Annotated in this window: 109 protein-coding genes and 1 other RNA gene (1 of these 110 running past the window's edge); 49 read left to right on the top strand and 61 right to left on the bottom strand. The window is 65.1% G+C overall.

Features of this window, described 5'->3' with window-relative positions:
* The first annotated feature begins 177 nt into the window (after window positions 1-177).
* On the top strand, window positions 178-486 hold the full coding sequence (locus HHL14_RS22390; protein ID WP_206002461.1) for a helix-turn-helix domain-containing protein: 309 nt from the start codon (window positions 178-180) through the stop codon (window positions 484-486).
* A gap of 182 nt (window positions 487-668) precedes the next feature.
* Window positions 669-1937 (top strand): glycine-rich domain-containing protein, encoded by a 1269-nt coding sequence (locus HHL14_RS22395; RefSeq protein ID WP_169499800.1) that lies wholly within the window; start codon window positions 669-671, stop codon window positions 1935-1937.
* 267 nt (window positions 1938-2204) lie between these two features.
* Here HHL14_RS22395 and HHL14_RS22400 read toward each other — a convergent pair whose 3' ends face one another.
* On the bottom strand, window positions 2205-2570 hold the full coding sequence (locus tag HHL14_RS22400; RefSeq protein WP_206002462.1) for a hypothetical protein: 366 nt from the start codon (window positions 2568-2570) through the stop codon (window positions 2205-2207).
* Between the two features lie 26 nt (window positions 2571-2596).
* Here HHL14_RS22400 and HHL14_RS22405 point away from each other — a divergent pair, with 26 nt between their 5' ends.
* Window positions 2597-2965 (top strand): hypothetical protein, encoded by a 369-nt coding sequence (locus HHL14_RS22405; RefSeq protein ID WP_169499756.1) that lies wholly within the window; start codon window positions 2597-2599, stop codon window positions 2963-2965.
* Here HHL14_RS22405 and HHL14_RS22410 read toward each other — a convergent pair.
* From HHL14_RS22410 to HHL14_RS22420, 4 genes are all read right to left on the bottom strand, one after another.
* A complete protein-coding gene (locus HHL14_RS22410) occupies window positions 2962-3252 on the bottom strand; it encodes a hypothetical protein (RefSeq protein WP_169499802.1) in 291 nt (96 codons plus the stop codon). The two genes, HHL14_RS22405 and HHL14_RS22410, sit on opposite strands and share 4 nt — an antisense overlap.
* Window positions 3249-3731: a DUF2778 domain-containing protein gene (locus HHL14_RS22415; RefSeq protein WP_169499925.1), complete on the bottom strand. Its 483-nt coding sequence runs from the start codon at window positions 3729-3731 to the stop codon at window positions 3249-3251. Before HHL14_RS22415 ends, HHL14_RS22410 begins: the two co-directional genes overlap by 4 nt.
* Before the next feature lie 4 nt (window positions 3732-3735).
* Window positions 3736-3951 (bottom strand): hypothetical protein, encoded by a 216-nt coding sequence (locus HHL14_RS32880; RefSeq protein WP_206002463.1) that lies wholly within the window; start codon window positions 3949-3951, stop codon window positions 3736-3738.
* A 70-nt stretch (window positions 3952-4021) separates the two neighbouring features.
* Window positions 4022-4381 (bottom strand): DUF1493 family protein, encoded by a 360-nt coding sequence (locus tag HHL14_RS22420; protein ID WP_169499803.1) that lies wholly within the window; start codon window positions 4379-4381, stop codon window positions 4022-4024.
* 365 nt (window positions 4382-4746) lie between these two features.
* Here HHL14_RS22420 and HHL14_RS22425 point away from each other — a divergent pair, with 365 nt between their 5' ends.
* Complete coding sequence (locus HHL14_RS22425) at window positions 4747-5097, top strand: hypothetical protein (RefSeq protein ID WP_169499804.1); 351 nt, start codon at window positions 4747-4749, stop codon at window positions 5095-5097.
* Between the two features lie 129 nt (window positions 5098-5226).
* Here the strand turns inward: HHL14_RS22425 and HHL14_RS22430 are convergent, their stop codons facing one another.
* Entirely contained in the window at window positions 5227-5670 is a 444-nt protein-coding gene (locus HHL14_RS22430) for a MarR family winged helix-turn-helix transcriptional regulator (protein WP_169499805.1), read from the bottom strand.
* Between the two features lie 136 nt (window positions 5671-5806).
* Between HHL14_RS22430 and HHL14_RS22435 the strand changes: the two genes are divergently transcribed.
* On the top strand, window positions 5807-7345 hold the full coding sequence (locus HHL14_RS22435) for a DHA2 family efflux MFS transporter permease subunit (protein ID WP_169499806.1): 1539 nt from the start codon (window positions 5807-5809) through the stop codon (window positions 7343-7345).
* A gap of 159 nt (window positions 7346-7504) precedes the next feature.
* Here HHL14_RS22435 and HHL14_RS22440 read toward each other — a convergent pair whose 3' ends face one another.
* Window positions 7505-8182: a FadR/GntR family transcriptional regulator gene (locus tag HHL14_RS22440; RefSeq protein ID WP_169499926.1), complete on the bottom strand. Its 678-nt coding sequence runs from the start codon at window positions 8180-8182 to the stop codon at window positions 7505-7507.
* Window positions 8183-8374: 192 nt separating this feature from the next.
* Between HHL14_RS22440 and dgoD the strand changes: the two genes are divergently transcribed.
* The 4 genes from dgoD (at window position 8375) to HHL14_RS22460 (ending at window position 11769) form a co-directional block, all read left to right on the top strand.
* Entirely contained in the window at window positions 8375-9523 is a 1149-nt protein-coding gene (gene dgoD, locus HHL14_RS22445; protein ID WP_169499807.1) for a galactonate dehydratase, read from the top strand.
* 73 nt (window positions 9524-9596) lie between these two features.
* The gene (locus HHL14_RS22450; RefSeq protein WP_407945299.1) at window positions 9597-10964 is read left to right on the top strand and encodes an MFS transporter; all 1368 of its coding nucleotides are present in this window, start codon (window positions 9597-9599) and stop codon (window positions 10962-10964) included.
* A 266-nt stretch (window positions 10965-11230) separates the two neighbouring features.
* On the top strand, window positions 11231-11533 hold the full coding sequence (locus HHL14_RS22455; protein ID WP_169499808.1) for a hypothetical protein: 303 nt from the start codon (window positions 11231-11233) through the stop codon (window positions 11531-11533).
* A gap of 11 nt (window positions 11534-11544) precedes the next feature.
* Window positions 11545-11769 carry a YodC family protein gene (locus HHL14_RS22460; RefSeq protein WP_169499809.1) on the top strand — a complete coding sequence of 75 codons (225 nt, stop codon included), beginning with the start codon at window positions 11545-11547 and terminating at the stop codon, window positions 11767-11769.
* 122 nt (window positions 11770-11891) lie between these two features.
* Here the strand turns inward: HHL14_RS22460 and HHL14_RS22465 are convergent, their stop codons facing one another.
* Together HHL14_RS22465 and copC are read right to left on the bottom strand one after the other, a co-directional pair.
* Window positions 11892-12821, bottom strand: a complete 930-nt coding sequence (locus tag HHL14_RS22465) for a CopD family protein (protein ID WP_169499810.1) — start codon at window positions 12819-12821, stop codon at window positions 11892-11894.
* Window positions 12818-13195: a copper homeostasis periplasmic binding protein CopC gene (copC, locus tag HHL14_RS22470; RefSeq protein ID WP_169499811.1), complete on the bottom strand. Its 378-nt coding sequence runs from the start codon at window positions 13193-13195 to the stop codon at window positions 12818-12820. Before copC ends, HHL14_RS22465 begins: the two co-directional genes overlap by 4 nt.
* 412 nt (window positions 13196-13607) lie before the next feature.
* On the opposite strand from copC, the gene HHL14_RS22475 reads away from it, so the two are divergent.
* The 4 genes from HHL14_RS22475 (at window position 13608) to HHL14_RS22490 (ending at window position 18241) form a co-directional block, all read left to right on the top strand.
* The gene (locus HHL14_RS22475; protein WP_169499812.1) at window positions 13608-14339 is read left to right on the top strand and encodes a c-type cytochrome; all 732 of its coding nucleotides are present in this window, start codon (window positions 13608-13610) and stop codon (window positions 14337-14339) included.
* A 21-nt stretch (window positions 14340-14360) separates the two neighbouring features.
* Window positions 14361-15662: a c-type cytochrome gene (locus HHL14_RS22480; protein ID WP_169499813.1), complete on the top strand. Its 1302-nt coding sequence runs from the start codon at window positions 14361-14363 to the stop codon at window positions 15660-15662.
* A gap of 132 nt (window positions 15663-15794) precedes the next feature.
* Entirely contained in the window at window positions 15795-16415 is a 621-nt protein-coding gene (gene trhA / locus HHL14_RS22485; protein WP_169499814.1) for a PAQR family membrane homeostasis protein TrhA, read from the top strand.
* 227 nt (window positions 16416-16642) lie between these two features.
* Window positions 16643-18241: a DEAD/DEAH box helicase gene (locus HHL14_RS22490; RefSeq protein WP_169499815.1), complete on the top strand. Its 1599-nt coding sequence runs from the start codon at window positions 16643-16645 to the stop codon at window positions 18239-18241.
* Window positions 18242-18418: 177 nt separating this feature from the next.
* On the opposite strand, the gene HHL14_RS22495 is transcribed toward HHL14_RS22490, so the two are convergent.
* The 4 genes from HHL14_RS22495 to ggt form a co-directional block, all read right to left on the bottom strand.
* Window positions 18419-18955 (bottom strand): hypothetical protein, encoded by a 537-nt coding sequence (locus HHL14_RS22495; protein WP_169499816.1) that lies wholly within the window; start codon window positions 18953-18955, stop codon window positions 18419-18421.
* Between the two features lie 251 nt (window positions 18956-19206).
* The gene (locus tag HHL14_RS22500) at window positions 19207-20034 is read right to left on the bottom strand and encodes a ferritin-like domain-containing protein (RefSeq protein ID WP_169499817.1); all 828 of its coding nucleotides are present in this window, start codon (window positions 20032-20034) and stop codon (window positions 19207-19209) included.
* A gap of 389 nt (window positions 20035-20423) precedes the next feature.
* Window positions 20424-21800, bottom strand: a complete 1377-nt coding sequence (locus HHL14_RS22505; protein ID WP_169499818.1) for an MFS transporter — start codon at window positions 21798-21800, stop codon at window positions 20424-20426.
* Between the two features lie 286 nt (window positions 21801-22086).
* Entirely contained in the window at window positions 22087-23724 is a 1638-nt protein-coding gene (gene ggt / locus HHL14_RS22510; RefSeq protein WP_169499819.1) for a gamma-glutamyltransferase, read from the bottom strand.
* A 373-nt stretch (window positions 23725-24097) separates the two neighbouring features.
* Between ggt and HHL14_RS22515 the strand changes: the two genes are divergently transcribed.
* From HHL14_RS22515 to HHL14_RS22525, 3 genes are all read left to right on the top strand, one after another.
* Window positions 24098-24877 carry a DeoR/GlpR family DNA-binding transcription regulator gene (locus HHL14_RS22515; RefSeq protein ID WP_169499820.1) on the top strand — a complete coding sequence of 260 codons (780 nt, stop codon included), beginning with the start codon at window positions 24098-24100 and terminating at the stop codon, window positions 24875-24877.
* Window positions 24878-25265: 388 nt separating this feature from the next.
* The gene (locus HHL14_RS22520) at window positions 25266-25463 is read left to right on the top strand and encodes a hypothetical protein (RefSeq protein ID WP_075302730.1); all 198 of its coding nucleotides are present in this window, start codon (window positions 25266-25268) and stop codon (window positions 25461-25463) included.
* A 263-nt stretch (window positions 25464-25726) separates the two neighbouring features.
* Window positions 25727-26389, top strand: coding sequence for a TetR/AcrR family transcriptional regulator (locus tag HHL14_RS22525; RefSeq protein ID WP_169499821.1), 663 nt, complete (start codon window positions 25727-25729; stop codon window positions 26387-26389).
* A 143-nt stretch (window positions 26390-26532) separates the two neighbouring features.
* On the opposite strand, the gene HHL14_RS22530 is transcribed toward HHL14_RS22525, so the two are convergent.
* The gene (locus HHL14_RS22530) at window positions 26533-26892 is read right to left on the bottom strand and encodes a hypothetical protein (protein ID WP_169499822.1); all 360 of its coding nucleotides are present in this window, start codon (window positions 26890-26892) and stop codon (window positions 26533-26535) included.
* 221 nt (window positions 26893-27113) lie between these two features.
* Between HHL14_RS22530 and glpD the strand changes: the two genes are divergently transcribed.
* The 3 genes from glpD (at window position 27114) to HHL14_RS22545 (ending at window position 31507) form a co-directional block, all read left to right on the top strand.
* Entirely contained in the window at window positions 27114-28643 is a 1530-nt protein-coding gene (glpD, locus tag HHL14_RS22535) for a glycerol-3-phosphate dehydrogenase (protein WP_169499823.1), read from the top strand.
* A gap of 402 nt (window positions 28644-29045) precedes the next feature.
* Window positions 29046-30545 carry a glycerol kinase GlpK gene (glpK, locus tag HHL14_RS22540; protein ID WP_169499824.1) on the top strand — a complete coding sequence of 500 codons (1500 nt, stop codon included), beginning with the start codon at window positions 29046-29048 and terminating at the stop codon, window positions 30543-30545.
* Between the two features lie 275 nt (window positions 30546-30820).
* Complete coding sequence (locus HHL14_RS22545) at window positions 30821-31507, top strand: HAD family hydrolase (protein WP_169499825.1); 687 nt, start codon at window positions 30821-30823, stop codon at window positions 31505-31507.
* A gap of 95 nt (window positions 31508-31602) precedes the next feature.
* On the opposite strand, the gene HHL14_RS22550 is transcribed toward HHL14_RS22545, so the two are convergent.
* The 3 genes from HHL14_RS22550 to HHL14_RS22560 all read right to left on the bottom strand — a co-directional run bounded on the left by HHL14_RS22550 (window position 31603) and on the right by HHL14_RS22560 (window position 34127).
* Entirely contained in the window at window positions 31603-32406 is an 804-nt protein-coding gene (locus tag HHL14_RS22550; protein ID WP_230413161.1) for a helix-turn-helix domain-containing protein, read from the bottom strand.
* A 123-nt stretch (window positions 32407-32529) separates the two neighbouring features.
* Window positions 32530-33696 (bottom strand): MFS transporter, encoded by a 1167-nt coding sequence (locus HHL14_RS22555; protein ID WP_169499826.1) that lies wholly within the window; start codon window positions 33694-33696, stop codon window positions 32530-32532.
* Between the two features lie 47 nt (window positions 33697-33743).
* On the bottom strand, window positions 33744-34127 hold the full coding sequence (locus HHL14_RS22560; RefSeq protein WP_169499929.1) for a VOC family protein: 384 nt from the start codon (window positions 34125-34127) through the stop codon (window positions 33744-33746).
* Window positions 34128-34239: 112 nt separating this feature from the next.
* Here HHL14_RS22560 and HHL14_RS22565 point away from each other — a divergent pair, with 112 nt between their 5' ends.
* The 7 genes from HHL14_RS22565 to lnt all read left to right on the top strand — a co-directional run bounded on the left by HHL14_RS22565 (window position 34240) and on the right by lnt (window position 42516).
* Window positions 34240-35214, top strand: a complete 975-nt coding sequence (locus HHL14_RS22565) for a LysR family transcriptional regulator (RefSeq protein WP_169499827.1) — start codon at window positions 34240-34242, stop codon at window positions 35212-35214.
* A 169-nt stretch (window positions 35215-35383) separates the two neighbouring features.
* Complete coding sequence (gene miaB, locus HHL14_RS22570) at window positions 35384-36760, top strand: tRNA (N6-isopentenyl adenosine(37)-C2)-methylthiotransferase MiaB (protein WP_169499828.1); 1377 nt, start codon at window positions 35384-35386, stop codon at window positions 36758-36760.
* Between the two features lie 53 nt (window positions 36761-36813).
* Entirely contained in the window at window positions 36814-37908 is a 1095-nt protein-coding gene (locus tag HHL14_RS22575; RefSeq protein WP_169499829.1) for a PhoH family protein, read from the top strand.
* A gap of 229 nt (window positions 37909-38137) precedes the next feature.
* Window positions 38138-38599, top strand: a complete 462-nt coding sequence (gene ybeY / locus HHL14_RS22580; protein ID WP_169499830.1) for an rRNA maturation RNase YbeY — start codon at window positions 38138-38140, stop codon at window positions 38597-38599.
* Between the two features lie 76 nt (window positions 38600-38675).
* Window positions 38676-39380 carry a gamma-glutamylcyclotransferase gene (locus HHL14_RS22585; protein WP_169499831.1) on the top strand — a complete coding sequence of 235 codons (705 nt, stop codon included), beginning with the start codon at window positions 38676-38678 and terminating at the stop codon, window positions 39378-39380.
* 366 nt (window positions 39381-39746) lie between these two features.
* The gene (locus HHL14_RS22590; RefSeq protein ID WP_169499832.1) at window positions 39747-40652 is read left to right on the top strand and encodes an HlyC/CorC family transporter; all 906 of its coding nucleotides are present in this window, start codon (window positions 39747-39749) and stop codon (window positions 40650-40652) included.
* Window positions 40653-40770: 118 nt separating this feature from the next.
* Window positions 40771-42516 carry an apolipoprotein N-acyltransferase gene (lnt, locus tag HHL14_RS22595; protein WP_169499833.1) on the top strand — a complete coding sequence of 582 codons (1746 nt, stop codon included), beginning with the start codon at window positions 40771-40773 and terminating at the stop codon, window positions 42514-42516.
* Window positions 42517-42716: 200 nt separating this feature from the next.
* Here lnt and HHL14_RS22600 read toward each other — a convergent pair whose 3' ends face one another.
* Window positions 42717-43331 carry a glutathione S-transferase C-terminal domain-containing protein gene (locus HHL14_RS22600; RefSeq protein ID WP_206002465.1) on the bottom strand — a complete coding sequence of 205 codons (615 nt, stop codon included), beginning with the start codon at window positions 43329-43331 and terminating at the stop codon, window positions 42717-42719.
* A 196-nt stretch (window positions 43332-43527) separates the two neighbouring features.
* On the opposite strand from HHL14_RS22600, the gene HHL14_RS22605 reads away from it, so the two are divergent.
* From HHL14_RS22605 to purH, 5 genes are all read left to right on the top strand, one after another.
* A complete protein-coding gene (locus tag HHL14_RS22605) occupies window positions 43528-44973 on the top strand; it encodes an aminopeptidase P N-terminal domain-containing protein (RefSeq protein WP_169499835.1) in 1446 nt (481 codons plus the stop codon).
* Between the two features lie 6 nt (window positions 44974-44979).
* Window positions 44980-46305, top strand: a complete 1326-nt coding sequence (locus tag HHL14_RS22610) for a UbiH/UbiF/VisC/COQ6 family ubiquinone biosynthesis hydroxylase (protein ID WP_169499836.1) — start codon at window positions 44980-44982, stop codon at window positions 46303-46305.
* A gap of 266 nt (window positions 46306-46571) precedes the next feature.
* Complete coding sequence (gene dusB / locus HHL14_RS22615; protein WP_169499837.1) at window positions 46572-47633, top strand: tRNA dihydrouridine synthase DusB; 1062 nt, start codon at window positions 46572-46574, stop codon at window positions 47631-47633.
* The gene (locus HHL14_RS22620) at window positions 47630-47863 is read left to right on the top strand and encodes a Fis family transcriptional regulator (protein WP_008919619.1); all 234 of its coding nucleotides are present in this window, start codon (window positions 47630-47632) and stop codon (window positions 47861-47863) included. Before dusB ends, HHL14_RS22620 begins: the two co-directional genes overlap by 4 nt.
* Window positions 47864-47919: 56 nt before the next feature.
* Window positions 47920-49485, top strand: a complete 1566-nt coding sequence (gene purH, locus HHL14_RS22625) for a bifunctional phosphoribosylaminoimidazolecarboxamide formyltransferase/IMP cyclohydrolase (protein ID WP_169499838.1) — start codon at window positions 47920-47922, stop codon at window positions 49483-49485.
* 105 nt (window positions 49486-49590) lie between these two features.
* On the opposite strand, the gene HHL14_RS22630 is transcribed toward purH, so the two are convergent.
* The gene (locus tag HHL14_RS22630; protein ID WP_169499839.1) at window positions 49591-49830 is read right to left on the bottom strand and encodes a hypothetical protein; all 240 of its coding nucleotides are present in this window, start codon (window positions 49828-49830) and stop codon (window positions 49591-49593) included.
* Between the two features lie 140 nt (window positions 49831-49970).
* Here HHL14_RS22630 and ruvC point away from each other — a divergent pair, with 140 nt between their 5' ends.
* From ruvC to HHL14_RS22650, 4 genes are all read left to right on the top strand, one after another.
* Complete coding sequence (gene ruvC, locus HHL14_RS22635) at window positions 49971-50513, top strand: crossover junction endodeoxyribonuclease RuvC (RefSeq protein ID WP_169499840.1); 543 nt, start codon at window positions 49971-49973, stop codon at window positions 50511-50513.
* Window positions 50514-50639: 126 nt separating this feature from the next.
* Window positions 50640-51221, top strand: coding sequence for a Holliday junction branch migration protein RuvA (gene ruvA / locus HHL14_RS22640; RefSeq protein WP_169499841.1), 582 nt, complete (start codon window positions 50640-50642; stop codon window positions 51219-51221).
* 31 nt (window positions 51222-51252) lie between these two features.
* Window positions 51253-52314, top strand: a complete 1062-nt coding sequence (gene ruvB / locus HHL14_RS22645) for a Holliday junction branch migration DNA helicase RuvB (protein ID WP_169499842.1) — start codon at window positions 51253-51255, stop codon at window positions 52312-52314.
* 23 nt (window positions 52315-52337) lie between these two features.
* Entirely contained in the window at window positions 52338-53312 is a 975-nt protein-coding gene (locus tag HHL14_RS22650; RefSeq protein WP_169499843.1) for an oxygenase MpaB family protein, read from the top strand.
* A gap of 75 nt (window positions 53313-53387) precedes the next feature.
* Here HHL14_RS22650 and HHL14_RS22655 read toward each other — a convergent pair whose 3' ends face one another.
* The 3 genes from HHL14_RS22655 to tyrS all read right to left on the bottom strand — a co-directional run bounded on the left by HHL14_RS22655 (window position 53388) and on the right by tyrS (window position 56024).
* Window positions 53388-54056, bottom strand: coding sequence for a histidine phosphatase family protein (locus HHL14_RS22655; RefSeq protein WP_169499844.1), 669 nt, complete (start codon window positions 54054-54056; stop codon window positions 53388-53390).
* A gap of 185 nt (window positions 54057-54241) precedes the next feature.
* The gene (gene dtd / locus HHL14_RS22660) at window positions 54242-54712 is read right to left on the bottom strand and encodes a D-aminoacyl-tRNA deacylase (RefSeq protein ID WP_169499845.1); all 471 of its coding nucleotides are present in this window, start codon (window positions 54710-54712) and stop codon (window positions 54242-54244) included.
* A gap of 67 nt (window positions 54713-54779) precedes the next feature.
* Window positions 54780-56024, bottom strand: coding sequence for a tyrosine--tRNA ligase (gene tyrS / locus HHL14_RS22665; RefSeq protein WP_169499846.1), 1245 nt, complete (start codon window positions 56022-56024; stop codon window positions 54780-54782).
* A gap of 508 nt (window positions 56025-56532) precedes the next feature.
* Between tyrS and HHL14_RS22670 the strand changes: the two genes are divergently transcribed.
* Window positions 56533-57663, top strand: coding sequence for an anhydro-N-acetylmuramic acid kinase (locus tag HHL14_RS22670; protein ID WP_169499847.1), 1131 nt, complete (start codon window positions 56533-56535; stop codon window positions 57661-57663).
* Between the two features lie 135 nt (window positions 57664-57798).
* On the opposite strand, the gene erpA is transcribed toward HHL14_RS22670, so the two are convergent.
* From erpA to rplM, 3 genes are all read right to left on the bottom strand, one after another.
* Window positions 57799-58164, bottom strand: a complete 366-nt coding sequence (erpA, locus tag HHL14_RS22675) for an iron-sulfur cluster insertion protein ErpA (protein WP_075302778.1) — start codon at window positions 58162-58164, stop codon at window positions 57799-57801.
* A 233-nt stretch (window positions 58165-58397) separates the two neighbouring features.
* Window positions 58398-58790 carry a 30S ribosomal protein S9 gene (gene rpsI, locus HHL14_RS22680; RefSeq protein ID WP_007180423.1) on the bottom strand — a complete coding sequence of 131 codons (393 nt, stop codon included), beginning with the start codon at window positions 58788-58790 and terminating at the stop codon, window positions 58398-58400.
* Window positions 58791-58801: 11 nt separating this feature from the next.
* Window positions 58802-59230 carry a 50S ribosomal protein L13 gene (rplM, locus tag HHL14_RS22685; protein ID WP_027198819.1) on the bottom strand — a complete coding sequence of 143 codons (429 nt, stop codon included), beginning with the start codon at window positions 59228-59230 and terminating at the stop codon, window positions 58802-58804.
* Window positions 59231-59893: 663 nt separating this feature from the next.
* Between rplM and HHL14_RS22690 the strand changes: the two genes are divergently transcribed.
* Entirely contained in the window at window positions 59894-60316 is a 423-nt protein-coding gene (locus tag HHL14_RS22690; RefSeq protein WP_169499848.1) for an OsmC family protein, read from the top strand.
* 95 nt (window positions 60317-60411) lie between these two features.
* On the opposite strand, the gene rnpB is transcribed toward HHL14_RS22690, so the two are convergent.
* The 3 genes from rnpB to pyrC all read right to left on the bottom strand — a co-directional run bounded on the left by rnpB (window position 60412) and on the right by pyrC (window position 62899).
* An RNA gene (gene rnpB, locus HHL14_RS22695) (RNase P RNA component class A) lies at window positions 60412-60825 on the bottom strand.
* Between the two features lie 113 nt (window positions 60826-60938).
* Window positions 60939-61772 carry a DUF3025 domain-containing protein gene (locus HHL14_RS22700; RefSeq protein ID WP_230413162.1) on the bottom strand — a complete coding sequence of 278 codons (834 nt, stop codon included), beginning with the start codon at window positions 61770-61772 and terminating at the stop codon, window positions 60939-60941.
* A 65-nt stretch (window positions 61773-61837) separates the two neighbouring features.
* Window positions 61838-62899, bottom strand: a complete 1062-nt coding sequence (gene pyrC / locus HHL14_RS22705; protein ID WP_169499850.1) for a dihydroorotase — start codon at window positions 62897-62899, stop codon at window positions 61838-61840.
* Between the two features lie 167 nt (window positions 62900-63066).
* On the opposite strand from pyrC, the gene HHL14_RS22710 reads away from it, so the two are divergent.
* Window positions 63067-63999: a class II glutamine amidotransferase gene (locus HHL14_RS22710; RefSeq protein WP_169499851.1), complete on the top strand. Its 933-nt coding sequence runs from the start codon at window positions 63067-63069 to the stop codon at window positions 63997-63999.
* Window positions 64000-64133: 134 nt separating this feature from the next.
* Here the strand turns inward: HHL14_RS22710 and HHL14_RS22715 are convergent, their stop codons facing one another.
* The 6 genes from HHL14_RS22715 to HHL14_RS22740 form a co-directional block, all read right to left on the bottom strand.
* The gene (locus tag HHL14_RS22715) at window positions 64134-64859 is read right to left on the bottom strand and encodes an amino acid ABC transporter ATP-binding protein (protein WP_169499852.1); all 726 of its coding nucleotides are present in this window, start codon (window positions 64857-64859) and stop codon (window positions 64134-64136) included.
* A complete protein-coding gene (gltK, locus tag HHL14_RS22720; protein WP_169499853.1) occupies window positions 64856-65533 on the bottom strand; it encodes a glutamate/aspartate ABC transporter permease GltK in 678 nt (225 codons plus the stop codon). The genes HHL14_RS22715 and gltK overlap by 4 nt, the downstream gene beginning before the upstream one ends.
* Window positions 65533-66273 (bottom strand): amino acid ABC transporter permease, encoded by a 741-nt coding sequence (locus HHL14_RS22725; RefSeq protein ID WP_169499854.1) that lies wholly within the window; start codon window positions 66271-66273, stop codon window positions 65533-65535. Before HHL14_RS22725 ends, gltK begins: the two co-directional genes overlap by 1 nt.
* Window positions 66274-66363: 90 nt before the next feature.
* Window positions 66364-67257, bottom strand: a complete 894-nt coding sequence (locus tag HHL14_RS22730; RefSeq protein ID WP_169499855.1) for a glutamate/aspartate ABC transporter substrate-binding protein — start codon at window positions 67255-67257, stop codon at window positions 66364-66366.
* A gap of 315 nt (window positions 67258-67572) precedes the next feature.
* Window positions 67573-68886 (bottom strand): Glu/Leu/Phe/Val family dehydrogenase, encoded by a 1314-nt coding sequence (locus HHL14_RS22735; RefSeq protein WP_169499856.1) that lies wholly within the window; start codon window positions 68884-68886, stop codon window positions 67573-67575.
* Between the two features lie 149 nt (window positions 68887-69035).
* Window positions 69036-69992 carry a LysR family transcriptional regulator gene (locus HHL14_RS22740; RefSeq protein ID WP_169499857.1) on the bottom strand — a complete coding sequence of 319 codons (957 nt, stop codon included), beginning with the start codon at window positions 69990-69992 and terminating at the stop codon, window positions 69036-69038.
* Window positions 69993-70311: 319 nt separating this feature from the next.
* On the opposite strand from HHL14_RS22740, the gene purB reads away from it, so the two are divergent.
* Entirely contained in the window at window positions 70312-71700 is a 1389-nt protein-coding gene (purB, locus tag HHL14_RS22745) for an adenylosuccinate lyase (RefSeq protein ID WP_169499858.1), read from the top strand.
* A gap of 132 nt (window positions 71701-71832) precedes the next feature.
* On the opposite strand, the gene HHL14_RS22750 is transcribed toward purB, so the two are convergent.
* The 4 genes from HHL14_RS22750 to edd all read right to left on the bottom strand — a co-directional run bounded on the left by HHL14_RS22750 (window position 71833) and on the right by edd (window position 76570).
* Window positions 71833-72327, bottom strand: a complete 495-nt coding sequence (locus tag HHL14_RS22750; protein WP_169499859.1) for a gluconokinase — start codon at window positions 72325-72327, stop codon at window positions 71833-71835.
* Window positions 72328-72337: 10 nt separating this feature from the next.
* Window positions 72338-73723 (bottom strand): GntT/GntP/DsdX family permease, encoded by a 1386-nt coding sequence (locus tag HHL14_RS22755; RefSeq protein ID WP_169499860.1) that lies wholly within the window; start codon window positions 73721-73723, stop codon window positions 72338-72340.
* Window positions 73724-73976: 253 nt separating this feature from the next.
* Window positions 73977-74618, bottom strand: coding sequence for a bifunctional 4-hydroxy-2-oxoglutarate aldolase/2-dehydro-3-deoxy-phosphogluconate aldolase (eda, locus tag HHL14_RS22760; RefSeq protein WP_169499861.1), 642 nt, complete (start codon window positions 74616-74618; stop codon window positions 73977-73979).
* Window positions 74619-74629: 11 nt separating this feature from the next.
* Window positions 74630-76570 carry a phosphogluconate dehydratase gene (gene edd / locus HHL14_RS22765; protein WP_169499862.1) on the bottom strand — a complete coding sequence of 647 codons (1941 nt, stop codon included), beginning with the start codon at window positions 76568-76570 and terminating at the stop codon, window positions 74630-74632.
* A 320-nt stretch (window positions 76571-76890) separates the two neighbouring features.
* Here edd and HHL14_RS22770 point away from each other — a divergent pair, with 320 nt between their 5' ends.
* Window positions 76891-77739, top strand: a complete 849-nt coding sequence (locus tag HHL14_RS22770; RefSeq protein WP_169499863.1) for a MurR/RpiR family transcriptional regulator — start codon at window positions 76891-76893, stop codon at window positions 77737-77739.
* Between the two features lie 180 nt (window positions 77740-77919).
* On the opposite strand, the gene HHL14_RS22775 is transcribed toward HHL14_RS22770, so the two are convergent.
* The 9 genes from HHL14_RS22775 to HHL14_RS22815 all read right to left on the bottom strand — a co-directional run bounded on the left by HHL14_RS22775 (window position 77920) and on the right by HHL14_RS22815 (window position 88163).
* On the bottom strand, window positions 77920-78336 hold the full coding sequence (locus HHL14_RS22775) for a CopD family protein (protein ID WP_169499864.1): 417 nt from the start codon (window positions 78334-78336) through the stop codon (window positions 77920-77922).
* Between the two features lie 61 nt (window positions 78337-78397).
* Entirely contained in the window at window positions 78398-79669 is a 1272-nt protein-coding gene (locus tag HHL14_RS22780; RefSeq protein ID WP_169499865.1) for a glutamate-5-semialdehyde dehydrogenase, read from the bottom strand.
* 378 nt (window positions 79670-80047) lie between these two features.
* Window positions 80048-81175 carry a DNA polymerase III subunit delta gene (gene holA, locus HHL14_RS22785; protein WP_169499866.1) on the bottom strand — a complete coding sequence of 376 codons (1128 nt, stop codon included), beginning with the start codon at window positions 81173-81175 and terminating at the stop codon, window positions 80048-80050.
* Between the two features lie 53 nt (window positions 81176-81228).
* The gene (locus HHL14_RS22790) at window positions 81229-81780 is read right to left on the bottom strand and encodes an LPS-assembly lipoprotein LptE (protein ID WP_329601717.1); all 552 of its coding nucleotides are present in this window, start codon (window positions 81778-81780) and stop codon (window positions 81229-81231) included.
* A gap of 91 nt (window positions 81781-81871) precedes the next feature.
* On the bottom strand, window positions 81872-84463 hold the full coding sequence (gene leuS / locus HHL14_RS22795; RefSeq protein WP_169499867.1) for a leucine--tRNA ligase: 2592 nt from the start codon (window positions 84461-84463) through the stop codon (window positions 81872-81874).
* Between the two features lie 202 nt (window positions 84464-84665).
* On the bottom strand, window positions 84666-85097 hold the full coding sequence (locus tag HHL14_RS22800; protein WP_169499868.1) for an ExbD/TolR family protein: 432 nt from the start codon (window positions 85095-85097) through the stop codon (window positions 84666-84668).
* 107 nt (window positions 85098-85204) lie between these two features.
* The gene (locus HHL14_RS22805; protein WP_169499869.1) at window positions 85205-85927 is read right to left on the bottom strand and encodes a MotA/TolQ/ExbB proton channel family protein; all 723 of its coding nucleotides are present in this window, start codon (window positions 85925-85927) and stop codon (window positions 85205-85207) included.
* Window positions 85928-86000: 73 nt separating this feature from the next.
* On the bottom strand, window positions 86001-86798 hold the full coding sequence (gene dapB / locus HHL14_RS22810; RefSeq protein ID WP_169499870.1) for a 4-hydroxy-tetrahydrodipicolinate reductase: 798 nt from the start codon (window positions 86796-86798) through the stop codon (window positions 86001-86003).
* Between the two features lie 507 nt (window positions 86799-87305).
* Window positions 87306-88163 (bottom strand): outer membrane protein assembly factor BamE, encoded by an 858-nt coding sequence (locus HHL14_RS22815; RefSeq protein ID WP_169499871.1) that lies wholly within the window; start codon window positions 88161-88163, stop codon window positions 87306-87308.
* A gap of 153 nt (window positions 88164-88316) precedes the next feature.
* On the opposite strand from HHL14_RS22815, the gene fur reads away from it, so the two are divergent.
* Window positions 88317-88745 (top strand): ferric iron uptake transcriptional regulator, encoded by a 429-nt coding sequence (gene fur / locus HHL14_RS22820; protein ID WP_169499872.1) that lies wholly within the window; start codon window positions 88317-88319, stop codon window positions 88743-88745.
* Between the two features lie 168 nt (window positions 88746-88913).
* On the opposite strand, the gene HHL14_RS22825 is transcribed toward fur, so the two are convergent.
* From HHL14_RS22825 to HHL14_RS22835, 3 genes are all read right to left on the bottom strand, one after another.
* The gene (locus HHL14_RS22825) at window positions 88914-89426 is read right to left on the bottom strand and encodes an ureidoglycolate lyase (RefSeq protein ID WP_169499873.1); all 513 of its coding nucleotides are present in this window, start codon (window positions 89424-89426) and stop codon (window positions 88914-88916) included.
* 13 nt (window positions 89427-89439) lie between these two features.
* Entirely contained in the window at window positions 89440-90450 is a 1011-nt protein-coding gene (alc, locus tag HHL14_RS22830) for an allantoicase (RefSeq protein WP_169499874.1), read from the bottom strand.
* 258 nt (window positions 90451-90708) lie between these two features.
* Window positions 90709-92034 (bottom strand): C4-dicarboxylate transporter DctA, encoded by a 1326-nt coding sequence (locus tag HHL14_RS22835; RefSeq protein ID WP_169499875.1) that lies wholly within the window; start codon window positions 92032-92034, stop codon window positions 90709-90711.
* Between the two features lie 238 nt (window positions 92035-92272).
* On the opposite strand from HHL14_RS22835, the gene HHL14_RS22840 reads away from it, so the two are divergent.
* Window positions 92273-92959 carry a FadR/GntR family transcriptional regulator gene (locus tag HHL14_RS22840; RefSeq protein WP_169499876.1) on the top strand — a complete coding sequence of 229 codons (687 nt, stop codon included), beginning with the start codon at window positions 92273-92275 and terminating at the stop codon, window positions 92957-92959.
* A 112-nt stretch (window positions 92960-93071) separates the two neighbouring features.
* Here HHL14_RS22840 and gap read toward each other — a convergent pair whose 3' ends face one another.
* Complete coding sequence (gap, locus tag HHL14_RS22845; protein ID WP_169499877.1) at window positions 93072-94082, bottom strand: type I glyceraldehyde-3-phosphate dehydrogenase; 1011 nt, start codon at window positions 94080-94082, stop codon at window positions 93072-93074.
* Window positions 94083-94180: 98 nt separating this feature from the next.
* On the bottom strand, window positions 94181-96202 hold the full coding sequence (gene tkt / locus HHL14_RS22850) for a transketolase (RefSeq protein ID WP_169499878.1): 2022 nt from the start codon (window positions 96200-96202) through the stop codon (window positions 94181-94183).
* A 321-nt stretch (window positions 96203-96523) separates the two neighbouring features.
* Between tkt and speE the strand changes: the two genes are divergently transcribed.
* The 3 genes from speE to HHL14_RS22865 all read left to right on the top strand — a co-directional run bounded on the left by speE (window position 96524) and on the right by HHL14_RS22865 (window position 98799).
* Entirely contained in the window at window positions 96524-97507 is a 984-nt protein-coding gene (gene speE / locus HHL14_RS22855; RefSeq protein ID WP_169499879.1) for a spermidine synthase, read from the top strand.
* 117 nt (window positions 97508-97624) lie between these two features.
* A complete protein-coding gene (locus HHL14_RS22860) occupies window positions 97625-98038 on the top strand; it encodes a VOC family protein (RefSeq protein WP_169499880.1) in 414 nt (137 codons plus the stop codon).
* A 20-nt stretch (window positions 98039-98058) separates the two neighbouring features.
* Complete coding sequence (locus HHL14_RS22865; protein WP_169499881.1) at window positions 98059-98799, top strand: 16S rRNA (uracil(1498)-N(3))-methyltransferase; 741 nt, start codon at window positions 98059-98061, stop codon at window positions 98797-98799.
* A gap of 216 nt (window positions 98800-99015) precedes the next feature.
* Here the strand turns inward: HHL14_RS22865 and HHL14_RS22870 are convergent, their stop codons facing one another.
* The 3 genes from HHL14_RS22870 to HHL14_RS22880 form a co-directional block, all read right to left on the bottom strand.
* Window positions 99016-99576, bottom strand: a complete 561-nt coding sequence (locus HHL14_RS22870; RefSeq protein ID WP_169499882.1) for a barstar family protein — start codon at window positions 99574-99576, stop codon at window positions 99016-99018.
* Between the two features lie 16 nt (window positions 99577-99592).
* Window positions 99593-100006, bottom strand: a complete 414-nt coding sequence (locus tag HHL14_RS22875; protein ID WP_169499883.1) for a ribonuclease — start codon at window positions 100004-100006, stop codon at window positions 99593-99595.
* 438 nt (window positions 100007-100444) lie between these two features.
* Window positions 100445-102739 carry an NADP-dependent malic enzyme gene (locus HHL14_RS22880; protein ID WP_169499884.1) on the bottom strand — a complete coding sequence of 765 codons (2295 nt, stop codon included), beginning with the start codon at window positions 102737-102739 and terminating at the stop codon, window positions 100445-100447.
* A 318-nt stretch (window positions 102740-103057) separates the two neighbouring features.
* Here HHL14_RS22880 and thiL point away from each other — a divergent pair, with 318 nt between their 5' ends.
* The 4 genes from thiL (at window position 103058) to HHL14_RS22900 (ending at window position 105908) form a co-directional block, all read left to right on the top strand.
* Window positions 103058-104062 (top strand): thiamine-phosphate kinase, encoded by a 1005-nt coding sequence (gene thiL, locus HHL14_RS22885; RefSeq protein WP_169499885.1) that lies wholly within the window; start codon window positions 103058-103060, stop codon window positions 104060-104062.
* Window positions 104052-104618, top strand: a complete 567-nt coding sequence (locus tag HHL14_RS22890; RefSeq protein WP_206002466.1) for a phosphatidylglycerophosphatase A family protein — start codon at window positions 104052-104054, stop codon at window positions 104616-104618. The genes thiL and HHL14_RS22890 overlap by 11 nt, the downstream gene beginning before the upstream one ends.
* 138 nt (window positions 104619-104756) lie before the next feature.
* Complete coding sequence (locus HHL14_RS22895; protein WP_085487820.1) at window positions 104757-105257, top strand: CinA family protein; 501 nt, start codon at window positions 104757-104759, stop codon at window positions 105255-105257.
* An 84-nt stretch (window positions 105258-105341) separates the two neighbouring features.
* A complete protein-coding gene (locus tag HHL14_RS22900; RefSeq protein WP_169499886.1) occupies window positions 105342-105908 on the top strand; it encodes a cupin domain-containing protein in 567 nt (188 codons plus the stop codon).
* Here HHL14_RS22900 and pyrF read toward each other — a convergent pair.
* The 6 genes from pyrF to araG all read right to left on the bottom strand — a co-directional run.
* On the bottom strand, window positions 105892-106707 hold the full coding sequence (gene pyrF, locus HHL14_RS22905; RefSeq protein WP_169499887.1) for an orotidine-5'-phosphate decarboxylase: 816 nt from the start codon (window positions 106705-106707) through the stop codon (window positions 105892-105894). The genes HHL14_RS22900 and pyrF overlap by 17 nt on opposite strands.
* Before the next feature lie 251 nt (window positions 106708-106958).
* Entirely contained in the window at window positions 106959-108020 is a 1062-nt protein-coding gene (locus tag HHL14_RS22910) for an aldose 1-epimerase (RefSeq protein WP_169499888.1), read from the bottom strand.
* A gap of 223 nt (window positions 108021-108243) precedes the next feature.
* Window positions 108244-109173 carry an SMP-30/gluconolactonase/LRE family protein gene (locus HHL14_RS22915; RefSeq protein WP_169499889.1) on the bottom strand — a complete coding sequence of 310 codons (930 nt, stop codon included), beginning with the start codon at window positions 109171-109173 and terminating at the stop codon, window positions 108244-108246.
* Complete coding sequence (locus tag HHL14_RS22920; RefSeq protein WP_169499890.1) at window positions 109170-109970, bottom strand: SDR family NAD(P)-dependent oxidoreductase; 801 nt, start codon at window positions 109968-109970, stop codon at window positions 109170-109172. Before HHL14_RS22920 ends, HHL14_RS22915 begins: the two co-directional genes overlap by 4 nt.
* Window positions 109971-110020: 50 nt before the next feature.
* Window positions 110021-111037, bottom strand: a complete 1017-nt coding sequence (araH, locus tag HHL14_RS22925; RefSeq protein ID WP_169499891.1) for an L-arabinose ABC transporter permease AraH — start codon at window positions 111035-111037, stop codon at window positions 110021-110023.
* 54 nt (window positions 111038-111091) lie between these two features.
* A protein-coding gene (gene araG / locus HHL14_RS22930; protein ID WP_169499892.1) for an L-arabinose ABC transporter ATP-binding protein AraG crosses the window boundary here: on the bottom strand, window positions 111092-111891 show its 3' portion. The gene runs 751 nt beyond the window's last position; 800 of the gene's 1551 nt are visible here — the last part of the coding sequence; its start codon lies beyond the right edge, outside the window — the gene reads right to left on this strand; its stop codon occupies window positions 111092-111094.

Here is a 111891-nt window from a genome sequence, read left to right on the forward strand (position 1 = left end):
CGTCCGCACGGCGAAAAGCTGGCTTCCCCGGTCACGTCCGCCGGGAGCTTGATGCGGACTTTGCCGCCGGGGTCGTGGGATTCGGCCGCCACTGTTACCGCCTCTACAGACTAAGGAAGTCTTAGTGTATAGAAACTCGACTACTAAGAATATCTTAGCCTTTGGTCGGAGGCTAATTTGGACTTGGTCGCGAAGCGCCTGAAGGAAGCCCGGCTGCGCTCCGGGCTGTCGCAGGAGCGATTGGGAGTAGCGGCAGGAATAGACGAGATGTCCGCGAGTGCGCGGATGAATCAGTACGAGCGGGGCAAACATATCCCCGACCTCGGGACGCTCACGCGGATCGCGGGCGTGCTTGACGTGCCGGTGTCGTACTTCTACGCGGTCGAGGATGACGAAGCCGAGTTGGTACGGCTATTTCATGGCCTACCGAAGAGAGCAAGAGGGAAAATTCTCGAATTGGCTGAGCAATTAGCGGGCAATCAGTGAATTTGGAGCCCATCAGAGCCAGAATTGAATGGGGATTTCGCAAGAATCCGGATTCATCGATTGGCGGTCGAAACGCATGATTGCTTCCACGGAATAACGGCCATTCAGCCAGACAGCTTCGACCGTGATCGACGAAGGGAATCTGCGATACTCGTGAGCGCATCTGACAGGAGATGAAAGCGATGAATCGTTGGGACGAGACATGGCACCGCTTGCGGGAATGGACCAACGGACAGGCACCATCCGAACGCCTGTCGGCGCAAATTCTGACGGAAGAGGGGTTTCGGGACATCGATCCGAGCCATCCTCTTGGTGGGAAGGATGGGGGCCGTGACGCATGTTGCGAATTCAACGGCGAACCTTGGGTAATGGCAGTATTTTTCCCGCGAGGGGAGAAGTCCTTTGCGGAAATCGCAGCGAAATTCGCCAGTGACGTCGAGAAAATCAAGCGCGGTGACGCGAAGGGTATTGCCTTCGTTACGAACCAAGAATTGCGACTGAGTGAGCGCTCGCAGCTTGAACGCGAGGCGCAGCCACTGAAGCTTAGCCTATTCCACCTTGAGCGGATCACCACAATTCTCGACAGGCCGAATATGGCAGCGGTGCGGAAGCAATTCCTGTCGATTGATGATGACGCACCATCGGCAACGCACATCAATTTTGGCGGCGGCGGCATGGCTCCCGGTGCTGGCGGAGGTGGCGGCGGTGCGATTGGGGATGCTCATGGTGGCACTGGTGGCCTAGGCGGAAACACGTACAATTTTTCTGGTTCACCCGGGACTGCGCCCGGGGCAGGCGGCGGCGGGGCCGGGGCGTTCGGCCCGGGATCAAAGGGCGGAGAAGGTGGCGGAGGCGGCGAATACAAAGTATTCAAGATGGATGTCACTCCCGGGATGACAATCCCAATTAAGATCGGAGAAGGCGGTAAGGCTGGCGAAGACGGTGGCGACACATCGTTTGGAGACGTTGTCGCTAAGGGCGGCGAAGCAGGCAAGGCTGGGCACAGTGTGATTGTGACTCGTGAGGTTACCGAAGACGATCGCGATGCGGGTCTTCACATTAGCGCCCTAATCGGGGCCGCCTGTTGCTATTTCAGAGATGGACTCGCGTACATATTGTCCGCTGGGATTGACCAATTCTCCTTTGGTGCGCTACCCGGAAAAATTTCGATTGTCATGTATGGAACGCTCTCTATCGGGGATGCGCCCCAAGGCGTCGAATACGAACTAACGGCATCGCTCGTATCACCTGAAGGCGCTTCAACGTGTTCCCAACCACTGCGAGTCTTCAGCGGATTGCCTCGACCCGTCGTCACAGCACACTTTAACTTCCTGATGGAATATGACGTGAGTCAGGCCGGTATCTGGACGATCGAGGTACATTCAGCCGGGCACCGCCTTGCAAAATATCCCATTGAGGTGAAAGTTGCTGCGGGCTTGTTGCGTACGTAAATGCGTCGACAGAGGACTATGGACGACGTACTTGCGACTGCGGTCGGGACTGATCGGGCGTCTCAATGGCCGACGCACACGGATCAGCGGAGCACTGTTCATAGGCGCTCGCTGCGAGACCCGCTCAACCGAGTCAAGAGCGGGCGCAGCCCGGCGAAGCGAACCCTTGACGCCCCCCGAGTTCAGACAATGGACATTGGTTGTGGGCGGCGGACTGACGCCCACAACCTTGGAAGCCAGCCCCTCGCTCAATTAAGCCGTCGAGAGTCAGCCACCTGCGCTGAGCCGGCCGCGCCCCAAAAAACGCCCTAGCGACGCAATCGCCGCCAGTGGTTCAGGGTCAGATTTTTTCGGGCGCGATGGCTTGGGTTCGCGGTCCAACATGTCGTTCAAGATATCCCGCTCCATTTTCGCAATTCGAACGCGCAGGAAATCGACCTGACGCCGCAATTCCTCCCGCTCGCGAACGACTCCCGCGAATTCCGAAATCATCCGCATCGCCGCGCGTTGCGCGTCGGCGGGCAAATCAGCCATCAACTCGGCGAGCTCCGCCGAATCCTCCAAGGATTTTCCTCGATACTCGCCAAACAACGCGCTTAGCGGGCATCTGCGCGACGTCATTGCTGTGCGCATGCACTGGCTCCCCGGGAAAAAGCGATGTGCGCGCCGCGCTGCAAAAGCAGGTTGAGGCGGGACGCGCGCAAACGGAGCAGATCATGGGCAAAAACTCCTTCCTCAACAGTCAAATCGATCAGCAAAAGAAGGCGATCGAGGCTGTCAAGCTGATTGGCTGCAAGAGCGACGGGGACAAAGCGTATTTGTGCGACGTTGAGGCGGGCGGAAATGCGGGACGGGTTCGCATGCTCAAAGGCTCGGATGGGTGGATCTTCGATATCCAGAAGGCGAAAAATGCGAACTCGCAACGCTGCATTCCTCTGCATCGCGTCGTCGTCGAGTCGGGTTTTCCGAGAAGAGCGGCCACAATTCCGACCAAACAATCGCCGAGCCGGACGCGGGCAAAGCCCTAAGAGGCCCGGCGACGCCGGGCGATCAGCTGACGGCCGAGCCAGTTTGCGAGCGCCAAGACGACGCCGACCAAGGCTGTGCACACGACGATCGCGACGAGGATGGCGATCGTCTCGATGTCGTCCGTGTTGTCGAGCGAGCGGTTTCCGGCCAAGCGGATGCTCCCGCGAATTCCGTCTTCGAGCCACGACGGCATCTCATACGGCAGCGTTGAGACCCATTGCGCGAGCCACCAACCGCCGACCAGAGCAAGGGCAACGTTCGCCAAGACGTAGAGGGCTTTCTTCATCGAACTTCAACCGTTCCGTAAGCCTTGAACCCCGCGCCGGGAACCGGCAGCGTGGGCGCGCTCGATCTTAGGTAGGTCGCCAGCCGCTCAAATTGCGCGGGGTTGACCACGGCGATGCAGCCGTCGCTCAACCGCAACGGCCCCATCGGGTGAAGCCGGAACGATCCGCGCCGCGCGCCATTGATGATTGTCGAATCTCCCGTCTTTGGGTTCCAGAGCATGAACCATTTGCGGCGGTCTGTCGTCCCGTAGCCGTGCGCGTCCCACAAGTCGCGGAGCGCGCCGAGCCGACCGCCCGATTGGCGATCAACGATGTAGTAGATGCCGGGCGGGATCGGGCCGAGGTCTTTCTTGTCCGCGTCGGCGGGGTTGTCCCGCCCGCTGTCCCGCCCCGAGAACGCCTGCATCGCGCCGACGCCAGGGCAATTAAAAATGGATGTCTGTCGATTGTTCAGCGCGAAAGTGCAACGAATGGGCATGGCTTTACGCACCTTCAAACGGAAATCCATCGGTCGACAAGAAATCCGCAAAGCGCTGGTCAACCTCAAAAACCATTGATGTTCCGACGGGCGGATGTTCAACTGTCGACACGATGGTTTCGCCAATTTGCCCAGGCGCTTTGGGCAAGGATCGTTGCCACCGCCCTTCGGCTTCAAAGAATTTGCTTTTGAGGCTGTGGTCGAATCTGATTATGGGCATTTCTCAAACCTCCGTGGCATCGTTGATATCCAGCGAATGAAATCGACGAGGTGCGCTGTACACCACCATGTCAAATACGCGCGTGAGCCGCGAGTTTCCCACTCTCCCACCGCTTCTCGATAACCGCTCGATAAAGCATCCCCAGCGTAATCGGCTCGCGTCGCAGACTGTGTGGCTTGCGCAGGACCAAGCGGCGAAACAATGAGTAGAGAACGCCCTCCCCCTCCATCAGAAAGTACCGATGGAAATCGAAGTCATCCGGTTCGACCATCAACCGCTCGAAGAAACGGACCATAAACTCGCTTGCGTCATCCCCCGTTTGCCCGAGGTCTTCGCACACACGCGTGCCTGGGAACAAGCGCCTTGATTCGCCGAGCCCCACTTCAGCCCGCACAAAGGCTTCGAATTCGGTCCATGAAATTTGCTCCATCAAAGTATCCGGTCTTCCGGCTCAACCAGCCGATTGTATTTCCTGACTGTGTTACGGCCGATCGCGAGTGAAGCGTCAGCGCTGGCAAAACCTTCCGCTTCAGTTCGTATCTCCAGTAGTCGTGTCGCACAAGACTAAAGAGCAACCATGGAGCTAGCAATGGGCGACGGCTGATTCTTCAGGCCGCGCGTCCGAAACACATTGCGTCCGGCAAAGAAAGGCAATTCGTTGAATCCGCGATAAGCGGTCACGGTGTTACACTTCCCCTCAGTCGCAAAAAAAGCCGTTGATCCGCAAGGTTCAACGGCTTTTTTATTCTGGTTTCCAGAATCGCAACTTCGCCACAACGCAAAGGAGGTTCCCTGATGACGTTCCGCACCGTCGCGCTCGCCGCAATCACCGCTGCGCTCACGCTCGCCGGCACGGCCGCCGCCCTCACCGCTCAGGCCCAAACCCCACCGAACGATCAGTGGCGCACCAGCACCACCACACTCGCGACCTTGCTGCAGGACGGCTACAAGATCGTCGCCGTCGTCAACGACACACGCGGCAGCGCGGTCCCGGCCGATACGATCTTCGTGCAGCGCGATCAGAGCGCGTTCAAATGCATCGACCCGCAACAGCAACCGGATGGGAAAACGAAACCGTCAGCGGCGCCCGCCTGCTACGAGCTGGTGCCGCCCAGCAGTGCCGCGGCGGCATCGGAATCGAAATAACGTGTTTGAGGTTTGACGCGCGAGCCCGACGCTGTATCGGCTCGCGCGAGCATCATCCGTCGCGCTGCGGACCGCGGCAAACGCGGCAAACATCCACGTCAACATCACCGCCGCCGACACCGCCAGGCATCAGCGATCCACCAGCCGGCTCAAATTCCCCCGCACCCGCTGCAACATCGCGATCAGCTGCGCGACCTCTTCCTCGCTAAAGCCGCTCAGCGCTTCCAGCGCGACCTCGTCGCCGACCTTGCGCGCCTTGCCGAGCGTGCGCTCGGCCTTCGCCGTCATGCGCACCTGGCGCTCGCGGCGGTCCTGCGGATTCGCGGTCCGCTCGATCCAGCCGCCCTCCTCCATCCGGTCGAGCAGCCGCCCCGCCGAGATCGGCGCGACCTCGAGCAGATCCGCGAGCCGCGCCTGATTGATGTCGCCGTAATGGCTGAGGTAGGCGAGCACCCGGCACTGCGCGCGCGTCAGATCGACCGACGACTTCGCGAGATCGTCGAAACGCTTGCCCGACAGGCGTCCGACGTCGGAAATCAGAAAGCCGAAGCGCTCTTCGAATTGGGTTTTCATGCGCGGATTATACGGAAGCCTTTCGGCCAGAAGCGCCGCCGCGCACGCTTTCGAGCCTCAGCACAACTCCCGATAGCGCAAGCGCGCACAGTCGATATACTAAGCATGCTTATCAATTCGACCGCCCCCGCTCTTCATGTCCTCCGCCTCCACGCCGGCGAGCGCAGCCGCGCCGCTCAACCGGCCGATGATCACGATCTCGATCATGCTCGCGACGCTGATCCAGACGCTCGACAGCACGATCGCCAACGTCGCACTGCCGCACATGCAAGGCACGCTATCCGCGTCGCAGGACGAAATCACGTGGGTGCTGACCTCCTACATCGTCGCCGCCGCGATCGCCACGCCGCTCACCGGCTGGCTCGCGGACCGGCTCAGCGTGAAGCGGCTGCTGATCGTCGCGATCGGCGGCTTCACGGTGAGTTCGGCGCTGTGCGGGCTCTCCGAGACGCTGCCGCAGATCGTCGCGTCGCGGCTGTTGCAGGGGATTTTCGGCGCGTCGCTGGTGCCGCTGTCGCAATCGATCCTGCTCGACATCAACCCGCGCGAAAAGCAGGGTCAGGCGATGGCCGTCTGGGGGATGGGCGTGATGGTCGGGCCGATTCTCGGGCCGACGCTCGGCGGCTGGCTCACCGATAGCTACAACTGGCGATGGGTGTTTTTCATCAACGTGCCGATCGGCGCGTTCGCCCTGTTCGGCGTCGCGACTTTCCTGCCGACACGCGAGCCGAAGCACGACGTGAAATTCGACGCGTTCGGCTTCATCACGCTCGGTCTCGCGATCGGCGCATTGCAGGCGATGCTCGATCGCGGCGAACAGCTCGACTGGTTTTCATCGAACGAGATCGTGATCCAGGCGCTCGTCGCGGCGATCAGCTTCGCGTTCTTCCTCGTGCACACGGCGACGGTCGGCAAGAACTCGTTCTTCAAATATCAGCTACTGAAGGACCCGAACTTCGCGACCGGCACGTTCTTCATCTTCGTGATCGGCGCGGTCATGTATGCGACGCGCGCGCTGCTGCCGCCGATGCTGCAAAACCTGATGGGCTATCCGGTCGCGACCACCGGTCTCGTCACCGCGCCGAGCGGCGCGGGCACGATGGTCGCGATGCTGATCGCCGGCCGGCTGCTCAAGCGCGTCGACGCGCGGCTGCTCCTGCTCTGCGGCTTCCTGATCTCGGCGTTCGCTTTGTGGCAGATGATGCACTACACGATCGTGCTGTCGCCGTCGAACATCGTGTGGCCGGGCGTGATCCAGGGCTTCGGGCTTGGCCTCGTGTTCGTGCCGCTGTCCGCGCTGACGTTCTCGACGCTGTCGCCGGAACTGCGCGCGGACGGCACCGCGACCTATAGCCTGATGCGCAACATCGGCAGCAGTATCGGCATTTCGATCGTGCAGACGCTGATGACGCGCAACACGCAGATCTCGCACGCGGACCTCGCGGCCAACGTGACCGCGTTCAATCCGGCCATCCAGCCGATGCTCGAAAGCGGCTCGAACTACGACCTTGCGGCGCTGAATGCGTCGATCACGCAGCAGGCGTCGATGGTCGCGTATCTGAACGACTTCAAGCTGATGTTCGCGGCGACGCTGCTGGTGATCCCGCTGTTGCTGCTGATCCGGCCGTCGCACAAGGCACCGGATGCATCGGCTGCGCATGCGGCGATGGATTGAAGACGCGGCAACGTGCTGCGAGCGAGCGATGCGAAGACGCAAAGGACGCCGCCGCGTTGGCGCGCTATAACCCGCGGCGCCATGACGCCCGGTGCGTAATCGCGCAGCACCGGCACGCACGGCCATAGCCATAGCCACGGCCGTGACAACTCGCTCGCCTCACCCCTCGATACGCCCGCGCGTCACCCCGAGCAACGACGCCATCGCCGCGCGCGCCGCTTCGGCATCGCGCGCGCAAATCGCGTCGAACACCGCGGTGTGTTCGGCGAGCGACGCGTTGAACACGTCGGCGCGCTTCGCGTTGAGCCGCAACTGCGCCTCCAGCGTACGTTCGATCAACGTGCCGAGCGGAATCAGCAGCTCGTTGCTGCAGGCGGCCAGCACGCTCAGGTGGAACTGCAGATCGGCGCGTACCCACTCATCGACATTGCGCGCCGCTACCATCGACGCATGCGCGGCCGTGAGCTCGCCTAGCGTCTGGTCGGTGTATGCATGCGCCGCGAGGCTGGCCGCATACGGCTCGATCATCTCGCGCATTTCCTGCAGCTTCAGCGCGAACGCCATCGGCTCGGCGACGCGCGAATACCAGTCGAGCAGATCGGCATCGAGCAGATTCCACGCGGACCGCAACCGCACGCGCGTGCCGACGCGCGGTCGCGATTCGATCAAGCCCTTCGACGTCAGCGTGCGCAGCGCCTCGCGCAACACGGTGCGGCTCACGCCGAACGTCTCCATCAACTCGGCTTCGCGCGGCAGAATCGACTCGGGCGCGTAGTCGCCGCGAAGAATCGCGGTCGCGAGCAGTTGGGCGACTCGCCCGTGCAGATCGTGCTGAATGGTTTTCTCCCGGCGGCTGGTGGTGTGAGGTTGTTATGAGGTTGCGGTGAGGCTTATGGCGCGGCGCTCATTGTTCCAGTCTCACCACTATGTGGCAAATAATACTATTAATAGTACTTTAAACGGCTTTTGTTGTAGCATTGAATCCCCGAAATTTTCCGCAGGCACCGAGGCCGCAAGGAGACACCCCCCATGAAAATCACCAAGCTCGAAACCTTCATCGTCCCGCCGCGCTGGTGCTTTCTGAAGATCGAGACCGACGAGGGCATCGTCGGGTGGGGCGAACCGGTGGTGGAAGGCCGCGCGCATACGGTCGCCGCGGCGGTCGAGGAACTGTCCGACTATCTGATCGGCAAGGACCCGCTGCTGATCGAGGACCACTGGCAGGTGATGTACCGCGCGGGCTTCTACCGCGGCGGCCCGATCACGATGAGCGCGATCGCCGGCGTCGACCAGGCGCTGTGGGACATCAAGGGCAAGCATCACGGCGTGCCGGTGCATGCGCTGCTCGGCGGCCAGGTGCGCGACAAGATCAAGGTCTACTCGTGGATCGGCGGCGACCGGCCGAGCGACGTCGCGAACAACGCGCGCGCAGTGGTCGAACGCGGCTTCAAGGCCGTCAAGATGAACGGCTCGGAAGAGCTGCAGATCATCGACACCTTCGACAAGGTGCAAGGCGTGATCAACAACGTCGCGGCGGTGCGCGAGGCGGTCGGTCCGAACATCGGCATCGGCGTGGACTTCCATGGCCGCGTGCACAAGCCGATGGCCAAGGTGCTCGCGAAGGAACTCGACCCGTACAAGCTGCTGTTCATCGAGGAGCCGGTGCTCTCCGAGAACGCCGAGGCGCTGCGCGACATCGTCAATCAGACCAACACGCCGATCGCGCTCGGCGAGCGTCTGTATTCGCGCTGGGACTTCAAGCACATCCTGTCGGGCGGCTACGTCGACATCATCCAGCCGGACGCGTCGCACGCGGGCGGCATCACCGAGTGCCGCAAGATCGCGTCGATGGCCGAAGCCTACGACGTCGCGCTCGCGCTGCACTGCCCGCTCGGCCCGATCGCGCTCGCGACCTGCCTGCAGATCGACGCGGTCAGCTACAACGCGTTCATCCAGGAACAGAGCCTCGGCATTCACTACAACCAGGGCAACGACCTGCTCGACTACATCAAGAACCCGGAAGTCTTCAAGTACGAAGACGGCTTCGTGTCGATTCCGCAGGGCCCGGGCCTCGGCATCGAGGTCAACGAGGAGAAGGTGCGCGAGATGGCGAAGGTCGGTCATCGCTGGCGCAATCCGGTGTGGCGTCACGCGGACGGCAGCGTCGCCGAGTGGTGATCGCGAGCGTCTGAACGAATCGGGGGGGCGATGCTGCCGGCGGGCGGCATCGCTTCTTCGAGCGGCTGCTGTTTTGGCCGCGGCTTCACGTCGGCTTCACCCTCACCCGCCGCCGTCGATAAAAATCATCAAGAGGTTCACCTCAGTGGAGACAACCCACATCCAGGCTCGCGCACAGGCGACCGGCAAGCGCCATCGTCTGCTGGCGATGCTGTTCATCACCGTGGTCATCACGTATCTCGACCGCAGCAATCTGTCGATCGCCGCCACCGCGATCGGCCAGGATCTACAACTCGATCCCGCCCAGATGGGCCTCGTGTTCTCGGCGTTCGGCTGGTCGTACGCGCTGCTGCAGATTCCCGGCGGCATGCTGGTGGACCGCACGCGTCCCCGCACACTGCTCGCGCTGATCATCGGGCTCTGGTCGCTCGCGACACTGCTGCAGGGCTTCGCCAGCGCGTTCGCGGTACTGCTGTCGCTGCGCGTGCTGCTCGGCGCGCTCGAGGCGCCCGCCTATCCGACGCTCAATCGCGTCGTCACGACGTGGTTTCCGGATAACGAGCGCGCCCGCGCGATCGCCAGCTACACGTCCGGCCAGTACGTCGGGCTTGCATTCCTGACGCCCGCGCTCGTGCTCACCCAGGAGCACTTCGGCTGGCAGGGCGTGTTCTTTCTGACGGGCGCAATCGGCATCGTCTGGGCGCTGGTCTGGTACGCGCTGTATCGCGAGCCGTCCGAGGCCACCGACCTCAACGCCGCCGAACTCGACATCATCCGCACGGGCGGCGGCCTCGTCGAACTCGGCAACGCGCAGCGTACCCGCGCGCGCTATAGCGCCGCCGACTGGCGCGCGGTGCTCGGCAACCGCAAGTTGTGGGGCGTGTATATCGGCCAGATCGCGGTGACGTCGACGCTGTGGTTCTTCCTCACCTGGTTTCCGACCTATCTCGTCAAGTACCGGCACATGGACTTCCTGAAGGCCGGCTTCATGGCGGCCGTGCCGTTTCTCGCCGCGTTCGTCGGCATTCTCGGCTCCGGCCTGCTGTCGGACTGGATGATCCGGCGCGGCGTGTCGGCCACCGTCGCACGCAAGGTGCCGATCGTCACGGGCCTGTTGTTGTCGACGGCGATCGTCGGCGCGAACTATGTCGACACGCCCGCGATGGTGATCTTCTTCATGGCGATCGCGTTCTTCGGCAGCGGCTTTTCGTCGATCACGTGGGTGCTGGTGTCGTCGATGGCGAAGAAGGAACTGCTCGGCCTGACGGGCGGCATGTTCAATCTGATGGGCAATCTGTCGTCGATCTGCGTGCCGGTGGTGATCGGCTTTATCGTCAAGAACAGCGACTTCAAGCCGGCGCTGATGTTCATGAGCGCGGTCGGCGTGATCGGCGCGCTGTCGTATCTGTTCCTCGTCGGCAAGATCGAGCGCATCCGCTAACGCGTCGCCCGCCATCGCTTCGCTTCCGCGCGTTACGGCCACGTGACGCGCGGGCCGTCTCAGTTACGTAACATCCCGGACCGCAACGGCTCCAACAGGCGTTCGAACGCTCCTTCGCCGCTTCGCCCCGTATCGCCCCGCTTCCCGCAAGTCCCCACCCAGCCTGGCTTTCAGGCTGCTCCCACGACGTTTGTTCGGCATCGGACATACGCATGGCCCGCTCCTTGCTCAAATGCATGCAAACAACACATGCAACGGGGAACATCATGGGCGAATTCCTTCCTGACTATCTGATTCGCGAACAGGCGGCGGTCGGCGCGCTGGTCGCGTTCGGCGTGCTGCGGGTGATCGGCGCGATGCTCGCGTACGAACGCGGCTGGCGCATCTCGCTGGTCGGGAAATGTTTCGTCGCAGCGGCGGTGCTCTACTGCCTGCCGCAGGTTTTCGACCTGCTCACGCATATGGTCGGTTCGCGCGCGGCCGGCGCCGAACTCGAAGGCAAGGCGGCGGGCTGCGCGATCGCGCTGTTCTGCGCGCCGATTCTCGGCCACCGGCTCGGCTTCGAGTGAGCCGCCCGATCATGCGACTGTCGATCCGATCCACGAAGCCGGGTTTTCGCGCGGGCGACGTGCTGCGACTCAAATCCGGCGGCCGTCCAATGACGGCGACATGGAGCGGCCCGGTGCTGTTCGCGCCGGGCAACTGGCTGATCTGCCAATGGTTTAGCGACGCCGGCGAGCTGCAGCAGGAGATGTTTCCGGAGGAGACGCTGATAGCGGCGCGCGACGCCGCGCTGGCGGCCTGAACCGAGTAGTAGCGGATGCGCTGGCCACCGCCAGGCGACCGTGTGTATTGCGCCGCACGTGCCTCACGGTGCGGCGCTTTTTTATGCGGCGGGCGCTACGCGGGCAGCGCTCAAGCTCGGCCTCAACCCAGCGCCGCGAACGCCGGCACGCTATGCGACAACGCCGCCGCGACGACGAACACGCCGATCATCACCAGCGCTTCCAGATACAGCACGTTGACGAACGTGTGCGCATCCATCGTCGAGGCAGTGCGGCGCAGACGCGGCAGCGCCGACATCCGGTTCAGCCCGCCGAGCACCAGCGCAAGCGCGACCAGCACGAGCTTGAGCGTCAGCACGTGGCCCCAGGTGCTCGCCTGAATCGCTTCGAACGAAGCGCCCGAACCGCGCACCGCGTTGAAGATGCCCGACAGCAGCACCAGCGCGACCGCGACGATCGATACGTTCGACAGCTGGGTCGCCGTGCGGATCAGCATGCCGCGCGCGGTCGACGCGCCCAGCGCCGGCAGCACCGCGAGACCGGCCGCCATCGCGAGGCCGCCCCATACGCTGGTCGCGAGCACGTGCAGCGTCTGCATGCCGATCGCCTCCGACATCACGCCCGCATCGGCCGCATGACCGAGCGACGCCTTGCCGGCCGCAATCGCGAGCACCGCGAGCCACAGCAGCAGGTTGCGCAGCATGCCGGTGCCGTGGCTCAGTGCGGTACCGAGCAGCACCAGCGCGCCGGCGAACGCCACGCTCCAGCCATAGCCGACGTGCGTCTGCGTGAGCACGGTCGACACCACGCCGAACGCCGCCGGCAACGCGACACCGCTCATCGACGCGCTCTGATACAGCAGCCAGCCGAGATCCGCGAGCACCAGCACGATGGTGGCCGTGAGCATCGACCGTTGCGCGCGCATCCATCCGGGACGCGCCGGCGAGTTGGCCTGCCGCGCGTCCTTCGCGAGCCACGCGCCGAGCAGCGCCGAACCCACGGCGAAACCGAACGAGACGTTCATGAGCGCGGCCATCGCGACCTGCCCGATCCACAGTCCGTCGAGGCTCATTTGACGTTGAACGCGAAGTCGCCTTGCGTACGATGACCATCGGTGGCCACCGCGACCCAGTGCACTGCGTAACGGCCGGCGCTCAACTGCGGCAGCGCGAGACGCATCACGCGCGCGTCCTGACCCTCCACCGTCGAGGCGCCCGCAGCGGCGGGCTTGCCGCTCGCGTCGGCCAGCAGGATCTTGCTGAACGCGGGTTCGAGCGGCTCGGTGAAATGGATCGTCACTTCGGTGGGCGCGACGGCTTCAGCGTTCGCGGCCGGCACGCTCGAGATCAGATGGGCATGCGCGAACGCGGCCGACGACACCACCAGCGCCAGCGCGCCGGCCATCGACGCACGCAGCGCCGACGAGGAAAAATCGAATAGCTTCATGTAAGGCTGATAGCGGATGAGAACGAAGAGGCGGACCGGAACCGCGCGCGGCGCTTCGGCGGCGGCCGGCGAGCCCGGAAGTGTACGCTTCGATGGCGCGCGCGGGGATCGGTTCAACGCGCTTTGCGCGAATCCGCGCAGAGCGCTCGCGCGGCGTGGCGTGAGGTGGCGACAGGCGCGCGCGGTCTTGCCATCAATTTCAAGATAAAGCAAGCGAAGATGACGACGAATATCTCGACACTCGCACGATCAGGCACGACGCGACATACTGTCGCATGGCGGTCACACCCGGAACCGTCTCTAATGCGGCAAATAGTCACCATTATCCTTCGATGATAGAATGCTGCGTCGCCGCAGCGACGGCTGTCCTTCACACCGAGCCGCTCGAAGTTCGGTCAGGTCCCCGATTCTGATGGAGTTACGCGTGTCTTCAAGACGCCTCTTCCGCCCGTTGCTTGCCCTTCTGCTGATCGGCTCCGCGGGTGTCTACAGCGCAGCGCAAGCGCAGACTCAACCGAAGGCCCCCGACACGATGGAAGCGCGCGTGCAAGGTTGCACGGCCTGCCACGGCTCGCATGGGCAAGGTACCGACAACGACTACTTCCCGCGCCTCGCGGGCAAGCCGGCGGACTATCTGTACAACCAGTTGCAGAACTTCCGCGAAGGCCGTCGCAAGTACCCGCCGATGAACTACCTCGTCACGTATCTCTCGGACGACTACCTCCACAAGATCGCCACCTTCTTCTCGCAGCAGCGTCCGCCGTATCCGCCGCCGGCCAAGCCGACGGTATCGGCCGCCACGCTCGCGCGCGGTGAGCAGATCGTGCTGCATGGCGACGCGGGCAAGCAGGTGCCTGCCTGCGCGGCCTGCCACGGCAAGGCGCTGACCGGTATGGAACCGGCGATCCCGGGTCTGGTCGGTCTGCACGCCGACTACATCAGCGCACAGCTCGGCGCATGGCGCTCGGGCTCGCGTCACGCTATCGCGCCCGATTGCATGCACACGATCGCGACGCGTCTGTCCGACGAAGACGTGAACGCCGTCGCAGCGTGGCTTTCCACGCAGCAGGCTCCGCAAAACCCCGTGCCGGCTCCGGCCCGCTCCTTGAAGACTCCGCTTGCCTGCGGCAGCGAACCGCAATAAGGCGCCGGGAGAGACATTCAAATGAAACGCAAGTCCCTGTTCGCCCTTTCGGCAGTCGTCGTGGTTGCGGCTGCCGCACTCGTTCCCGTCCTCTGGTCGGGTGGCGACAATCTGCATGGCAGCGGCGCGGCCGTGGCGGCAACGCCCGCCGACCAGGCCGACCTGATCAAGAAGGGCGAGTACCTCGCCCGCGCCGGCGACTGTATCGCCTGCCATACGGTGCGCGGCGGCAAGCCGTTCGCCGGCGGCCTGCCGATGGCCACGCCGTTCGGCACGATGTTCACGCCGAACATCACGCCGGACGACCAGTACGGCATCGGCAAGTGGACCCAGGACGACTTCTATCGCGCGATGCACACCGGTCGCTCGAAGGACGGCAGCCTGCTCTATCCGGGCTTCCCGTTCACGAGCTACACGAAGGTCACGCGCGCCGACTCGGACGCGATCTACGCGTACCTGCGCTCGGTCACGCCGGTCAACGTGCCGAGCCGTCCGCACGAACTGAAATTCCCGTTCAACCAGCGCAACATGCTGATCGGCTGGCGCACGCTGTTCTTCCGTGAAGGCGAGTTCAAGCCGGATCCGACCAAGTCGGTCGAATGGAATCGCGGCGCGTACCTGGTCGAAGGCCTCGGTCACTGCGGCATGTGCCACACGTCGATCAACGCGATGGGCGGCCCGGTCAACTCGGCGGCGTTCGCCGGCGGTCTGATCCCGCTGCAGAACTGGTATGCGCCGTCGCTCACGTCGAACCGTGAAGCGGGTCTCGGCGACTGGGAACTGCAGGACATCGCCGATCTGCTGAAGACCGGCGTGTCGAACCGCGGCGCGGTGTTCGGTCCGATGGCCGAAGTCGTTCACAACAGCCTGCAGTATCTGTCGGACGAGGACATCAAGGCGATGGCCACGTACCTGAAGACGATCCCGCAGAAGAGCGAAGCACCGGAACCGCTGCAGCTCGAGACCTCGGAAAAGTTCGGTGGCGAACTGTTGAAGCAGGGTCAGAAGATCTACGCTGACAACTGCGCGAAGTGCCACGCGGAAAACGGTCTCGGCATGCCGCCGGCGTTCCCGCCGCTCGCGAACAACCAGTCGATCCAGATGCCGTCGGCGGTCAACCCGATCCGTATGGTGCTGAACGGCGGTTATCCGCCGAGCACGCAAGCGAACCCGCATCCGTACGGCATGCCGCCGTTCGCGCAGTCGCTGTCGAATCAGGAAGTCGCGGCGGTCGTGACGTACATCCGTATGTCCTGGGGCAACCACGGCACCGCCGTGTCGCCCCAGCAAGTGGCCGACCTGCGTTCGGCGCCGCTCGACTAAGCAGCGTTTGACGCACCCCGGGCGCGGCCTGCGAAATTCGCGGCCGCGCCCTTCGTTTTTTCAGGACCGGTATCATGTGGGCCCGTTTGTGTTGGTGGTCACCCTCGTGGGACCGCGCAGGAGGAAAGAGCCGTGCCGGTCGGTGAGCGTTTCAACAGCATTACCCATCTCGTCGGCGCCGTACTGTCGGTGGTGGGGCTGGCGACGCTCGTCACGATGGGCGCGCTCGCCGGCGACGCGTACAAGGTGGTCAGCTTCAGCGTGTACGGGGCGATGCTGTTCGTGCTGTACGCGATCTCGACGCTCTATCACAGCGTGAGCCATCCGCGTCTGAAGGCGATTCTGCAAAAATGCGATCATTCGGCGATCTACCTGCTGATCGCCGGCAGCTACACGCCGTTCACGCTCGTCACCTTGCGTGGACCATGGGGCTGGTCGCTATTCGGCGTAAGCTGGGGGCTTGCCGTCCTTGGCATCGTGCAGGAACTGACGCTCGGCAGACGCACCCGCAGCGTATCGATGGTGTTGTACGTGTTGATGGGATGGCTCGCGCTCGTAGCCGTCCGCCCGCTGGTGCAGGCGTTGCCGGCCGCGGGTACCGCATGGCTCGTGGCCGGCGGCGTCATCTATAGCGCCGGCATCTATTTCTTCATCAACGACGAGCGCATCCGCCACGGACATGGTATCTGGCACCTGTTCGTCCTGGCGGGCAGTCTGTGTCAATTCGTCAGTGTCGCGCGCTACGTTGCGTGACATTCCACGGCGGCGAATTGCAACTTAAGACCAGTCGACGTGTCTGCATAGCGCGTTGAAACATTCGGCACAGGTTTTGAGCGTGCCGCCGATTTCTCCGTGAACGGAACCGGGCTTCGGCCTCGAACACGCCATGAGGGCGTGTCGATGCCGCACTATTTTTTCCGCGTTGGGGTCCGCTGTGCCCCGCCGGCGACGTTCATGAAACTGCATTGCAAAGAGTTTTTATGTCTTTTGATTCCCTCGGCTTGTCCGAACCGCTGGTCCGCGCTGTCAACGAACTCGGCTACACCAGCCCGACTCCGATCCAGACCCAGGCGATCCCTGCTGTGCTCAACGGCGGCGACCTGCTCGCCGGCGCGCAGACCGGCACCGGCAAGACCGCCGGCTTCACGCTGCCGATCCTGCAGCGTCTCAATTCGATGCCGCCGGCCGCCGGCGGCAAGCGCGTGGTGCGCGCGCTGATCCTCACGCCGACGCGCGAGCTCGCCGCGCAGGTCGAGGAAAGCGTGCGTGCGTACGGCAAGTACCTGAAGCTGAAGTCGACCGTGATGTTCGGCGGCGTCGGCATCAATCCGCAGATCGATGCGTTGAAGCGCGGCGTCGACATCGTCGTCGCGACGCCGGGCCGCCTGCTCGATCACATGCAGCAGAAGACCATCGACCTGTCGCATCTCGAGATCCTCGTGCTCGACGAAGCGGACCGCATGCTCGACATGGGCTTCATCCACGACATCAAGCGCGTGCTCGCGAAGTTGCCGCCGAAGCGCCAGAACCTGCTGTTCTCGGCGACCTTCTCCGACGAGATCAAGACGCTCGCCGACAGCCTGCTCGATTCGCCGGCGCTGATCGAAGTCGCGCGTCGCAATACCACCGCCGAAACGGTCGCGCAGAAGATTCACCCGGTCGATCGCGACCGCAAGCGCGAACTGCTCACGCATCTGGTCCGCCAGCACAACTGGTTCCAGGTGCTGGTGTTCACGCGCACCAAGCACGGCGCGAACCGCCTCGCCGAGCAACTGACGAAGGACGGCATCAGCGCGCTCGCGATTCACGGCAACAAGAGCCAGTCGGCCCGTACGCGCGCGCTCGCCGAGTTCAAGGACGGCACGCTGCAGGTGCTGGTCGCGACCGACATCGCCGCGCGCGGCATCGATATCGATCAGCTGCCGCACGTGGTCAACTTCGATCTGCCGAACGTGCCGGAAGACTACGTGCACCGCATCGGCCGCACGGGTCGCGCGGGCGCGACCGGTGAAGCGGTGTCGCTCGTGTGCGTCGACGAACTGCAGTTGCTGAAGGACATCGAGAAGCTGATCAAGCGGCCGATTCCGCAGGAAGTGATCGCCGGGTTCGAGCCGGATCCGACCGCGAAGCCGGAGCCGATCCAGCGACGCGGCCAGGGCGGCGGCGGACGTTCGCCGCGTCAGGGCCAAGGCGCGGGACGTCGCGATGGCGCGGGTGCCAGTGGTGCTGGCAACGGCGCTGCGGCGAAGCCGGTTCAAGGCGCCGGTCAGCGTTCGTCGCAGGGCGCCGGCCAGCGCTCGGGTCAGCGTACCTCGAACGGTCAGCAGCCGGCACCGCGACCGCAAGGCGCGAAGCCGGCCGGCAACGGCGGTCAGCCGCGTCGCGACGCGCAACGGCACGACGATCGGCCGCGTAGCGCGTCGCACGACGGCACCGCCGCGCAGCATGCGCCGCGCAAGCCGCAGGGCAATCGCTCGCACAACGGCAATCCGGGCGCGTTGCTCGGCGGTGGCGCGAAGCCGCGCAACGATGCGCCGCGCAGCGCGCAGCCGTCGCGTAACGGTGAACGTAGTCGCTGAGTTGCGCCACTAAGTTGCGCCACTAAGTTGCGTCACTGAGTTACGTCGCTGAGTTGCATCCCTGAGGGGTGCGTCACCAGACTTCGCTCATCGGGCTCCGGTTTTCCGGAGCCCGTTTCGTTTGAAGGCCACGACTTTCCGCACGACGTGAACCGTTAGCCGCTCCCCCGCCGAAGACTAACGGCTGCTCGCCGCGGCAGCCCGCTTCAATTGCTCGACCTGCCGTTCCCATCGTTCGAGCACCGCACTCCCCTCGCCCTGTAGTTCGAACGTGATGCCGCCCGTCAGGCGCGCGTAACGCACGCTCTGCGCTTCGGCGGTATCGATCGAGCCAAGCAGGTAGACGAGGCCGCTGTCATCGCCTGCGACACCCGGCAATGGCGTGACTCGCAACTGCACCTGATAGAACGCCGCGTCGCACACGAAGCTCAAGGCCGCGCGGCCGCTTTGCGCGATCGCACGGGTCGCGCGCGCCTGCGGCCATAACGCGATGCACAGCGTGCGCGAATCGGGCGCATAGAGTTCGCCGACGCTGAGCAGCGACGTGCGCACGTGGCCGCTCGTCTCGACGCTCAACAACGACGCGGTGAAGCCCGTCTTGTCCGCCAGCGACGCGCCGTCGAACAATGCGCGCACATTCGCCGGCCATTCGTCGAACACGTTCTGTTCGAGCGGACGCGCGGAGGCTGATGGAGATGCGGGAGAGTCGCTCATACGATCGATCCGGTTGATGCTGACAAATGAGCTTGGCCAATGTGGCTGACAAATAAGGTCGGCGAAATTGAAGCGGCAAACGAGGTCGGCAAATGAAGCCACAAACGCAGCCGACCACCGAAGTCACCCCAGCCCGATCATGCCTCGAAAAAAGCAGAGCCCGCAGCAGCGGGCCCTTGCTTCGTCACGTCGTCAGTCACGCGACGACACACGCATCCGGCAGACGAGACACACGTAGTTTCAGCGAAAATTCAGCGAAAGAACACATGCTGCGTGATCTTCGCGAGCGGGTAATGCACGCCCGGCTGAATCCGCGCCGGCAACTCGAGCGGCTTGAGCAGCATCTTCACGCACATATCGGCCGACAGATTGCGCCGCACCAGCGTATTGATGCGCGCCGCGCGCTCGCGGTTATACGCGGAATCGTGCACGCGCTCCGGGTAGCGGATCGCGAACACATGCCGCAACGCGATCTCCGAATCTTCGTTCTTGATTTCCATCACGCGACGCATCAGCGCGCCGAGCACCGCGAGCCGGCCATTGCCCTCGATCCGGTTGTACTTCTTGAAGTATTTGAAAAAGTGCTTGTAGTGACGGACCTCGTCGGTGCGGATGTTGTCGGTGATCTGCTTGAGCACCGGTTCGTCCGAGCATTCGTTGATCGCGCGATACAGCGTCGCCGTACCTGTTTCGACCACGCAGCGCGCCACCATTTCGAGCGCGCGGGTCTTTTCGAAGCCTTCGACCGAGCAGGTCAGCGAATATTCGCTCATGAAATTGCGGAACGCGGTATCCCAGTCGAACTCGGGCCACACGTAGTTGATGTAGGTCTTCAACGCCCGGCCGTGCTGCATTTCCTCGTGCTCCCACTCGTTGTTGAGCCAGGCCGAGACTTCGGGATCGTCGTTGAAAAAGGTACTCAGATTGCTGGTGTAGAGATCGGTGCCGCTTTCGATAAACGAAGCCGCGCACAGCAATAGCAGCAGGTCGTCGTTGGCGGCGGCCTTCTGCCGGTCAATGCGCGTGAGATCGATGTCCTCGATCCGCCAGGGCATGACATGGTTCAGCTCTGTGTGCATCGTGTCTTGCTCCCATGCTGTACCGACCCGTGGAGCTGCTCGCAACTGCCCCCGCGCTCGCCGTGATGTTCTCCGTGCCGGATACAACGCCGTGAATTAGAGTTGGGCCTTGGTACTCTGCATGGTAGCCGGAGTTATCCGAGCATGCAGGGTACTGAGCACAGACCATGCCGTACTGGCGCAGTTCCAATTCCAAGATAGTCGAAATCTTCCAACGTATTAAAAACGGCAGGCCAATAACGAAAAAAGCCAGCTCGATGAGCTGGCTTTCGGGTCCGGCGGATACCGTCTGACAACCTCGCGAACAACCCCGCAAAGCAGGCCTGGCGGCCCTCACGGCGAGATCACCAGGCTTTGCGGCGAGGCAACGCGGCGACTTCAGGCTAGCTTCAGGCCGGCTGCACGCGTCCCTCTTCGACACGCCCGCGCCGCATACGCACCGCAACGATGATCAGCGACACGCCCGACAACACCGCCGCAAGCAGCACGTAATAACTTGGCGCAAGCTTGTCGCCCGTCAAATGAATGAAGGTTTCGACGATGGTCGGCGCAAAGCCGCCGAAGATCGTCACGCCGATGCTGTAGCCGATCGACAGACCCGTCGAGCGCACCTGGGTCGGGAAGATCTCCGACATCAGCGCGGGCATCGGCCCCGAGTACGCGGCCTTGAAAAGGCCGGCGACGCCTTGCAGCACGAGCAGCCAGCCGATCGTCGGATGCGTCTGCAACCATGCGAACATCGGATAGATCAGCGCGGCCATCAGGATCGACGTCGTCAGCATGATGCGAATCCGGCCGATGCGATCGGACAGCGCGCCCATGATCGGCGAAAAGATGAACTGCATGCCGCCATTCAGCATCACCACGCCGAACGACGCGGCCGCCGCCATATGCAGCTGCTTGACCGCATAGAGCGGCATATAGAGCTGCAGCACGTACACGCCGACCGTCGACTGCGCGACGATGCCGATCGCGAGCAGCAGATTGACCCACTGGTTCGAGAACGACGCGTCCTTCGTCTCGTCGACGACCTTGCGCTCGCCGGCCGCTTCGCGCGCCGCGCGTTCTTCGCGCAATGCGAGGAATTCGGGCGTTTCGTCGAGATGCGAGCGGATGTAGTAACCGACCGGCCCGACCAGCAGACCGAACACGAACGGCACGCGCCAGCCCCAGCTATTCAGATGCTCGGCCGGCAGGTAAGCGGTCAGCAGCGACCCGAAGGCCGCCGCGGTGATCGCCGCGAGACCCTGGCTCGCGAACTGCCAGCTCGCGTAATAGCCGCGACGCGACGCGCTGTGCTCGACCATGAACGCGGTCGCGCTGCCGAACTCGCCGCCCACCGCGAAGCCTTGCACGAGCCGCGCGAGCAGCACCAGCAGCGGCGCGACGAGACCGATCGACGAAAACGGCGGCATCACCGCCATCGTGAAAGTGCCGACCATCATCAGCGCGATCGCGAGCGTGAGCGCCGCCTTGCGGCCCTTGCGATCGCCGTAGACGCCGAGCACGACCGCGCCAAGCGGGCGCATCAGGAACGAGATGCCGAAGGTGGCGATGGCGAGCAGCGTCGAGAGCCACTCGTCCTGCATCGGGAAGAACTGTTTCGCGATGATCGTCGCGAAGTAGCCGTAGACGAGGAAGTCGAACCACTCGAGCGCGTTGCCGACCGACGACGAAAAAACGATCCGCCGCACCATCGCTTTCGAAAGCGGCGCGGCCGAGGTATGAGGGGATGCGTGCGCGGAACTCGACGCGGGGGTGTTCATAAGGGTCTCCTGCCTGTCTGATACTTGATATGACTTGATGCTTGAAACGTGATGCTTGAGGTTTGTGCACGGCGCTGGGCGTTGCATGCCGCATAGGCTGCATAGGCCGCATAGGCCACGCAAGCGCCTCGCAGATACGAACCCGCGCGGTGCGGTGCGCGGCCCGCTGAGCCGGCTCCGGCGCCTGCTCAGCGCGGCGCCGGCCCGGCGCACTCACGCGCGGCATACAACGCGCCGCGCGTCTCTTCTTCCCAAACGACAACGACGACGAACAGCGCTTCCTGAATCAGAAGCCCGCGGCGAGGCCGTCGCGACGGCTGTCGCTCGCCGCGACGTAACCGCGCTCCGGCTCGTTGCGATCGAGCTTCCAGATGAACTGGCCTGAGCCGAAGTCCATGTACGGATCGTCGACCGATTTGATCGTGTGGCCGAGCTTCTGCAGGCCCTCGGTGGTCTTCGGATCGAGCGTCGACTCGATATCGACCGTGAAGTCGCGGTTGACCTTCCAGCGCGGCGCATCGCACGCGGCCTGCGGCTGCTGACCGTAGTCGAGCATGCGCACCACCGTCTGCAGATGGCCTTGCGGCTGCATGTCGCCGCCCATCACACCGAAGCTCATCACCGCTTCCTGCTGGCCGTTGACCTGCTGCGTGAGGAACGCCGGGATGATCGTGTGGAACGGCCGCTTGCCGCCCTCGACGACGTTCGGCGACTTCGGATCCATCGAGAAGCCGCAGCCGCGGTTCTGCATCGCGATGCCGCTGTCCGGCACCACGATGCCCGAGCCGAAGCCCATGTAGTTCGACTGGATGAAGCTGACCATCATGCCGTTCTCGTCCGCGGCCGACATGTAGATCGTGCCGCCCGCCTTCGGCATGCCGAAGTCGAAGTGCGTCGCGCGCTTCGGATCGATCAGCTTCGCGCGCGAGGTGAGATACGCGTCGTCGAGCATCTGCTCGGGCGTTACTTCCATCGAACGCGGATCGGCGACGTAGCGATACAGGTCGGCGAACGCGAGCTTCATCGCTTCGATCTGCAGATGCTGCGACTCGACGCTGTCGACCTTCAGCGACTTCACGTCGAACTTCTCGAGAATGCCGAGCGCAACCAGCGCCGCGATGCCCTGGCCGTTCGGCGGAATCTCATGCACGGTGTAGCCGCGATAATCCTTGCCGATCGGCTCGACCCAGTCCGCGCGGTAGTTGCGCAGGTCGTCGGCGGTCAGGGCCGCGCCGCCTTCGCGCGCGAACGCGGCGATGCGCTCGGCGATCTCGCCTTCGTAGTACGCGCGCGGGCCTTGCTCGGCGAGTTGGCGCAGCGTCTTCGCGTGGCCGGGAAAGCGCACCAGCTCGCTCACTTCCGGCGCGCGGCCGCGCGGCATGAAGGTCTGCGCGAAGCCCGGCTGATCCTTCAGTTCCGGCACCGCGGCCGCCCACTTGTACGCGACGATGCTCGCTACCGCGTGACCGCGCTCGGCGATTTCGATGGCCGGCTCCATCAGGTCGGCGAACGGCAGTTTGCCGAACTTCTGGTGCAGCGCTTCCCAGCCGGCGATCACGCCCGGCACCGTCACCGCGTCCCAGCCGCGCTTGGGCTGCTTCGCGAGACCGTGTTCTTCACCGTACTTGCGCTTGAAGTAGTCGACGTTCCACGCGGCCGGCGACACGCCCGACGCGTTCAGCCCGTGCAGCTTCTTGCCGTCCCACACGAGCGCGAACGCATCGCCGCCGAGGCCGCACGACACCGGTTCGACGACCGTGATCGCCGCGGCTGCCGCGATCGCCGCGTCGACCGCATTGCCGCCCTTCCACAGCATGCGCAGACCGGCCTGCGCGGCGAGCGGATGCGACGTGGAGACGATATTGCGCGCGAATACGGGCAAACGTTGTGTCGGATAGGGGTTCTGCCAGTTGAAGCCAGTCATGTCGAACACTCTCGAAAGCGCGGCCCGGCACGGAAAGTCGCCGGACATCAGGGGAAGGTTGTAAAGCAGCTGAAATGCGGAACCCCGGATTGCAGCGCGAACCGGCCCAAAAAACAAATTCATTTATCAAATGAATAAATGCATAAGCCATCTGAATGGGGATTCGACACTGCGGCGCTCCGGTCACGAGGCGCGCGCGAGTTGACGGACAGGAGCGCCGATGGTCTTACAATAGCCGCAACCCGCTTGCCGGTAGCCGGATTTTCGGTCCGCGTTTCAGCCCGACTCCAGCTCACTCCCGGCTATTTCCAGCCCCTGTTCCGGCTGGATCGACGCCTCCGGCGAGCCGCGCCCCATCCACGATACGACACACATGACACGAGACCCCCGCCTGACTCTCAACGCCCGGCAACAGGAATTGCTGGAATGGGTGCAACGCGACGGCTTCGTAACCGTGGACGATCTCGCGAGCCACTTCGACGTGACGCCGCAGACGATCCGCCGCGACGTCAACTGGCTCGCCGACATGAACCTGCTGCGTCGCTACCACGGCGGCGCCAGCCTGCCGACCAGCTCGGAAAACGTCTCCTACACCGCGCGGCAGCGGATGTTCCACGACGAGAAGCGGCGCATCGCGACGCTAGTGGCCACTCACATTCCCGATCAGGCGTCGCTGTTCATCAATCTCGGCACCACCACCGAAGAAGTCGCGCGCGCGCTGAACCGGCATCGCGGCCTGCGCGTAATCACCAACAATCTGAACGTCGCGAGCATGATGAGCGGCTACCCCGATTGCGAGGTGCTGGTGACGGGCGGCATCGTGCGACCGTGGGACAAGGGCATCGTCGGCGAACTGGCGATCGACTTCATTCGCCAGTTCAAGGTCGACTTCGCGATCATCGGCACGTCGAGCATCGAGACCGACGGCACACTGCGCGATTTCGACACGCGCGAGGTGCGCGTCGCCGAGGCGATCATCGAGCACGCGCGCACTGTGTTTCTCGCCGCCGACCACTCGAAATTCGGCCGCCCGGCGCTGGTTCGCCAGGGCCATCTCGAGCAGATCGACGCGCTCTTCACCGACGCCGCCCCACCCGCCGACATGACCGAGATGCTGGGTGCCGTCAACTGCCAGGTCTATATCGCCGACTAATATCGCCGACCAGGCAGGCGGCCTCGCGCCAGCCGCTCATCGGCGATTCGCCACGCGTTCGTCAGATGGATGACAGCCGGCCCAGGCGTTCGCCGCCATGTTGCGGCGCACGCAAAACTTCGAGTGAAATCAAGGATTAGCGCGCGATCGCGGACCGCCGCTTGGGCCGCGAATTGTCAAACGGAAAATTTGCGGGGGCCGGGTTGGCGTTTCATCGGTGCTCGCCTACACTCCAGTTCCCCGGCGTTGCGTGCGTGCTGCGCGCCGCGCCCGTAGTGTGAATCTGTCGTGTAAGCCGTACTTCCCGCCCTGATCTTCCCGCGGCCCCCGCACCGGCCTCCCCGGCTGCTTGCAAGGTTGCCCGCGATTGCCTGACATGGAGAGAACGATGCTGAGTCCGCATGAATTCGCCACGTTGTTGCTCGTCAAGGACGCCCCCAATCAGGTCGACATGGACCGAGAAGAACTCGACGCTTTGCTCGAACGCCAACTGGTGCAACTCGAACGCCTCGCATCGGGCAACGAGCAGTGGAGCGTGACGGAAAGCGGCGACGACGCGCTGCGGGCCATCAAACGTTTTTCGTAGGATCGGGTTCCGGTGTCCGACCGGCTTCTCTCTCGCCGGTTTTTCCGCTGGTTTTCTGCCGGAGCGTCTCCGCCTGACCGCCGACGTCGTCATATCGGCGTTGCCGGCCAGGATGCGCGGTTCGCGCACACCTGTCGTCCGGTTTATCCAGATTGCAACTCGCTTCGCATAGCAACGGGCCGCCTTCGCGGCCCTTTTGTTGTGTGGTTGTGCGCAAATCCTTTACACAGTAAATTCATGCGACGGACTTCCAGCCCTCGCGCATGCCCAAAACGCTCTCCCCCGAAGACATCCAGCAGTTTCGCGAAGCCATGCGGCGCGTCGCTGAAAACGCGTTCGCGACGCGCGGCGCACAAGGCGTCACGATGCGCGAACTGGCGAAGGAGCTGGGCTGCAGCGCGATGACGCCATACCGCTACTTTCGCGACAAGGACGACATTCTCGCGATGGTCCGCGCCGCCGCGTTCAACCGCTTTGCGGCGCGCCTCGAAGCGGCCGCGCAAAACATCCCCGCCGCCGCCTCCGCCATCGATCACAGCGCGGTGAGTTACGCGTACGTCGCGTTCGCGCTCGACGAACCGCATGCCTATCGCCTGCTGTTCGATCAGACGCCGCAGCAGCAAAGTGCTTATCCCGAATTGGCGGCGGCGTCGCAGCGCGCGTGGCGTCTGCTCGGCGCGCATTTCGAGCGGCTCGTCGCGGCGGGCGTGCTCGAAGGCGATCCGGCGTTGATCGGTTACGCGTACTGGACCAGCCTGCACGGCTTCACGATGCTGGCGCTGGCGAACCAGTTGCCGTTGCCGGCCGCGCAGCAGACCGATACCGACGGCGACGCCACGACGGCCGCGCACGAGCCGTCGCGCGAAGCGGTGTTCGCGCAGATTCTGCGGATGTTGTGGCGCGGGGCGCTGCCGCAGCGAAACTGAATCCGCGCGCCCACGCCAGGAGAGCGGCGCCGGTCCAAAGATTCATCGCGCCGCCCGCTCCCACGGCAACGTCACATCGGGAACTCATCGTTCCGGCAGCAACGTCCATCGACCGGAGACCGCTGCGTCAAAGCCCCCGTGCCTCAACCGCTACGCAAAGTCGGATCCGCCGCCGCGCGCCATCCGATCGCCTTCGCCCGCTGCTCATTAAAGAACCCGACCCACTGATTACGCACCTTCGGGTCGCTGCTGAGCGCCTCGCTCGCATGGCGCTGCGCGATCGATGCCTGGAACGCGCAGAAATCGTCCTTCGACAGCCGGCCGCGCCGGTTCGCCACGTAGGCGTCGAAGAAGGTCGTATAGACGGCCTGCGCGTCGGGGCCGTAGTCGACGGTCTGCGGCGAACACATCTGCTGTAACGCTTCGAACGACGTCGCGCCCCTCGTTCCCTCCAGGCTCGGCGTGCTCACGCACCCCGCCAGAAGCGCCGCGGCGCCGATCATCAAAAGTCCACGCATTCATCACCTCGAAATGGCTGCTGTCGAGAGTATCGTCCGCGACCGCGCGTTGCGCCACTCCTCCGGCCATCCGGCCAGGTCTGACCCGGATCAATGAACTTTACTTTTTCGAATGTGTTCATTAAAGTTCGAAAACGAACATCATCCGTTCGATTCACTTTCCAACATCCGATTCGGTGTCCGGATTCGACCAGAGGACTCAGCAGGTGGCGCAAGGCTCGAAATACGATTTGCTCGTCGTGGGCGGCGGGATCAACGGTGCCGGCATCGCGCGCGACGCGGCCGGCCGTGGCCTGTCGGTGCTGTTGTGCGAGCAGGACGATCTGGCCGCGCATACGTCGTCGGCGAGCACCAAGCTGATTCACGGCGGCCTGCGCTACCTCGAATACCGCGAGTTCGGACTGGTGCGCAAAGCGCTGCTGGAACGCGAGACGCTGCTACGCGCCGCGCCGCACATCATGTGGCCGCTGCGTTTCGTGATGCCGCATATGCCGGACCTGCGCCCGGCCTGGCTGATCCGCGCCGGCCTGTTCCTGTACGACCACCTGGCGAAGCGCGAACTGCTGCCGGGCTCGCGCGGTATCGTGATGGCGAAGCACCCGGCCGGCGCGCCGCTCGTCGATTCGATCCGGCGCGGCTTCGTCTATTCGGACGGCTGGGTCAACGACGCACGCCTCGTCGTGCTGAACGCGCTCGACGCGCACGAGCGCGGCGCGACGATCCTCACGCGCACGAAGCTGGTCGGCGCACAGCGCACGGGCGACGAGTGGCGCGCGCAACTGCGCCAGGCGGACGGCACGACGCTCGACGTGCGCGCCGCCGCGATCGCCAACGCGGCGGGCCCGTGGGTCGGCGAACTGCTGAAGGGCGCGCTCGGCCGGCCGGCGTCGCATAGCGTGCGGCTCGTCAAGGGCAGCCACATCGTCACGCGGCGGCTGTTCGAGCACGACCACGCGTACATCTTCCAGAATCCGGACAAGCGGATCATCTTCGCGATTCCGTACGAACACGACTACACGCTGATCGGCACGACCGACCTCGAATATCGCGGCGACCCATCGCAAGTCGCGATCGACGCGAACGAAACGCAGTATCTGTGCGACTCGATCAACCGCTACTTCAAGCAGAAGATCTCGCCCGCCGACGTGCGCTGGAGCTATTCGGGCGTGCGGCCGCTGCTCGAAGACGAGAACGCGGAGAACGCATCGGCGGTCACGCGCGACTACTCGCTCGAACTCGACGCGCCCGCGGGCGAAGCGCCGCTGCTGTCGGTGTTCGGCGGCAAGATCACGACCTTTCGCAAGCTCGCCGAACAGGCGGTCGACACGCTCGCCGAGGCACTGCGCCACAGCGCGCCCGCGTGGACCGTCGGCGCGGCGCTGCCTGGGGGCGATATCGCGCATGCGAACTTCAACCGCTTCCTCGGCGAGTTCTCGCGCGAGCATGCGTGGCTGCCGGCGTCGCTCGCGCATCGGCTCGCGCGCGCTTATGGCACGCGCGCGCATCGCGTGCTCGGCAATGCACGCTCGCTCGCCGAGCTCGGTCACGAATTCGCGCCGGGGCTTTACGAAGCGGAACTGGTTTATCTGCGCGACACCGAATGGGCGCGCGATGCACAGGACGTGTTGTGGCGGCGCTCGAAGCTCGGTCTGCACGTCGTGCCGGGCACGCTGGAGCAGGTGACGCGCGACATCGACGGCTGGTTCGCGCGCGAACCGGTGCGGCAGAGCGCGTAAGCGGTAAACGAACGGCGGACGAAAGACGGCAAGCGGCGGACTGCAAACAGCGAACGATAAGCGGTAAGCGGATACAGGCTGGCATAAGCAGGCACACGCGGGCACAGGCAGGTACAAGCGCACGCAGGCAGGAGGCACGGACAAGCGGGCCTCGACGACCTCAAGCGGACCCCGGCGGCCTTGGGCGCCCCAACCGGTGCCAGGCCACCGCCGAACCTCCCAACCCAGCCCGAACGCACGTAGCCGCCCCGCATCTCCGACTGGACGACGCCCGCCCGCGCCATCACACTATCGCGGCCGCTCGACAACAACGCGTCACCATACGCCACAACGCGCCGCCACCCGCCGCGCCCATCGCCGACCGGAAGTCCGGCGATCCGTAACATGCATGGAGAAGAGACAATGCAGGATCAGTACGTCCTCGCGCTTGACCAAGGCACCACCAGCTCGCGCGCGATGCTGTTCGACCGGCTCGGCAACATCGTGTCGACCGCGCAGAAGGAATTCCAGCAGATCTACCCGCACCCCGGCTGGGTCGAGCACGACCCGCAGGAAATCTGGTCGACCCAGGCCGGCGTCGCCGCCGAGGCGGTCACGCGCGCTGGCATGAACGGCACGTCGATCGCGGCAATCGGCATCACCAACCAGCGCGAAACCACCATCGTGTGGGATCGCGAAACCGGCCAGCCGATCTACAACGCGATCGTCTGGCAGGACCGCCGCACCGCCGACTTCTGCGACGAACTGAAAGCGCAGGGGCTCGAAGCAAGCGTGCGCGCGAAGACCGGCCTGCCAATCGACTCGTACTTTTCCGCGACCAAGATCCGCTGGATTCTCGACAACGTCGCGGGCGCACGCGAAAAAGCACGCCAGGGCCGGCTCGCATTCGGCACCGTCGACAGCTGGCTGGTGTGGAATTTCACCAAGGGCGCGCTGCACATCACCGACGTGACCAACGCGTCGCGCACGATGCTGTTCAACATCCACACGCTGAAGTGGGACGACGAGCTGCTCGACGCGCTCGACATTCCACGCAGCATGCTGCCGGAAGTGCGGCCGTCCTCGGAGGTCTATGGGCCGACCGTGACCACCGTGTTCGCGTCGAAGATTCCGCTCGCGGGCATCGCCGGCGATCAGCACGCCGCGCTGTTCGGCCAGATGTGCACCGAGTCGGGCATGGTGAAGAACACCTACGGCACCGGCTGCTTCCTCGTGATGAACACGGGCGCGAAGCCGATCGAATCGAACAACAATCTCGTCACGACGATCGCCTGGCAGATCGGCGAGCGCGTCGACTATGCGCTCGAAGGCAGCATCTTTATCGGCGGCGCGGTCGTGCAGTGGCTGCGCGACGGCCTCGGCATCATCAAGAACGCGGCGGAGATCGAAACGCTCGCGCGCGGCGTGCCGCATTGCGACGGTGTGTATCTCGTGCCCGCCTTCGCCGGGCTCGGCGCGCCGCACTGGAACGCGCATGCGCGCGGCACGCTGTTCGGCGTCACGCGCGGCACGACGTCCGCGCACATCGCGCGCGCGGCGCTCGATTCGATCGCGTATCAATCGGTCGACGTGCTGAAGGCGATGGAAGCCGACTCGGGCATCCGCATCGGTGAATTGCGGGTCGACGGCGGCGCCTGCGCGAACAATCTGCTGATGCAGTTCCAGGCCGATATTCTCGGCGTCGACGCGGTGCGCCCGAAGGTGTCGGAGACGACCGCGCTCGGCGCGGCCTATCTGGCCGGTCTCGCGGTCGGCTACTGGAAGGACATCGACGAACTGAAGAGCCAGTGGAAGCTCGAGCACCGCTTCACGCCGGCGCTGCCGCACGCGGAGGTCAAGTCGTGTCTCGAAGGCTGGCAGCGCGCAATTCGCGCGGCGAAGGCGTGGGCGGACATGCCGTAACGGCGCGAACGCGACGCAAGTGTTGCAAGCCGGCGGCTATGGCGGGAGTTGCTGGCAGGCAGAGCGGCAGCAGCCGATCTGCCGAAGCCACCGGCAGGTCGCGCGGGCGAAAGCACGTATCATGATGCTTTTACGGCGCGCTTGATGGCGCGTTTTTAACCGCACGCTTGTTATCGCGCGCGGCTCATCGCGAGATACGGCCCGCAATCCGCGCAATCCGTTCGCTCGCGCGCGGTCCGCTTACCGCGCTCACCGCGTTTATAGCTTCCCCTGGCATGATCGACCATCTCATCTGTGACTGCGACGGCGTGCTCGTCGACAGTGAAGTCATCGCCGATCGCGTAATGTTCGACACGCTGACGGCCACCCTCCCCGGCATCGATTTCGCCCCCGTCGTCAAGACCGCGTTCGGCCAGCAGACCTCGCGCTTTCTCGCCGGCATCGAAAAGCAGTTCGATGTCACGCTGCCCGCTGACTTCCTCGACACGATCGAGCACAACGTCGAGCTTGCGCTTGCGTCGTCGCTGAGTCCGATCAACGGCGTGCGCGACGCGCTGCAACGCGTGACGCTGCCGGTCGCGGTCGTGTCGAACAGCCGCATGACGCGCGTCAGCGCTTCCGTGCGGCGCGCGGGCCTGCAACAGATTTTCGGCGAGCGCGTATTCAGCGCCGAACAGGTCGCGCGGCCGAAGCCCTATCCCGATGTGTATCTGTTCGCCGCGCAAACGCTCGGCGTCGCGCCGGCGCGCTGCCTCGTCGTCGAAGACAGCGTCGCGGGTCTGAACGCGGCGCGCGCGGCCGGCATGAAGACGATCGCGTTCGTCGGCGCGAGCCATATTCCCGACGGCTACGCGGATGCGCTGCGCGCGATGGGCATCACGCGGATCATGAAGCACATGGACGAATTGCCGGCGCTCGTCGAAGCGGGCGTGCGCGGCGAGTTCGGCGACGTGCAGTCGTAAGCCACCGCAGTCATAAGTCACATTACGTCGCGCGATCGCGGCGCGGGCGGATAGCAAAAGGCCGGTTCACATGAACCGGCCTTTTGCATTCGGGCTTAGTCCAACGCCCTGTCCCGCACCGCCTCCTCACGCGTCGCGCCCGCCGCCGGCACGTCCCAGCGCGGCGGCGTCTCCGCCCGCAACGTCACACGAAACGCGCGCGCCTCGGTGTCGCCGGGATTGCGTAGGCTGTGCGGCTGATCGGCGTCGAACACGATCGCGTCGCCGGTCGCGAGCAACTGGCGACGGTCGTGCACGCTGACTTCGAGCGTGCCGTCGCTGACCACGAGATTCACCGTCGTGCCCGGCGCGCGACGCACGCCCGCTTCGGTATGCAGCGGCGCGATACGCAGCTCGTGAAACTCGGCGACGGCCGATTCGTCGTTGGGATACAGCGGCCGCGCCGAGTAGCGTCCGTTCGCGCTGACGACGCGCGTCGAGCGCTCGGCCGGCAGATGCTCGAAGCCGTTGGTCGCGTGTCGCCGCAGGAACGCCGCCACCGACACCTTCAACGCCGCCGCCACCTTGCACAGCACCTTGATCGACGGCACGCTGCGCGCCGACTCGATCTGCGCGAGCATCGCGCGCGATACGCCCGAGGCCCGCGCGAGCGCGTCGAGCGACAGCTGCCGCTCGGCGCGTAGTCGGGCGAGATTCACGCCGACGAGTTGTTCGAGCGCATCGAAGGCTTCGGGCGAATGCGGCGCGGCGTTGGTGTCGGTATCGGTATCGACTGTGGCATCCACTCCAGCGCTCGCCGTGCTATCGGCAGCGCCATACACAGCAGCATCCACGACGGAACGAACAGCGCTGTCGGCAGCCGCCGACGGATCGCGAACCAGCGCGAGCGGGAAATGCATATTGGCCTCCAGAGCGCCGCCGGGCGACGCAAAAGCAGTGAGTGGAAGCAAGATAGCATCGGCTTTCGCCCCGCCCAACGAAGTTATCTTCACACTGTTATCAGCATTGCGGAGACAAGCACTTCACGCCCGCTGCGCAACCGGCGCGGCCGGCGCATCCATGCGCGCGGCGAACCACGTGAGCAGCAGCGCCGCGATGCTGACCGCCGCCGCGACCCACGGCAGGGTATCGAGCGCATGGCCGTGACCGATCACCAGACCGCCGAGCCACGCGCCCGCCGCATTGCCGACGTTGAACGCGCCGATGTTCAGCGTCGACGCGAGATTCGGCGCGGCCGCCGCCTTCTCGACCACCCGCATCTGCAGCGGCGGCACTGTCGCGAACGCCGCGATGCCCCACACGAACACCGTGATCGCCGCGGCCACCTGCGAGTGGCTGGTGCGCGCGAAGATCGCCATCACCACCGCGAGCGCCACCAGAATGCCCATCAGCGACGGCATCAGCGCGCGATCCGCGAGCTTGCCGCCGACCATGTTGCCGATCGTCAGGCCCACGCCGAACAGCACGAGAATCAGCGTCACGCCGCGCGGCGAGAAGCCGCTCACCTGTTCGAGGATCGGCGCGATATAGGTGAACACGACGAACACGCCGCCGAAGCCGAGCACCGTCATTCCGAGCGCGGTCCAGACCTGCGGGTCCTTCAGCACGCGCACTTCGTGGCCGAGGCCAGCCGGGCCGTGATCGTGGCGGTTCGGCAGCAACGCGCTGACGCCCGCGAGCGACAGCACGCCGAAGCCGCTGACGATCCAGAACGCCGCGCGCCAGCCGAACTGCTGGCCGATGAACGTCCCGAACGGCACGCCGAGCACGTTCGCGAGCGTGAGCCCCGTGAACATCAGCGCGATGGCGCTCGCGCGCTTCTCGACCGGCACGAGCGACGCCGCGACCACCGCGCCGATGCCGAAGAACGAGCCGTGCGCGAACGACGTCACCACGCGCGCGACCATCAGTACCGGATAGCTCGGCGCGACCGCGCACAGCACGTTGCCAACGATGAACACGCCCATCAGCAGTTGCAGCGCAAACTTGCGCGACATGCGGCTAGTGATCACCGCGAGCAACGGCGCGCCGACCGCGACGCCGAGCGCATAGCCGCTCACCAGCAACCCCGCCGACGGAATCGAGACGGCCAGGTCGCGCGCGACTTCGGGCAACAGGCCCATGATGACGAATTCGGTCGTACCGATCGCGAAGGCGCTGATCGCGAGGGCAAGTAAGGGAATGGGCATTTTTCTGCTCCGGGAAGAATGAGAGGGGATCAGCGAAAGCGGCGAAATCAGGCGGCGCTCACGAATTCAACGACGACACCGGGCGCGAGCGCGACGAACAGTTGCCGCTCCGCCCGTTGCGCGTCGCTCGGCGGCACCTGCGCGGTTTGATAACCGATGCCGGCCGCGTCGAGCCGGCCAAGGAGCGCCTGCCACTCGGCGGCGGTATCGAGCCGGAACGCGATGTGATCGATGCGCGGCGCGACCCGACCGGCGGGGGCCGTTGCTCGCGCGCCGACCAGATGCACGACCGGGCGGCCATTGGCGTACAGCCAGTGGCCATCGAACGAAAACGGCGGACGGGGGCCGTCGGTGAGGCCGGAGATCTCGACGAAGAAATGCCGGACGGCGTCGAGTTCGGCAGTGACGATGGTGGCGTGATCGAGTTGCATGGTGATCGGGACGGCCTTGAGGGTGTTGATGGCGGCATTATCGCGGCCCGGCGCCATTTTGATAATTGGCGTAGCATTTGAATCATTTTCAAATTATTTTTGAAAGCGAGCGATGGACAATCTCGGCGACATCCGCCTCTTCGTCGAAGCGGCGCAGCAAGGCAGCCTGTCGGCGGCGGGCCGCAAGCTGGGCCTGACGCCCGCCGCCGCGAGCGCGCGGCTCGCGAAACTCGAAACGAACCTGAAGGCGCGGCTGTTCGAGCGCACCACGCGGCAATTGCGGCTCACCGACGAAGGCCGGCTCTATCTCAACTGCTGCCGCCAGGCGCTGCAATCGCTCGACGCCGCCGAGGCCGCGCTACAAGCCGGCCAGGGCGTGGTGCGCGGCAAGGTGCGAATCTCGACGACCTCGGACTTCGGCCGCAACCTGCTGCTGCACTGGCTCGACGAATTCAACGCGCGGTATCCGGAAGTGACGTTTGCGCTGACGCTGTCGGATGCGCTCGCGAATCTGGTGCAGGAAGACATCGATCTGGCGATCCGCTTCGGCGTGCCGCGCGACAGCTCGCTGGTCGCGCGCCGGCTCGCGCCGAACCGGCGGGTGCTGTGCGCGTCGCCCGCGTATATCGCGCGACGCGGCGAGCCGAAAGATCCGCTCGACCTCGCCCATTTCGACTGCATCGTGCTCGGCACCGCATCGGGGCCGGCCAGCGAATGGCGCTTCACGCGCGGCGACGAGGTGCAGCACTACAGCGTGCCGTTCGAAACCGCGCGCGAAACCAACGACGGCGCGGTCGCGCGCGAATGGGCGCTGCGCGGCTACGGCATCGCGATCAAATCGATGTGGGACGTGGAAGCGGACCTGCGCGCCGGCCGCCTGAAGATCCTGCTGCCCGAGTGGCGCTACCCGGATGCGCCGCTGCACGCGCTGTATCACCGCAACCGCTTCATGGCGCCGCGCGTGCGCGTGCTGCTCGATTTCCTGAGCGAGCGTTTCGCGCAGGTATCGGATGAACTGGAAAGTTTGCTGGGCCTGCCGCAGGAGCCGCCGGCGCGGCGCGGCGGGGTCAAAAGCCCCGCTGCATGAAGGGCTATAATATCGAGTTACGCTGCCAGGCCATCCGCGAGCCAGCCCCGCCTGGCTCGAACGCGGCCCCGGGCCCAGTGGTCCCTTAGGCGCCGCGTTACCGCGTGCCGCAGCCCCTCTCCACTTTTTACGACGCCCCCAGGTTAACCACTGCGACCGGCGAAATTCGATGACCAAGAAAGTTTATGTAAAGACCTTTGGCTGCCAGATGAACGAGTACGACTCCGACAAGATGGTCGACGTACTCGGTGCCGCTGAAGGACTCGTCAAGACCGACACGCCGGAAGACGCCGACGTGATCCTGTTCAACACCTGTTCCGTGCGCGAAAAGGCCCAGGAGAAAGTCTTCTCCGACCTCGGCCGCGTGCGCGAGCTGAAGGATGCGAATCCGAATCTGATCATCGGCGTGGGCGGTTGCGTCGCAAGTCAGGAAGGCGAATCGATCGTCGCGCGTGCGCCGTACGTCGATCTCGTGTTCGGCCCGCAAACCCTGCACCGCCTGCCGCAGATGATCGACCAGCGCCGCGCGAGCGGCCGCGCGCAGGTCGATATTTCGTTCCCCGAAATCGAGAAGTTCGACCATCTGCCGCCGGCGCGCGTCGACGGTCCGAGCGCGTTCGTGTCGATCATGGAAGGCTGCAGCAAGTACTGCAGCTACTGCGTGGTGCCGTACACGCGCGGCGAGGAAGTGTCGCGCCCGCTCGACGACGTGCTGACCGAAATCGCCGGCCTCGCCGACCAGGGCGTGCGCGAAGTCACGCTGCTCGGCCAGAACGTCAATGCATTCCGTGGCGCGCTGACGCTCGGCTCGACCGAGATCGCCGACTTCGCGACGCTGATCGAATACGTCGCGGACATCCCCGGCATCGAACGGATCCGCTACACGACCTCGCATCCGAAGGAATTCACGCAGCGCCTGATCGACACCTACGCGAAGGTGCCGAAGCTCGTCAGCCACCTGCATCTGCCGGTTCAGCACGGCTCCGACCGCATCCTGATGGCGATGAAGCGCGGCTACACCGTGCTCGAATACAAGTCCGTGATCCGCAAACTGCGCGCGATCCGCCCGGACCTGTCGCTGTCGACGGACATGATCGTCGGCTTCCCCGGCGAGACCGAGGAAGACTTCGCGAAGATGATGGCGCTCGTCGAAGAGATGCAGTACGACACCAGCTTCTCGTTCATCTACAGCCCGCGTCCCGGCACGCCGGCCGCGAACCTGCACGACGACACGCCGCGCGAGGTGAAGCTCAAACGCCTGCAACATCTGCAAGCGACGATCGAAGAGAACGTGCAGCGCATCAGCAACGCGATGGTCGGCAAGCTCGAGCGGATTCTGGTCGAGCGCCCGGCGCGCAAGGACCCGAACGAACTCGCGGGCCGCACCGAGAACAACCGCGTCGTCAATTTCCCGGCGCCGGTCGCATCGCACGCGCGGCTGATCGGCCAGATGGTCGACGTGAAGATCGTGCACGCGTACCCGCACTCGCTGCGCGGCGAACTCGTGATGGTTCACGACGACAACGCCGCGGCCGTGACGCACTAAGCGCACTGACCGACATTCTGAGTACCGCCAACCGACAGGATCGACTCACCGCCTTGAAGACCACTCAGCAACATCTGGAATTCACCGCGCCGCGCGAAGACAACGCGCGGCTCGCCAACCTCTGCGGACCGCTCGACGAAAATCTGCGGCAGATCGAGCAGGCGCTCGACGTGACCCTGTCGCGCCGCGGCCATCGCATCACGATCCGCGGACGCGGCGCGAAGCTCGCGCTGACCGCGCTCGAAAACTTCTACAACAACGCACGCGAGCCGTTGTCGGTCGACGACATCCAGCTCGCGCTCGTCGAAGTGCGCCACCCGGCGCGGCATCGTCCGAACGGCAACGGTAATGGCAATGGCAACGACGCGGGCGACGCCGCCGACCCGCGCTTCGCCGGCAATCCCGACCATCCGTTCGACCAGCCCGCCGATCTCGACGCGAACGAAGACGACTTCGAGCAATACGGCCCGAAGCTCTACACGCGACGCGCTGACCTGCGCGGCCGCACACCGGCGCAGCGCGAGTACCTGAAGCAGATCGTCTCGCACGACGTCACCTTCGGCGTCGGTCCGGCCGGCACCGGCAAGACCTACCTCGCAGTCGCCTGCGCGGTCGACGCGCTCGAACGCGACCAGGTCAAGCGCATCGTGCTGACCCGTCCGGCCGTCGAGGCGGGCGAGCGGCTCGGCTTCCTGCCGGGCGATCTCGCGCAGAAGGTCGATCCGTATCTGCGCCCGCTCTACGACGCGCTGTACGACCTGCTCGGCTTCGACAAGACCGCGAAGATGTTCGAGCGTCAGATGATCGAAATCGCGCCGCTCGCGTACATGCGCGGCCGCACGCTGAATCACGCGTTCATCATCCTCGACGAGGCGCAGAACACGACGCCCGAGCAGATGAAGATGTTCCTCACGCGGATCGGCTTCGGCTCGAAGGCGGTCGTCACCGGCGACACCACCCAGGTCGACCTGCCGCGCGGCCACAAGAGCGGGCTGATCGAAGCGCAGCAGGTGCTCGCGAACGTGCGCGGCATCGCGCTCACGCGCTTCACGAGCGCGGACGTGGTGCGCCATCCGCTGGTCGCGCGGATTGTGGAGGCGTACGATGCGCATGCCCAGAAGACGCCGGCGCCGGTTGATTCGCGCTGAAACGATGCATTTGCGGCGGCGGCGTCGAGAGGTTTGCGTGAGGGTGTAGCAAGTGCGGCGTGATACGCAGCGCCGCGGCAAACCCGACGACGCACGCCACAACGCAAACACGCAGCACGCAGCACGCAGCACGCAGCACGCAGCAATGCTCGCAATAGTCCACGCAAAGACGCAATCCGCAACCGCTGCCCACACGCAAAAAACCGGACCTACCCGACACACGAACCGCATGAGCCGCGCCCCGAAACTCACGTTGAACCTGCAATTCCCCGCCGCCAAAGCCTGGCCGGAACACAAGACGCTGCTGCCGCGCGCGACCGTGGCCGGCTGGATCAAGGCGGCCCTCTTCGCGGACGGCGAGCTGACCGTGCGTTTCGTCGACGCCGAGGAAGGCCGCACGCTGAACCGCACCTATCGCGGCAAGGACTACGCGACCAACGTGCTGACCTTCGCGTACGCCGAATCGGAAGACGATCCGGTGACGGGCGATCTGATCCTGTGCTGCCCGGTCGTCGAAAAGGAAGCCGCCGAGCAGGGCAAACCGCTGCTCGCGCACTACGCGCACCTGCTCGTGCACGGCACGCTGCACGCGCAGGGCTACGACCACGAGGTCGAAGAAGAAGCCGAGGAAATGGAAGCGATCGAAACCGAGATCCTCGGCAAGCTCGGGTTTCCCGACCCTTATCAGTAAGCGCTCCGGGTCCCGCTAATTTCCGTCGATTTCCTTCGACTCCCACCCTTTCCAGCCATCCGCGATCGAAGCCACCGTGAACACCCCGTTCCCCGAAGCCGATCCCCCCGAGCGCTGCCCGGACTACCCGCCGGCGCTCGGCGAATCGCGGCTTCTGACGGACGACGAACTGCAGGCGTCGCTCGACTACGCGCTGCGCGACTGGGATCGCCGCAGCGATCTGTGGCTGTTCGGCTATGGCTCGCTGATCTGGAATCCCGGCCTGCCCACCGTCGAGGCGATGCGCTCGAAGGTGCACGGTTATCACCGCGGGCTTTATCTGTGGTCGCGGGTGAATCGCGGCACGCCCGAGCAGCCGGGCCTCGTGCTCGCGCTCGACCGCGGCGGCTCGTGCACCGGCATGGCGTTCCGGCTCGCCGCCGAGGGCTCGATGCCGCATCTCGAAGCGTTATGGCGCCGCGAAATGCCGATGGGTTCGTACCGTCCTGCGTGGCTGCCGTGCGTGCTCGCCGACGGCCGGCGCGTCGATGCGCTCGCGTTCGTGATGCGCCGTGACGTGCCAAGCTACACCGGCAAGCTCAGCGACGAGACCGTGCGCACCGTGCTGGGCTGCGCGTGCGGCCGCTACGGCACGACGCTCGACTATGTCAGCCGCACTGTCCACGCGCTGCGCGAAAGCGGCATGCCCGACCGCGCGCTGGAAGCGCTGCTGGCGCGCTGCAAGGCGGACGGTCGCGTCGAGGCACAGGCGGCGTCGGCGGAGGGGCAGGCGCGGCGGTGACGTTGGTATTGGAGTCGGCGCTGCGGTCGGTCTTGAAGTCAGCATCGAGCCCAGCCACGGACCCAGCACTCGAGCACTAACGCCGGCCAATCAACCACGGCGTCACGCCGACAACGTCCCCCACCACTTCCGTTCGGCAGCCCACTCCGCCCACCCACCACCGCCCGCGAGTTTTTTTCCGATAAACGTTTTTGCCAGCGTAATCGGTTAGGATGACTCCACGCCCCGCCCTCGCGGCGCGGCCTTTTCACCCGGCTTTACCCTGGCTTCACTCATCGCCGGCCCGGCGGGACACGGTTCCGCCATGTGCCTGGTGTATCCTTAACGCTCTGCAACAGCGCGCCCAGTCTCGCCGGGCGCACTACCATGAACGACACGTATCCCAGTCGACGTCATACCGGACGCCAACTCGACAAACCGCAGGAAAAGCGCTCGCTACTCGAGCGGCTGACCGACTTCATCTCGCCCGAGCCCGACTCGCGCGCCGAACTTCTGGAAATTCTGCAGGACGCGCACGAGCGCAACCTGATCGACGCCGACTCGCTGTCGATGATCGAAGGCGTGTTCCAGGTGTCGGAACTCAGCGCACGCGACATCATGGTGCCGCGCGCCCAGATGGACGCGATCAACATCGCGGACAACCCCGCCGAATTCATCCCCTACGTGCTGGAAAAAGCGCACTCGCGCTATCCGGTCTACGAGGGCAATCGCGACAACATCATCGGCGTGCTGCTCGCGAAAGACCTGCTGCGCTACTACGCGGAAGAAGAGTTCGACGTGCGCGGCATGCTGCGCCCGGCGGTCTTCATCCCCGAGTCGAAGCGGCTGAACGTGCTGCTGCACGACTTCCGCGTGAACCGCAATCACCTCGCGGTGGTCGTCGACGAATACGGCGGCGTCGCGGGCCTGATTACGATCGAAGACGTGCTCGAGCAGATCGTCGGCGACATCGAGGACGAATACGATTTCGACGAGGAAAGCGGCAACATCATCGCGTCGCCGGACGGCCGTTTCCGCGTGCGCGCGCTGACCGAAATCGAGCAGTTCAACGAGGCCTTCGGCACCGAATACTCGGACGACGAAGTCGACACGATCGGCGGACTCGTCACGCATCACTTCGGCCGGGTGCCGCATCGCGGCGAGAAAGTCCGCCTCGACGATCTGATCTTCGAAATCCTGCGCGGCGACGCGCGCCAGATCCACATGCTGCTGGTGCGCCGCGACCCGCTCGCGGGCCAGCGCGAACGCGACGCGCAGCACGTGCAGACCTGAGCCGTGGGCGCGGACTGACTTCCAGTTGCCGCGCCCCGCGTTTTTCCGGCGGTTTTTGCCGCCGTTGCAGCGGTTTCCGCCACTTCATTTCTCAACTTCCGACGCCGACCGCGCAACAATGGCCGACCCGATCACTTCCCGTTCGCGCCCCGGCGTGAGCCCCCCCGCCCCCATTCCCACCGGCGACGGCGCCCGTAGCCGCACGCTGCCGCGCTGGCACTATCTCGTCGCGCTAGCCGCCGGCGCGCTCAACACGCTGTCGTTCGCGCCGACGCCGCACGGCGGCTGGTTGCAGCTCGCGATCTTCGTGTTCTTCTTCGCGTGGCTCACGCGCAGCACCGGCTGGAAAAGCGCGGCGCTGACAGGCGGCGCGTTCGGTTTCGGCAACTTTGTGTCGGGCGTGTGGTGGCTGTACGTCAGCATGCATTTCTACGGCGGCATGCCGGCGCCACTCGCGGGCACGGCGCTCCTGCTGTTCTCGCTGTATCTGGCGGTCTACCCGGCGCTCGCCGCCGGCGTGTGGTCGTTCTGCGCGGGTCACGCGCGCAACGGCGCGGCCGACGATCGCCTGCCGTTTTCACCGACCTGGCACGGCGCGCTGGCGTTCGCGAGCGCGTGGGCGATCGGCGAATGGCTGCGCGGCACGGTGTTCACCGGCTTTCCGTGGCTCGCGACCGGCTATGCGCAGGTCGACGGTCCGTTGGCCGGTTTCGCGCCGGTGGTCGGCGTGTACGGAGTCGGCTGGATGGTCGCGCTGACCGCCGCGCTGATCGTGCAGGCGCTGCTGGCGCTGGCACGGTCGCGCGAGGCCGCACGCGGCGGAGCGCATGGCGCGGCAACCGCAGACGCGGCCGGCGTTGACGCGCAACCGGCCCCGCGTCGCACGGCCCGGGTGGTGGTGCCGGCCAGCGTCGCGGTTGCGCTGCTCGCGCTCGGCCTGCTGCTGCCGCTCGTGCAGTGGACCACGCCCGCCAACGCGCCGCTCACGGTGCGACTGCTGCAAGGCAACGTCAAGCAGGAGATGAAGTTCGAGGAAGCCGGCATGCGCGCGGCGATCGACGAATATCAGCAGATGATCACCGCGAAGCCGGCCGATCTGATCGTCACGCCGGAGACCGCGATTCCGGTGCTCGCGCAGCAACTGCCGCCGAACTTCGCGGCGGCGATCCGCCAGTTCTCGGATTCGACCGGCAGCGCGCTGCTGTTCGGCGCGATCGGCGGCACCATCACGCCGGAAGGCCGGGTGGTCGATTACACCAACAGCCTGTTCGGCGTCACACCGGGCTCGCACGAAATCTACCGCTACGACAAGCACCACCTGGTGCCGTTCGGCGAGTTCGTGCCGTGGGGCTTCCGCTGGTTCGTCAACCTGATGAACATCCCGCTCGGCGACTTCTTCCGCGGCCCGCCGGTGCAGAAGCCGTTCATGGTCCATAACCAGCCGGTCGCGGTGAACATCTGCTACGAGGACATCTTCGGCGAGGAGATCGCGCGCACGCTGCGCGAGAACGCGACGCCCGCCGGCGTGCTGGTCAATTCGACCAACCTCGCGTGGTTCGGCGACACCATCGCGCTCGACCAGCATCTGCAGATCGCCCGGATGCGCTCGCTCGAAACCGGCCGGCCGATGCTGCGCGCGACCAACACCGGCATGACCGCCGCGATCGACGCGCAAGGCCGCGTGATCGGCCGCCTGACACCGTACACGATCGGCTCGCTCGATCTGACGGTACAGGGCACGACGGGCAACACGCCTTACGTGACGAGCGGCAACAACACGGTGCTGGCGGTGTCCTTGCTGCTGCTCGCGTTCGGCTTTGCGTTCGGTCCGGGCATCGTGCGGCGGCGCAACGGCAAGCAGTAACGCGCGCCGCAACCGGCACGCGTCGCCCGCCAACCACGCGCCCCGATAAACCACGGGCGCAAAAAAGCGCCTGCAGTTCAAACTGCAGGCGCTTTTTTCATTCGCTCACGCTCGCTTCACGCGCTTTCGGCTTTCTTCGATTCGGGCCTCGATTCCGGCCTTCGATTCAGCCCTTCGTCGCCCCAAACCGACACGCCGCGTCAATTCGCCGGCACCGTATCGATGAACGACTGCCGCAGCGACAGCTTCTGGAAGTGCTTGTCCAGGTTCGGATGCGCTTCGCGCCAGTTCAGCTCCGGCATGCGGAAGTCGAGGTAGCCAAGCGCGCAACCCACCGCGATGTCCGCCAGCGTGTAGTGATTGCTCGCGCACCACGGCTTGCTGCCGAGCCCCTGCGACATCGCGATCAGCGCTTCGTCGATCTTGCGCCGCTGGCGCTCGACCCACGCGTCGACGCGATGCTCGGCCGGGCGCTGGGTGGCTTCGAGGCGGATCAGCACGGCCGCGTCGAGCACGCCGTCGGCGAGCGCCTCCCAGCAGCGCACCTCGACGCGCTCGCGTCCCGAAGGCGGAATCAGCTTGCCGACCGGCGACAGCGTATCGACGTATTCGCAGATCACCCGCGAGTCGAACACGGCCTCGCCGTCTTCCATCACGAGGCACGGCACCTTGCCGAGCGGATTGAAGGTATGAATCCGGGTGTCCGGCGCCCACACGTTCTCGGGCACCAGTTCGTAGTCGATCTTCTTGTCGGCGAGCACGATCCGCGCTTTACGCACAAACGGGCTGCCGAGCGAACCGATGAGTTTCATCATGACCATCTGCCTTTTTCTGAATCCGGCGAAAGTATAAGTGGTCTAAGGCCTTCACGAACGTGCTGGCGCATCTTCGCGAGCCACGCACGGAGCGGCTGTGGACGGATTGCAACATGCGCGCGGCCGCCGCGCCGTCGGAAGGCGCACAAAACGCCGCGGTGTAGGGTCGCCACAGACGCGGCGCTACAATCGCACCATGAACCAGCCGACCGAACCCACCCTCGCCATCGACGTCTACCGCACGCGCCGCGAGCGCGTTCTCGCCGCGCTGCGCGCCGCGGGCGGCGGCGTCGCCATCGTCCCGACCGCGCCGGAAGCGCTGCGCAACCGCGATACCGACTACCCGTATCGCCACGACAGCTACTTCTATTATCTGACCGGCTTTGCCGAGCCCGAGGCGCTGCTCGTGCTCGACGCCAGCGCGCCGCCCGGCGCGCCCGCGTCGATCCTGTTCTGCCGCGAGAAAAACCTCGAGCGCGAGACGTGGGAAGGCTTCCGCTTCGGCCCCGACGGCGCGCGCGAGGCGTTCGGCCTCGACGCCGCGTTCCCGTTCGACGCCATCGACACGCAACTGCCACGCCTCATCGCCGACAAACCGGCGCTGCACTACGCGCTCGGCACCTCGGCCCGGCTCGACGAACAGGTGCGCGGCTGGCTCGACGCGGTGCGCGCGCTAGGCCGCGGCGGCATCGCCGCACCGACCGCCGCGCGCGACCTGCTGCCGCTGCTCGACGAAATGCGGCTCATCAAGGACGACCACGAACTGGCGATCATGCGCCGCGCCGGCCAGATTTCGGCGGCCGCGCATCGGCGCGCGATGGCCGCGTGCCGCCCCGGCGTGCGCGAATACGAGCTCGAGGCCGAGCTGCTGTACACGTTCCGCAAGTTCGGCGCGCAGGCGCCGGCCTATACGTCGATCGTCGCGGCGGGCCCGAACGCGTGCGTGCTGCACTACCCGGCCGGCAACGCGATCGCGCGGGACGGCGACCTGATCCTGATCGACGCGGCCTGCGAACTCGACGGCTACGCGTCCGACATCACCCGCACGTTCCCGGCGAGCGGCCGCTTCACGCCGGCGCAGCGCGAGCTGTACGACATCGTGCTGGCCGCGCAGCAGGCCGCGATCGACGCGACGCGCGCCGGCGCGACCTTCGACGATCCGCACCAGGCCGCGCTGCGCGTGCTGTCGCAGGGGCTGCTCGACACCGGTATCGTGGCGCGCGGCAAGTTCGCGTCGGTCGAGGACGTGATCGCCGAGCGCGCCTACGCGCCGTTCTACATGCACCGCACCGGCCACTGGCTCGGCATGGACGTGCACGACTGCGGCGACTACCGCGAGCGCGCGGCACCACGCGACGAAGCCGGCGTGCTGCCGTGGCGCACGCTGCGCACGTCGATGACGCTGACGATCGAGCCCGGTCTGTACGTACGCCCGGCCGAGGGCGTGCCGGAGCGCTACTGGAACATCGGCATCCGCATCGAGGACGACGCGATCGTCACGCCGACCGGCTGCGAGCTGATCACCCGCGACGTGCCGGTGGCCGCCGCCGAGATCGAGGCGCTGATGCAGGCAGCGCGGGAGGCGGGCCAGCAGACGAGCCAGCCGACGGCCCCGCAGACGGCCCAGCCGGCAAGGACCTGATCCGCGATGAACGACGCCTCTCAAGCGGTGGTGATTCTCAAGCCCACCTCCCAACAAGCGTTCGATTTCGACGTGACGATCGTCGGCGCCGGGCCGGTCGGCCTCGCGCTGGCCGGCTGGCTCGCGCGCCGCAGCGTGACGCGCGAGCTGAAAATCGCGCTCGTCGACGCGCGCGAGCCGGAAGATTCGAGCGCCGATCCGCGCGCGATCGCGGTCTCGCACGGCAGCCGGATGATCCTCGAGCCGCTGCGCTGGCCCGCCGAGGCCACCGCGATCGAGCGCATCCACGTCTCGCAGCGCGGCCACTTCGGTCGCACGCTGATCGATCATCGCGAGCACGGGCTGCCCGCGCTCGGCTACGTGCTGCGCTACGGCGCGATCGTGCACGGTCTCGCCGACGCGGTGCGCGCGACGCCGGTCCATTGGTTCCGCTCGACCTCGGCCGGCGCGCCGGTTCAGGAGCTCGACGGCGTCACGCTGCCGATCGAAACCGCCAGCGTCACGCGGCAGTTGCGCACGCGGATTCTGGTGAATGCCGAGGGCGGGCTGTTCGGCGATCAGAAGCGTGGCGCGAAGCGTGACGAAAAGCGCGCCGCCGATGCGGCCCGCGAAGAAAACGAAAACGCTGCCGGTGAAGCCGCGCAAGAACGCGGTCAACCCGGCCGCACGACCGGCCGCGCCGCCGTCGCCGGTTCGCGCGACTACGGCCAGACCGCGCTGGTCGGCACGGTCACGGTGTCCGCGCCGCAACCGCATGTCGCGTGGGAACGCTTCACGTCGCAAGGCCCGATCGCGCTGCTGCCGATGGGCGGCGTGCGCGGCGCCGACTACGCGCTCGTCTGGTGCTGCGCGCCCGACGAAGCCGCGCGCCGCGCGCAATTGTCCGACGAAGCGTTCCTGCGCGAACTCGATGCTGCGTTCGGCGACCGCATGGGGCGCTTTACGCAGATCACCGGTCGGGCGTCGTTTCCGCTCGGGCTCAACGCGGCCGATACGCTGGTCAACGGTCACGTCGTGGCGATCGGCAATGCCGCGCAGACGTTGCATCCGGTCGCGGGCCAGGGTCTGAACCTCGGCCTGCGCGACGCGCATGCGCTCGCCGACGCGCTGGCCACCGAAGGACCGACCGCGCTCGCGCTGGCGACCTTCGCGCAACGCCGCGCGCTCGACCGCCGCCTGACGATCGGCTCGACCGACACGCTCGCCCGCCTCTTTACCGTCGACTTCGCTCCGCTCGCGGTGCTGCGCGGCCTCGCGCTGACTGCGCTGGAGTTCGTGCCGCCGGTGAAAACCGCGCTCGCACGTCAGATGATGTTTGGTCAGCGTCGCTAGGGTCGGGGGCGGCGCTGCTGTGCCCACAGGCCCATTATCAGCACCCGCCGCCGCGACTTTTACGCAGCGGTCCACACCCCGCTCACCACCGCCTCAACTCGCCGCGTAACACGACTTTCATAAAAGATTGAATGGGTTACGAGATGCGGACCGCGGCTCGCCGTTACCCTCGGCGCTACCCGTTAACGCTAAAATGGCGGTTTTCCCTCGCATTTCGCGTTTTTCATCGGCTGTCCAATGGTCAGCCGGCGGCGCGCGCTCACGTCATGCCCACTCTCGGCTCCCACAATCTGCGCAATAACCTGTTCGTCGCCCCGATGGCCGGCGTGACCGACCGGCCGTTCCGCCAGCTGTGCAAACGGCTCGGCGCGGGCTACGCGGTGTCGGAGATGGTGGCATCGAACGCGCAGTTGTGGAAAAGCGAAAAAACCATGCGGCGGGCGAACCACGAAGGCGAAGTCGAGCCGATCGCGGTGCAGATCGCCGGCGCCGATCCGGTCATGATGGCCGAAGCGGCCCGCTACAACGTCGCGAACGGCGCGCAGATCATCGACATCAACATGGGCTGCCCGGCCAAGAAGGTCTGCAACGTCGCGGCCGGCTCGGCGCTGCTGCAGAACGAGCCGCTGGTGCAGCGGATCGTCGAGGCCGTCGTGAACGCGGTCGGCATCGGCCCTGACGCGGTGCCCGTCACGCTAAAAATCCGCACCGGCTGGAATCGCGAGAACAAGAACGCGCTGAATGTCGCGCGCCTCGCCGAAGCGGCCGGCATCTCGATGCTGACCGTGCACGGCCGCACGCGCGCCGACCTGTATCACGGCGACGCCGAATACGAAACCATCGCCGCGGTGAAAGCGGCGATCGGCATCCCGGTCGTCGCGAACGGCGACATTACGTCGCCGCACAAGGCGCGCGAGGTACTCGCCGCCACCGGCGCGGACGCGATCATGATCGGCCGCGCGGCGCAAGGCCGGCCGTGGCTGTTCCGCGAGATCGAGCATTTCCTGCAAACGGGCGAGCTGCTGCCGCCGCCGCGCATCGACGAAATCCAGCAGGTGATGAACGAGCATCTCGAAGATCACTACGCTTTTTACGGGGAATTTACCGGTGTGCGCACTGCGCGCAAGCACATCGGCTGGTACACTCGCGGCCTTTCCGGCGCCAACCTGTTCCGGCATCGCATGAATACGCTGGACACCACGCGCGAACAACTCCTCGCCGTCAACGAGTTCTTTGACGCGCAAAAGGCGATCTCAGACCGCCTCGTCTACGTCGACGAATCAGCCGACAGCCCGGGCGAGGATCACACCGACCGACTAGCAGCATGAGCAAGAACAATATCGAACAATCCGTCCGCGACAGCCTGGACGTGTACTTCCAGGATCTCGACGGCTCCAATCCGCACGACGTCTACGACATGGTCATTTCATGCGTGGAAAAACCCTTGCTCGAAGTGGTGCTCGAGCAGGCCGGCGGTAATCAGTCGCTGGCCGCCGAGTATCTCGGCATCAACCGCAATACGCTGCGCAAGAAGCTGCAACAGCACGGGTTGCTGTAGCCCGTTGCAGTTTCTGGCGCCCTGCCACGTTTCCCCTTCGGCTTTTCGTCTTCATCATGATCAAGCAAGCGCTCATCTCCGTTTCCGACAAGTCCGGCATCGTCGACTTCGCTAAATCGCTGTCGGACCTCGGCATCAAGATCCTGTCGACCGGCGGCACCGCGAAACTGCTCGCGGACGCGGGCCTCGCCGTCACCGAAGTCGCCGACTACACCGGCTTCCCGGAAATGCTCGACGGTCGCGTGAAAACGCTGCATCCGAAGGTGCACGGCGGCATCCTCGCGCGTCGCGATCTGCCGGAGCACATGGCCGCGCTTGAGAAGCACGACATTCCGACCATCGACCTGCTGGTCGTGAACCTGTACCCGTTCGTGCAGACGGTGTCGAAGGAAGAGTGCTCGCTCGAAGACGCGATCGAGAACATCGACATCGGCGGCCCGACGATGCTGCGCTCGGCAGCGAAGAATCACCGCGACGTGACCGTCGTGGTCGACCCGACGGATTACGCGGTCGTGCTCGACGAAATGCGCGCGAACGGCAACACGGTGTCGTACAAGACCAACTTCCGCCTCGCGACCAAGGTCTACGCGCACACCGCGCAGTACGACGGCGCGATCACGAACTATCTGACGAGCCTGACCGAAGAACTGCAGCACGCGTCGCGCAACCCGTATCCGGCTACGCTGAACGTCGCGTACGAAAAGGTCCAGGACCTGCGCTACGGCGAGAATCCGCACCAGAGCGCCGCGTTCTACCGCGATCTGACGGTGCCGGCCGGCGCGCTCGCGAACTACAACCAGCTGCAGGGCAAGGAGCTGTCGTACAACAACATCGCCGACTCCGACGCCGCGTGGGAATGCGTGAAGACCTTCGACGTGCCGGCCTGCGTGATCGTCAAGCACGCGAATCCGTGCGGCGTCGCGATCGGCGCGAACGCGCACGAAGCGTACTCGAAGGCATTCCAGACCGATCCGACCTCGGCGTTCGGCGGCATCATCGCGTTCAACCGCGAAGTCGACGAGGCGGCCGCGCAAGCGGTGGCCAAACAGTTCGTCGAAGTGCTGATCGCGCCGTCGTTCAGCGCCGAAGCGCGTCAGGTGTTCGCGGCCAAGCAGAACGTGCGTCTGCTCGAAATCGCGTTGGGCGAAGGCCATAACGCGTTCGATCTGAAGCGCGTCGGCGGCGGCCTGCTGGTGCAGTCGCTCGACTCGAAGAACGTGCAGCCGCGCGAGTTGCGCGTCGTCACCAAGCGTCATCCGACGCCGAAGGAAATGGACGATCTGCTGTTCGCATGGCGCGTCGCGAAGTACGTGAAGTCGAACGCGATCGTGTTCTGCGCGAACGGCATGACGATGGGCGTCGGCGCGGGCCAGATGAGCCGCGTGGACTCGGCGCGTATCGCCAGCATCAAGGCACAGAACGCCGGTCTGACGCTGACCGGTTCGGCGGTCGCATCGGACGCGTTCTTCCCGTTCCGCGACGGCCTCGACGTGGTGGTGGCTGCAGGCGCGACCTGCGTGATCCAACCGGGCGGCTCGATGCGCGACGACGAAGTGGTCAGCGCCGCCGACGAGCACAACATCGCGATGGTGCTGACGGGCGTGCGTCACTTCCGTCATTGATTGGCGATTGAGCGGCTACTGAGTGGCTGAAGTTCGATAGCTGTTAAAAAGGCCCGGCGGGTTGTCCCGCCGGGCCTTTTGCTTTGAGGTGAGACGCGGGCGTGCTCAATCGTCCGGTTCTTTTCGTGCGTAACCATCCCGCACCTCGGCATGCTGGCTGATGTACGTGCCCAAACCCTGCCCCCTGTGGGCAAGACGCTTCATCACGTCGACGTGCGCGGCGCCCACGCTCGCCGCTGTGTACCAATACACGACGCCCTGCCGAAACCGTACCTTGATGAAATCGTCGCCGGGTTCGTACGCGTCGACGCCCGAGTCGCCGCTCAGATTCCGATAGCGCTGCATCCTCGCTCGCCTCCCTTGCAGGGCCCCACACGATCACGCAGCAGCATTTATTCCTCCACCCACGCCACCAGCCGACCGCCGCGCGGCGCGTTCGTTGTAGTATCGCAGGCACCTGGTTTTTATCGCATGTGCGGCACCTCATGAGAATTCTCGGCATCGACCCCGGCCTGCGCGTCACCGGCTTCGGCGTGATCGAACAACACGGCCACACACTGAGCTACGTCGCGAGCGGCGTGATCCGCACCGCCGACGCCGACCTGCCGTCGCGGCTCGGCACCATCTTCGCAGGCATTTCGACGCTGATCCGCGAGCACGCGCCGGATCAGGCGGCGATCGAAAAAGTCTTCGTCAACGTCAATCCACAGTCGACGCTGCTGCTCGGCCAGGCGCGCGGCGCCGCGATCTGCGGGCTCGTCGCGGGCGGCGTACCGGTCGCCGAATACACCGCGTTGCAGCTGAAGCAGGCGGTGGTCGGCTACGGCCGCGCGACCAAGGAGCAGATGCAGCAGATGGTCGTGCGGCTGCTGAACCTCTCCGGCGTGCCCGGCACCGACGCCGCCGACGCACTCGGCATGGCGATCTGCCACGCGCACGGCGGCGGCACGCTGAGCACGCTCGGCGGCATCGCGCCGGCGCTCGCGAAGAAGGGGCTGCGGGTGCGGCGCGGGCGGCTGGTCGGTTGAGGTCCGCCCTGCTCGGACTCCGGCGCGCGAGCGGTGACCGTCATGCAGCACACGCCGCGGTACGCGCCGCCCATTCGCTAAGCTACACTCGCGCATTCCCCCACGACTCTCGATACTGAATCCGCCATGATCGGTCGCATTGCCGGCGTTCTGCTGGAAAAAAACCCGCCGCATCTGCTCGTCGACTGCAACGGCGTCGGCTATGAAGTGGACGTGCCGATGAGCACGTTCTACAACCTGCCGTCGACCGGCGAGCGCATCGTGCTGCTCACGCAGATGATCGTGCGCGAGGACGCGCATCTGCTGTATGGCTTCGGCACCGCGCAGGAACGCTCGACCTTCCGCGAATTGCTGAAGATCTCCGGCATCGGTGCGCGCATGGCGCTAGCGGTGCTGTCGGGCATGAGCGTCGCGGAACTCGCGCAGACCGTCACGATGCAGGACGCCGCGCGCCTCACGCGGGTGCCGGGCATCGGCAAGAAAACCGCCGAACGGCTGCTGCTCGAACTGAAGGGCAAGCTCGGCGCCGACCTCGGCGCGCTGGCGGGCGCCGCGTCGCCGTCCGACCACGCATCCGACATCCTCAACGCGCTGCTCGCGCTCGGCTATTCCGAGAAAGAGGGACTCGCCGCGATCAAGAACGTGCCGGCCGGCACTGGCGTTTCCGAGGGCATCAAGCTCGCGCTGAAGGCGCTGTCGAAGGCCTGAGCGCGCCTGCCGCGCGCGGTACAATGCCCGCATGATCGAAACCGACAAACTCGCCGCCGAGCGCATCATCGCGGCCACGCCCGTGTCGCCGAACGAAGAAGCGTTCGAGCGTGCGTTGCGGCCGCGCCAGCTCGAAGAATATGTCGGGCAGGAAAAAGTGCGCGGCCAGCTGGAAATCTTCATCGAGGCGGCCAAGCGCCGTTCCGAGTCGCTCGACCACGTGCTGCTGTTCGGGCCGCCGGGCCTCGGCAAGACCACGCTCGCGCACATCATCGCGCGCGAGATGGGCGTCAGTCTGCGCCAGACCTCGGGCCCCGTGCTCGAACGCGCCGGCGACCTCGCCGCGCTGCTCACCAACCTCGAAGCCAACGACGTCCTCTTCATCGACGAAATCCACCGGCTCTCGCCGGTCGTCGAGGAAATCCTGTACCCGGCGCTCGAGGATTATCAGATCGACATCATGATCGGCGAAGGGCCGGCCGCGCGCAGCGTGAAGCTCGACCTGCAGCCGTTCACGCTGGTCGGCGCGACCACCCGCGCGGGCATGCTGACCAATCCGCTGCGCGACCGCTTCGGCATCGTCGCGCGGCTCGAGTTCTACAACGCGCAGGAGCTCGCGCGCATCGTCACGCGTTCGGCCTCGCTGCTGAACGCGCAGATCCATCCGGACGGCGCGTTCGAGATCGCCCGTCGCGCGCGTGGCACGCCGCGTATCGCGAACCGCCTGCTGCGGCGCGTGCGCGACTTCGCTGAAGTGAAGGCCGACGGCAACATCACCGCGCAGGTGGCCGACGCCGCGCTCAGCATGCTCGACGTCGACGCGGTCGGCTTCGACCTGATGGACCGCAAGCTGCTCGAAGCGATCCTGTACAAGTTCGACGGCGGTCCGGTCGGCGTCGACAATCTGGCCGCGGCAATCGGTGAGGAACGCGACACGATCGAAGACGTGCTCGAGCCGTATCTGATCCAGCAGGGCTTCCTGCAGCGCACGCCGCGCGGCCGCGTCGCCACGATGCTGACGTACCGGCACTTCGGGCTGGCCGCGCCGGATTCGTCGAGCGCGCTGCCGGGCCTGTGGGAATCGTCGAAGTGAGCCATTAGCCGAGGCCGATCAGGATGTCCGACCAGACCCAGCACCCCGGCTCATCCAGCAGTTCCCCCGTCAATCCCGCCGGCGACCCGTCCGGCAATTTCGCCCGGCAACTCACCCACCGCCTGCGCTCGAAACTCGCCGCCGGCGTCACGCATCTGACCACCGGCAGCGGCCCGGTGCTCGACTACTCGTCGCCGCCCGGCGACCCCGGCCTGTTCGGCCCAGATTCGATGTGCTGGAAAGTCCACGCCGACTTCACGTCGATGATGACGGGCGGTATTAGCGCGCTGCTGCTGCAGGCGCTGCATCCGCTGGCACTCGCGGGCGTGTGGGATCACTCGAGCTTTCGCAGCGATATTCTCGGGCGCTTGCGGCGTACCGCGACCTTCATCGCCGGCACTACGTTCGGCAGCCGTGCGGACGCGCTTGCGCTGATCGAGCGTGTGAAACGCATCCATCTCGACATCACGGGCGTCGCACCGGACGGCCAGTCGTATCGCGCGAGCGAACCGGCGCTGCTCACGTGGGTGCACGTCGCCGAGGTGTCGAGCTTCATGACCGCGCATCTGCGCTATGTGAATCCGGTGCTGTCGGTCGCCGCGCAGGATCAGTACTTCGCGGAGACCGCACGCATCGCCGAAATGCTCGGCGCGACCGATATCCCACGCTCGCGCGCCGAGATCGACGCGTATCTGCTGGCGATGCGGCCCGCGCTGGTCGCCAGCGAGCGGACCTTCGAAGTCGTCAGGATTCTGATGAGCGCGCCGGCGCCGAGCGTCGCGATGCGCCCGGCCGGCACGCTGATGCTCAACGCCGGCGTCGATCTGCTGCCCGAATGGGCGCAAACGATGCTCGGCCTGAATCGCTACGCGGCGCTGCGTCGAACCTTCGCGCGACCCGGCGTGCGGCTCGTCGCGCCAGTGATTCGCTGGGCGCTGGTGAATGGGGTGTCGAAGCGGGCGCGGCGGCGGGCTACGGCGGTGAAAGAGCAGGATTGACAGCGGCTGGCGGGCTCGGGCGCGAGCCCGATACGCACGCTGCGCCCACACCTTCTTCCGATTACCCTCTTCCGCTTACCGCCCCGGCGCCTTTTTCAAACCATCATCGTCGGCGCCGCCCGCGTCGAGATGCACGATATCGGCCCACGACACGATCGTCGCGCGGCCATCCTCGAAGTCCACCACGTTCACGCTCGTGTTCAGCAACTGATAGTCACGCGGCGCGTCGAGCGGCAAACCGCACGCGAAACGGCGCACGCAATCGAGCACCCCGCCATGGGCGACACACGCGATCCGGCCGCCAGGATGCGCGGCGACGAGCGGCTCGATCGCATGGATGATGCGGTGATAGAACACCCGCTGCGACTCGCCTTCGGGAGGCGCGAAGCCGGGATCGCGGGTTTGCCATTGCGCGTATTCGTCGGGGAAACGCAGCGCGATCTCGTCGCTGTCATGCCCCTGGAATGCGCCGTACGACCGCTCGCGCAGACTCTCGCGTAACTGCAACGGCAGGCCTAGCGCGTCGCCAATCGGTTGCGCGGTCTGCTGCGCGCGTTGCAGGTCGCTCGAATAGATCGCGTCGAGCCGCGCGCCCTGCTTCGCCTCGTCCGCGAAACGCCGCGCGAGACGCTGCGCCTGCGCGATGCCCGTGGTCGCGAGCGGAATGTCGATGTGGCCTTGAATGCGTTTGATGCGATTCCAGTCGGTCTCGCCGTGCCGGATAAACAGAATCTGCGTCGTCATGAGAGGGAGATAGGCGCCGTTCGCCGATGGGGTCGAGCCGCTATTGTCGCAAAAAGCAGCGGGCACGCCGGCGAGGCGGCTGGGGAAACTCGCCAGGGTGTGGTGGTGTGGCGGTGGGCATGCATGCGCGGACGCGCCCGCAAGTGGGGTGCGTCGGCGCGAGACGATACGTTGATCCGGTTTGTTCAGGCGTTGGTCTGTAGCCAGAACGTGACCGGCCCGTCGTTGACGAGCGACACCTGCATGTCCGCGCCGAACTCGCCCGTTTCGACGATCGGATGCTTCGCGCGCGCGGCCGCGACGAAGTAGTCGAACAGGCGGCGGCCCTCGTCGGGCGGCGCGGCGGGCGTGAAGCTCGGACGCAGGCCGCTGTTGGTATCGGCGGCGAGCGTGAATTGCGACACGAGCAGCAGGCCGCCCGCGCTGCCCGCGCCGTCGAGATTCTGCACCGACAGATTCATCTTGCCGGCCGCGTCGCTGAACACGCGGTAGCCGAGCACCTTCGCAAGCAGCTTGTCGGCCGCCGCCTCGGTGTCGCCGCGCTCGGCGCACACGAGCGCGAGCAGACCCGCGCCGATCGCGCCGGTCACGCGCTCATGCTCACCGTCGACGACGCGCACTTCGGCGCACCGCACGCGCTGGATCAGCGCGATCATCGCCCGGACTCCGGAAACGCCTGGCCGGGCAGCGCCGCCGCGACGACGATCGTCACGCGGGCGACGCTCACGCGCTCAGCGTCACGCGTGCAAAGCGGCGCTTGCCGACCTGCACCACGTATTCGCCGGCTTCGACCTTCAGGCCCTTGTCGGACACCATCGTGCCGTCGATCTTCACGCCGCCCTGCTCGATATTGCGCAGCGCTTCGCTCGTCGACGGCACGAGGTTCGCCTGCTTCAGCAACTGGCCGATTGCGAGCGGTGCGCCCGCGAGCGTCACCGCCGGAATGTCGTCGGGCACGCCGCCCTTCGCGCGATGATTGAAGTCTTCGAGCGCACGCTCGGCATCCGCCTGCGAATGGAAACGCGCGACGATTTCCTGACCGAGCATCACCTTGAAATCGCGCGGATTGCGGCCCGCTTCGATTTCCTTCCTGAAGCCGGCGATCTCGTCCATCGGACGGAACGACAGCAACTCGAAGTAACGCCACATCAGCGTGTCGGAGATGCTCATCAGCTTGCCGAACATATCGGTCGGCTTTTCGCTGATGCCGATGTAGTTGTTCTTCGACTTCGACATCTTCTCGACGCCGTCGAGCCCTTCGAGCAGCGGCATCGTCAGGATGCACTGCTGCTCCTGGCCGTACTGCTTCTGCAATTCGCGGCCGACCAGCAGGTTGAACTTCTGGTCGGTGCCGCCGAGCTCCAGGTCCGCGTTCAGCGCGACCGAGTCGTAGCCCTGCATCAGCGGGTACAGGAATTCGTGGATCGAGATCGGCACGCCGCCCTGGAAGCGCTTCGTGAAGTCCTCGCGTTCGAGAATACGCGCGACCGTGTAGCGCGACGCGAGCTTGATCATGCCGTCGGCGCCGAGCGGCATCGACCATTCGCTGTTGTAGCGGATCTCGGTCTTGTCGCGATCGAGCACGAGCGCGGCCTGCTCGAAATAGGTCTTCGCGTTCGATTCGATCTGCTCGCGCGTGAGCGGCGGGCGCGTCGCGTTACGGCCGGACGGGTCGCCGATCAGCGACGTGAAATCGCCGATCAGGAAGATCACCGTGTGGCCGAGGTCCTGCAGCTGGCGCATCTTGTTCAGCACGACCGTGTGGCCGATGTGGATGTCGGGCGCGGTCGGATCGAGACCGAGCTTGATGCGCAGCGGCTTGGCCGTCGCCGCGCTCCGCGCGAGCTTTTGCGCGAATTCGTCCTCGATCAGCAGTTCGTCGACACCGCGCTTGGTAACGGCGAGGGCGTGACGGACTTCGTCGGTGATCGGGAAGGCGGAGGTGGGCTTGGTGGACTCGGTGCTCATGCTGGAAACGTGAAGTCGCGAAAAAACAGGATTGTCCCATAGATGCGCGCCGCCGCGCCCACTGGGATACGTCTGGTGGCGGTGTGGCGGGTGATTTTGCTGTGATGCAGGCGGTTGGTGTGGGCTGCCGGCGCGGCGGGCGGCGCGGGCGGCGCGGGTGGCAGCACTGGTAGCTCGGGCGGCGTGGGTGGTACGGGTGGTACGGGTGGTACGGGTGGCGCGGGTGGCGCGGGTGGCGCGGGTGGCGCGGGTGGCGCGGGTGGCGCGGGTGGCGCGGGCGGCGTGGGTGGCTCGGGTGGCGGTGGCACGGGTGGCGCGAGCGATGACTGCGCAGGCGGTCACGAAAGCGGCTTGCGGACGCTCATGCCGCGACCATCACCGCGGCCCGGACGCGATACCAGAACCGCTCCCGGAACGCGCCAATCGCCCCCCGGCGCTTACCATCGGCCGCGCTTACGCCGATAATCTGCTACAACGAATCGCAATAAACATCGACAGGAGCAGCGACGTGGCGCAAGACCCCGCAGATGGCATCTATTTCGGGTTGATGTCGGGAACGAGCATGGACGGTGTGGACGGCGTGGCCGTGCGCTTTGTCGACGGGAAACCGCCCGAGGTGCTGGCCGAGGCGTTCGTCGCCTTTTCGGCGGGCATCCGCGAAGCGCTGTTCGCGCTCCAGCAGCCGGGCGACAACGAGATCGAGCGCGAGGCGCTGGCCGCCAACGCGCTCGCGACGCGCTACACCGTCTGCTGTCACGAACTGCTACGCGACAGCCGCGTGTCGGCCGATGAAGTGCGCGCGATCGGCGTGCATGGGCAGACCGTGCGGCATCGGCCGGAAAAGGGCTACACGCGGCAGATCAACAACCCGGCGCTGCTCGCGGAAATGCTGCACATCGACGTGGTCGCCGATTTCCGCAGCCGCGACGTCGCGGCCGGCGGCCAGGGCGCGCCGCTCGTGCCCGCCTTTCACGCGACGATCTTCGGCGCGCCAAACGAAACCCGGGTGGTCTGCAATCTTGGCGGCATCAGCAATATCACGATTCTGAACGCGACCGGTAGCGTGCGCGGCTTCGACTGCGGCCCGGCCAATGCGCTGCTCGACGCGTGGGTCGAACGCCATCTCGGCAAACCGTTCGACGAAAACGGGCATTTTGCGGCGAGCGGTCAGGTGAACCGCGCGCTGCTGAACGCATTGCTCGACGAACCGTTCTTCTCCGAGCAGCCACCGAAAAGTACCGGCCGCGATCTCTTCAACACCACGTGGCTCGACGCGAAGCTGGCGCCGTTCGCCGGCCTCGCTCCCGCCGACGTGCAGGCGACGCTGGTCGCGCTGACCGCGGTGACGGTCGCCCGTGAAATCGAGCGGCATGCATCGGACGCGCGCGCGGTCTACGTATGTGGCGGCGGCGCGCGCAATCCGGAGATCATGAAGGCGTTGCAGCAGGCGCTCGAAGACAGCGGCGTAAGCGGCGTACCGGTTATGACGACCGACGCGCTCGGCGTGCCGCCGAGCCAGGTCGAGCCGCTCGCATTCGCGTGGCTGGCGATGCGCTGCATCGCGAGGTTGTCGGGCAATCTGCCGAGCGTGACTGGAGCATCCGCCGAGCGCGTGCTGGGGGCGATTTATCCGCGCTGACCCACGCTGATCCGCCGTTGATCCGCGTTAAGGGGACGGTTTGATCGGATGCGTTTCTATTTGACGCAGAGGCAATAAAAAACGGGGCCTTGCGGGCCCCGTTTTCGTTGCAGCTTGAACAGCCGTAGATCGTGCTCAGACCGAGAACGACGAGCCGCAACCGCAGGTCGTGGTCGCGTTCGGGTTCTTGATGACGAACTGCGCGCCGTTGATGTCGTCCTTGTAATCGATCTCGGCGCCGACCAGATACTGGTAGCTCATCGAGTCGATCAGCAGCTGGACGCCGCTCTTGTTCATCACGGTGTCGTCTTCGTTGATCGCTTCGTCGAACGTGAAGCCGTACTGGAAGCCCGAGCAGCCGCCGCCCTGCACGAACACGCGCAGCTTGAGCTCCGGGTTACCTTCTTCTTCGATCAGTTGCTTGACCTTGTCAGCCGCTGCGTCGGTGAAAACGAAGGGGGCCGGCATCTCGGTCACGGGGGTGTCGGTGACTGCGTTCATTCGAACTCTCCAAAAAGCTTTAGCCGCTATTGTAGGGCTGTTCCGGATATCGTGCTGAAGCCCACAAAATCAATGGGTTCTCTCTTGAGGCTAGCGCATGGCGACGTTTCTGCAACGAGATCGCACGAAGCCCGCGGCAAACTCCTGCCAACCATAAAAAAAGCCGCCTTCGCATGGAGCGTTGGCGGCTTTTGCTGCAAACCGGCGATAAAGCCAGTTTGCATTCGAAACGCTTAACGCTTCGAGAACTGCTTGCGGCGACGTGCCTTGTGGAAGCCGACCTTCTTACGTTCGACTTCACGAGCGTCACGCGTAACGAAGCCAGCCTTCGACAGTTCCGGCTTCAGCGTTGCGTCGTAGTCCATCAGCGCTCGGGTGATGCCGTGGCGAACCGCACCGGCTTGACCCGTTTCACCGCCACCGTTCACGTTGACCTTGATGTCGAACGTGACGCCGTGGTTCGTGAGTTCCAGCGGTTGACGCACGATCATCAGCGACGTTTCGCGCGAGAAGTAATCGGCAATAGGCTTGCCGTTCACAATGATCTCGCCCTTGCCTGCCTTGATGAACACACGTGCGACGGCGCTCTTGCGGCGGCCCGTGCCGTAATTCCAGTTACCGATCATGTGGGCTCCCCTTAGATCTCGAGCGCTTTCGGCTGTTGTGCCGAATGCGGATGCGTTGCTTCAGCGTAGACCTTCAGCTTCTTGATCATCGCGTAGCCGAGCGGGCCCTTCGGCAGCATGCCCTTGACCGCTTTCTCGAGCGCGCGGCCCGGGAAGCGTTCCTGCATCTTGCCGAACGTCGTTTCATAGATACCGCCCGGGTAGCCCGAGTGACGGTAGTACTTCTTGTCGGTAACCTTGTTGCCCGTGACCTTCAGCTTGCCGGCGTTGATAACGATGATGAAATCACCGGTGTCGACGTGGGGAGTGAATTCAGGCTTGTGCTTGCCGCGAAGACGGTGTGCCACTTCGCTGGCGACACGCCCGAGAACCTTATCCGTCGCGTCAATCACGTACCATTCGCGCGTCACCTCATGGGCTTTTGCGGAAAACGTCTTCATGATCGATCCAAAAAAATTGCTGCGCCCAATGTGTTTTTTCCTGCTTGTAGTGTGCGCATCGAGGCGCGTGCAGGCTCTCCCTGGTTCTTCCTCCGCGGGCGCGGATGCGGAAAAGCCCTGAATTATAAAGGAATTTGCGCTGGCAAGTCAAAACTTGCGACGCGGGTGCCGCGACGACACAAAAAAGCGCCGCAAAGAGAGCACCCCAAAGGAACCAAACGGGTGAAAAAACCCGAAGGGCGAAAAAAAACCCGAACGAGCGGTTCGGGTTTAATCCACCAAAGGAGGAGGTGGAGGAGACAGCGGAAGTTGCAAAACTGCTGCAACGATGGGAGCAATTATATGAGGCGCCCTTGTGCGACGCAAGAACATTTGCATTGCGAAATGCATTCCCATAATGTGACATATCAGCGATTTCAGATACCGTCGATGAAACTCCTTATGGATCAAGCCTTAAGGCCATATCGATCCAGACCGCATCAGACGTCTTCTAGAGTAAAACCCCTAAATCCAACAAGGAATTGCCGGATCGCCCGTCCATGCCGCAGCGCAGCAGAAGAGCAGCCACCACGCATAATTTTGGGATAGCGTCAGCGCGCACCAATTGTCAAACCGCGGGCTACAATGCCGTCTCGATATAGCTATGCGCGGTGGAGTGACAGCATGGAATGCAAAGTAAGCTGGATGGGGCAAGACGGGATGGCGTTCGCGGCCGAGACGGGCAGCGGCCATCTGGTTGCGATGGACGGCGCGCCCGAGGGCGGCGGTCGCAACCTCGCGCCGCGTCCGATGGAAATGGTGCTGCTCGGCACCGGCGGCTGCACGGCGTACGACGTCGTGATGATCCTGAAGAAGAGCCGCCAGGAAGTCGCCGGTTGTTCGGTGACGCTGAAGGCCGAGCGCGCGAGCGAAGATCCGAAGGTGTTCACGAAGATCCACTTCCACTTCACGGTGACCGGCAAGAACCTGAACCCGGCGACTGTCGAGCGCGCAATCAACCTGTCGCACGACAAATACTGCTCGGCGTCGATCATGATCGCGAAGACTGCCGAACTCACGCATTCGTTCGATATCGTCGCGCTCTGATCCGGGCGCGACCGCGGCGGCGGCCAAGGTCGCTCGCCGCGCGTCCAAATGAAAAAGCCGGCGCCCCTCACGGGACGCCGGCTTTTCTTATTTAGCGGCAAAGCAGGCCGATAAGCCGGATTCTGTGCACACGCCGCGTCCGAAGACGCGCCGCGCGTGGCAGCCATTCCTCTAGGCGCGCCATTACTGACGCGCTCAAGCTTCCTACCCGCTGACGCGACGGGGGCCCCGCCCTGCATCTCGAAGATGCTAGCCAGCCTACTTGGAATTGCTCCGGGTGGAGGTTACCGTGCCGGTCTGCCTTGCGACAGCCGCGGTGCGCTCTTACCGCACCGTTTCACCCTTACCTGATCCCGACTTGCGCCGGGCCATCGGCGGTTTGCTTTCTGTTGCCCTGTTCCGCGTGTCACCACGGATGGCCGTTAGCCATCACCCTGCCCTGTGGAGTCCGGACTTTCCTCGCCCTCGTTGGCCGAAACCGTCGAGGCCGCGACTGCCTGGCCTGCTTTGCTGGCGCGGATTTTAACACCGAACGGGAATGCGGCTGGCGACGCGCTTCACTACTGCCGAAACCGGCCTGGAGTCGAAGTAGTCGGATCAGCAGGGAAAACCGCTGCCGCGCCTAGCTCTTGCGTCGCCCGGGGCGAAATACGGAGGTGTCGTCGTAAAACGCGGGCGCTTCGCTGTCGGGCCACCAGCCCGGAATGCCGAGCACGGGCAGAGGCGCAAATACGCGGCTGGTCAACGCGTCGGTGCCGAGCAGCGCCGCACTCACCGTTTCGTCGAGCCATGCGTTGCGCGCGGCGGTGTCCCATGCGAAGTACCCGGCCGGCACATCGACGATCCACGCATGACCGGTGCAGCCCTTGAACGGCGCGATCAGCTTTTCCAGCAACGCGTGGCCGAAACAGCGCACTTCGCAGTTGCGCCCCCACTCGGCGCGGCGCGCGACGAATAGCGTGCGCCAGTCGAAGCCGCGTAGCGCGGCGCTCAGCGAAGGATCGGCGCAAGCGAACAGCAGTGCGTTTTCGTCGAACAGGGTCAGCATGTCGCGCACGCCGCCTCGAGTCGGGCCGACGCCAAGCACATCGAGCTCGGCCGACTGCCGTGCGTTCAGCGCGGCCTTGATGCGCGGAAACGCAAACCACATCGAGCCGTTGAAAAAGTCGTGCAGGTTGTGCCGCGTCGGCACGCAACCGGTCGACGCGATGTGCGCCTCGTACGCGGCGCCCGGTGGCAGATCGTCCTGCGCAATAAACGCGAGACGTTGGCCACGGCCGGTGGTCTGCCGCATCTCGGTGGCGTCGGCGTTCATCGTCGCGAGCAGGTCTGCGTAGCTGGAGAGCGCAGCCTGCTGCCAGCGCTGGCCGCGCGGCCCAAGCTGGGCGAACCAGGGCTTCGACCAGTCGATCGCGGCGAAACCCGACGGGAGAGTCTCCTGAGCGACTTCATCCATCGACCCGGCCACCGCCTCATCCGCGGACCGCTGCTCCGCCCCACCCTCGCGCATTTACTTCTGCCTTAAACCAGGCGCCAGCCGATCGCTTCGCCGCCGCGCAGCGGCACGACCGGCGTATCGCCGACCGGCAGTTCCGCCGGCAGCGTCCATTCCTCGCGGCGCAGCGTAACCTTCTCCGTATTGCGCGGCAGGCCGTAGAAATCCGCGCCATGGAAGCTCGCGAAACCTTCGAGCTTGTCGAGCGCGCCGGCTTTGTCGAACGCTTCGGTGTACAGCTCCAGCGCATGCAGCGCCGTGTAGCAGCCCGCGCAGCCGCACGCATGCTCCTTCAGCCCCTTCGGATGCGGCGCGCTGTCGGTGCCGAGGAAGAAGCGCGGATTGCCCGAGGTCGCCGCCTCGACCAGCGCAATGCGATGTGTCTCGCGCTTGAGCACCGGCAGGCAGTAATAGTGCGGACGGATGCCGCCCTGGAAGATCGCGTTGCGGTTGTACAGCAGATGGTGCGCGGTGATCGTCGCGCCCAGCAGTTCCGGCGCGGCACCCGCGTCGCGAATGTAGTCGACCGCGTCTTTGGTCGTGATGTGCTCGAACACCACCTTCAGCGCCGGAAACTCGCGGCGCAGCGGCGTCATCACACGGTCGATGAACACCTTCTCGCGATCGAACAGATCGATCTCCGAATCCGTCACCTCGCCGTGCACGAGTAGCGGCATGCCGACTTCCTGCATCGCTTCGAGCGTTTTTGCGCACTTCATGATGTCGGTGACGCCCGCGTCCGAATTGGTCGTCGCGCCCGCCGGATACAGCTTCACGCCGTGCACGAAGCCGCTTTCGCGCGCGCGGCGGATTTCGTCGGGCGGCGTGTTGTCGGTCAGATACAGCGTCATCAGCGGCTCGAACTTCGCGCCGGCCGGAATCGCGGCGACGATCCGCTCGCGATACGCCTGCGCCATCGCGGTCGTCGTGACCGGCGGCTTCAGGTTCGGCATGATGATCGCGCGACCGAACTGGCGCGCGGTATCCGGCAGCACCGCCGCCAGCATCGCGCCGTCGCGGACGTGCAGATGCCAGTCGTCCGGGCGGACCAGCGTGATGGAATCGGGGGAAACGTTCGGAGTGGTCATGGCAAGAGGGGGACGAGACTTCGCGCGCGCAGCCCATCGAACCGGTCAAACCGCGCTGTTGCGGCCCGAACACACGTCGATTTTGCTATTTGGCGTCTCCGGCTCGGTGATATGCTTGGAAAATCATCATTGTAACGGCTCGATCCGTTCACAGGCTCACCTGCAACATGTGCCAACTTCTCGGAATGAACTGCGCCGCGCCGACGGACGTCACGTTTTCCTTCACCGGCTTTGCGGCGCGCGGCGGCGTCACCGATCACCACGCCGACGGCTGGGGTATCGCGTTCTTCGAAGACAAGGCCTGTCGCCTCTTTATCGATCATCAATCGTCGGCCACCTCGCCGATCGCGGAGATGGTCAAGCGCTACCCGATCAAATCGAAGAACACGATCGCGCACATCCGCAAGGCGACGCAGGGGCATATCCTGCTCGAAAACTGCCACCCGTTCATGCGCGAACTGTGGGGACGTCACTGGATCTTCGCGCACAACGGCGACCTGAAAGACTATGCACCGGAGCTCTCGGGCGTCTATCAGCCGGTCGGCACGACCGATAGCGAACTCGCGTTCTGCGCGCTGCTGCAGGGTTTGCGCAAGGCTTTTCCGTGTGCGCAGCCGCCGCTCGAAGAACTGTTCGCCGCGCTCGAAACGCTCACGCGCGAAATCACGCAGTACGGCGTGTTCAATTTCCTGATGTCGAACGGCCAGGCGCAGTTCGCGCACTGCTCGACGCATCTGCATTACCTCGTGCGGCGCTGGCCGTTTTCGACCGCGCATCTGGTCGACGCGGACGTATCGATCGACTTCGCAAAATACACGACGCCCGAAGACCGCGTCGCGGTGATCGCGACCAAGCCGCTGACCGACAACGAAGTGTGGACCGCGTTCGCGCCGGGCGATCTGCTGATGTTCCAGCATGGCGAGGTGATCGGCCGCACCAACATTCCGGTACCGGCATCGGTGCTCGAAAAGCTGCGCAATCCGGCGCTCGACGCGTCGGCGTCCGCCACGACGATCGCGGCGTCGAACGATGCCGCCTCACTGCCCGACAGCGAATCCGATCTCGAAGCCGCGGACGACGCGGCTGCGTTCGAGTCGTAAGCCGCACGCAGTGGCACGGCGCGGCCGCCCGCCGCGCAACTGCCGGCAATAAAAAAGCCGCTCCATCGAGCGGCTTTTTTTCGCCCCGCGCGTGCCCGCAAAAGGCTCGCGCGAGTCCGGCGGCAGACAAAAACTCAGTGCAGAATCTTCGCCAGAAAATCCTTCGCGCGATCCGACTTCGGATTCGCGAAGAAGTCTTCCTTGCGGTCGTCTTCGACGATCAGGCCCTTGTCCATGAAGATCACGCGATGCGCGACCTTCTTCGCAAAGCCCATTTCGTGCGTGACACACATCATCGTCATGCCTTCCTGCGCGAGTTCGACCATCACGTCGAGCACTTCGTTGATCATCTCCGGGTCGAGCGCCGAAGTCGGCTCGTCGAACAGCATCGCGATCGGGTCCATCGACAGCGCACGCGCAATCGCCACACGCTGCTGCTGACCGCCGGACAACTGCCCCGGATACTTGTCCGCATGCGCGCGCAAACCGACGCGGTCGAGCAGCTTCAGCCCCTTCGCGGTCGCTTCGTCGTTCGAGCGACCGAGCACCTTGATCTGCGCGAGCGTCAGGTTCTGCACGATCGACAGATGCGGGAACAGTTCGAAGTGCTGGAACACCATGCCGACCTTCGAGCGCAGCTTCGACAGATTGGTTTTCCTGTCGGTCAGCGACTGACCGTTGATCACGATCTCGCCCTTCTGGAACGGCTCGAGACCGTTGACGGTCTTGATCAGCGTGGACTTGCCCGAACCCGACGGCCCGCACACCACGACCACTTCGCCCTTTTTGACTTCCGTCGTGCAGTCGGTCAGCACCTGAAACTGGCCGTACCACTTCGAAATATTCTTGATAGAGATCATCTTGCGACCTTTTTCTGAAGACCTTTGACGAGGCTCGACGCGATCACACAGATCACGAAATAACACGCGCCCGCGAAGAGTACCATTTCGACACTCGTGCCGTCACGGTCGCCAATATTGGTGGCGGTGCGGAAGAAGTCGGCGAGGCTGATCACGTAGACGAGCGACGTGTCCTGAAACAGCACGATACCCTGCGTGAGCAGCAGCGGCACCATCGCGCGGAACGCCTGCGGCAGCACGATCAGGCGCATCGCCTGGGCGTAGGTCATGCCGAGTGCGAACGATGCGTTGACCTGGCCGCGCGGCACCGCCTGAATGCCGGCGCGGATGATCTCGGAATAATACGCGGCCTCGAACAGCGAGAACGCGACCATCGCCGACGCGAGCCGGATGTCGATGTCCGCCGACAGACCGAGCACGCTTTGCAGCAGTTGCGGCACGATCAGGAAGAACCACAGCAGCACCATCACCAGCGGGATCGAACGGAAGATCGTCACGTAGATCTTCGCGAACCACTCGAGGGGCTTGATCGACGACAGCCGGAACATCGCGAGGATGGTGCCCCACACGATACCGAATACGATCGCGATCAGCGTGATCTTGAAGGTGACGATCGCGCCGGTCCACAGCGTCGGCAGCGCGCCCGGAATACCGCTCCAGTCGAAATGATGCATCACTTGCCTCCGATATAGCCGGGCAGCCGGGTTTTCGCTTCGACCCAGCGCATCAGTTGCATCACGATCAGGTTGATCAGCATGTACGCGATCGTGACCGCAATGAACGACTCATACGTCTGCGCCGTATAGTCGACCAGCTGGCGCGCCTGCGCGGACAGGTCGAGCAGACCGATCGTCGACGCCACCGCGGAGTTCTTGAAGATGTTCAGAAACTCGGAGGTGAGCGGCGGCACGATGATCCGGTAAGCGACCGGCAGCAGCACGTAGCGATATGTCTGCCATTGCGTGAAGCCGACCGCGAGACCCGCGGCGCGCTGGCCGCGCGGCAGCGCGTTGATGCCCGAGCGCACCTGCTCGCACACGCGCGCGGCGGTGAACAGGCCCAGACAGATGATCGATGAAGAAAAGAACTGCGCGGCCGGCGGCAACTGCTTGAACCAGGTGCCGATCGACACGGGCAGCAACTCCGGTATCACCAGATACCAGACGAAGAACTGCACGATCAGGGGGACGTTGCGGAAGACCGCGACGTAGACGGTACCGATGCCCGACGCCCATTTGTTCGGCAACGTGCGCAGCACGCCGAAGAACGAACCGACGATCAGCGCGATCACCCAGGCCGACAAGGACACGGTGACGGTGACCCACAGCCCCGACACCAGCCAGCCGAGATAGGTAGTCGGCTCGCCCGTGGAGACGGGACTCAGCAGAATGCCCCAGTTCCAGTGATATGACATGACCAAGACTCCGGCAAAAAGAAACGGAAGAAGCGCGTGGCCCCTTCCGTTCCGTTAAGCGTTTCGAAAGTGTCGAAAAGCAGCTAACGTTTAATCGATTGCCTTGTCGTTCGGATTCTTGAACAGTGCCCGCATATCGTCGCTCATCGGGAAGTTCAGGTTCAGGCCCTTCGGCGGGATCGGCGATTCGAACCAGCGCTTGTAGATCTGCTCGCCTTCACCCGAGGTTTGCACCTTCGCGATCGCGTCGTCGGCGACCTTCTTGAATTCCGGATCGTTCTTGCGCAGCATGCAGCCGTAAGCTTCACGCGATTGCGCCGTACCGACGATCACGAAATCGCCCGGGTTGTTCGACTTCGCGCGCTCGCCGGCGAGCAGCGCGTCGTCCATCATGAACGCGGCAGCACGGCCGGTCGACAGCGTCAGGAACGACTCGCCGTGGTCCTTCGCGCTGATGATGTTCATGCCCATGCTCTTGTCCTGGTTCATCTTGCGAAGCAGGCGCTCGGAGGTGGTGCCGGCGGTCGTCACGACCGTCTTGCCCTTCAGATCGGCGAAATCCTTGATGCCGGAGTCTTTCCTGGTCATCAGGCGCGTGCCGATCACGAAGATCGTGTTCGAGAACGCTGCCTGTTGCTGGCGCTCGGCGTTATTCGTGGTGGAGCCGCATTCGATATCCACGGTGCCGTTCTGCACCAGCGGAATACGGTTCTGCGACGTGATCGGCACCAGCTTCACCTTCAGGTTCGGCATGTTCAGCTTCTGCTTGACCCCTTCGACGATCTTCAGCGCGTAATCCTGCGAGTAGCCGATCACATTCTGCTTGTCGTCGTAATAGGAAAACGGAATCGACGATTCGCGATGGCCCAGCGAAATGACGCCCGTATCCTTGATCTTTTTCAGCGTGCCCGAGTCTTGCGCATGCGCGCCGACCGTGAACAGTCCGAGAGTCGCGAGCAGCAGCGCAGCTTTTTTAACCTTCATCTTGATCTCCTTGGCAAGAACCGGCGCCAGTTTAGCAAAGTAATTTTTCTGAAAGTATTGCTATAAACCATGTTGTTGCGCGCACGCCGCGATTGCCGCCGGCGCCCGCGCCACAGTCGTTTTCACGGACATGCGAAGGCGGGCGACATCGTTACGATGCCGCCCGCCGGTCAAACACGCGGTCTTGTGAACCACGATGATGCAAATTGTACGGCGGTCCGCGAAAACCGCTGTGTCAAACAGTGTAGAACGTAGAACCCGTGTCGGCCCCATAACCATCCGCGTCAGCAGACGGTCACGGCCGACCGGCCACGCTCAGGGGTACAGACCGCGCATTTCGCGCGCCTGCAGAATCCGCTTACACGCGACGATAAACGCCGCCGTACGCACCGACACGTTCTGCTCGCTCGACACCTGCCAAACCGCGGCGAACGCTTCGCGCATCACGCGCTCGAGCCGCTCGTTGATCTCATTCTCGGTCCAGAAGAAGCTCGAGAAGTCCTGCACCCACTCGAAATATGACACTGTCACACCGCCCGCATTCGCGACCACGTCCGGAATCACGAGGATGCCGCGATCGTGCAGGATGTCGTCGGCCGCCGTGGTGGTCGGGCCGTTCGCGCCTTCGACGATGATCCGCGTCTTGATCTTGCCGGCATTCTTTTCGGTGATCTGATTTTCCAGCGCCGCCGGAATCAGGATGTCCGATTCGACCGTCCAGAACTCTTCGTTGGTGATCGCATCCGCTTCGGCGAAACCGCCGACGCCGCCCGTCTTCGCCACGTGGTCGAGCAGCGCGGCCGCGTCGATGCCGGTGGCCTTGTACACCGAGCCGGTGTGGTCCTGCACCGCGACGACCTTGGCGCCCGCTTCCTGGAACAGACGCGCGGCGATCCCGCCGACGTTGCCGAAGCCCTGCACCGCGATACGCGCGCCTTCGATGTCGAAGCCGATGCGGCGTGCCGCTTCGCAGCCGACCACGAACACGCCGCGGCCGGTTGCTTCACGACGGCCGAGCGAGCCGCCGAGCGTGATCGGCTTGCCGGTCACGACGCCGGTAGCCGTCTGGCCCTGGTTCATCGAATACGTGTCCATCATCCACGCCATGATCTGCTCGTTCGTGTTCACGTCCGGCGCGGGGATGTCGGTATTCGGTCCGATGATGATGCCGATTTCGCTCGTGTAGCGGCGCGTCACGCGCTCCAGCTCGCCACGCGACAGCGTGCGCGGATCGACGCGGATGCCGCCCTTCGCGCCGCCGTACGGCACGTTCACCGCCGCGTTCTTCACCGACATCCACGCCGACAGCGCCATCACTTCGGACAGCGTAACGTCCTGGTGATAACGCACGCCGCCCTTGCCCGGACCGCGCGACACGTTGTGCTGCACGCGATAGCCCTCGAAGTGCGCGACCGTGCCGTTATCGAGTTCGATCGGCACATCGACGATCAGAATGCGCTTCGGGCGCTTCAGGGTTTCGAGCCAGCGGGACAGCGAACCGAGATACGGCGCGACACGGTCGACCTGGCGCAGGTAGTTGCCCCACGGGCCGAGGTCTTCGCTATTGAGGTAGGAGGGAACGGACTGCAACGTTGAGACGGGTTGAACGGCTTGTTGCTGGGAAGACATGAACGCTCCGGCGTTGATCGAATACGAGCATTGTGGAAAAACGTCGTTTTGAAATCCAATGCCGTTTCATCATCCCGTTATGTTTTTTTTGCATAACGTTCCGAAAGCCGCAAATTCGCGTCGTCGGTGCGCAGGTCGGCTTCCGGGTTTTATGCCGCGCCCTGCTGCAACTCCTCCGACACCACGTCCCACAATTGCCGCACGAGAATCTGGCGCGCGTCGTCGCTTTTCGCGGCGAGCTTGTCGCGGTACAGGCGGATTTCCATGCTCAGCGTCAGTTGGCCTTCAGGCGTGCCGCGCGTCGCGCGATCGAGGCGGATCAGCTTGCCGTCGGCGATCGCGTCCTCGACCGCGCTATGCGGCAGAAACGCGATGCCGTGCCCCGCGAGCGCCATCGCCTTGAGCCCCTCGGCCATGTCGGTCTCGTACAGCCGGTCCACATACAGACGCTCGGGCGCCTGCGCGAAGATCACTTCGGTCATGCGCCCGAGGTACGCGTTCGGCGTGTACGACAGATATGGCGCGGGCGCGTCGGGCGTGCCCGGCAGCGTGTGACGCGGGCGGCCCGCGCGGGCGGGCGCCGAGAACGGACTGATCGGCTCGTGGCCGAGCGTCAGCATGTCGTAGCGGGCCGGGTCGAGCGCGACCGGATGGCTCGGATGGTGGTAGCCCATCATCAGATCGCAGCCCCCTTCCACCAGCGACAGCGCCGCGTCGTGCACGTTCAGCGCGCGCAGCCGCGTATGGATCGGCCCCATCTGCGCCTCGATGCGCTGCAGCCAGCGCGGGAAGTACGTGAGCGACAGCGTGTGCGGCACCGCGAATTCGATCGTCGCCTGCGGGGTCGCCGTGTGGCCGCGCAGCAACGCGCGCGCCTCGTGGAATTGCGACAGCATCGCGAGCGCCTGTTCGTTGAACACCTGGCCCGCCGCCGTGAGCCGCGTCGGATACACCGAACGGTCGATCAGCTCGGTGCCGAGCCATGCTTCGAGCGCCTGAATGCGTCGCGAGAAAGCCGGCTGCGTGACGTGGCGCAATTCGGCCGAGCGGCTGAAGCTACGCGTTTCCGCGAGCGAAATGAAGTCTTCGAGCCATTTCAGTTCCATGCGAGTGCGCTTTGCCGGCGAGAGGGAGGAAGTCTGCATTCTAGCGGCGCGGGCTCGCACCGCACGCCGCGGGCCCACCGTTGCACCGCTCGCCGGCGCGGCCCGCCCACCCTCGCGCCGCACACCGCCCGCTGCGACACGCCGCCCGCCGCCCGCCGCCCGCTGCTCGCCGCTCGCTGCTCGCTGCTCGCCGCTCGCCGCCTCGCCGCACGCCACCGGCGCCGAACCGCGCCCGCGCCGGCTTGCCGCGCGCACGGTGGTAAAATGCGCGGTTCCCCCCGTTCCCGATCCGCTCCTTGAGCGCTCATCACGTCCCATCATGTCCGACACCCGCCCCGACACCCTGTTCGCGCTGAACGCGCTCTCCCCGCTCGACGGCCGCTACGCCGCCAAAACCGAAGCCCTGCGCGACTGGCTCTCGGAAGCCGCGTTCATGCGCAATCGCGTGACGGTCGAAATCCACTGGCTGATCGCGCTGTCGCGCGCCGGCTTCGCCGAAGTGCCGCGCTTCTCCGAAGCGTCCGAGCAGTTCCTGCTGCAACTGGCCGAGCGCTTCACCGCGCACGACGCCGCGCGCATCAAGGACATCGAGCGCGTCACCAATCATGACGTGAAGGCGGTCGAATACTGGCTGAAGGAATCGGTGAAGGGTCAGGAAGAACTGGAACGCGCGAGCGAGTTCATCCACTTCGCGTGCACGTCGGAAGACATCAACAACACCTCGCACGGCCTGATGCTCGCCGGCGCGCGCGAACACGTGATCCTGCCGGCGCTGCGCTCGGTGCATCAGCGCCTCGTCGCGCTCGCGCACGCGCACGCCGAACAGCCGATGCTGTCGCGCACGCACGGCCAGCCGGCCAGCCCGACCACGCTCGGCAAGGAAATGGCCAACGTCGCCGCGCGTCTCTCGCGCGCGATCGAGCGTATCGCAAAGGTCGAACTGCTCGGCAAGATGAACGGCGCGGTCGGCAACTTCAACGCGCACCTGTCCGCGTATCCGGAGTTCGACTGGGAAGCGTTCTCGAAGGACGTGGTCGAAAACCGCCTGAAGCTCACGTTCAATCCGTACACGATCCAGATCGAGCCGCACGACTACATGGCCGAGCTGTTCGACGCGATCTCGCGCGCGAACACGATCCTGCTGGATCTGGACCGCGACGTGTGGGGCTACATCTCGCTCGGTTACTTCAAGCAGCGCACCAAGGCCGGCGAAATCGGTTCGTCGACGATGCCGCACAAGGTCAACCCAATCGACTTCGAAAACTCGGAAGGCAACCTCGGCCTCGCCAACGCGACGCTGCGCCACCTCGCCGACAAGCTGCCGGTGTCGCGCTGGCAGCGCGACCTGACCGACTCGACGGTGCTGCGCAACATCGGCGTCGCGTTCGGTTACTCGCTGCTGTCGTACGACTCGCTGATCCGCGGTCTCGACAAGCTCGAAGTGAACGCGCAGCGTCTGAACGACGACCTCGACAACTGCTGGGAAGTGCTGGCCGAGCCAGTGCAGACCGTGATGCGCCGCTACGGCATCGAGAACCCGTACGAGCAGCTGAAGGAACTGACGCGCGGCAAGGGCATCACCCGTGAAGCGCTGCAGACGTTCGTCGGCGGCCTGGCGATTCCGCAGGACGCGAAGGACCATCTGCTCGCGATGACGCCCGCCTCGTACATCGGCAAGGCGGTCGAACTGGCGAAGCGGATCGGCTGATTCGCTGGCTGAGCCTGACGTGGGCCGCGGTGCCGCCGCGGCCACGCATAAGAAAAGCCGCTCCAGGGAGCGGCTTTTTTACGTCCGGCGTTCGCAACCGGAACGCGGAACCATCGGAGACTCGCGGCAAATTCAGCGCTGCTCGACCTGCTTCAGCACCTCATCGACAATCTGCTCCGGCGTCAGATCGATGCTGACCGTGATCGCCTCGTCCGCGCCCGGTTCCTCGAGCGTATCGAGCTGGCTTTGCAGCAGCGACGGATCGAAGAAGTGCCCGGTGCGATGCCCCAGACGTTCGGAGAGCACCTCGCGCGAACCCTTCAGGTAGACGAAGCAGACGTCCTTGTCGCCGGCGCGCAGGACGTCGCGATACGAACGCTTCAGCGACGAGCACGTGAACACCGCCGTCTCGCCCGCCTTCTGCTTGTCCTCGATCGCCGCGCGGATCGTCTTCAGCCACGGCCAGCGGTCTTCGTCGGTGAGCGGGATGCCGTGATGCATCTTCTCCTTGTTGGCGGCGCTGTGAAACGCGTCGCCGTCGGTGAACGTGCAGTGCAGGCGCTCAGCCAGCAGTTCGCCAACCAGCGACTTGCCGGCGCCCGACACGCCCATTGCGATCAAAATCATTTGAATCTCCTTACAGGACCGCCGCAAGCGCGAAGGTCAGGCCCAGCCCCATCAACGAAATGATGGTTTCGAGGAGCGACCACGTCTTGAAGGTCTGCCCCACCGTCATGCCGAAATACTCCTTGATCAGCCAGAAGCCGCCGTCGTTCACGTGCGAGAAGATCAGCGAGCCCGAGCCGGTGGCGAGCACCAGCAGTTCGGGCCGGACCTGCACCGCGCCCGCCGAGACGATCGGCGCGACGATGCCGCAGGCGGTCGTCATCGCGACCGTGGCCGAACCCGTCGCGAGACGGATCAGCGCCGCGACGAGCCAGCCGAACAGCAGCGGCGACAGATGCACCGCGGTCGCGACGTTGACGATTTCCTTCGAAATGCCGCTATCCATCAGCACGCGGCCAAAACCGCCGCCCGCGCCGACGATCAGCGTAATGCCCGCGATCGGCGCGAGACACTCGCCGCAGAACTTCTGGATCTGCTCGCGATTGAAGCCGCGGCTCGCGCCGAAGGTCCAGAAGCTGACCAGCACGGCCGTCAGCAACGCGACGTCGGTGTTGCCGAAGAAGCGCAGCAGATCGTTCGGCAGCGTCTTCGGCGCGAAGAACAGATCGGCCCAGCTGCCGACCAGCATCAAAATCACCGGCAACAGGATCGTGAACAGCGTGATGCCGAAGCCAGGCAATTCGCGTTTCGGCGCATCGGCTTTCACGCCGTTGCCGCCGTCCGCGTCGCTGCCGAGAAATTGCGCGGCGAGCGCGTTGTCCTTCGGCAGTTTGATATGGCGACTCACCAGCAGCGCGAACAGCGGACCGGCGACGATCGCCGTCGGAATACCAATGATCAGCCCAAACGCGATCGTCTTGCCGATGTCCGCGTGATACGCCTGCACGGCGAGCAGCGCGGCCGGGTGCGGCGGAATCAGCCCGTGCACGACGGACAGGCCCGCCACCATCGGCAGACCGACCAGCAGCAGCGATTTATTGGTGCGGCGCGCGACGTTGAACGCGATCGGAATCAGCAGCACGAAACCGACTTCGAAGAACACTGGCAAGCCGACGATGATCGCGACGAGCATCATCGCCCAGTGGATGTGCTTCTCGCCGAACAGGTTGATCAGCGTGGTCGCAATGCGCTCGGCGCCGCCCGACTCGGCCATCATCTTGCCGAGCATCGTGCCGAGACCGACCACGATGGCGATGTGCCCAAGCGTGTTGCCGTTGCCGGTTTCGAACGACTTGACGATGGTCTGCATCGGCATGCCGGCCACGAGGCCGAGCAGCAGCGAGACGATGATCAGGACGAGAAACGGATAGACCTTGTAGCGCGTGATCAGCAGGATCAGCAGCGCGATCGCGATGACCGCGTAGACCAGCAGCATGCTGCCGTGGACAGCTTCCATGAAGCTCCTCCTTGGGTTTATTGATTCTGAGTGCGGAACACGGCCGGCACGTCGTCTCACGGCAACCTGCGCGATGCCTGAAAACCCGGCTAGCCGCGCGGACGCTGAATTTTACTGTTTGTGTCCTGAAAACGCGCGTTAATCCATCACGCATTACAGGTAAAAAAAGAGTCCCGGCGCGACAGCCGCGAGGGCTGCATCGACGAGACTCGTGTAGCGGACCCGATGACGGTGACAAACACCGATCGAGACGTTAATGCGCGGGCGCGGCCAGCTGACTCGCGGCGCGCGCGAGGCGCGTGACCTCGTCCCAGTTCTGCGCGGCCAGCGCGGACTTCGGCGTGAGCCACGAACCGCCGACGCACACCACGTTCGGCAGCGACAGGAAATGCGGCGCCGTCTCGGCCGTGATGCCGCCGGTCGGGCAGAACTTCAGCGCCGGGAACGGGCCGTGGAACGCCTGCAGCATCGGCACGCCGCCGGCCTGCTGGGCCGGGAAAAACTTGACGATCTCGTAACCGAGTTCGAGCGCGAGGATGATGTCGGACGGCGTCATCACACCCGGCAACAGCGGCAGACCGACGTCCTGCGCGGCCTGGTGCATTTCTTTCGTCAGGCCCGGCGACACGCCGAACTGCGCGCCCGCCTTCTTCGCCTGCGCGCAGTGCTCCGGCTTCGTGATCGTGCCGACGCCGACCACGATGTCGTCGGCCAGTTCGCACGCACGCTCGATCGCGCCGAGGCCCGCCGGCGTGCGCAACGTGATTTCGAGCACCTTCACGCCGCCCGCATGCAATGCGCGCGACACGTGTTCGCCCTGTTCGACCGAGTCGAACGCGAGCACCGGAATCACCGGGCCGAGGCGCACGATGTCGCTTACTGTTTTCGCCGTCATAGTCAGACTCCTTATTTGTGCAGCGCCGCGCTCGCTTGCGCGGTGCCCGTGTGCTTATGTGCGTGCTGATCGCCCGCTTGATGGCCGTGCTGTCCATGCTGCCCGTGCGAGGTGCCGCCCTCGCCGACCATCCTGCCGAATACCGATGCGCCCTGCTCCGCCGGCGCGGCCGCCGCGCGGAACACGCCGAACAGCTCGCGACCGAAACCGACCTCGTTGTCGGCCTGATGCTTCGGCTCGTCGCAGGGACGGGCCGCCCATTCGGCCGCGTCGATCTCGATGTCGAGCACGCCCGCTTCCGCGTCGATCACCAGCATGTCGCCGGTGCGGACCTTGCCAATCGGACCTTGCAACAACGCTTCCGGCGACAGATGAATCACCGCCGGCACCTTGCCCGAGGCACCCGACATGCGGCCGTCGGTGACCAGCGCGACATGGAAACCCTGATCCTGCAACACACCGAGCAGCGGCGTCAAACGATGCAGCTCGGGCATGCCGTTTGCGCGCGCGCCCTGGAAGCGCACCACCGCGATGAAGTCACGCTTCAGTTCGCCCTTGTCGAACGCTTCCTGCACCGCTTCCTGCGAATCGAACACGATTGCCGGCGCCTTCACCTTGCGATGCGCGGCGGCGACCGCCGAAATCTTGATCACGCCGCGACCGAGCTTACCCTGCATCAGGCGCAGGCCGCCGTCCGGCTGGAACGGCTCCTTGATGCCGCGCAACACCGCGGTATCCGCGCTCTCGTCGACGGCCGCCACCCATTGCAGCTTGCCGTCGATGAGCTTCGGCTCTTCCGTGTAATGCCTGAGGCCCTTGCCCGCCACGGTGTTGACGTCTTCGTGCAGCAGCCCGCCTTCGAGCAGATTGCGCACGAGAAACGCGACGCCGCCGGCCGCGTGGAAGTGGTTCACGTCGGCCTTGCCATTCGGATAGATCTTCGCGAGCAGCGGCACCGCCTGCGACAGCGCGTCGAAATCGTCCCAGTCGATCACGATGCCGGCCGCGCGCGCAATCGCGACGAGGTGCAGCGTGTGATTGGTCGAGCCACCGGTCGCCAGCAGCGCGACGATACCGTTGACGATCGCCTTCTCGTCGACCACGTGGCCGATCGGCATGTAGTTGCCGCGCTCGACCGTCAGATCGAGCACGCGGCGCGCGGCCTGCGCGGTCAGCGCGTCGCGCAGCGGCGTATGCGGATGCACGAAAGCCGAGCCCGGCAGATGCAGGCCCATCACTTCCATCAGCATCTGGTTGCTGTTCGCGGTGCCGTAGAACGTGCAGGTGCCGTGGCTGTGATACGCGGCCGCTTCCGCTTCGAGCAGCGCGTCGCGGCCACACTGGCCGGTGGCGAACAGTTGGCGCGTCTTCGCTTTGTCGTCGTTGGACAGGCCGCTCGCCATCGGGCCGGCCGGCACGAAGATGGTCGGCAGATGCCCGAATTGCAGCGCGCCGATCAACAGGCCCGGCACGATCTTGTCGCAGATGCCGAGGCACAGCGCCGCGTCGAACATGTTGTGCGTGAGCGCGACGGCCGTGCTCATCGCGATCACTTCGCGCGAGAACAGCGACAGCTCCATGCCCGCGTTGCCCTGCGTGATGCCGTCGCACATCGCCGGCACGCCGCCCGCGAATTGCGCGACGCCGCCGTTCTCGCGCGCGGCCTGCTTGATGATGTCCGGGTAGTTTTTGTACGGCGCGTGCGCCGACAGCATCTCGTTGTACGACGAAACGATGCCGATGTTCGGCTCGCGAATCTGCTTGATGACGAGTTTGTCGTTGCCCTCGAGACCCGCGAAACCGTGGGCGAGGTTCGCGCACGACAGCGCGCCGCGCGCCGGGAAGCGCCCCTGCGCATGCTGGATACGGGCCAGATACGCTTCACGCGTGGGCTTGCTGCGCTCGATCACGCGCTGCGTGACCTTCAACAATTGCGAATGCGGGGAAACCATCGGAGCTCCTTCGTCGCTGGCGGCAGGCGCATGCGTGACACCAGGCGGTATCGCGGGGTTGTCGCGGATTGTGGCAGGGTTCTACTGCTTGAACGACGCCATCTTAGTAGAAAAACTACACGATCGCAATGACGAGCGCTGCTGCAACGCGGCATCGCACAATGCCTCGAATCGGCCTACTGGCAGTGCATCAACGATTTTCGGCCAAAACCCAGGGAATACACTTAGGCATCGATATGTAGTTTTTGTACCTAGCTTTTGTGCGCCATCGGCCAATCGGATATAGTCCACACGTTCTTCAGCATAGTGCGAGTTTTCCGATGATGCTGTCCCAGGTGGAAGAGATGCGCGAGCAGTTGCGCCCGTCCGAGCGCAAGCTGGCCGATTACGTAATCGAGGCGCCGCGCGAAGTGCTCGATCTGTCGATGACCGAAGTCGCCGCGCGCGCGGGCGTGAGCCAGCCGACGATCGCGCGCTTCTGTCACGCGCTCGGCTTTTCCGGGTTTCGCGAATTCAAGATCCGTCTCGCCCAGGGCATTGCCGCCGAGGTGCCCGCCGTCTATCGAGACGTGCGGCCCGACGAGCCGACGCCGGGTGTCGCCGCGAAGGTGCTCGACCGGACCATCGGCGCGCTGATCCAGGTGCGCAACAACCTGTCGTCCGATAGCGTCGCGGCGGCAATAGAGATGCTCGCGCAGGCGAAGCGCATCGAGTTCTATGGCGCGGGCGGCTCGGGCATCGCCGCACTCGACGTGCAGCACAAGTTCTTTCGGCTCGGCATGCCGAGCGTCGCGTATTCGGACCCGCATACGTTCCTGATGTCGGCGGCACTGCTCGGCGCGGGCGACGTGGTGGTGGCGATCTCGAACACCGGCCGCACACGCGACATCATCGATGCCGCGAAGGCCGCGCTGAACGCCGGCGCGAAAGTGATCGCGATCACGCACGGCAACTCGCCGCTCGCGCGGCTCGCGACCGTGGGCCTGTTTGCCAACGTCGACGAAGACACCGACATCTTTTCGCCGATGACGTCACGCGTGTCGCATCTCGCGATCGGCGACATTCTCGCGGTGGGTGTCGCGTTGAGCCGTGGGCCGGAACTGGTGGAAAAGCTTGCGCAGACGAAGGAGGTGATTCATCGGCGGCGGGTGGATTCGCCCGGATCATAGGGGCAGCCAACGGGCGCGCGCGATGGGCTGGCACCGCGTTCGGGCGTTCGGCGGAAGTGTTAAGCGACAGTCTCCGGCAGCGCGACGGCTCCCCGAAAACGACAAGGGCGGTGTGCCAGTCATCCGGCACCCCGCCCTTTTTGCTTTCCCAGCGCCGCGGCGCTAGCCGCTATCGCACGCTCAAAACGGCTTGATCACCACCAGCGCGACCGCCGCCAGCATGCCGAGCACCGGCAGTTCGTTGAACATCCGATACCACTTGTCCGAGCGACGATTCTCGCCGCGCTCGAAACGGCGCAGCAGCACGCCGCAATACACGTGATAGGCGATCAGCAGCACGACCACGCCGACCTTCGCGTGAATCCAGCCCTGCCCACTACCAATGCCGATCACGAGCCACAACCACAGCCCGCACGCGAGCGCCGGCACCGCGATGAAGCTCATGAAGCGGAACAGCTTGCGCGCCATGATCAGCAGACGCGCGGTCGCCGCGGGTTCCGTTTCCATCGCCAGATTGACGAAGATGCGCGGCAGGTAGAACAGGCCGGCAAACCAGGAGGCAATCAATACGATGTGAAACGTCTTAACCCAGAGCATTCGTGGTCCTTTGTTGTTGTGGGGTACTACAGCGCAGCGCTTATTGCGCGCTTATCGGCGTTTATTGACGGCCCTCGCCGTGGCCCAGCACGACGTACTTCAGCGAGGTCAACCCTTCGAGACCGACCGGGCCGCGCGCGTGCAGCTTGTCGTTCGAAATGCCGATCTCCGCGCCGAGACCGAACTCGAAGCCGTCGGCGAAACGCGTCGACGCATTGACCATCACGCTCGCCGAATCGACTTCGCGCAGGAAGCGCATCGCGCGGTCGTGGTCTTCGGTGACGATCGCGTCGGTGTGCTGCGAGCTGTACGTGTTGATGTGCTCGATCGCCGCGTCGAGGTTGTCCACCACCTTGATCGCGAGCACCGGCGCGAGATATTCGGTGCGCCAGTCTTCCTCGGTCGCATCGACGAGGGGGCCGACGCCCGCATCGGCGAGCACCGCGCGCGCCGCCGCGTCGACGCGCAGCTCGACCTCTTTGTCGCGGTACAGCTTGCCGAGCGGCGGCAGCACTTCAGCCGCGATGCCGCGCGCGACCAGCAGCGTTTCCATCGTGTTGCAGGTGCCGTAACGGTGCGTCTTCGCGTTGTCGCAGACGTTCAGCGCCTTGGCGAGATCCGCGCGATCGTCGACGTAGACGTGGCAGATGCCGTCGAGGTGCTTGATCATCGGCACGCGCGCTTCGTTCATCAGACGCTCGATCAGGCTCTTGCCGCCGCGCGGCACGATCACGTCGACGTATTCGGTCATCGTGATCAGCTTGCCGACCGCCGCGCGATCCGCGGTCGCGACCACCTGCACCGCGTCCTGCGGCAGACCGGCCGCTTCGAGCCCCTCGCCGATCAGCTTCGCGAGCGCGGTATTGCATTCGAGCGCTTCCGAGCCGCCGCGCAGGATGGTGGCGTTGCCCGACTTCAGACACAGCGCGGCCGCGTCGATCGTCACGTTCGGGCGCGACTCGTAGATGATGCCGATCACGCCGAGCGGCACGCGCATCTGGCCGACCTGGATACCGCTCGGCCGGTACTTGAGGTTGCTGATTTCGCCGATCGGATCGGCCAGCGCCGCGACCTGGCGCAGCCCCTCGACCATCGTCTTCAGCGCCTTGTCCGACAGCGTCAAACGGTCGATGAACGCGGCGTCATGGCCCTTGCCGCGGGCGCGTTCGAGGTCGCGCGCGTTGGCCGCCTTCAGCAGTTCCGCATCGCGCTCGATCGCCTCGGCGACAGCCGCAAGCGCCGCATTCTTCGCGGCGGTCGACGCCCGCGCCATCGCGCGCGAAGCCTGGCGGGCGCGCCGGCCGAGGTCGGTCATGTACTGGTCGATATCCATGGTCATTCTCATGATGCCCCGCACTTTGGCGTGCGGTGGTCGGTCGGGATTAGCGAAAGATCAAGCGATTGTAAGTCGGGGACACGGGCTTTGCTTGCGGCAGCGGCGCGCAGCGCGTGTCGGTGTGGCGGTTTTGCCGGGGTTTTGCGTGGCCGTTGTGCCTGGCTATCGTGCCGCCCGCGATCGGCCGATCACAGGCCAATGACGGGCAAAACGTAGTGGTCGGAACGAGCGGCGAACTGCAGTGATTACGTCTGCCAGTCCCGCCTACCCATGCCATCCGGCGCTGCAAAGCTTGCGCGGGACATCGAGCATCGATCGAACTTCGCACGTCGGCGCCGACCGGACTCGTCACCCTGCCCGGCCTCGCGCCGCACTTCACACTGGCCGTCGCGTCGGCGCGGCAGCGGAAGCCCGAGGTCGTGGCGGCGGCACCGCCGGCCCCGCCGACGGTTTCGGCGCAGCCACCGCCATCGCGAGTTCGAACAGGCCATCCCACGGATCGGGCGGCGGATCGTTGCGATGATTGCCCGGCGTGCCGCCCGACAAGCCCTTCACCTGGCGGTCGAGCCGCGCCGCCAGCGCGAGCGCCTTCTCCAGCGCCGCCTCGTTGACGCGCGACAGCGCCGGCCCGATCAGCCGTTCGCGCGGACCCCACACGCGGTTCTCGCGCGTCAGCATGGCGAGCGGCTTGCCCGCCGCGACGCCGCGCTTGATCCGCAGCAGCGTGCGCACTTCTTCGACGACCGCCCACAGCACCAGCACCGCGGCCTCGCCTTCGCCGCGCAGCCCGTCGAGCATGCGCGCGAGCCGGCCGACGTCGCCCGCGAGCATCGCCTCGTTGAGCTTGAACACGTCGTAACGCGCGACGTTCAGCACCGCGTCCTGCACCTGATCGAAGGAGAGCGTGCCGCTCGGATACAGCAGCCCGAGCTTCTGGATTTCCTGATGCGCGGCGAGCAGATTGCCTTCGACGCGCTCGGCGATAAACGCGAGCGCGCGCCGCCCTTCTTCGCCGGCCGCGACGCGCTGCCCCTGCGCCGCGAGCCGCTGGCCGACCCAGTTCGGCAATTGCGCGCGCTCGACCGGATCGATTTTCAGCGCGACGCCGGCATCGGCGAGCGCGATGAACCACGCGGACTTCTGCGTGGTGGCGTCCAGACGTGGCAGCGTGATCATCGTCAGCACGTCGTCGTTGACGGCGGCCGCGAGCGCCTTCAGCGCGTCCGCGCCTTCCTTGCCCGGCTTACCCGACGGAATGCGCAACTCGACCAGTTGACGATCGCCGAACAGCGACATCGACTGACTCGCGCCGAGCAGCGAACTCCAGTCGAAGCCGCGCTCGACCGTGAACACCGAGCGGTCGGTAAAGCCCGCCGCGCGCGCGGCCGCGCGGATGCGGTCGCAGGCTTCCTGCGCGAGCAGGTGCTCGTCGCCGTACACGACGTACAGGCCGGCGAGACCCTTGGCGAGATGCGCTTCGAGCGCGTCAGGTCGCAGTTGCATGGCTGGCGGTTGGCGCGATGGATGAAGTACGGTGAATCACGAACACGCGACGCTCACAGCGGCGGCGGCGGCAGCGGCGCGCGCGGCGCAACGGCCGGCGTCGTCTCGCCCGGCGCGGGATGCAGCGAGCGCACCGCGCCGAGGCGGCGGATCAGCTGATCGATCGCGTCGTTTTCCATGTCCGCGAACAGGATGTCGGACTCGGCGGCCTTGGCCTGCGAATACTGGTCGCTATAAGTCATCGCGCGATTCAGCGCGATCACGCTGCCTGGAATCAGCACGGTGCCGTCCTTGCCGGTCAGCGTGTAGGTCATCTGCAGATTCAGCTGATACTCGGCGACCACGCCCAGCGAATTCAGCGTCAGCGTGCTGGTGTTGCGGTTCTGCGAAATCTGCAGGAGCGCGTCGGCATTGGCGGGCGAACTGACCACCACGGTATCGCTGCCACCCTGCACCATGCGCGTAAGGCGCGCGATCGCCGCGGGCGAACCGCCCGACACGTAAAGGCGCTTGAACGGATAGTCCTGCTGGCCGCGCAACTGGAAGCCGCAGGCCGACAACATCATTACGCTGCAAGCGAGCGTCAAAAACGATCTGCGAGTCACATTCGCTCCCGGTTCGCAGTGGATTCGCAGTGCCGACGAACGCCGCCGCATGTGGGCGGCGTCCGGTTTGCCGACACGATGGCGTGGTCCGTCAAACGACCACGTTCACGAGACGGCCCGGCACCACGATGATCTTCTTCGGCGCCTTGCCTTCGCTGAACTTGGCGACCATTTCGTGCGCGGCCGCCTGCTGTTCGATCGCTTCGCGCGACGCGTCCTTCGCCACCGTGATCGCGCCGCGCACCTTGCCGTTGACCTGCAGCACGAGTTCGATCTCGGCCTGCTCCAGCGCCTTCTCGTCGACCTTCGGCCACGGCGCGTCGAGCAGCGTGCCGAATTCGTCAGCGAAACCGAGTTCCTGCCACAGCTGGAAGGTCAGGTGCGGGACGACCGGGTACAGCACGCGCAGCATCACGCCGTAGGTTTCACGCAGCACGGCCGGTTGCGCGCCCTTCGCGCTGTCGAGCGCGTTGAGCATCTTCATCGCGGCCGACACCACCGTGTTGTACTGCAGACGCTGATAGTCGAAGTCGGCCTGCTTCAGCACGCTATAGATTTCGCGGCGCAACACCTTGTCGGTTTCGCTGAATTGCGCGGCGTCGAGCGTACCGCCCGCGCGCAGCACGGCTTCATTCGCGGAACCGAAATTCCACACGCGACGCAGGAAGCGGCTCGCGCCTTCGACGCCCGAACCCGACCATTCGAGCTGCTGCTCGGGCGGTGCCGCGAACATCACGAACAGACGCGCGGTGTCCGCGCCGTGCTGGTCGATCAGCATCTGCGGGTCGACGCCGTTGTTCTTCGACTTCGACATCTTCTCGACGCCGCCGAGCACGACCGGCTGGCCGTCCGCGTTCAGCACCGCGCCGACCGGACGGCCCTTGTCGTCGAACGACACGGTGACGTCCGCCGGGTTGTACCAGGTCTTCTTGCCCGCGTCGTTTTCGCGGTAATAGGTTTCGTTGAGCACCATGCCCTGGGTGAGCAGGTTCTTCGCCGGTTCGCCGAACTTCACGAGGCCGAGGTCGCGCATCACCTTCGCCCAGAAGCGCGAGTACAGCAGGTGCAGGATCGCGTGCTCGATGCCGCCGATGTACTGATCCATCGGCGCCCAGTAGTCGGTGCGCTCGTCGACCATCGTCTTCGCATCCGGCGACGCATAGCGGTAGAAGTACCACGACGAATCGACGAAGGTGTCCATCGTGTCGGTTTCGCGCTTCGCCGCGCCGCCGCAGGTCGGGCAGGAGCAGTTCACGAACGCTTCGGACTTCGCGAGCGGATTGCCCGTACCGTCCGGCACGAGGTCTTCCGGCAGCACGACCGGCAGATCCTTCTCCGGCACCGGCACGTCACCGCACTTCGGGCAGTGGATGATCGGAATCGGCGTGCCCCAGTAACGCTGGCGCGACACGCCCCAGTCACGCAGACGCCACGTGATCTGCTTGTCGCCGAGGCCGAGTTCCTTCAGATCGCCGGCGATCCGGTCGACCGCTGCTTCATACGCAAGACCGTCGTACTTGCCGCTGTTCACCAGCGTGCCGGTCTTCTCGCCGTACCACTCTGCCCAAGCTTCCGTCGAGAATGCCTTGCCTTCGACCGCCACCACCTGTTTGATCGGCAGACCGTATTTCTTCACGAACGCGAAGTCGCGCTCGTCGTGCGCCGGCACGCCCATCACCGCGCCTTCGCCGTAGCTCATCAGCACGTAGTTGCCGATCCACACTTCGACCTGTTCCTGCGTCAGCGGATGCGTGACGTAAAAGCCGGTGGCCATGCCCTTCTTTTCCATCGTCGCGACATCGGCTTCGGCCACACCGCCGCGCTTGCATTCGTCGATGAACGCCTGCAGTTCCGGCTTGTCCTGCGCGAGACGCGTGGCGAGCGGATGCTCGGCGGCGATCGCGCAGAAGGTCACGCCCATGATCGTGTCGGCGCGCGTGGTGAACACGCGCAGCAGCTTCTGTTCACCGTCGATTTCATACGGGAAGCCGAAGTTCACGCCGAAGCTCTTGCCGATCCAGTTCTGCTGCATGATCTTCACGCGCTCGGGCCAGCCGAGGCCGTCGAGATCGTTCAGCAGTTCGTCCGCGTACTGCGTGATGCGCATGTAGTACATCGGGATTTCACGCTTTTCGACGAGCGCGCCCGAGCGCCAGCCGCGCCCGTCGATCACCTGCTCGTTCGCGAGCACGGTCTGGTCGACCGGATCCCAGTTGACGGTGCCGGTTTTCTTGTACGCGATGCCCTTTTCGAGCATCTTCAGGAACAGCCACTGGTTCCACTTGTAGTAGTCCGGGCTGCAGGTCGCGACTTCGCGCGACCAGTCGATCGCGAGGCCCATCGACTGCATCTGCTTCTTCATGTAAGCGATGTTGTCGTAGGTCCACTGCGCGGGCGGCACGTTGTTGGCCATCGCCGCGTTTTCCGCCGGCATGCCGAACGCGTCCCAACCCATCGGCATCAGCACGTTGTAGCCGTTCATCCGCAGATAGCGGTACATCACGTCGTTGATCGTGTAATTGCGCACGTGGCCCATGTGCAGCTTGCCCGACGGATACGGCAGCATCGAGACGCAGTAGAACTTGGGCTTGTCGGTGGATTCCGTCGTCTTGTACGCGTCGATGGCGCGCCATTGCCCTTGCGCGGCGGCTTCGACGTCGGAGGGAACGTATTTTTCGTGCATGGTGTGATGGGATCGCTAGGTTCGGTGCTTTCGCACCGGCCTTGGTGCTCTGCAGAATGTAGTGGCGTCGTTTCCCCTTCGGCGGGGAAAGGGCTGATTATACCGTCCACGGACGGGCGCGCCGCGCGGCGTGGTGCGCGGCTGGCCGTGCCGGATCCGGCAACGCGGCGCGCGCGGCGGTGCTCGGGACGTCCGGTGGCGCTCAGTGTTGCGCGCCGGGCGGCGGCGGGTCCGTGACGAAGCCGATCCGTTCGAGCCCCGCCTGCTGCGCGGCCCCCATCACCTGCGCGATGACCTCGTAGCGCGTCGAACGCTCCGCGCGCAACTGGATTTCCGGCTGCTCCGATTGCTTGCCGGCCTTGGCGAAGCGCTCGCGCATCTGCGCGAGCGTGATCGGCTGGGCATTCCAGTAGAGCTGCCCAGCGCCGTCGATGGACAGTGCGATGGTTTGCGGGGTCTGACGCGCGGGGGCCGCCGCGACCTTCGGCAGGTCCAGCCGGATCGCGTGCGAAAACAGCGGCGCGGTGATGATGAAGATCACCAGCAGCACCAGCATCACGTCGATCAGCGGCGTCATGTTGATCTCGGCCATCGGCGCGGCCGTCTGCTTCTTCTCGAGTCCGCCGAATGCCATGTCGCCTCCTTGCGTCTGAGTCTGCTGGTGCGTTGCGGGTGCGCTGCGGATGTACTAGAGGTGCGTTACCTGGATCCGGTATTGCCGGCGCCACACGCGCGGGCCAGTCAGCGCTGCGTCTCGTGGGCCGAGGCCGGCTGCGCGCGCAATGGCGCCGGCGCGTGCTCGGCCGGTGCGCACACATAAGCGTGCAGATCGTGCGCGAAGCCGTCGAGTTCCTCGCACAACTGCCGCACCAGACGACCCAGCACGTTATACGCGAGCACCGCCGGAATCGCGACCACCAGACCAAATGCGGTCATGATCAGCGCCTCGCCGACCGGCCCGGCGACGTTCTCGATCTGCGCCTGCCCGCTCGCCGCGATGCTGCCGAGCGCGTGATAAATACCCCACACGGTGCCGAGCAGCCCGACGAACGGCGCAGTGCTGCCGACCGACGCCAACAGCACCTGGCCGAACTCGAGCCGCCGCTGCGATGCGTTGAGCGCCTGGCGCAGCGCCCGAAGCACGCGTTCGCTACGTTCGACACGCGCGAGCAGCGCACCCGGAATATCGACCTCGGCCGCATGCAGGGCCGCTTCGGCGAGCGGCACGAAAACGCGCTCGCGGTCGGTGCGGCGCAGGACGGCGACGCCTTCGGCGAGCGTCGGCGCCTGCCAGAAGCGCGCGATCGCCCGTGTGGCCTGGCGTTTCGCGCGCGTCAGAATCCAGCTCTTGACGATCAGAAAGCACCAGCTCGCAATCGACATGGCCAGCAGCACATATGCGACACCATGCGTGATCGCATCGCTGGTTTGCAGGTAATGGATGATGCCGCTGCTGCCTGCCATCTGACCTCGCCGTCGGAAAGTGACTTCGGAGGGCGCGCCGCCAAGGCGCGGCCCTGTTACGCCACGAGCCCGCTCAACGCAGGCCGAGCACGTCCTGCATGTCGAAGAAGCCGGTGTCGTGGCCTTCGAGGAAGCGTACCGCACGCAGCGCGCCTTGTGCATACGACAGACGGCTCGCCGATTTGTGGGTGATTTCGATGCGCTCGCCGATGCCCGCGAACAGCACCGTATGATCGCCGACGATGTCGCCGCCGCGAATCGCGGAGAAACCGATCGTCGACGGATCGCGCTCGCCCGTCACGCCTTCGCGGCCATAGACCGCGCAGTCGTCGAGCTTGCGGCCGAGCGCGTCGGCGATCACCTCGCCCATCGTCAGCGCGGTGCCGGACGGCGCGTCGACCTTGTGGCGATGATGCGCCTCGATGATCTCGATGTCGTAGCCGGTCGAAAACTGTTTGGCCGCGTATTCGAGCAGCTTCAGCGTGACGTTCACGCCGACGCTCATGTTCGACGCGAAGACCACGCCGACCTTCTCCGCCGCCGCGCGCAACTGCGTCTTCTGGGCGTTGTCGAAGCCGGTGGTGCCGATCACCATTTTCACGTTGTGGCGCTGCGCGGCTTCGAGGTGTTTCAGCGTCGCGTCGGGGCGCGTGAAGTCGATCAGGTAGTCGGATTCGGCGAACACGCGCTCGATGTCGTCGGACAGCAGCACGCCGGTCTGCTTGCCGAGAAGCGCGCCGGCGTCCTGGCCCAGCTGCGCGGCGCCGGTACGGCAAAGCGCGCCGGACAACGTCGCGTCGCTATCGTTGAGAACGGTTTCGATCAGCATGCGGCCCATACGGCCCGATGCGCCAGCAATGGCAATTTTCATGACGGTGAGGATTCGAAAAGACACAACCGGGGATGGCCCCCGGCAAACGCGGCTCGGCACGCGCGCCGGCACAGACGGTCGGGCGCACGCGATCCGGCAAATTCGGATCGAGCAGCGCGCGGCAGCGGCAGCGCACGCTCGGGTGATGCTTTCGGCGGGCGAGCAAGACGGAGCGCTGACCCGGTGTACCTGGCTTAACTGGCCGACCCGGCCCGCCCGATTGACGCGGCTGTCGGCCCATGCGGCCAACTCGAGCGCCATTCACGCGAGCGACCCATACAGTCAGTCGATCCAGCCGGCACACTCGCGGCACCGCTTCAGGCGGCCCGGCGACCAACCGGCACAGGCAATTCCGGCGCAGGCAATTCGCTTAAGCAAATTGCCCCAAGCAAATAACTACTCCAGCACCTGGCTCAGGCCCTACCCCGCCGCGACCCGCAGCGAGACAAATGCAAATCCGGCGGGCGCGCTCATCGCGCGCCCCGCCTTACAGCACGGACAACAGGCTCACTCGCCCGAGTTCGACGACGAACCGGTTGCCGGCGCGGTCAACGGCGCGTTCAGCGTCGGGCCGCTCTGCGAACCGGTCGGGCCGACCGGATTGTTCCCGGTGGACGGAGTCGGCGGCGCCGGACGATGGAACTGGAATTGCGGCTGGCCGCCGCTCGTCGGACCTTGCGTCGGAATCCCGCCGGCGTTCGCTCGCGGCGCGCTCGAACGCACGGACGACGGACCGTTCGATGACGACGACACCGCGTTGGTCGCGCGATTGGCGGCCTGAGCCGCTTCAGCGTTGGCGTCCGTGGACGGCGTGGCGACCTGCGCGGCACCCTCGACCGACGGCGAGCGGGTCGTGTCGATCTGCGCCGGAGCGGCTGCGGCGGCGGCTGCGGCGGCGTCGCTGGCGGCCACGGCATTCGCGGCCTCGGCGGCGCTCGTTGCGCGCACTGGCGCCGCATTCGGCCGACGGCCACGACGATCGCCGTCGATTTCAGCCAGCAATTCGAGATTGCTCGGCAGATCCTCGCCGCCCGTCCAGTGGCTCACGATATCGCCCGAGAAGAACACGACGAAGTCGCGCTGCTGCACGATCGATGTCGAGCCGCGCTTGAAATAGAACACGTAATCCCAGCGATCCGCGTGGAACATGTCGGTCAGCAGCGGCGTGCCGAGCAGCTGGCGCACCTGCGCGCGCGACATGCCGACCTTCATCTGGTTGGCCATTTCCTGCGAGACGAAATTGCCTTGCACGACCGTAATCCGGTACGGCGTAATACGTTGGGCGATCCGCTGGGTGAGGCTGTCGTACGTGGAACATCCGGCAAGAACCGCGACAGTCGCAACAGCGATCAAGGTACCCCGCATGCGGCTCCCCCGGTAAATCAGTTGAGATTTAGAAATCATTTCACTCACCGTGCGGGCCCTCTCACGGGCCGCGCTCATTCCATCGAAGATGACCAGAACGGCAAAAACACATTACTATGAGAGCCCAGCATTGTACTCTAGGGATCCCTTGTCATGACCAATCCAACCGATCTCAAGAATATCGGGCTCAAGGCGACCCTTCCGCGCCTCAAAATCCTTGAGATTTTTCAGCATAGCCCGGTGCGTCACCTGACCGCCGAAGACGTGTACCGCAACCTCCTGCACGAAGAACTCGATATCGGCCTCGCCACCGTGTATCGCGTGCTGACGCAATTCGAGCAGGCCGGCCTGCTTTCGCGCAGCAACTTCGAATCGGGCAAGGCGGTGTTCGAACTGAACGAGGGGTCGCACCACGACCACCTCGTGTGCCTCGATTGCGGTCTGGTCGAAGAATTTTTCGACCCCGAAATCGAGAGCCGTCAGCAGTCCATTGCGAAGGAGCGCGGCTTCAAGCTGCAGGAACACGCGCTGGCGCTGTATGGGGCGTGTACTAAGGAGAATTGCCCGCATCGCAAGCACTGATGCGTCACTGGCCGCGCGGGAGCTAGCGGCCAGGCAATCGGAAAAGGCCCGGCCCGATGAAAATCGGCCGGGCCTTTTTGTTGCTGCATCTTGTTACTGCAAATTGTTGCTGGATTTGTTGCCGGCTGTGTCGCGAGAGGGTGAAGGCTCACGACCACAGCCTTGCCGCTAGGCCAGCACCTCGACACCCGCCTCGAACGCCAGCTGCACCGAGGCCTCAAGTTGCAATTCGTCACAATTCGGCACATCGCCGCCACGATCGACCACGACGAAATCGCTGATGCGATCGAGTGCGAGCAGCGGATGGTGCCAGACCCCTTTCGCGTAGTTGACGCCTTGCCACGCGTCGGTCCAGAACGCGCGCAGGGCCGTCGGATCGAACTCGCCGGCCGGCGCGACCACCACCAGATAGCGCCCCGCCTGTAATGGAATGAAAGCCTGGCTGCCCAGCGGATGGCGCTCCATCATCGCGATCTCGACCGGCAACGCGCGCGGCTGCGCGCGAAACAGGTTGATCAGCGGCCGGCCGCCCTGCTCGGTCACGTCGACGCGCGCGAGATCGTGATACCGCTCGGTCGTGCCGCCATTGATCGGAAAATGACGCGCGCCGTCGAGCTCGATCACGTCGCCGAACGGCGCGAACGCGGCGCGCGTCAGGCGTTCCACCTGCAAGATCTTCATCTGCGCCGCTCCATCAGACGACCTCGCCCCACAGGCGCAGACGCGACACGCCGCCGTCGGGGAAGATGTTGAACCGCACGTGCGTGACCGGCCCGAGCGCCGTGAGGTCGTCGGCGAACGTGTGCACATGATCCATCTGCAGCTTCTGTTCGCCGAGCAGCACCGGCCAGAACATCGCCTGCGTGACCAGCGAGTCGTCGGTGCCGCCCGTCACGTAAGCCGCCTGCAACGAACAGCGGTCCGGGAAATTGCCCTTGAAGTGCGCGGTATCGACCTCGACCCTGCGGATCACGCCCGGCCGCGCGAGCGCGACGATCGCCCAATCGTTGCCCGGCTCGCGACGGCGCCGGGTTTCCCAGCCGTCGCCCATGTTGACGCCGCGGCCCGGCATCAGCATCTGCGAGGCCGCGCCGAAATGCTGGTTGTTCGCGCCGACGAGGTACGCACCGTTTTCGATCGCCGCGAGATCGAGCAGCGTGCCGCGCTCGACGCGGCTCCAGTCGCGCTGCGGCTGGCCGTACACGCGCAGACGCGCGAGCCCGCCGTCCGGATACAGGTTCACGCGCAGATGCGTGAACGGCCGCGCGTCGCTCACTTCGATGTAGTGATGCTGGTTGCCCTGCAGCGTGGTGGCCGGCACCAGCTCCTGCCAGTCGGTCTGCTCGGGCGGAATCTCGGCGTCGACATGGCAGGCGTCGATCGAAGCGGCCGGCGGGAAATTGCCGGTGAAGTGGCTGGTATCGAGATCGACACCGTGCACGACGCCCGGGCGCGCGAGACGGATCACGCAAAAGTCGTGGCCGGTCGTGCGCTTGCGACGGGTTTCCCAACCGTCCATCCACTTGCCGTGGTCGTCGTATTTGCCGGGGATGAACACCGCCGCCTGCGGCTCGAGCATGCGCTCCTTCGGCGCGAAGAATTCGTCGCTCGCGAGCAGCGCCTTGGCGCCGAGCCGCGGGTCGGCGAGATTCATGTAGCGGCGCGTGAAGGCAGGGGCGTTGGGGTCGAGAATCGGATTAGCCATGATGTCGGTCGATAAAGCCTGCAAAGAGTCCTGGGGAAGCCGGCGGCTCGGCAGCGGCCGCCGGCGTGGCGATCGCGTGTCGGCGCGACCGCCTGGAACGGGAAACTGAAAACGGCACAACGCAGGAACAGCGGAAAACAGAAAAGCGGGAACCTTGAAAAGCACGGAAAAGTGCAGCAAAGGGGCCAACGGTTAGTCCGGTCAGGCCAGACTCGCGGGCGGCCATCTGTCGTGGCCACTCACCGCGGCCGCCCGCCGTCAGGCCGGCGCGTGCTCGCCGCCGAGCGGCTCGGCCGCCGTGTCGTCGACTGCCGGCACGTAGCGCAGCGCCGCGTCGCGATTGAGCACCCGATGCGCGCGCGCCCTGTCGATGTCGTTCTCCCACACGGCGACCACCACCGTCGCGACGCAGTTGCCGATCAGGTTGGTCAACGCACGAGCGATACCGACGAACCAGTCGACCGGCAGGATCAGCACGAGGCCGAGCACGGGGATCGCCGGAATCGCCGACAGGGTCGCCGCGAGAATCACGATCGCCGAGCCCGGAATACCGTGCGCGCCCTTCGAGGTCACCAGCGACACCAGCACGACGACGATCAGGTCATGCATCGACAGCGGCGTATTGGTCGCCTGTGCGATGAAGATCACCGCGAGCGTCAGATAGATCGAAAAGCCGTCGAGGTTGAACGAGTAGCCGGTCGGAATCACGAGGCCGACCGTCGAATCCTTGACGCCCATCCATTCGAGCTTGCGCATGATCTGCGGCAGCACGGCGTCGGACGACGCGGTGCCGAGCACGATCGACAGTTCCTCGCGCAGGTAGCCGATCAGCTTGAAGATGTTGAAGCCCGCAAGCCGCATCACGATGCCGAGCACCACCACCACGAACACCACGCAGCTCGCATAGAACACCAGCACCAGCATGCCGAGCTGCTTGAGCGATTCGACGCCGTAGGTGCCGGTCGTGAATGCGATCGCGCCGAGCACGCCGAGCGGCGCGAGCTTGATGATGAAGCTCATCACGCGGAAGAACACCTGCGCCAATTCATCGATCAAACCGCTCACCCGCTGCGCGCGCTTGCCGAGCAGCGACAGCGCCGAGCCGAACAGCACCGAGAACACGAGGATCTGCAGGATGTCGCCGGTCGCGAACGCATTGAACGCGGTGTCGGGGATGATCTTCAGCAGGAAGGCCGCGGTGTCCTTCAGGCTCTTCGCGTTCTCGGTGTAGGTCGAGAGCGAAGCCGCGTCGAGCGAGTGCAGATTGATGTTCATGCCGACGCCGGGCCGCGTCGCATATGCGAGCACCGCGCCGATCACCAGCGCGATCGTCGTCATCACCTCGAAGTAGACGACCGCCTTCAGGCCGACGCGCCCGACCTTGCGCAGGTCGCCCGCATGCGCCATGCCGCTCACGACGACGCAGAACACGATCGGCCCGATCACCATCTTGATCAGCTTGAGGAAGCCGTCGCCGAGAGGACGCAACGACTGCGCGAAATGCGGAAAGGCGGCACCGAGCACGATGCCGACCACGAGCGCGATGACGACCCGCCCGAATAGCGAATTGAAGAACTTCAACACGGCTTCCTCCTGGTGACAGATATCTTTGGAATCACTTCTGTTCAGACTGGTCCGACCAGTACTGTTATGCCGAATAGTAGGAAGCCGATATAGTGGCGTCAAGGAATTGACGAACAGTGTTTACCCGTTGTTTTCGCGGCGATTTTCGGGCCAGATTCGGGATCCGCGACGCGATGTCGCACGGTGTGTCAAACCGCGTATAGAATTCCGGTCAGACCACGTCACCGAGCGAACCGTCATGAGAAACGTCCCGCATACCGTCACCGACGCGGCCATCGCGACCATTCGCGAGCGCATCGAAGCGGGCGTCTATCCGGTGGGCAGCCTGCTGCCGGCGCAGCGCCAGCTCTCGGACGAACTGTCGATCAGCCGCGCGTCGCTGCGCGAGGCGCTCTCCACGCTCGAAGCGCTCGGCCTGCTGATGATCCGCCCCGGCAAGGGCGTGTACGTCGAAAGCGCGCAGGCGAAGAACGCCCAGACATGGCGCTTCGCCGAGCAGTCGTCGCTGCCCGACACCTACCAGATGCGTTACGCGCTCGAAGGCTTCGTCGCGCGCATGGCGGTGCTCGCGGTCAGCAACGACGACCTCGCGTGGCTCGAAGACAACGTCACGGCGATGCAGAGCGCGCTCGCCGGCGACGAACTCGACGAAGCCGCGCGGCTCGACTACGAGTTCCACATGCGCATCGTCAGCATCGCCGGCAATGCGGCGATCGAGTCGATCCTGCGCAGCAGCGCGGAAATCATGAAGGAAAGCCAGCGGATGCCGTTCTATCGGCGCGAACGGGTGCTATCGACGTACGCCGAGCATCGCGCGATTCTGGACGCGCTGAAGGCGCGCGATTCGCTCGCCGCGGGCAAGGCGATCGAGACGCACATTTCGAACGCCGCGCAGCGCGCCGGCGTCTATTTCCCGACGCCGTAAGCCCTGAGCCGTAAGCGGCATGCCATCGGTGCCGCTCCCGCAGACGTGTAAAAGACATAAAAAAAAGCCGCTCCGAAGAGCGGCTTTTTCGTGCGGCGTGATACCCGAAAACTTACTTCGCGTTCGCGAGTGCGACAGCCGTGTCCAGCATGCGGTTCGAGAAGCCCCACTCGTTGTCGTACCAGCTCGACACCTTCACGAGACGGCCCGACACCTTGGTCAACGTTGCGTCGAACGTCGACGAAGCCGGGTTGTGGTTGAAGTCGATCGACACCAGCGGTGCGTCGTTGTAGCCGAGGATGCCCTTCAGCGCGCCCGTCGATGCTTCCTTCATGATCGCGTTGACTTCTTCGACGCTCGTGTCGCGCTTGGCGATGAACGACAGGTCGACGACCGACACGTTGATGGTCGGGACGCGAATCGCGTAGCCGTCCAGCTTGCCGTTCAGTTCCGGCAGCACGAGGCCGACCGCGGCAGCCGCACCCGTCTTCGTCGGGATCTGGCTATGCGTGGCCGAGCGTGCGCGGCGCAGGTCTTCGTGGTACACGTCGGTCAGCACCTGATCGTTCGTGTACGCGTGGATCGTCGTCATCAGACCGGTTTCGAGGCCGATCTTGTCGTTCAGCGGCTTGACCAGCGGTGCGAGACAGTTGGTCGTGCACGATGCGTTCGAGATCACCGTGTCCGATGCCTTCAGCACGTTGTGGTTCACGCCGTAGACGATCGTCGCGTCGACGTCCTTACCGCCCGGCGCCGAGATGATGACCTTCTTCGCGCCGCCCTTGATGTGCGCGCTCGCCTTTTCCTTGGTCGTGAAAAAGCCCGTGCACTCCAGCACGACGTCGACGCCCAGCTCGCCCCACGGCAGTTCGGCCGGGTTGCGGTTCGCCAGCACGCGGATCTTGTCGCCGTTCACGACGAGGTAGTCGCCGTCCACCGTCACTTCGCCCGGGAACTTGCCGTGCGCGGTGTCGTACTGCGTCAGGTGGGCGTTGGTCTTCGCATCGCCCAGATCGTTGATGGCAACGATTTCGATATCGTGCTTCTTGCCGTTTTCATAGAAGGCGCGCAGGGTATTGCGGCCGATCCGGCCGTAGCCGTTGATTGCGACGCGAATCGTCATGATTTATCTCCTGATGGCTAAAAAAACCTTTTTGTTCGTCCGACCGGCGGCGCTGCCGCGCGTCTGAAACCGACGCACGCGGCAACGCTCGACGCCGATCAGCCGAGTGCGGTCTTGACCGTCGCGACCACGTTCTCGACGGTGAAACCGAAATACTTGAACAGCACGCCTGCCGGAGCCGATTCGCCGAACGTGTCGATCCCGACCACGCCGCCTTCCAGACCCACGTACTTGCGCCAGAAATCCGTCACGCCCGCTTCGATCGCGACGCGGCGCACGCCATGCGGCAGCACGCGTTCGCGGTACTCGGCGTCCTGTTTGTCGAACACCGTGGTCGACGGCATCGACACCACACGTGCCGCGATGCCTTCACGCGCGAGCGGCTCGACGGCCTTCATCGCGAGTTCGACTTCCGAACCGGTGGCGATCAGGATGATCTTGCGCGCGACGATTTCCTCGTCCCAGTCGCGCAGCACGTAGCCGCCCTTCTCGATGTTGGCGATCTGCGCGTCGGTGCGTTCGTTGAACTGCAGGTTCTGACGGCTGAAGATCAGGCACGACGGACCTTCGTGCTCGATCGCATGGGTCCAGGCCACCGCGGTTTCGACCGTGTCGGCCGGACGCCACGTTTGCAGATTCGGGATCAGACGCAGGCTCGCGACGTGTTCGATCGACTGGTGGGTCGGGCCGTCTTCGCCGAGGCCGATCGAGTCGTGCGTGAACACGAAGATCGACTGCGACTTCATCAGCGCGGCGACGCGCAGCGCGTTGCGGCTGTAGTCCGAGAACGTCAGGAAGGTGCCGCCGAACGCCTTGTAGCCGCCATGCAGCGCGACGCCGTTGATCGCGGCGCTCATGCCGAATTCGCGCACGCCGTAGTTCACGTAGTTGCCGGCGGCACGGCCTTCGGCATTCACGCGCACCGGCTTGGCGGCCTTCCAGTTGGTCAGGTTCGAGCCGGTCAGGTCGGCGGAACCGCCGAGCAGTTCCGGCAGCACCGCCGACAGACCTTCGATGGCCTGCTGCGACGCCTTACGCGTCGCGACGGTTTCCGCGCGCTCGTTCGCGCCGGCGACGATGGCCTTCGCCTTCTCTTTCCAGTCGGCCGGCAGCTGCTTGTCGCTGCGGCGCTTGAATTCGGCTGCTTCCTGCGGGTACTTCGCCGCGTAGGCCGCGAACGCCTTGTCCCAGTCGGATTCGAAGCGCGCACCCGCTTCCTTCGCATCCCACGCCGCGTAGACTTCCTGCGGAATCACGAACGGCTCCCACTTCCAGCCGATCGCCTCGCGGGTTGCCGCGATTTCCTTGTCGCCGAGCGGCGAGCCGTGCGAGTCGTGCGAGCCGGCCTTGGTCGGCGCGCCTTCGCCGATCACGGTCTTGCAGCAGATCAGCGTCGGCTTGTCCGACTGCTTCGCCTGTTTGATCGCCGCGTCGACCGCGTCGACGTCATGGCCGACCACGTTCGGGATCACGTTCCAGCCGTACGCTTCGAAGCGCTTCGGCGTGTCGTCGTGGAACCAGTGCACCACTTCGCCGTCGATCGAGATGCCGTTGTCGTCGTAGAACGCGATCAGCTTGTTCAGCTTCAGCACGCCCGCGAGCGAGCAGGCTTCATGCGAGATGCCTTCCATCAGGCAGCCGTCGCCGACGAACACGTAGGTGTGGTGATCGACGATCTTCGCGTCGGGCTTGTTGAATTCGGTGGCGAGCAGCGACTCGGCGAGCGCCATGCCGACCGCGTTAGCGAGACCCTGGCCGAGCGGGCCAGTGGTGGTCTCGACGCCCGGCGTAATGCCGTATTCCGGGTGACCCGGCGTCTTCGAATGGAGCTGGCGGAAGTTCTTCAGCTCTTCCATCGGCAGGTCGTAGCCGGTCAGGTGCAGCAGCGAGTACAGCAGCATCGAGCCATGACCGTTCGACAGGACGAAGCGGTCGCGGTCGGCCCAATGCGGGTTCTTCGGGTTATGGCGCAGATGACGCGACCACAGGGCGACGCCGATTTCGGCCATGCCCATCGGCATGCCGGGGTGACCGGAATTGGCCTTTTGAACGGCGTCCATGGACAACGCGCGGATTGCGTTGGCCATCAGGGAAGTGGGTGCGGGAGACGGGGTCGTCATGTCGAGTCCGGAGACAGAGTCAGAAGGCAGTGCGCGCTTGAGGCCCGGAAGCTCGGCCGCCAGTTCGCTTCGGCGCACGATGCGGCGCCGGAAGACGCGAAACGGGCAGAGCAAACGGACAAGGCTGAAAGCGTCACATTCTAGCAGAAGGTTAACCCCGAGCCGCCCGGAAAGCCGCCCAGCCGCCTGTTTCGGTGCGGTTCAGTGTGGTCCGGCGCACGCGGCCGGGTGGTTCAGCGCACGCGGCCGGGCGCGGGCGCGCCGCGGCCTCTACAATTCGGGCACCTGCTCCCGCCACGCTCCCGACCGAGCCCGTCCGCCGTGAATCCGCCCCTGCTGTTCCAGCCCAGTCCCGATGCCGTCTACGGCTTTCCGCGCGCGCGCCTCGTCGAGCGTGTCGAGTCGCGTTATCAGACCATCGAAATCTGGGACACGCCGCAGCTCGGTGCGCTGTTCACGCTCGACGGCCGGCCGATGACCTCCGCCGGCGACGAATTCATCTATCACGAGTGCATGGTGCATCCGGCCGCGCTCGCGCATCCGGCGCCGCGCGCGGCGCTCGTGCTCGGCGGCGGCGATGGCGGCGCCGCGCGGCAGTTGCTGAAGCATCCGGGCATCGAGCGCATCGTCGTCGCGGAGCTGGATGCCGAAGTCGTGCGCCTCACGCGCCAGTATCTGCCCGACGTGCAGGGCGGTGCGTTCGACGATCCGCGCGTCGAACTGGTGATCGGCGATGCGGCGGATTATGTCGCGGCGCTGGCGGCGGCCACGGCGACCGATGCACCCGCGAACACGACGACGAAAATCGCGGCAGCCGCACCGGGCGCAGCACGCGAAGGAACGCCCCAGCCCGCCTCCGCCACGCCACCCGAAGCCCCCCGCTTCGACCTCGTCGTGTTCGATCTGACGCCGCCCGATTCGCCCGCCGCCGGCCTCTACACGCCCGCCTTCTACGCGCAACTGAAGCGCGTGCTGAGCGCCGACGCCGCGCTGTCGCTGCATCTGGGCTCGCCGTATTTCCACGCGCCGCGCATCGCCGGCCTGCTCGACGATCTGCGCGCGAGCTTCGCGCACGTGCGCATGCTGAGCACCTTCGTGCCGCTATACGGCTCGCTGTGGACGATGGCGATCGCCAGCGCCACGCTCGACCCCGCCGCGCTCACCGCCACCACGCTCGCCGAACGCGTCGCCGCGCGCGGGATCGACTCGCTACGGCACTACGAACCGGCCCTGCATGCGGGGCTATTCTCGGCAACGCGGTCGGTGCGCGATAAACTGAGCCCATTGCCGAAGCTATCCCGTTGAGGCTATCCCGTAGCGCGTGAAGCCACGGTGAGATCCGGTTCGAGCGATGCCGCCATGCGGCCGCCGGACCCGACTCTCAGCCAGCGTTGCGCCCACCCACGAAATCCGGAGAACTCGATGACCGCCTCCCGCCCCGCCGGCGTGCCCTGGCTAACCCCCTATCTGACGGTGCGCGACGCGCGCGCGTCGACGGCGTTTTTCTCGGCGGCGTTCGGTTTCGAAGTGCGCGACAGCGTGCAGGACGACGGCGCCGTGATGCACGTCGAGATGACCTACCAGGGCCAGTTGATCGTGATGTTCGCGCCCGAAGGCGCGTTCGGCTCGACCGCGCGCACGCCGAAGAGCGCGGGCGCGATCGCGCCGCAATCGTTTTACGTCTATGTCGAGGACGTCGACGCCGTGTATGCGCGCGCGCTCGCCGCTGGCGCGAAATCGCTGAGCGAGCCGCAGGATCAGTTCTGGGGCGATCGCTTCGCGCAGGTCGAGGATATCGACGGCTACCGCTGGGCGCTCGCGCGCCATCTTTCCTGAGTTCATTGAATCTTTCGTCGATGCCCCGTTTTTTTGTTGCCGCACCGCTTTATCCCGACGACGTCGTCGCACTGCCCGACGACGTCGTTCGTCACGTGCTCGTGCTGCGCTTGCAGCCGGGCGATTCGATCGCACTTTTCAACGGCGAAGGCGGTGAGTACGACGCCGAACTCGTCGAGGTCGAGCGTCGCTCGGCGCGCGTGCGGCTGCGTCAATTCCGCGACGTCGAGGTCGAGCCGCCGTATCGGCTGACGCTCGCGCAAGGCATCGCCGGCGGCGACAAGATGGACTGGCTGATCGAGAAGGCGGTCGAGCTCGGCGCGTCGGGCTTCGTGCCGCTCGCGACCGCGCGCAGCGTCGTGCGCCTGAGCGGCGAGCGCGCGCAGCGGCGCCAGCAGCACTGGCAAGGCGTGGTGCGGGCGTCGTGCGAGCAGTGCGGGCGCAATCGGCTGCCGGACGTGCAGCCCGTGCAGGACATCGACAGTTGGCTCGACGCGTTGCCGCGCGAACCCGAGGCCGGCGAACTGCGCCTGCTGCTGTCGCCGCGCGCGAGCATCAGCTTCACGGCGTTGCCCGACGCGCCGCCAGAAGGCCGCGTCACGCTGCTGATCGGCCCCGAAGGCGGCCTTTCCGGCGACGAAGAAGCCGCGGCCGTCGAGCGCGGCTTTACCGCCGTGGGCCTCGGGCCTCGCGTGCTGCGGACCGAAACCGCGGGAATCGCGGTGCTGGCGGCACTCGCGGCGCGTTGGGGCGGCTGGTAAATCGGCGCTCATCCGCTGTAGTAACCGTTTGCCTCGCTGGGCGCCGGATCGCTCGATACGGCCAGCGTTGCCACACAAGCGCGTGTTCAAAAGCAAAAGGCCCGCCGATTGGCGGGCCTTTTGCTTTCTTTTGCCGCGAATTACCAGGCGGTTCGCTTCCGGATACACCGCAAATACAAGCGGCAGTGCGCAAACAGGCTAAATTAGCCCGCCCACTCACACAAACGAATAGAACACCCGGAACGCGACCTTACGCTCGGCCCAGAACTCGGCCGCCTCGCGGAACACGTCGAGCAGCGTCTCGCGCCCTTCCTTGTCGAATTTCTGCGCGACCGGCAGCTGTTCGAGGACGATCACGAAGCCCGGCTGCGCGCCCGCCTTGTGCACGAGGTCGGTCAGGCAGTCGTAGAGCGCGTCGTAGTTCTTGCCGAAATGCTTCGGAAACAGGAACGATGTCGCGATCGTCTCCAGTACTTCCTGCTTCGAGGCCGCATTCGCGCAGTACGCGTACAGAAAATGCTGACCCAGCTGGTTGGCTTCGTCGGCGAGATCCTGCACGCGAAACGCGCGGATCGATTGCACGATGTTCGGTCGCACGCTCCTGAAAAGGCTCATGGGCTCCTCGTTCGATGAAACCACCGTGCCAGCCTCGCTTTGCGTGTCGCGGCCCTGCTCGTCGGCACGCATCTTCATGACGCGTTGGAACAAATTGCCGTCGCCGGCCGCGAAAAGATCCGTCGCGACTCCGGAATCGTGCGCGTAGATGTTGTCGCTCATGCCGTTCATCCCGATGTCATTCAACAATACGATTAAAACTGGTGTAGTGGTCGTCCGAGTAATAGCAGTTGTCGGTTCGCTGTAGCGGACCTCCGCAGACGATGCGGCGCGCCCCGCGATTACGCGCGTGAGGCGTGGGAACGGTGTATTCGTGGTAATAGCCGCGCCGATGGGCCGGCAGCACCCGTTCGTAGTTACCGAATACGACGCCGTCTTTCTGATACGGGTAAGGCCCGCCGGCGGCTATCAGGTTCAACGTATCGACCGCCTCGCGCGGCAATTGCGCGAGCGCGACGGTGCCTGTCTGCGCACTCACCCCAGCTGGTGCCGAGTAGCCGCGTGCCAACGCATCCGGCACGGAACTCGACAGCGCGCAGAGCGTTGCGGCACCGATCAGCACGCCTTTTATCTGCAACCAGTTGCGTGCCATGTATCAGGTTTCCCCGCTGTCAGATCACGAGTTTGACGACCATGAAAGTCGTAAGGGTATCGCTAATCCCCTTTGGAATCAACGTTCGACGGCCACACGGGCGACCTGTCGCAGCGGCAAAAGCCGCTCACCGGGGCTTTGACGACTTTTGACAAATTGTTTATCTTGATCAGGCTAAACTTAGCTCGATCGTGAACGAACAGTGACCGCCGGCAGTACGAAAGGCTATCGGCCAAGGTGTTCGGTTACGGTTGTTAGAGCCTGGAACCACTCAGCCGAAAGGCTGAGCTATGCCATTTTTCGGGGTGGCGATCCCCAGCTTGCCCTGAGGCGTGCCCATTGCGGGCACGTCTTTTTTTTCAGGGCGCGCCGGTCGGGCGACCGGCGCGGGCCTTTGCAGGCGGGTACTGCAGTCAGTTACCTACGACTGACGGGCTATCAGCGGGCTGCGCTGACGTCCGCCACCAGTAGTGCCGTCATGTTGACGATACGACGCACCGTCGCCGACGGCGTCAGCACATGCACCGGCTGGGCCGCGCCGAGCAGCATCGGGCCAATCGCGATGTTGTTGCCGGCCGCCGTCTTCAGCAGGTTGTACGAGATGTTGGCCGCGTCGATGTTCGGCAGCACCAGCAGATTCGCGTCGCCTTCCAGCGTCGAATCGGGCAGCACTTCGCGGCGCAGGTTCGCGTCGAGTGCGACATCGCCGTGCATCTCGCCGTCAACTTGCAGCTCCGGCGCACGTTCGCGCAGGATTTCGAGCGTATCGCGCATCTTCTGCGCGGTCGGCGCATTGCTCGAACCGAAGTTCGAATGCGACACCAGCGCGACCTTCGGCTCGATGCCGAAGCGGCGCACTTCCTCGGCCGCCATGATCGTGATTTCGGCCAGCTGTTCCGGCGTCGGATCGACGTTCACGTGCGTGTCGACGAGGAAAATCTGCCGGTTCGGCAGCACCAGCGCGTTCATCGCCGCGTACACGTTGCAGCCTTCGCGCTTGCCGATCACCTGGTCGATGAAGTGCAGATGGCGGTGCGTCGTGCTGACCGTGCCGCAGATCATGCCGTCGGCCTCGCCCTTCTTCACCATCATCGCGCCGATCAGCGTCGTGCGGCGGCGCATCTCGATCTTGGCCATCTGCGGCGTGATGCCCTTACGCGACATCATCTTCGAGTATTCCTGCCAGAAGTCGCGGTAACGTTCGTCATGATCCGTGTTGACGACCGTGTAGTCCTGACCCGCGACGAGCCGCAGACCATAACGCGCGATGCGCTGCTCGATCACTGCCGGACGACCGATCAGGATCGGTTTCGCGAGCTTTTCGTCGATGATGATCTGCATTGCGCGCAGTACGCGCTCTTCTTCGCCTTCCGCGAACACGATGCGCTTCTTCTCCGGCTCGACGCCACGCGCCAGCTGGAAGATCGGCTTCATCGTCGTGCCGCTGTGGTAGACGAACTGCTGCAGATGCTGGCAGTACGCGTCCATGTCCTCGATCGGACGCTCGGCGACGCCCGAGTCTATCGCGGCCTTCGCCACCGCCGGCGCGACCTTGACGATCAGACGCGGGTCGAACGGCTTCGGAATCAGGTACTCAGGGCCGAACGACAGATCCTGGATGCCATACGCGGTCGCGACGATGTCGCTCTGCTCCTGGCGCGCCAGCTCGGCAATCGCGTTGACCGCCGCGATTTCCATTTCCCGCGTCACCGTCGTCGCGCCGGCGTCGAGCGCGCCGCGGAACAGGAACGGGAACACCAGCACGTTGTTCACCTGGTTCGGATAGTCGGTGCGGCCCGTGCACAGCACGGCGTCCGGACGCACTTCGAGCGCGAGTTCCGGCAGGATTTCCGGGGTCGGGTTCGCGAGTGCCAGGATCAGCGGCTTCTCGGCCATCTGCTTGACCATGTCCTGCTTGAGCACGCCGCCGGCCGACAGGCCGAGGAACACGTCCGCGCCGCCGATTGCTTCGGCGAGCGTGCGGGCGTCGGTTTCGCGTGCGAAACGCTCCTTGTCCGGGTCCATCAGTTCGACGCGGCCCTTGTAGACCACGCCGGCGAGGTCGGTAACGATGATGTTTTCGATCGGCAGGCCGAGATCGACCAGCAGGTCCAGACAGGCCAGCGCCGCGGCGCCCGCGCCGGAGGCGACGAGCTTCACTTCCTTGATGTCCTTGCCGACCACCTTCAGACCGTTGGTGACCGCGGCCGCGACGACGATCGCGGTGCCGTGCTGGTCGTCGTGGAAGACCGGAATCTTCATGCGCTTGCGGCATTCACGCTCGACGATGAAGCAGTCCGGCGCCTTGATGTCTTCGAGGTTGATGCCGCCGAAGGTCGGTTCGAGCGCGGCGATCACTTCGACCAGCTTATGCGGGTCGGATTCGTTCAGCTCGATGTCGAACACGTCGATGCCGGCGAACTTCTTGAACAGCACCGCCTTGCCTTCCATCACCGGCTTCGACGCGAGCGGCCCGATGTTGCCGAGACCCAGCACCGCGGTGCCGTTCGTGACGACGCCGACGAGGTTGCTGCGCGCGGTGAAGCGCGCGGCGTTCTTCGGGTTCTCGACGATCTCTTCGCACGCGAACGCAACGCCCGGCGAGTACGCCAGCGCGAGGTCGCGCTGGTTGATCATCTGCTTGGTCGGGGTGATCGCCAGCTTCCCGGGGGTCGGGAACTCGTGATAATCGAGGGCGGCTTCGCGGAGTTTGCTATTGACGGGATTCGACATAAGGCAGGCTTCGGTGCAGATTAGAATAGATGTTCGACGGCATTGTAGCCCCAATTGCCTACGCAATTCCTTCAATACGGGTACAACAGCCGCGACTGAAACAGCGTGAACGGCGATGCCAGCTGCATTGCGCGGGCAGGCCCGGAGAGACGGATCACCTTCGACGCGCGCAGGTCGCGCGTTCGTTGCGGCGGTTTGAGGAAACCGGCCATGTCCGCGTCACGCGTCGCGTCTGCGCTAAACATATCGCCCGAAACGCTCACCAAAAACCGCAATCAGCTCTCGTTTTTCACGGTAATTCGCCCATCCTCCGCCATCATGCTTTCCGAGTTTTCGCTGATCGACCGTTTCTTCGCCCGCCGCGCCGCGTTGGCGCGACCGCCCCATGCCCATCGCGACACGCTCGGCATCGGCGACGATTGCGCGCTGCTTGCGCCCCGTAGCGGCGAGATGCTGGCCATTTCGACGGACATGCTGGTCGAAGGCCGCCATTTCTTCGCCGATGTCGATCCCGAGGCACTTGGCCACAAGGCGTTGACGGTCAATCTGTCGGACCTCGCGGCGATGGGTGCACAGCCGCAAGCGTTCACGCTAGCCTTTTCGCTGCCGAAAGCCGATGAAGCGTGGCTTTCCGCGTTTAGCGACGGCCTCTTCGCACTGGCCGAGCGCCACGGCTGCGAACTGATCGGCGGCGATACGACAGGCGGCCCGCTAAACCTGTGCATCACCGTGTTCGGCAGCGTGCCGCCGCAAGCCGCACTGCGCCGCGATGCCGCGCGGCCCGGCGACGACATCTGGATCTCCGGCACGCTCGGCGACGCGCGCGCCGGCCTCGGCGTACAGCGCGGCGAATGGAACGCCGCCGAGCCGGGCGACGCCGCGGCCTTCCGTCACGCGCTCGAACGCCCGGAGCCGCGCATCGCGCTCGGCCTCGCGCTGCGCGGGATCGCGCATGCGGCGCTCGATCTGTCGGACGGACTCGCGGGTGATCTGCTGCACATCCTCGAACGCTCGGCCGTGCGCGCGAGCGTCGACGTCGATGCGGTACCGCGCTCGGCCGCGCTGCGCCGTCTCGCGCCCGCGATCCAGCAGCGCTGCACGCTCGCGGGCGGCGACGACTACGAACTGTGCTTCACCGCGCCCGCCGCCGCCCGCGCTGCGGTCGAAGCCGCCGCGCAGAAGGCCGCCGTGCCGGTCACCCGCATCGGTACAATAAGCGCACTCGAGGCGGCCACCGACCGCCCGGCCATCGCGTGGCGCAATGCCGCCGGCGCGCCGCTCACTCTGACGTTGCAAGGCTTCGACCACTTCCATGCAGAATGACCCCTCGCTCGGCCCCGCCGACGATCTGATCGGCGGCCAGCCGACCGGCCCACGCGAGCGGAAGCCCCAGCAGCCGCGCCGCGCCACTGCGCGCTTCATGCTGTCGCATCCGTGGCACATCCTGTCGCTCGGCTTCGGCAGCGGACTGTCGCCGATCGCGCCGGGCACCTTCGGCACGCTGTTCGCGTGGGCGTCGTTCGTCGTGCTGAACCGCTATCTGACCGTGCTCGAATGGGGCGCGCTGATCGTCGTCGGCTTTGTCGGCGGGATTGCGCTGTGCGGCTTTACCGCGAAGCGGCTTGCTGTCGAGGACCCGTCGGCGGTCGTGTGGGACGAGATCGTCGCGTTCTGGCTGGTGCTGCTGATGGTCACGCCCGCCACGCTCACCGGTCAGCTATGGGCCTTCATCGTGTTCCGCTTCTTCGACATGGTGAAGCCGCCACCGATCGGCTATTTCGACCGTCGTCTGAAAGGTGGTTTTGGCATCATGTTCGATGACCTGATCGCCGCCTTCTTTACGCTGCTCGTGATCGCGCTGTGGCGGATGTCGGTCTGATGCCCGCATAGTCGCCAGTTAATCGCGTGTTAGCTGGCGATCAGACGTCGTTCCCGTACTGTTAGCCCATTTTCACTACCAGCCATCGCCATTCGCCGCGCCTCACGGCCGGCTTCGTTTTCCGGACTGATTGACGCCATGCCTACCGATTCCGTCGTTCATCAGCTTGCGATCCGCGTGAGCAACCGTCTGCGCGACGAGCGCCTGATGCTCGTGACCGCCGAATCCTGCACGGGCGGCATGGTCGCGACAGCGATTACCGACATTTCCGGCAGCAGCGGCTGGTTCGAGCGCGGCTTCGTCACGTACTCGAACCAGGCGAAAAGCGAAATGATCGGCGTGCCGGCCGATTTGATCGAGAAGCACGGTGCGGTCAGCGAACCGGTTGCGCGCGCGATGGCCGAAGGCGCGCTGCGCAATAGCCGCGCGCAGGTGTCGCTGTCGATCACCGGCGTCGCCGGCCCCGGCGGCGGCACCGAGACCAAGCCGGTCGGCATGGTGTCGTTCGGCTGGAGCAACCGGCTGCATACGTCGGTGGAAACGAAGATTTTCAAGGGCGATCGCGAGCAGATTCGCGTGCAGGCCGCCGCGCATGCGTTGCGCGGCGTGCTCGCGCTGCTCGACGAGCGCGAGCATTGAGCGCGGCCGCCGCACGCGCGGAACAACGGCGCAGCGGCGCGGCAACGGCGACGGGCTGGCCGGCAATTTTGAACAGGTGGACTTATGTCTGATTCGCGTGCGACCGCGGACGAACTGATCCGCCGCTTCGATCTGAAGCCGCATCCTGAAGGCGGATTTTTCGCGGAGACCTATCGCTCGAGCGCACGCGTGCTGCGCGACGGTGATGCGGCCATGCCCGACAACCGGCGTTCGGCGTCGACCGCGATCTACTACCTGCTATGCGACGGCGCGCATTCGGCGTGGCATCGGATTCGCTCCGACGAGGTCTGGCATTTCTATGCGGGCGCGCCGCTGCTGGTCCACGTGCTCGACGACGCGAGCGGCGCGCTGGTCACGCATCGGCTCGGCAATCCGCTCACCGATCCCGGCAGCGTGTATCAGGCGGTCGTGCCGGCGGGCTTGTGGTTCGCGGCGGAATGCGAAGACTCCGTCACGTTCGCGCTGGTCGGCTGCACGGTTGCGCCGGGGTTTGAATTCAGCGAGTTCGAACTCGCGGATATCGAGGCGCTGAAAGCGCGATATCCAATGCACGCGGAGCTGATTGGACGGCTTGCGCCAGCGGCCTGGCGGTCGGCGCAAGCCGCCCGCCATCTCAACGAAACGCGTTGATCCGATCGCGCGTGTCCTTCGCGGCCTGTGCGGCCGCCTGCGCGAAATCGTCGCCCTTGCCCGCGTAGATGATCGCGCGCGACGAATTGATCAGCATGCCGGTGCCGTTCGCGGTCCGGCCCGCGTTCACGGTCGCCTGCACGTCGCCGCCTTGTGCGCCGATGCCCGGAATCAGCAGCGGCATATCGCCGACGATCCCACGCACCACTTCGATCTCCTTCGGGAACGTCGCGCCAACCACGAGCCCAAGCTGGCCGCTCGCGTTCCACTTGTCGGCCGCCAGTTGCGCGACGACCTGATACAGCGGCCGACCGCCCGTCTCCAGAAACTGCAGGTCCGATCCGCCCGCGTTCGACGTGCGGCACAGCACGATCACGCCCTTGCCTTGATGCGCCAGATACGGCTCGATCGAATCGAAACCCATGTACGGATTGACCGTCACCGCGTCGGCCTGGTAGCGCTCGAACGCCTCGCGCGCGTACTGCTCGGCGGTGCTGCCGATGTCGCCGCGCTTCGCGTCGAGGATCACCGGCAGGCCCGGATGGTTCGCGTGAATGTGCGCGATCAGCTGCTCGAGCTGGTCTTCCGCGCGATGCGCGGCGAAGTACGCGATCTGCGGCTTGAACGACGACGCGTACGGCGCGGTTGCATCGACGATCGTGCGGCAGAACTCGAAGATCGCATCGGCGCGGCCGGCGAGCGCGCCGGGGAATTTGCTGGGCTCGGGATCGAGGCCAACGCACAGCAGCGAGTTGGTGCGCTGCCAGGCGTCGTTGAGTGTCTGGATGAAATTGGACATGGTGAGTCTCGCGGCGAGCCGGTAATCGGAAGAGGCGCGTATTTTACCTGCGTCCGGCGCGCCTTCCGATCGCATCGGGCGGGGCAAGGCGGGACAAAACATCCCCTGTCGGCCGAGGCGACAGCACGGCCCACCCGCCGCAACCACCTGCGTGTGCCAGGACGCGTGTCGCCAGCGCCCCAGTCCCACCGCAACCATGCGCCCGCGACAGCCGTCACGGCGCCGAAATCACACCGCCGCGACCGCCCCCCCTACTGCCGACGCCGCGCCCCACGCGCCCCCGGCATCGACCGCAAACCTGTGCGCTCGACGGTGAAGCGGAACGTGCGCGTCAGCCGCTCGCCGCGCTTGAGCAGCGTCATGCCGTTTTCGCTCGCACCGCCCGCCAGATTCATCGCGTTGATCGGATGATCGACCGGCTCGAAGCAGAAGAAGTCTTCGCCGGGCGGCGTGTACAGCACGTAGTAATCGGTATCCGCCGAGATGTTCAGCGACAACCGCCGCTTCGGCCACACCACCGCCGCCTGCCCGCTCCAGCCGGTGAACGCGTGATTGACGATCGTCTCCGGCAGCGGATACGCGACGCCGAACTGCCACGCGGGCGGCGCCGGCACGTGGCGCACCGGCAGCCAGTCGTCGCCGGACAGCCACAGGCCGCCCGCCGCCGCCGACAGCTCGGTATCCGCGTCGCGTACGAAGAACGGATGCACGCCGAGCCCGAACGGCAGCGTCTCGCGGCCGGCGTTTTCGATTTCGAGCGCGACGACGAGCGTCGGGCCGTCGAGCGTATAGGTTTGCGTCGCGCGGAACGCGTACGGCTTGCCGTCGCGGCGATCGAGCGTCAGCCGCACGTGCTCGCGGCCGGTCTCGGCCACCTGCCATTGCGCGAGCCAGCCGTCGCCGTGAATCGGCAGCGGCTCGTCGGCGCGGTTGCGCGGCACCTCGACGCGCCGCCCGGCGACGCTGAAATGCCCGCCGCCGATCCGGTTCGAATACGGCAACAGCGGGTAGCAGGCGAGCTGGTTCGGCTGCGTGTCGGCAGCGATGTGACGGCAGCGCCGGAAGATCGGCGTCAGCGCGCCGTCGTTGCGCCAGTCGAAGCGGGTCACGCCGCCGCCGAGCGTCGGCGCGACGTCGAGACGCAGTTGCGCGTTGGCGAGCGTGATGCACGCGATATCGCCGGCGCTGCCCTCGCCGAGCGCCACCGCCGACGTGCTCGGGCCGGGCAATACCGGATTGGCCGCCGCGGCAAGTCGCGAGCGTCGGGTCTGGGCGTTCTGGGACGAGGCTGAAACGAGATTCGCAACAGTCATATCTGGCTCCATCGAGAGGCTTGGGACGTTGCCGTCAGGGCTGACGGATAGTGCGGGCGACTTTCTGACGGAGTCGCCTCTGGTCCGAACTGCATGCTGCCGATTCGTTGCCGGCCGGCCGCGGGTCACTTGAAGGATCGCGTACCGGAACTGCCACATCGACTTCTGCTTCACCTGCACGATTGCGAGCCCCGGCGCGCGGCCGGAGCTGCGTCATTCTGCGCTAGATGGGCGCGCCTTGAAACAGCGGCTCGGGCATGCCGCGCCGCGCGAGCGTCGCGACGAAGATGCCGCCCGCGAGCGTGTCGGCCGCGCGGTCCACCGCATCGAGCTCGGCGTACGCGCTCGTGATGTACAGCGTGTCGAGCTGCGGGCTACCCGCCGCGAGCCCGCTCGGCGGACCGCCGAACGCGACGCAGCTCGGCTGCGAGGTCGGCACGTCGATGCGCTCGGTTTCCACGCCGTCGGCGCCGTAGCGCACCACCCGCGCGCCGCCCCACTGCGCGTTCCACAGACCGCCGTCGGCGTCGACGGTCGAGCCGTCGGGAATGCCGGTCGCATCGGTCAGGCGCGTGAACACGCGGTCGTTCGCGATACCGCCGTCCGCGCGATAGTCGCACGCGCGAATTTCACGCGACGGCGAATCGCAGTAATACAGCGTCGCGCCGTCGGGGCTGAAAGCGATACTGTTCGAAATCGCCGGCGCCGGCAACGGCAAGCGTTCGAGCGACAGATCGTGATTCAGCCGATAAAAACCGGCGACCTTTTGCAACTGGCCGCTTTCGTCCTTGGTGCCGAACACGAAGCGCCCCTGACGATCGCAGCGCCCGTCGTTCACGCGCGTATTCATACCGGGCTCGACGTCGACGATCCGCTGCGTTTTACCGGTGTCGAAATCGAAGAACGCGAAATGCGACGCGAGGCCGACCAGCAGATAGCGCGGATTCGCGCACAGCGCGAAGGTCGCGAGCCGCTCGGGCATCTCGAACGAATCGCTGCGGCCGTCGGCCGGATCGTAGCGCCACAGTCGCTCGCCCTCGATGTCGGTCCAGTAGAAGCGACCGCTCTTCGCGCACCAGGTCGCGCCTTCGCCAAGCTCGCACTTCGCGTCGAGCAAGAGCGTCGCCGCCTGCACGCGTGCGCCGCCACTCACGCCCAGCCTCCATCGACGACGATGTCCTGCGCGGTGATCATGCGGCTGTCGTCAGCGGCGAGGAAGAGCGCCATCCGCGCGAGGTCTTCCGGCATTAGTTCCGCGTCGATGCACTGGCCTTCCTTGATCTGGCGACGGCCGTTGTCATCGAGCCACAGACGCTTCTGCTTTTCCGTCATCACCCAGCCCGGCACCAACGTATTGACGCGGATGTCGAAGTGGCCGAGGTCGCGCGCGAGACCGCGCGTGAGCCCCTGCACCGCCGACTTCGACATCACGTACACCGGATAGCCGCCGTTCTTCAGCATCCAGCTGATCGAGCCGAGGTTGATGATCGAGCCGCTACGCGCAGCCTTCATGTCTTCCATCACCGCCTGGGCCGCGAAGAACTGGTGGCGGATGTTGACCGCGATGCCCGCATCGAACGATTCGCGCGTCACGTCGCCAATCTGGTGACGCTTGTCGTTCGCCGCGTTGTTGACGAGCACCTGGATCGGGCCGAGCGCCGCCTTCACGTCGGCGATCGCTTTTTGCAGCGCGTCGACGTCGGCCAGATCGCAGGCGAGAAAGAGCGGCTTGTGCTTCGAATCGCCGAACTGGTCGGCGAGCGCTTCACCGGCGCTCGCGTCGATATCGAAGAACGCGACGCGCGCGCCCTGCGCCGCGAAGTGCTCGACGAACGATGCGCCGATGCCGGTCGCGCCGCCCGTGATCAGCACCGTGCGGTCGACGAGGCTCGGATAGCGCGCGTACGCGGTGTCCGCGAGGCGGGCGTTTGCATTGGCCGGAGACGACATCGTTCGATTCCTTTATAGGCTTGATGAGCTTGGGATGAGGTGGCAGCGAATCAGTCGCGCGAACCGCGATTTTTCAGTTGGTCGAGCAACACGGCCGCGAGCAGGATCGCGCCGCGCACGAGGTACTGGTAGAACGCGTCGATGTTCAGCAGGTTCATCACGTTCTCGACCGTGCCCATGATCAGCACGCCGATCACCACGCCGGAGATCGTCGCGCGTCCGCCGAGCAGCGACACGCCGCCGAGCACGCACGCGGAGATCACGTTCAGCTCGAAGCCTTCGGCGGCATTCGGCTGACCCGACGTGATACGCGACGCGAGAATCACGCCGGCCAGCGCGGTGACGGCGCCCTGGATCAGGAAGATCCACACCCGCGTGCGTTCCACATTGATACCGGCAAGCCGCGACGCTTCCGGATTGCCGCCGATCGCGAGCGTGTTACGGCCGTACACGGTCTGGTTCAGCATCACGCCGAAGACGATGAAGCAGAGCAGCGTGACCCAGATCGGCAGCGACACGCCGAACATCGTCAGTCCGCCCAACGCGATGAACGTATCCGACGACACGCCGACCGCCTGCCCATGCGACACGATAAAGCCGAGGCCGCGCACGATTTCCATCGTCGCGAGCGTGGTGATCAGCGCGTTGATGCGCAGATACGCGATCACCGCGCCGTTGACGAAGCCGATCACCGCGCCGGCCGCGACCGCCGCGACGATCGCGATGAAGGTGTTGCCGGTCGCGTTGAGCACCATCGCGCACAGCACGCCGGCAAACGCGACGGTCGAGCCGACCGACAGATCGAAGTCGCGCGACGCGAGACAGAACATCATCGTGCACGCGACCATGCCGATCTGCGAGATCGACAGCGCGAGGCCGAGCATGTTCTCGATCGAGAAGAAATGGTCGACGGTCAGCGACATCGTGACGAACATCACGACGAAGATCACGATCAGGCTGTACTCGGTGATCTGCTGCCACCATTTGGCCTTGTCGCTGGTCTGCGGAATCAGCGCGTCGGCCGCGCTCTTGGCGGCCTGCTGCGCGAGGTTTTCTCTGGCTTGCATGTTCAATACTCCTCCCCGTTCCCCACGGGTTGCGGACTTGCGTCCGGATAAGGTTCAGGCCGCGTGCGAGCCGCTCTGGTTGGCGGCGTTCGCCGGTTCGGGCAACGCGGTCGAGCTTTGCGGCAGCGCGAGACTCAGCACCGCCTGCTCGTTCGCGTCCTTGCGCGCGAGCTCGCCGGAAATGCGGCCCTGGCGCATCACGACGATGCGGTCGGACACGCCGAGCACTTCCGGCAGTTCCGACGAAATCATCACGATCGCGCAGCCGCGTTCGGCAAGCTGATAGATCACGTTGTAGATCTCGTGCTTCGCGCCGACGTCGATGCCGCGCGTCGGTTCGTCGAGAATCACGACCTTCAGATCGGGCTCGGCGAGCCAGCGCGACAGGATCGCCTTCTGCTGGTTGCCGCCCGACAGGAAGCGAATCTTCTGGCGGCGGCTCGGCGTCTTGATCTTCAGCAGCTTGATGAAACGGTCGGCGGTTTCCGCTTCCTTCTTGCGGTCGAGGAACATGCCCGCGCGCAGATAGTGACGCCGGCAACTGATGTTGATGTTCTCCGCGACCGTCGCCATCGCGACGATGCCCTCTTCCTTGCGATCTTCCGGGCACAGCACGATGCCGTGTTTAATCGCTTCGCCCGCGCTGCGCACCTTGATCGGCTGGCCGTCGAGCACGAGTTCGCCGCCCTTTCTGTGCTCGGCGCCGTACACCAGATGCATGAGTTCGCTGCGGCCCGCGCCGACCAGCCCGAAGAAGCCGACGATCTCGCCGCGCCGCACCTCGAAGCTCGCCGGCTGCGCGAGCGGATGACCTTCGATCGCCTTCGCCGCGAAGCGCACCTCGCCGAGCGGCC

Source organism: Paraburkholderia antibiotica, assembly GCF_012927125.1.
Classification (GTDB): domain Bacteria; phylum Pseudomonadota; class Gammaproteobacteria; order Burkholderiales; family Burkholderiaceae; genus Paraburkholderia; species Paraburkholderia antibiotica.

What these genes read in the sequence shown, in the direction of transcription:
- HHL14_RS22430 (WP_169499805.1), bottom strand. Translation starts at nt 5,670, where the DNA reads ATGAAAACCCAATTCGAAGAGCGCTTCGGCTTTCTGATTTCCGACGTC.
- gltK (WP_169499853.1), bottom strand. Translation starts at nt 65,533, where the DNA reads ATGCATCATTTCGACTGGAGCGGTATTCCGGGCGCGCTGCCGACGCTG.
- HHL14_RS22700 (WP_230413162.1), bottom strand. Translation starts at nt 61,772, where the DNA reads ATGGATGAAGTCGCTCAGGAGACTCTCCCGTCGGGTTTCGCCGCGATC.
- HHL14_RS22490 (WP_169499815.1), top strand. Translation starts at nt 16,643, where the DNA reads ATGTCTTTTGATTCCCTCGGCTTGTCCGAACCGCTGGTCCGCGCTGTC.
- ruvB (WP_169499842.1), top strand. Translation starts at nt 51,253, where the DNA reads ATGATCGAAACCGACAAACTCGCCGCCGAGCGCATCATCGCGGCCACG.
- HHL14_RS22605 (WP_169499835.1), top strand. Translation starts at nt 43,528, where the DNA reads ATGAACCAGCCGACCGAACCCACCCTCGCCATCGACGTCTACCGCACG.
- HHL14_RS22880 (WP_169499884.1), bottom strand. Translation starts at nt 102,739, where the DNA reads ATGTCGAATCCCGTCAATAGCAAACTCCGCGAAGCCGCCCTCGATTAT.
- HHL14_RS22505 (WP_169499818.1), bottom strand. Translation starts at nt 21,800, where the DNA reads ATGAACACCCCCGCGTCGAGTTCCGCGCACGCATCCCCTCATACCTCG.
- HHL14_RS22920 (WP_169499890.1), bottom strand. Translation starts at nt 109,970, where the DNA reads ATGTCGTCTCCGGCCAATGCAAACGCCCGCCTCGCGGACACCGCGTAC.
- tyrS (WP_169499846.1), bottom strand. Translation starts at nt 56,024, where the DNA reads ATGAGCACCGAGTCCACCAAGCCCACCTCCGCCTTCCCGATCACCGAC.
- HHL14_RS22715 (WP_169499852.1), bottom strand. Translation starts at nt 64,859, where the DNA reads ATGATCTCTATCAAGAATATTTCGAAGTGGTACGGCCAGTTTCAGGTG.
- thiL (WP_169499885.1), top strand. Translation starts at nt 103,058, where the DNA reads ATGCTTTCCGAGTTTTCGCTGATCGACCGTTTCTTCGCCCGCCGCGCC.
- HHL14_RS22425 (WP_169499804.1), top strand. Translation starts at nt 4,747, where the DNA reads ATGACGTTCCGCACCGTCGCGCTCGCCGCAATCACCGCTGCGCTCACG.
- HHL14_RS22875 (WP_169499883.1), bottom strand. Translation starts at nt 100,006, where the DNA reads ATGGCACGCAACTGGTTGCAGATAAAAGGCGTGCTGATCGGTGCCGCA.
- HHL14_RS22805 (WP_169499869.1), bottom strand. Translation starts at nt 85,927, where the DNA reads ATGGCAGGCAGCAGCGGCATCATCCATTACCTGCAAACCAGCGATGCG.
- leuS (WP_169499867.1), bottom strand. Translation starts at nt 84,463, where the DNA reads ATGCACGAAAAATACGTTCCCTCCGACGTCGAAGCCGCCGCGCAAGGG.
- tkt (WP_169499878.1), bottom strand. Translation starts at nt 96,202, where the DNA reads ATGACGACCCCGTCTCCCGCACCCACTTCCCTGATGGCCAACGCAATC.
- rplM (WP_027198819.1), bottom strand. Translation starts at nt 59,230, where the DNA reads ATGAAGACGTTTTCCGCAAAAGCCCATGAGGTGACGCGCGAATGGTAC.
- ruvC (WP_169499840.1), top strand. Translation starts at nt 49,971, where the DNA reads ATGAGAATTCTCGGCATCGACCCCGGCCTGCGCGTCACCGGCTTCGGC.
- HHL14_RS22630 (WP_169499839.1), bottom strand. Translation starts at nt 49,830, where the DNA reads ATGCAGCGCTATCGGAATCTGAGCGGCGACTCGGGCGTCGACGCGTAC.
- HHL14_RS22435 (WP_169499806.1), top strand. Translation starts at nt 5,807, where the DNA reads ATGTCCTCCGCCTCCACGCCGGCGAGCGCAGCCGCGCCGCTCAACCGG.
- HHL14_RS22590 (WP_169499832.1), top strand. Translation starts at nt 39,747, where the DNA reads ATGAACGACACGTATCCCAGTCGACGTCATACCGGACGCCAACTCGAC.
- HHL14_RS22840 (WP_169499876.1), top strand. Translation starts at nt 92,273, where the DNA reads ATGAGAAACGTCCCGCATACCGTCACCGACGCGGCCATCGCGACCATT.
- dapB (WP_169499870.1), bottom strand. Translation starts at nt 86,798, where the DNA reads ATGAAAATTGCCATTGCTGGCGCATCGGGCCGTATGGGCCGCATGCTG.
- HHL14_RS22495 (WP_169499816.1), bottom strand. Translation starts at nt 18,955, where the DNA reads ATGAGCGACTCTCCCGCATCTCCATCAGCCTCCGCGCGTCCGCTCGAA.
- eda (WP_169499861.1), bottom strand. Translation starts at nt 74,618, where the DNA reads ATGACGGCGAAAACAGTAAGCGACATCGTGCGCCTCGGCCCGGTGATT.
- araH (WP_169499891.1), bottom strand. Translation starts at nt 111,037, where the DNA reads ATGCAAGCCAGAGAAAACCTCGCGCAGCAGGCCGCCAAGAGCGCGGCC.
- HHL14_RS22755 (WP_169499860.1), bottom strand. Translation starts at nt 73,723, where the DNA reads ATGGAAGCTGTCCACGGCAGCATGCTGCTGGTCTACGCGGTCATCGCG.
- HHL14_RS22480 (WP_169499813.1), top strand. Translation starts at nt 14,361, where the DNA reads ATGAAACGCAAGTCCCTGTTCGCCCTTTCGGCAGTCGTCGTGGTTGCG.
- HHL14_RS22725 (WP_169499854.1), bottom strand. Translation starts at nt 66,273, where the DNA reads ATGTCATATCACTGGAACTGGGGCATTCTGCTGAGTCCCGTCTCCACG.
- HHL14_RS22500 (WP_169499817.1), bottom strand. Translation starts at nt 20,034, where the DNA reads ATGCACACAGAGCTGAACCATGTCATGCCCTGGCGGATCGAGGACATC.
- dtd (WP_169499845.1), bottom strand. Translation starts at nt 54,712, where the DNA reads ATGATCGCGCTGATCCAGCGCGTGCGGTGCGCCGAAGTGCGCGTCGTC.
- HHL14_RS22475 (WP_169499812.1), top strand. Translation starts at nt 13,608, where the DNA reads ATGGAGTTACGCGTGTCTTCAAGACGCCTCTTCCGCCCGTTGCTTGCC.
- HHL14_RS22870 (WP_169499882.1), bottom strand. Translation starts at nt 99,576, where the DNA reads ATGAGCGACAACATCTACGCGCACGATTCCGGAGTCGCGACGGATCTT.
- HHL14_RS22910 (WP_169499888.1), bottom strand. Translation starts at nt 108,020, where the DNA reads ATGACTGTTGCGAATCTCGTTTCAGCCTCGTCCCAGAACGCCCAGACC.
- HHL14_RS22890 (WP_206002466.1), top strand. Translation starts at nt 104,052, where the DNA reads ATGCAGAATGACCCCTCGCTCGGCCCCGCCGACGATCTGATCGGCGGC.
- miaB (WP_169499828.1), top strand. Translation starts at nt 35,384, where the DNA reads ATGACCAAGAAAGTTTATGTAAAGACCTTTGGCTGCCAGATGAACGAG.
- HHL14_RS22895 (WP_085487820.1), top strand. Translation starts at nt 104,757, where the DNA reads ATGCCTACCGATTCCGTCGTTCATCAGCTTGCGATCCGCGTGAGCAAC.
- HHL14_RS22710 (WP_169499851.1), top strand. Translation starts at nt 63,067, where the DNA reads ATGTGCCAACTTCTCGGAATGAACTGCGCCGCGCCGACGGACGTCACG.
- HHL14_RS22730 (WP_169499855.1), bottom strand. Translation starts at nt 67,257, where the DNA reads ATGAAGGTTAAAAAAGCTGCGCTGCTGCTCGCGACTCTCGGACTGTTC.
- HHL14_RS22655 (WP_169499844.1), bottom strand. Translation starts at nt 54,056, where the DNA reads ATGACGACGCAGATTCTGTTTATCCGGCACGGCGAGACCGACTGGAAT.
- HHL14_RS22400 (WP_206002462.1), bottom strand. Translation starts at nt 2,570, where the DNA reads ATGCGCACAGCAATGACGTCGCGCAGATGCCCGCTAAGCGCGTTGTTT.
- HHL14_RS22530 (WP_169499822.1), bottom strand. Translation starts at nt 26,892, where the DNA reads ATGATCGGCGCCGCGGCGCTTCTGGCGGGGTGCGTGAGCACGCCGAGC.
- HHL14_RS22865 (WP_169499881.1), top strand. Translation starts at nt 98,059, where the DNA reads ATGCCCCGTTTTTTTGTTGCCGCACCGCTTTATCCCGACGACGTCGTC.
- copC (WP_169499811.1), bottom strand. Translation starts at nt 13,195, where the DNA reads ATGAAGCTATTCGATTTTTCCTCGTCGGCGCTGCGTGCGTCGATGGCC.
- HHL14_RS22410 (WP_169499802.1), bottom strand. Translation starts at nt 3,252, where the DNA reads ATGAAGAAAGCCCTCTACGTCTTGGCGAACGTTGCCCTTGCTCTGGTC.
- gap (WP_169499877.1), bottom strand. Translation starts at nt 94,082, where the DNA reads ATGACGATTCGCGTCGCAATCAACGGCTACGGCCGGATCGGCCGCAAT.
- HHL14_RS22555 (WP_169499826.1), bottom strand. Translation starts at nt 33,696, where the DNA reads ATGCCCATTCCCTTACTTGCCCTCGCGATCAGCGCCTTCGCGATCGGT.
- HHL14_RS22415 (WP_169499925.1), bottom strand. Translation starts at nt 3,731, where the DNA reads ATGCCCATTCGTTGCACTTTCGCGCTGAACAATCGACAGACATCCATT.
- HHL14_RS22520 (WP_075302730.1), top strand. Translation starts at nt 25,266, where the DNA reads ATGCTGAGTCCGCATGAATTCGCCACGTTGTTGCTCGTCAAGGACGCC.
- pyrC (WP_169499850.1), bottom strand. Translation starts at nt 62,899, where the DNA reads ATGACCACTCCGAACGTTTCCCCCGATTCCATCACGCTGGTCCGCCCG.
- ybeY (WP_169499830.1), top strand. Translation starts at nt 38,138, where the DNA reads ATGAGCCGCGCCCCGAAACTCACGTTGAACCTGCAATTCCCCGCCGCC.
- ruvA (WP_169499841.1), top strand. Translation starts at nt 50,640, where the DNA reads ATGATCGGTCGCATTGCCGGCGTTCTGCTGGAAAAAAACCCGCCGCAT.
- edd (WP_169499862.1), bottom strand. Translation starts at nt 76,570, where the DNA reads ATGGTTTCCCCGCATTCGCAATTGTTGAAGGTCACGCAGCGCGTGATC.
- HHL14_RS22515 (WP_169499820.1), top strand. Translation starts at nt 24,098, where the DNA reads ATGACACGAGACCCCCGCCTGACTCTCAACGCCCGGCAACAGGAATTG.
- HHL14_RS22900 (WP_169499886.1), top strand. Translation starts at nt 105,342, where the DNA reads ATGTCTGATTCGCGTGCGACCGCGGACGAACTGATCCGCCGCTTCGAT.
- HHL14_RS22740 (WP_169499857.1), bottom strand. Translation starts at nt 69,992, where the DNA reads ATGGAACTGAAATGGCTCGAAGACTTCATTTCGCTCGCGGAAACGCGT.
- HHL14_RS22750 (WP_169499859.1), bottom strand. Translation starts at nt 72,327, where the DNA reads ATGATTTTGATCGCAATGGGCGTGTCGGGCGCCGGCAAGTCGCTGGTT.
- HHL14_RS22815 (WP_169499871.1), bottom strand. Translation starts at nt 88,163, where the DNA reads ATGCGGGGTACCTTGATCGCTGTTGCGACTGTCGCGGTTCTTGCCGGA.
- HHL14_RS22560 (WP_169499929.1), bottom strand. Translation starts at nt 34,127, where the DNA reads ATGCAACTCGATCACGCCACCATCGTCACTGCCGAACTCGACGCCGTC.
- HHL14_RS22525 (WP_169499821.1), top strand. Translation starts at nt 25,727, where the DNA reads ATGCCCAAAACGCTCTCCCCCGAAGACATCCAGCAGTTTCGCGAAGCC.
- HHL14_RS22860 (WP_169499880.1), top strand. Translation starts at nt 97,625, where the DNA reads ATGACCGCCTCCCGCCCCGCCGGCGTGCCCTGGCTAACCCCCTATCTG.
- rpsI (WP_007180423.1), bottom strand. Translation starts at nt 58,790, where the DNA reads ATGATCGGTAACTGGAATTACGGCACGGGCCGCCGCAAGAGCGCCGTC.
- dusB (WP_169499837.1), top strand. Translation starts at nt 46,572, where the DNA reads ATGCCCACTCTCGGCTCCCACAATCTGCGCAATAACCTGTTCGTCGCC.
- HHL14_RS22565 (WP_169499827.1), top strand. Translation starts at nt 34,240, where the DNA reads ATGGACAATCTCGGCGACATCCGCCTCTTCGTCGAAGCGGCGCAGCAA.
- HHL14_RS22465 (WP_169499810.1), bottom strand. Translation starts at nt 12,821, where the DNA reads ATGAGCCTCGACGGACTGTGGATCGGGCAGGTCGCGATGGCCGCGCTC.
- purH (WP_169499838.1), top strand. Translation starts at nt 47,920, where the DNA reads ATGATCAAGCAAGCGCTCATCTCCGTTTCCGACAAGTCCGGCATCGTC.
- lnt (WP_169499833.1), top strand. Translation starts at nt 40,771, where the DNA reads ATGGCCGACCCGATCACTTCCCGTTCGCGCCCCGGCGTGAGCCCCCCC.
- ggt (WP_169499819.1), bottom strand. Translation starts at nt 23,724, where the DNA reads ATGACTGGCTTCAACTGGCAGAACCCCTATCCGACACAACGTTTGCCC.
- HHL14_RS22395 (WP_169499800.1), top strand. Translation starts at nt 669, where the DNA reads ATGAATCGTTGGGACGAGACATGGCACCGCTTGCGGGAATGGACCAAC.
- HHL14_RS22690 (WP_169499848.1), top strand. Translation starts at nt 59,894, where the DNA reads ATGGAATGCAAAGTAAGCTGGATGGGGCAAGACGGGATGGCGTTCGCG.
- HHL14_RS22825 (WP_169499873.1), bottom strand. Translation starts at nt 89,426, where the DNA reads ATGAAGATCTTGCAGGTGGAACGCCTGACGCGCGCCGCGTTCGCGCCG.
- erpA (WP_075302778.1), bottom strand. Translation starts at nt 58,164, where the DNA reads ATGAACGCAGTCACCGACACCCCCGTGACCGAGATGCCGGCCCCCTTC.
- HHL14_RS22650 (WP_169499843.1), top strand. Translation starts at nt 52,338, where the DNA reads ATGTCCGACCAGACCCAGCACCCCGGCTCATCCAGCAGTTCCCCCGTC.
- holA (WP_169499866.1), bottom strand. Translation starts at nt 81,175, where the DNA reads ATGCAACTGCGACCTGACGCGCTCGAAGCGCATCTCGCCAAGGGTCTC.
- HHL14_RS22550 (WP_230413161.1), bottom strand. Translation starts at nt 32,406, where the DNA reads ATGCATTTCCCGCTCGCGCTGGTTCGCGATCCGTCGGCGGCTGCCGAC.
- alc (WP_169499874.1), bottom strand. Translation starts at nt 90,450, where the DNA reads ATGGCTAATCCGATTCTCGACCCCAACGCCCCTGCCTTCACGCGCCGC.
- HHL14_RS22775 (WP_169499864.1), bottom strand. Translation starts at nt 78,336, where the DNA reads ATGCTCTGGGTTAAGACGTTTCACATCGTATTGATTGCCTCCTGGTTT.
- HHL14_RS22455 (WP_169499808.1), top strand. Translation starts at nt 11,231, where the DNA reads ATGGGCGAATTCCTTCCTGACTATCTGATTCGCGAACAGGCGGCGGTC.
- pyrF (WP_169499887.1), bottom strand. Translation starts at nt 106,707, where the DNA reads ATGTCCAATTTCATCCAGACACTCAACGACGCCTGGCAGCGCACCAAC.
- HHL14_RS22620 (WP_008919619.1), top strand. Translation starts at nt 47,630, where the DNA reads ATGAGCAAGAACAATATCGAACAATCCGTCCGCGACAGCCTGGACGTG.
- HHL14_RS22780 (WP_169499865.1), bottom strand. Translation starts at nt 79,669, where the DNA reads ATGGATATCGACCAGTACATGACCGACCTCGGCCGGCGCGCCCGCCAG.
- dgoD (WP_169499807.1), top strand. Translation starts at nt 8,375, where the DNA reads ATGAAAATCACCAAGCTCGAAACCTTCATCGTCCCGCCGCGCTGGTGC.
- HHL14_RS22610 (WP_169499836.1), top strand. Translation starts at nt 44,980, where the DNA reads ATGAACGACGCCTCTCAAGCGGTGGTGATTCTCAAGCCCACCTCCCAA.
- HHL14_RS22735 (WP_169499856.1), bottom strand. Translation starts at nt 68,886, where the DNA reads ATGTCTTCCCAGCAACAAGCCGTTCAACCCGTCTCAACGTTGCAGTCC.
- HHL14_RS22545 (WP_169499825.1), top strand. Translation starts at nt 30,821, where the DNA reads ATGATCGACCATCTCATCTGTGACTGCGACGGCGTGCTCGTCGACAGT.
- HHL14_RS22420 (WP_169499803.1), bottom strand. Translation starts at nt 4,381, where the DNA reads ATGGAGCAAATTTCATGGACCGAATTCGAAGCCTTTGTGCGGGCTGAA.
- HHL14_RS22600 (WP_206002465.1), bottom strand. Translation starts at nt 43,331, where the DNA reads ATGATGAAACTCATCGGTTCGCTCGGCAGCCCGTTTGTGCGTAAAGCG.
- HHL14_RS22770 (WP_169499863.1), top strand. Translation starts at nt 76,891, where the DNA reads ATGATGCTGTCCCAGGTGGAAGAGATGCGCGAGCAGTTGCGCCCGTCC.
- purB (WP_169499858.1), top strand. Translation starts at nt 70,312, where the DNA reads ATGTCCGACACCCGCCCCGACACCCTGTTCGCGCTGAACGCGCTCTCC.
- HHL14_RS32880 (WP_206002463.1), bottom strand. Translation starts at nt 3,951, where the DNA reads ATGCCCATAATCAGATTCGACCACAGCCTCAAAAGCAAATTCTTTGAA.
- HHL14_RS22460 (WP_169499809.1), top strand. Translation starts at nt 11,545, where the DNA reads ATGCGACTGTCGATCCGATCCACGAAGCCGGGTTTTCGCGCGGGCGAC.
- HHL14_RS22800 (WP_169499868.1), bottom strand. Translation starts at nt 85,097, where the DNA reads ATGGCATTCGGCGGACTCGAGAAGAAGCAGACGGCCGCGCCGATGGCC.
- glpK (WP_169499824.1), top strand. Translation starts at nt 29,046, where the DNA reads ATGCAGGATCAGTACGTCCTCGCGCTTGACCAAGGCACCACCAGCTCG.
- fur (WP_169499872.1), top strand. Translation starts at nt 88,317, where the DNA reads ATGACCAATCCAACCGATCTCAAGAATATCGGGCTCAAGGCGACCCTT.